This is a genomic window from Pseudomonas sp. S2_H10, from assembly GCF_054668285.1.
On record NZ_CP162754.1, the window covers coordinates 6547648 to 6662990 of the forward strand.

A 115343-nucleotide genomic window follows, 5' to 3' on the forward strand; every position below is an offset into this window, starting at 1 on the left:
GGCTGACCCCTTCGCGAGCAAGCCCGCTCCGACAGGAAACTGCATTCCAAATGTGGGAGCGGGCTTGCTCGCGAAGAGGCCAGTACAGGCACCGCAGAAGTTCCCGGAGAACAAAATGACTGACACCCCCATGTCCCCCACAGAATTCGAAGCCGCCCTGCGCGCCAAGGGCGCCTACTACCACATCCACCACCCCTTCCACCAAGCCATGTACGCCGGCCGCGCCAGCCGCGAGCAGATCCAGGGCTGGGTCGCCAATCGCTTCTACTATCAGGTCAACATCCCCCTGAAAGACGCCGCGATTCTCGCCAACTGTCCGGACCGCGACGTGCGCCGCGAATGGCTGCAACGGATTCTCGACCACGACGGCATCCCCGGCAGCGAGGGCGGCATCGAGGCCTGGCTGCGCCTGGGCGAAGCGGTGGGGCTGGATCGCGAGCAGATTCTGTCCCAGGAACTGGTGCTGCCCGGCGTGCGATTTGCCGTGGACGCCTACGTCAATTTCGCTCGTCGCGCCTGCTGGCAAGAAGCGGCCAGCAGTTCGCTGACCGAGCTCTTTGCGCCACAGATCCATCAGTCGCGACTCGACGCCTGGCCGACCCATTACCCGTGGATCGACGTCGCCGGCTACGACTATTTCCGCACGCGCCTGAGCCAGGCGCGGCGCGATGTCGAGCACGGCTTGCGCATAACCCTGGCGCACTACGTGACGGCCGAGGGGCAACAACGCATGCTGGAGATTCTGCAATTCAAGCTCGACGTGCTGTGGAGCATGCTCGATGCCATGAGCATGGCCTATGAGCTCGAACGCCCGCCGTATCACACGGTCACCGGCGACAACGTCTGGCACCGGGGGATCGCCCTGTGAGCCTGATCGATCGCCAGCAGTCACCGGCCTTGCGCCGCGGTTTTCGTCTGCAATGGGAGCCGCGCCAGGACTGCCACGTGCTGCTGTACCCCGAAGGCATGATCAAGCTCAACGCCAGTGCCGGACAGATTCTCGGCCTGGTGGATGGCCAGCGCAGCGTGGCGGCGATCATTGATCGATTGAGCGCCAGTTTCCCCGGGGTACCCGGGATCGACGAAGACGTGCTGGCGTTTCTGGAGGTGGCCCATGCGCAATTCTGGATCGAGTGAGACGTTGCCCGGACCGCCGTTGTGGCTGCTCGCCGAGCTGACCTACCGCTGTCCGCTGCAGTGCCCGTATTGCTCCAATCCACTGGATTTTGCCCGGCAGGGCGAGGAACTGGGCACGCAAGAATGGATTCGCGTATTCCGCGAAGCGCGGGACATGGGGGCCGCGCAACTGGGGTTTTCCGGTGGCGAGCCATTGGTGCGCCAGGACCTCGCCGAACTGATCAAGGCCGCCCGGGACATGGGCTACTACACCAACCTGATCACCTCCGGCATCGGCCTGACCGAGCAGAAGGTGCGCGACTTCAAGGTGGCCGGGCTGGACCATATCCAGATCAGCTTCCAGGCCGCCGACGAAGCGGTGAACAACATGCTCGCCGGTTCGCGCAAGGCCTTTGCCCAGAAACTCGCCATGGCCCGGGCGGTGAAAGCCCAGGGCTATCCGATGGTGCTGAACTTCGTCACCCATCGGCACAACATCGACCGGATCGCGCAGATCATCGAGCTGTGCCTGGAATTGGAGGCGGACTTTGTCGAGCTGGCCACCTGCCAATTCTATGGCTGGGCCGAACTCAACCGCGTCGGCCTGTTGCCCACTCGTGAGCAATTGCAGCGTGCCGAGCGCATCACCAATGAATACCGCGAGCGCCTTGAAGCCCAGGGCCACCCGTGCAAACTGATCTTCGTCACCCCGGACTACTACGAAGAGCGTCCCAAGACCTGCATGAACGGCTGGGCCAACCTGTTTCTCGACATCACCCCCGACGGCACGGCCTTGCCTTGCCACAGCGCCCGGCAGTTGCCGGTGCAATTTCCCAACGTGCGCGAGCACAGCCTCTCGCACATCTGGAACGACTCGTTCGGCTTCAATCGCTTTCGCGGCGATGACTGGATGAAGGAGCCGTGCCGCTCCTGCGATGAAAAGCACAAGGACCTGGGGGGATGTCGCTGCCAGGCTTTCATGCTGACCGGCGATGCCAGCAATGCCGACCCGGTGTGCAGCAAGTCGCCCCACCATGGGGTGATCCTCAAGGCCCGTGAAGAAGCTGAGGCTCCGGGGTTGGGGATGGAGCATCTGACGTTGCGTAACGCGAAGGCTTCGCAGCTGATCTATCGCGGATAAGCCTGGCGGCACAGATCTCCTGTGGGAGCGGGCTTGCTCGCGAAGGCGGAGTGTCAGTCACCATCAATATTGACTGACAGGGCCTCTTCGCGAGCAAGCCCGCTCCCACAGGGTTCTGTTACAGCCCGGGCAGCGCTGTTCTTTGGTCTGATTGCATTCACAGCTGGATGGTTTAGTGTGGTTTCTACCTTCCAAAACAATAAAAACAGGCTTTCCAATGAGCCAGAGTCTCAACCAGCTGCGCAAGTTCGTTTCCCCTGAAATCATCTTCGGTGCCGGTAGCCGGCACAGTGTCGGCAATTACGCCAAGACCTTTGGCGCACGCAAGGTCCTGGTGGTCAGTGACCCCGGTGTGATTGCTGCCGGTTGGGTCGCCGATGTCGAGGCCAGCCTGCAAGCGCTGGGCATCCAGTATTGCCTGTACTCCGATGTCTCGCCGAACCCACGGGTCGAAGAGGTGATGCTCGGCGCCGAGATGTACCGGGAAAACCACTGCGACGTGATCGTCGCCGTCGGTGGCGGCAGTCCGATGGACTGCGGCAAAGGCATCGGCATTGTCGTCGCCCATGGCCGCAGCATTCTCGATTTCGAGGGTGTGGACACCATCCGCGTGCCCAGCCCGCCGCTGATCCTGATTCCGACCACCGCCGGCACCTCGGCCGATGTCTCGCAATTCGTGATCATTTCCAATCAGCAGGAGCGCATGAAGTTCTCCATCGTCAGCAAGGCCGTGGTGCCGGACGTTTCGCTGATCGACCCGGAAACCACCCTGAGCATGGACCCGTTCCTGTCGGCCTGTACCGGCATCGATGCCTTGGTGCATGCCATCGAAGCCTTCGTATCCACCGGCCACGGGCCGCTGACCGATCCCCATGCACTGGAGGCGATGCGCCTGATCAATGGCAACCTGGTGCAAATGATCGCCAACCCGACGGACATCGCGTTGCGCGAAAAAATCATGCTCGGCAGCATGCAGGCCGGGCTGGCGTTTTCCAATGCGATCCTGGGTGCTGTGCATGCCATGTCCCACAGCCTCGGCGGCTTTCTCGATCTGCCCCATGGGCTGTGCAACGCGGTGCTGGTCGAGCACGTGGTGGCTTTCAATTACAACTCGGCGCCTGATCGCTTCAAGGTGATCGCCGAGACGTTGGGCATCGACTGTCGAGGCCTGAATCACCGGCAGATCTGCGGGCGCCTGGTCGAACACCTGATCGCCCTCAAGCACGCCATCGGCTTTCATGAAACCCTCGGTTTGCATGGCGTCAGGACCTCGGACATTCCGTTCCTGTCGCAGCATGCGATGCACGATCCGTGCATCCTGACCAACCCGCGCGAATCCAGCCAGCGTGATGTCGAGGTCGTCTATGGCGAAGCCCTCTGACGAGCAGCAACGGGCCCTGGCCGGGTTGTTGGGGCTGGGCAGCCATTCGGCGCGCAAGAGTCACTATCCGGAGCTGGCCGCGCGCCTGGATGATCTGGAAGCCGAGCGTAACCGCTACAAGTGGCTGTTCGAAAACGCGGTGCACGGGATCTTCCAGGCCAGCCTGCACGATGGCATGCGCGCCGCCAACCCGGCGCTGGCACGCATGCTTGGCTACCAGGACCCGCAGGAGGTGCTGTTCTCCCTGACCGACCTGGGCAGCACCCTGTTCGTCGACGGCGCGCAGGAGCTGGAAACCATCGGCGAAATCCTCCGGCACCAGAGCAGCCTGCACGGCTATGAAACCCGCTTGCGGCGCAAGGACGGCAGTCACCTGGATGTGTTGATGAACCTGCTGCTCAAGCCCGGCCAGGAAGGCTTGGTGGAAGGCTTCGTCTCCGATATCACCGAGCGCAAGCTGGCCCAGCGACGCCTGCAGCAACTCAATGACGAACTGGAGCAGCGCGTCGTCGCGCGCACCGATGAGTTGCTCGAGGCTAACCGTAACCTCCAGCAGCAGATCACCCAGCGTAAACAGATCGCCAAGGCCTTGCGCGACGCCCGCGATGCCGCCGAGGCCGCCAATCACAGCAAGGACAAATACCTCGCCGCCGCCAGCCATGACCTGCTGCAACCGCTGAACGCCGCGCGGTTGCTGATTTCGACCTTGCGCGAACGCAAATTGCCGGAAGCCGAACAGGTGCTGGTGGAGCGCACTCACCAGGCCCTGGAAGGGGCCGAGGATTTGCTGACGGATCTGCTCGACATTTCCCGGCTCGACCAGGCCGCGGTCAAGCCGGACGTTGCCACGTACCGCCTCGACGAACTGCTCGGGCCGCTGGTGTCGGAGTTCCAGTCCGTCACCCAGGCGGCCGGCTTGAACCTGCGGGTGCGCATGGCCGATTACGCCATCAACACCGACTTGCGCCTGATGACGCGGATCCTGCGCAACTTCCTCAGCAATGCTTGCCGCTACACCGATGAAGGCAGCATCCTGCTGGCGGCAAGGCGTCGGGGCGAGATGTTGCGCCTGGAGGTCTGGGACACCGGGCGTGGCATCGCCGCCGACCGGCTCGATTCGATCTTCCTCGAGTTCAACCAGTTGGACGTCGGCCGCGCCGCCGACCGCAAGGGCGTGGGCCTGGGGCTGGCGATTGTCGAGCGCATCGCCAAGATCCTTGGCTACAGGATCGGTGTGTACTCGATGCCGGGGCGGGGTTCGATGTTCAGCATCGAGGTGCCGATATCCGACGAAGTTCCGCTGCCCGTGAGCCAGGCGGTGTCACAACCGGGCACCGGCAACCCGCTACCGGGACGTCGTTTACTGGTGATCGACAACGAAGTGAGCATTCTCGATAGCATGAGCGCGTTGCTCGGGCAGTGGGGCTGCGACGTTCTGGTCGCCACCGATGAAGAGGCTGCTCTGGCGGCGCTACGCGGGCAGGCACCGGAACTGATTCTTGCCGACTATCACCTCGATCACGGGGTGGTCGGCTGTGATGTGGTGCGACATCTGCGCGAGCATTTCCACCAGGACATTCCAGCGGTGATCATTACCGCCGACCGCACCGACCATTGTCGGCGTGCGTTGCAGCGACTCAACGCACCCTTGCTGAACAAACCGGTGAAGCCCGGCAAGTTGCGAGCGGTGTTGAGTCAATTGTTGGGGGCACCAGCCTGAAACGGCCGATACTGCAGGGTGAAGCCCAGTTCGGTGGATTGACCCTGTTCCAGCAAACGCAGGCCCGGTCGACCGGGCAAGTGGTGCGCGTTGACCGGGTGGCTCACCGGTTCGATACAGAAAAACCCCAGGCCCACGGGGCAGTAGAGAAGGTAGTAATCGCTGCCAGTGGCCTGGCAGTCCAACTCGTATCCGAGGTCGGGCTGTTGGATCAGGCAATGGCCGTCCCATTCGCAGAAGCCGTTGTCGACCAGCGTTTCGGGTAATGGCTTGAGTTGCTGAAAATCCCACTCGACCGGCAACGCGCCAAGTGCTGTCGGCAGTTTCGCCCCGTCGCACAACCACACCTGCCGTGCCGGTGCCTGCAGTCGGGTGTTTGGTGTCCGTGGCAGGTACGGATGCAATCCCAGACCATGCCATGCAGCGTGCTCAGCCAGGTGCGTGACATGCATTTCGATGCTCAGCTTGCCTGCGCTCAAATGGAAGCGTTGCCGGGCGCGATAGGCGAAGGGCGTTGTGCTATCGAGTTGCAGGACCACTTCATCTTCAGTTCGGGAAATCACCTGCCATGCCTGCTGCCAGGCGCTGCCGTGGATCGGCAGGGGATCGGTGAGGCTGTTGGGTGTCAGTGCCAGCCAGCCATCGGGACAATCGAAACCGCCATCGGCGATGCGGTTGGACCAGGGGATCAAGGGAAAGCAGCCGAGCTTGCCGGGCAGACCGGTGTTCAGGGCATGCTCATCGGCGTGTCGCAGCAAGGGTTGCCCGGTGCTGCGCACGGTCCAGTTGACGATGCTGGCGCCCAGCTCCGGGGCGAGGGTGAGGTGGGTGAGTTCGTCTTCGAGTTCGAGCAGTGTGAGTGACATGTAGACCTGCTATGTGATTTTTATGTAGCTGCACTGTTCCCTGTGGCGAGGGGGCTTGCCCCCGTTGGGCTGCGAAGCGGCCCCCTGCAATTTTTGAGGAGCACCGAGTCGCTTGTATTTGCGACTGCTGCGCAGCCGAACGGGGGCAAGCCCCCTCGCCACAAAAGCCCCCTGACCAGCAAGCTCCCTGGTTACAGGGAGCTTTCTGACAAGGTGTTTTACAACACCAGATGCGGCAACCACAGCGAAATGGCAGGAATGTAGGTCACGGCCATCAACACCAGGAACAGCACCGCGTAGAACGGCAGCAGCGCCTTGACGGTTGATTCGATACTGACTTTACCCACGGCCGACCCCACGAACAGCACCGCGCCCACCGGCGGCGTAATCAAACCGATGCCCAGGTTGACCAGCATGATCATGCCGAACTGTACCGGGTCCACGCCAATGCCGAGGATCACCGGCATCAGGATCGGCGTGAGGATCAGGATCAGCGGCGCCATGTCCATGACCGTACCGAGCAACAGCAGCATGACGTTGATGCACATCAGGATCACGTAGCGGTTGTCCGACAGGGTCAGGAACAGCGTGGTGATCTTCGCCGGGATCTGCATCAGGGTCATGATGTAGCCGAAGCTGGCGGCGAAACCGATCAGGATCATCACGATCGAAATCGTGCGCACGGTGCGGTGCATCAGTTTGGGCAGTTCGCTCCATTTGTAGTCGCGGTAGATGAACATGGTCACGAAGAACGACCACAGCACGGCAATCGCCGCCGACTCGGTGGCAGTGAAAATACCGGACAGGATGCCGCCGAGGATGATCACCATCGCCATCAGGCCCCACAGCGCTTCGCCGCAGATCTTCAGCGCTTCGCGCATCGGAATGACTTCGCCCTTGGGGTAGTCGCGCTTCTTGGCGAAGATCAGGCACAGCACCATCAGGCACGCGCTCATCAACAGGCCCGGCACCACGCCGGCCATGAACAGCGAGGCAATCGACACCAGTGCCGCCGGCGGCCAGCGAGTAGAGCACCGAGTTGTGGCTGGGCGGTGTCAGCAAGGCTTGCACCGAACCGCTGACGGTCACCGCCGTGGCGAATTCCCGGGGATAGCCGCGACGTTCCATTTCTGGAATCAGCACCGAACCGACCGAGGCGGTGTCCGCCACCGAGGAGCCGGAGATCGCGCCGAAAAAGGTCGAGGCCATGATGTTGACCAGCGACAAGCCGCCACGCACGAAACCGACCAGCACTCCGGCGAACGCCACCAGGCGTCGGGACATGCCGCCCTCGGCCATGATCGCGCCGGCCAGCACGAAGAACGGGATGGCCAGCAGGGAGAATTTGTTCACGCCCCCGGCGACCTGAATCATCAGGGCCTGGAACGGGATGTCGATCCACCACGCGCCGATCAGTGCGGCAAAGCCCAGGGCGTAGGCGACCGGCATGCCGATCAGGATCAATGCGATAAAACTGCCGAGCAGTATCAGAGCGTCCATTAAGCGGCACCTTCGTTTTCTTCAACGAGGTCGAAACGCACGACCCGGCGGTTGCTCTGGTCGCCGAGCAAGAGTTTTTCCAGGACAAAGATCAGCGTCAGCACGCCGCCCACCGGAATCGGCATGTAGGTGATGCCCACACGCAGGGTCGGCAGGGCGCTCATGTACTGGTTCCAGGTCGACAGGCACAGCTTGCTGCCCCAGATGGCCATGAACAGGCAGATCGTAGCCATCAGCAGTTGCGCGAACACGGCCATGGCCTTGCGCAGGTGCGGCGGCATGCGGTCGGTGAGCATGGCCACTGCCATGTGCGAGCCGGACCGGTAGCTGGCGGCGGCGCCGATGAAGGTGAACACCATCATCAGCAGAATCGCCGTGGGCTCCGGCCAACTGGAGCCGGTGCCGAGGACGTAGCGGGCGAACACGCCCCAGGGAATGATTAACGCAATGGCCAGAACGGAGAGCCCGGCGACCCAGATACAGGTCATGTAGAGCTTGTCATTGATGCCTAGCAGCAGATTCTTCATCGGGTTCCACCGTAACCGGGCGCGCACTGACGTTCACCAACGTCAGCGGCGCCGGGCCTTTCTTGAATGCAGGGAGGGTTACTGAACGGCTTCGATGCGCTTGATCAGGTCGGCGTAGGGCGCGCCGTATTTCTCGCGGATCGAGGCGGTTGCCTCATAGAAAGGTTTCTTGTCGACGGTGATGAACTCGACGCCGGCGGCCTTGAGTTTCTCTTCACTGCTGGCCGATTTCGCATCCCACAGGGTGCGTTCCTGGGCCTGGGCCGCCTTGGCGGTTTTCTTCACCAGGGCTTGTTGCTCGGGCGTGAGTTTTTCCCAGGTGATTTTCGACATCACGATCGGCTCGGGCAGGATCAGGTGGCCGGTCAGGCTGTAGAACTTGGCGTTCTGGTAGTGGTTGTGTTCGAGCAGGGTCGGCGGATTGTTTTCCGCGCCGTCGATCACGCCGGTCTGCAGGGCACTGAAGATTTCCCCGGTGTCCATCGCGATGCCGTTGCCGCCCATGGCGTTGATGGTTTCGATGAACATCGGGTTGCCTTGCACGCGGATCTTCATGCCCTTGAGGTCTTCAAGGCTGCGTACCGGTTTTTTGGTGTAGATGTTGCGCGTGCCACCGTCCATCCAGGCCAGGGCGACCAGGTTGAATTCGGAGTTGGTGATCTTGTCGAGGATCTCGTCGCCGACTGCACCGTCGATGACCTTGCGCATGTGCGCCTGGTCGCGGAACACAAACGGCATGTTGAACACGTTCACGTCCGGCACCACCGGGCCGACGATGCCAAGGCTGACCCGGGCCATCTGGATGGCGCCGACCTGAGCCTGTTCGACCACTTCTTTTTCCGAGCCGAGTACGCCACCGGCGAACATCTTGAAGGTCAGCGCGCCGTTGCTGTCGGCCACCAGGGTTTTACCCAGTTGCTCTTCAGCCACCACGGTCGGGTAACCGGCGGGGTGGATGTCGGCGAATTTGATTTCCAGCGCCTGGGCGGCGCTGCTGAGGGAGAAGGCGAACGGGAGTGCAGCGGCGAGCAAGGTGCGTTTGAAGTCCATGGGGGTGTCTCCAGTTTTATTGTTTTTTTATTCAAGGCACAGCGATGCAGCGGGAGCGCTTTTGTGTCGAGGTTGCTCAATCGTTGAAACGGGGTTCGGGTAAACCTTGGACGCCGGGATCGAGGGCGAACACGCCCCCGGCCAGTGATTGCGGATCATGGTCGTCGCCGGGGCGGATCGAGGTCACGAACAGCGTGTCCAGTCGAGGGCCACCGAAGGCGCACATGGTGGGTTTTTTCACCGGTACGGCGAGGGAACGGTCGAGTCGGCCGTCGGGAGTGAAGCGGTGGATCAGGCCGGCGTCGTTGGCGCAAATCCAGTAGCAGCCATCGGCATCGACCGCAGCGCCATCGGGACGACCGCAGTATTGGTTCATGTCGACGAACACCCGGCGATTGGAGGGGGTGCCGGTGTCGATGTCGTAATCGAAGGCCCAGATCTGCTGGACCTGCGGGTGGGAATCGGACAGGTACATCGTACGCCCGTCCGGGCTGAAGCCCAGGCCGTTGGGCACGATGAAACCGCTCAATTGAGCGTCGAGCGGTCCGTGCTGCCCGGCGCTGTAGCGATACAAGGTGCCGTTGGCGGCGTTGGCGCCCATGTTCAGCACCATGCTGCCGGCCCAGAAGCGGCCCTGGCGGTCACAGCGGCCGTCGTTCAGGCGCATGTCGGTGCGGGCGTGGTCGACGTGGGCCAGCGGTTCACTGTCGAGGCTGCCGTCGTTACGCGTATGCAGGCGGAAGAACCCGCTTTCCATGCCGGCAACCCAGCCACCGTCAGCATGGCGTGCAATGCAAGCCAGCATCTGCGGGGTTTTCCAGGCGTCCACCTGGCCGGAATCGGCACGCCAGCGCTGTAAAGCGCCGGCGGGGATATCCACCCAGTACAGCGCGTTTTCCTCAGGCACCCAGACCGGGCTTTCACCGACCGCGTTGCGGACGTCGACAATCAATTCGGCTTGCATGGCAACTCATTCCCTTGGTTTTTGTTGTGGGGATCAAGTGAGCGGTAAGTGTTCAGTCGCCGAACGGGCCGGCAGCGCAGAAGGCGCCGCCCTGATACAGCCGTGCCGGATCATCGGCGGCGGGCATCGGTTGGGCTTCGACTTTTGCGCGGAACTGTTCGGAGCTGTCCTGCGGGACAAAACCCAGGGCCGATGCGTAGCGGTTGTCCCACCAGATGTCCTTGTTGTCGGACATGCCGTAGACCACGGTGTGGCCGACGTTCGGGGTGTACAGGGCGCGTTCGAGCAGTTGGGTCAGGTCGCCGAAGCTCAGCCAGGTGCTCATCATCCGGCGGTTGTGCGGCTCCGGGAACGAGGAGCCGATGCGCACGCTGACGGTCTCGATGCCATAGCGGTCGAAGTAGAACGTGGCCATGTCTTCGCCGTAGGACTTGGACAGGCCGTAGTAGCTGTCCGGGCGGCGAGGGGAGTGGGCGTCGATGACTTCGTCTTGCCCGTAGAAGCCGATCACGTGGTTGGAACTGGCAAAGATCACCCGCTTCACACCGTGGCGACGCGCGGCTTCGTAGATGTGGAATACGCCGCAGATGTTGGCGCCGAGGATTTCTTCGAACGAACGCTCGGTCGACACACCGCCGAAATGCAGGATCGCGTCCACGCCTTCGACCAGTTGATGCACCGCCTGCTTGTCGGCCAGATCGCAGGGCACGACTTCTTCGCGGTCATCGATGGCCGGCGCGATGTCGGCGATGTCCGACAGGCGAATGACATTGGCGTAGGGGCGCAGGCTTTCGCGCAGGACTTTACCGAGGCCACCGGCGGCGCCGGTCAGCAGCAGGCGATTGAAAGGGGGGCGGGCGGTTGCAGTGGTCGTCATGGGAATCCTGGGCGCGCGGTTATTGTTATTGATTCGTTGTAGGTTGTCGTACGACTTATGCGAAGTATCGTTAGGGTTTCCGGGTCTTGTCAACGCGACATTGGTGGTAATTGACGGAGGGTCGCCTTGTAGGAGCGAGCTTGCTCGCGATGGTCGTCAACGATAACGCTGGAAACCTGATACCCCGTGGCGTTCTCGGGATCATCGCGAGCAAGCTCGCTCCTACAGGGGGCTGGTTGATCTCGGGACTTACAACAACGAAATCGGATAGCTGATGAAAATCCGGTTCTCATCGAACTCGTTGGTGCTGAAGTCCTTGCGAATGCTCGCGTTGCGCCATTTCACGTTGAGGTTCTTCAGCGCACCGCTCTGCACGGTGTAGGCCAGTTCGGATTCGCGGCCCCATTCCTTGCCGTCGGTGATGGCGCCGGTGTGCACGTTGTCGCCGCTGATGTAGCGGTTCATCAGGGTCAGGCCGGGGATGCCGAGGGCAGCGAAGTTGTAGTCGTGGCGCACCTGCCAGGATTTCTCCCGGGCGTTGTCATAGCTGGAGTTGTAACTGTCGTTGGCCAGGGTGCCGCCGCTGGTGCCGTTGACCCGCATCCACACGTCGTCGCCGGTGAGTTTTTGCAGGCCGACGTAGAAGGTGTTGCCGCCGTATTTGGCCGAGAGCAGGGCGAACGCCGTCTTGTTGTCGAGGTCGCCGGCCTTGGCGCTGCCGTCTTCCTTGCCGATGAAGTAGCCCAGGTTGGCGCCCAGGGTCCAGTCGCCGACGGGCTGGCTGTGGGTCAGGTTGAAGTATTGCTGCTGGTAGATGTCACTGAGTTCGGAGTACCAGACGCCGACCTGCGTGCGCTTGTCATTGAACGCGTATTCACCGCCGCCGAAGTTGAACCGGTCCGAGGTGAACGCCGTTTTGCCGTTCATGAACATGTCTTCCATGCTCGCGTCGTTGCGTGGGCTGTTTTTCTGGAATTGACCGCCGTACAGCGTCAGGCCGCTGATTTCGCTGGAGGTCACCTGGGCGCCCTGGAAGGTCTGCGGCAGCGAGCGGCCATCGTCGGAGCGCAGGATCGGCAGCACCGGCATCCATTCGCCGACCTTCAGTTCGGTTTTCGAGACCTTGCCTTTGAGCGCCACGCCCAGCCGGCCGAAATTGTCGGCGGGGCGGCCGTCGTCGTGGATCGGCAACAGCTGCGTGCCACCGGTGCCTTTGCCGCCATCGAGCTTCTGCGAGTACAGGCCCAGTACATCCACACCGAAACCCACCGGGCCCTGGGTGAAACCGGACCGGGCATCGAGAATGAAGTTTTGCGTCCACTCTTCAGCCTTGCCCTGGGGGTAGGCCGGGTTGGTGTAGTTGCGATTGATGTAGGCGTTACGCAAATTCAGCGTGGCCTTGGCGTCGTCGCTGAAACCTTCGGCCTGGCTGATCATGGGCAGGGCGAGGGCCAGGCCGCTGCAGCCGATCAGGCTGAGGGTATGGCGACGGGAAAAGTTTGCGCGCGAAGAACGGGCGGAGGAATTGCGGACGAGCTTGCTCACTGTGACGCTCCCTTGTTTCTTGTTTTTATTGTTGTCATACGTCGTCGTACAACATTGGTGGCGATATTTGCGGGATTTTCGAGGGTTGTCAATGGGAAGTTATGCGATGACTTGTGGTGTTGTGAGTTGAAATGGATAACCGTGTGGGATTATTAGCTGGAAATCATGGGGGGCAGGGTGCCGAGCAATGAAACTGCTGCTACCGCGCCGATCCCGAGCAACCATTCGAGCATCACGCTGGCGCGCAATGTCTGCAGACGCTGCTCGCAGTCATCGATGCGCAACCGATTGAACAACGCCAGACCCAGCATCGCCGCCACGAGCGCGGCCTTGATCAACAGGATCAAGGCAAACCCGGTGAACAGCGGTGTCGGCCAGAAAGCGCCGGTGAGTACCCGCACATTGATCAGCCCGGTGATCAGCAACCCGCCGACCAGGCCGTAGCCGACGCCGCTGAAGCGCTGCAACATCAAGCGGATCGAATGCCCCGCAGGCTGGCGCAGAATCATCACCAGCAACATCAGGCCGCCGAGCCAGGCACCGACGCACATCAAGTGAATGAGTTGATTGAGGATCAGCAAATGCCCGGCGGTGCCATCGAGCATGGCGCCGTGGCCGACCGGGGCCAGGGTGGCCAGCAGCAAGCCGCTGAGGATCAGGCGCAGCGCAAGGTTGGCGCGCAGTGGGCTCAGCAGTAACGCCACCAATGCGACGTTGATCAGCAAATGCCAGCGCCAGACCTGGCCGAAAAAGGTATTGCCCAGTACCAGGCCCAGGGTCGGCGGATCGAAGGCCGCCTCCCAGGCCCCGGCCATGCTTGCGGTAATCAGCAACAACCAGCAGACCCCGCTGGCCAGCGCCACCACCGCCAGCCAACGGCAAGTGCGTGCCAGGCGCTGATCCAGTGCGCTTTCGCCACTTGAAAGCAAAGGCCTGAACAGCCAGGCCCCGAACAGCATCAACACCACGACAAAATGCAGGAAGCGGCACAGCACCAGCGCGCTCGCCATGAATTACTGGCCAACCTTGAAGGCGTAGGCACCTTCGCTTTTGTGGGTGTCGACGGACACGGCGTGCCATTCGACTTTGTAGGCGCCGGCAGTCAACGGCGCGGCCGGGGTGACGATCAGGGTCTTTTTATCGCTGCCATCGGTGGTCAGCGCTTTGACCGCTACCGGCGCGCCATCGCGGGTCAGGGTGACTTTGGTGAAACTGGCCTCGACTCCCTCGGAGAACTCCAGGCGCAATTGTGTTGGCGCGGTCACGGTGCTGTCGGCGGCCGGTGTCTGGCTTTTCAGGTGGGCGTGGGCAAACACTGAAGAAGCGGCGAGCAGCGAGCCGAGCAGGGCCGTGATGGTCAGGGTTTTCTTGAGCAGCATCGTGAGTACCTTTGGCAGTTTCCAAGTGCGCTGAGTTTAGCGTTACGACAGCGGCTGTACGAAGTTTCGTTTTACCCTGTCGCCGCAGTCCAGAGCGGATGCTAGTCTTGTCCAACGTTGTTGTCGGGGATCCGCATGGGCAATCACAAGATCGAGATTCGTCGCAGTAACGTCGAAAAAATTCTTCTGGGGGCGGAAAAAGTCTTCGCTGAAAAGGGCTTCGGCAGCACCGCCATGGCCGACATCGCCGCCGAAGTGCAACTGCCGCGTTCCAACCTGCACTACTACTTCAGCACCAAGACCGAACTGTACAGCGCGGTGCTGTTCGATTTGCTGGAAGTCTGGAAGCAGGACGCGCTGTGTTTCGAGATGTTCGACGACCCGCGTGTGGTGCTCAGCAGCTACATCCGCGCCAAGATGAACCACTCCCGCAGCCGGCCTTACGGTTCGAAAGTCTGGGCCAACGAAATCATCCACGGCGCGCCGACCCTCGGCACAGCGCTGGATGTAAGCCTGTACGACTGGGCCAAGATGAAGGAAGCGAAAATCCGCCAGTGGGTGGACGACAAACGCATCCTGCCGGTCGAGCCGTCGAGCCTGCTGTACATGATCTGGGCCTCGACCCAGCACTACGCCGACTTCGATCACCAGGTGAATATTCTCAACGACCACCAGCCGCTGTCGGACATGCAGTTTGAAAGGGCGGTGCAGACGGTGACCAGCGTGATTTTGCGGGGGATTGGGTTGGAGCCTTGAGGTTGGGTGGTGTTGCTGCTGGCCTCTTCGCGGGCAAGCCCGCTTGTATGGTAGGACTTGAAGGGAGGAGGAGGGACAAAGCCCGATTCTGACTGTTGACGCAGTACAGATCCGTGGGAGATTTCGCCCCTCCTCCTTTCACCCAAGCGCCGATAAAGAATGCATCTGGCTAGACCGACGATAGGAACAAGCCTGCGCCTCTGGGTGAGCCCTTCAAGTGCTCAAAACCATATCCCGGAGGAAATCCAATGGCAATGCCGGTTTCTGTCAAAAAGCCGATCGTAGGCGTGGATGTCGCCAAGAACGAACTGGTGATCTATCACGCCGAACTTGACCTGCTCGAAGAGATCCCCAACAACAAAACAGCCATCAAGCATTGGTTGAAGGTCCTGTCGGGGACTGTTGCTGTAGCCATTGAGTCGACCAATATCTATCACCTGGAGTTTGCCGATCTGGCCTATGAGGCCGGCTGCGTGATTTATATGGTGGGTGGCTATGAACTCAGCCATTACCGCAAAGGGGTGAATATCCGCGCCAAAACCGATGCGCTGGATGCCAGACTGCTCGCTCGCTATCTGAAGAACGAAGGTGATGATCTTCACCCTTGGACCCCGCCATCACCGCTGTACCGCCAGCTCTTGAGCCTTTTTCGTCGTCGCGCAGCCTTGGTTCAGGCGCGGGTCGGGCTGGTGCAAAGCTGGGCGAATGAGCCGCTGCTGAAATCTGCTTTCGCCGAGCAAGTGAAGTCCATGCAAAAGCTTGAAACGCTGGTCGAAAAGACGATTAACGATCGTCTCAAAGAAGCTGGTTTGCTCGGTCAGTTGAAGCGTTGCCTGAAAGTTGAAGGCATTGGATTTCTGACCGGAGCCCGTTTGCTCACGACGTTTCAGCGGGGCGAGTTCAGAAGCGCGGATGCGTTTATCGCCTTTCTGGGGATGGATTTACGAGTGTCGAAGTCAGGACAAAAAGACGGTCGCCGGAGTTTGACTAAGCGAGGTGACCCGGAAGCCCGCCGGCTTTTGCACAACGCGGCGATGTCGGCCAGCCGAACGTCAGCCTGGAAAGGCTTTTACGAAGAGCAAAGAGCTCGAGGCTTCAGCACCACTCAGGCACTGGTGATACTGGCTCGCAAGCTTGCTCGGATCGTATTCGCCCTACTGAAGGGGCAGAGCGAATACCAACCAAAAGCCAGTTGAGGGCTTCCCCTCAACCATAGAATCTCCCACAGTGTTTTATGTCGTACACAAATACTGTGTACACAGAGAAACCTGTGGGAGCGGGCTTGCCCGCGATGAGGCCCGATCAGACACCCCACAACTCAGACGGCAACGTGATACGGATTCCTCGGATCATGATTCCAGTCCAGGAACGGCTTGCCGGTCTCCACCGGCACCATCTCGATACAGTCCTGCACCGGGCAGGTGATCTGGCACAGGTTGCAGCCCACGCACTCCTCATCGATCACCTGGTACTTGTGCGTGCCGTCCGCCTGCTTGAGGCTGGCCACGGCCTGGTGCGAGGTGTCCTCACACGCGATATGGCAACGACCACAACCTATGCACGCCTCCTGGTCGATTTTGGCGATCACCTGGTAGTTGATGTCCAGGTACTTCCAGTCCGTGGTGTTGCCCACCGCGCGACCGGAAAATTCCGACACGCTGGCGTAGCCCTGACTGTCCATCCAGCGTGACAAACCGTCCTTCATGTCTTCGACAATCCGGAAGCCGTGCAGCATCGCCGCCGTGCACACCTGCACCGAACCGCAGCCCAGGGCAATGAATTCCGCGGCGTCGCGCCAGTTGCCGATGCCACCGATGCCGCTGATGGGCAGGCCCCGGGTCTGTGGATCACGGGCGATTTCGGCGACCATGTTCAAGGCAATCGGCTTGACCGCCGAGCCGCAATAACCGCCATGGGTGCTTTGGCTGCCGACCATGGGGTTGGCGACCATGCGTTCGAGGTTGACGCTGGTGATCGAGTTGATGGTGTTGATCAACGACACCGCATCGGCGCCGCCACGGTGGGCCGCACGGGCGGCGACGCGGATGTCGGTGATGTTCGGCGTGAGCTTGACGATCACCGGCAGCGAGCAATAGGTCTTGCACCATCGCGTGACCTGTTCCACGTATTCCGGCACCTGGCCGACCGCCGCGCCCATACCGCGTTCGGGCATGCCGTGGGGGCAACCGAAATTCAACTCGATGCCGTCGGCTCCGGTGGCTTCCACCAGTGGCAGGATGTGTTTCCAGGACTCTTCGACGCAGGGCACCATCAACGACACGATCAGCGCCCGGTCCGGCCAATCCTTTTTGACCTGGGTGATTTCCCGCAGGTTGATCTCCAGCGAGCGGTCGGTGATCAGCTCGATGTTGTTAAAACCGAGTACCTCCCTGTTAGCCCCGAAGTGCGCCGAATAGCGTGACGACACGTTCACCGCCGCCGGGTCTTCACCCAGGGTTTTCCAGACCACGCCGCCCCAACCGGCCTCGAAGGCGCGCACTACGTTGTAGGCCTTGTCGGTGGGCGGCGCAGAGGCCAGCCAGAACGGGTTGGGGGATTTGATGCCAGCGAAGACAATCGACAGATCGGCCATTTACGCAGCCTCCACGTTGAGCATCAGTTGAGCGTTGATCGCTTCGGCGGCGCGCTTGCCATGCTGCACGGCTTGCACGGTGAGGTCCTGATCGAGGCTGGTGCAGTCGCCGCCGGCATACACGCCGGGGATGCTGGTGCGCAGGTTTTCATCGACGTCAATCCGTTCACCCTGGCGCTTGAGCTCACGGGCCAGCGGATCGGCGAGGGCGCTGCCGTCGAAGGCCTGGCCGATGGCCTTGAAGATCGCGTCGGCGGCCAGTTCGAAGGTTTCGCCGGTGCTTTGCAGGCGACCTTCGACCAGATGGGTGCGGGCGAAACGCATGCCGCGCACGCGGCCTTGGTCATCGAGCAAAACTTCCTCGGGTTGCGCCCAGGTCATCAGCCGCACCTGATTGGCCTTGGCAATCTCCTGTTCGTGATGGGTGGCACCCATGTCTTCGGTCCCGCGCCGATACACCAGATTCACGTCACGGGCACCGAGGCGGGCCATTTGCACGGCCATGTCGATGGCGGTATTGCCTGCGCCGAGGACGATGCAGCGATCGGCCAGGGGCAGTTGGCTCAGGTCATCGGCCTGGCGCAGTTCGCGGATGTAGTCGGTGGCGGCGAGCAGGCCGGGCGCGTCTTCGTGGGCCAGGCCCAGCTGTTTGCTGGCGTTGAGCCCGAGGCCGAGGAACACCGCGTCGAACTGTTGATGCAGTTCGCTGAGGGTCAGGTTGTCCCCGAGTTTCTGCCCGTGGCGGATTTCGATGCCGCCGATTTCCAAAAGGAAGTCGAGTTCCTTTTGTGCGTAGTCATCCACCAGTTTGTATTTGGCGATCCCGTACTCGTTGAGGCCGCCAGCCTTTTCCCGCGCCTCGAAGATCACCACGTCATGCCCGTGCATGGCACTGCGGTGGGCGCAGGACAAACCGGCCGGACCGGCACCGACCACGGCGATGCGTTTGCCGGTGGTGGCGGCACGCTGGAACGGGTGCGTGCTGAAATGCGCATTGTCCACGGCGTAGCGTTGCAACAGGCCGATCAGGACCGGCGCGCATTCGTGGGCGTTGTTGCGCACGCAGGCTTGCTGGCAAAGGATTTCCGTCGGACACACCCGGGCGCAACTGCCACCGAGGATGTTGGCCGAGAGGATTTTCTGCGCGGCGCCTTGCACGTTGTCCTGCGCAATGTTGCGGATGAACGAGGGAATGTCGATCTCGCTCGGGCAGGCATTGACGCAGGGCGCGTCGTAGCAATACAGGCAGCGCGAGGCTTCCAGGTGCGCCTGGCGCTCGTTGAGCGGTGGCGCCAGGTCGGTGAAGTGGCCGGCGAGGGCGGCCGCATTCTCAACGGGATGGGGGAGGTGGTCCAGGGTCTTGATCACGGTTTTGGCCTCACGGTTATTTGAGGTGCTGCCTCTGAATGGGCATTGTTTTTTGTGTTGTCTGGGCGGGCCTCATCGCTGGCAAGCCAGCTCCCACAGGATCTCGGGCGTTCACAAAACCTGTGGGAGCTGGCTTGCCAGCGATGAGGCCGAAGGCCGCTCTCAGCGCTTGACGGCAACCGGCTGATTCAACTCAGCCCGCTTGCTCAGCAAATCAAACACCGCCGGATACGCCGGCCTTTCGATATAGCGCCCGGCGCCACGCTCGGCCCGCAGGTCGCCGTCGGCCCAGACCACGCGGCCCTGGCTGATGGTGTGGCTGGGCACGCCGCGCACGGTCTTGCCTTCGAAGATGTTGAAATCCACCTGCTGATGGTGGGTCTTGGCGGAAATGGTCCGTGTGCCTTGCGGATCCCACAGCACCAGGTCGGCATCGGCACCGACGCGGATCGCGCCTTTGCGCGGGTAGAGGTTGAAGATCTTCGCCGTGTTGGTGGACGTCAGCGCGACGAATTGCTGCATCGAAAAGCGTCCGCTGTTGACGCCTTCATCCCACAGCACCGCCATACGGTCTTCGATGCCGGCAGTGCCATTGGGGATCTTGCTGAAGTCATCGCGGCCAGCGGCTTTTTGCTCGGCGCAGAAGCAGCAGTGGTCGGTGGCGGTGGTGTGCAGGTTGCCCGATTGCAGGCCATGCCAGAGCGCTTCCTGATGGCCGCGAGGACGGAACGGCGGGCTCATCACATAACCGGCGGCGGTCTGCCAGTCGGGGTGACGATAGACGCTGTCGTCCAGCAGCAGATGGCCGGCCAGCACTTCGCCGTACACCGGCTGGCCCTTGGCCCGGGCGTAGGTGATTTCGTCCAGCGCTTCCTTGGTCGAGACGTGCACCAGATACAACGGCGTACCCAGGGTCTCGGCGATGCGGATCGCCCGGCTCGCGGCCTCGCCTTCAACCTGTGACGGCCGCGACAGCGGATGCGCCTCCGGACCGGTCATGCCCTGGGCCATCAGCTTGCGTTGCAGGTGATACACCAGCTCACCGTTTTCCGCGTGCACGGTCGGCACCGCGCCCAGTTCCAGGCAGCGTTCGAAACTCGCCACCAGGGTGTCATCGGCGGCCATGATCGCGTTCTTGTAGGCCATGAAATGCTTGAAGCTGTTGACGCCGTGCTGGCTGACGAGTTCGGCCATTTCCTCGCGAACCTGCTCGCTCCACCAGGTGATGGCGACATGAAAACCGTAGTCCGATGCCGACTTCTCGGCCCAGCCGCGCCACTGATGGAAGGCTTCCATCAAGGATTGCTGCGGATTGGGGATCACGAAGTCGATGATCGAGGTGGTGCCGCCGGCCAGTCCCGCCGCCGTGCCGCTGTAGAAGTCTTCGCTGGCCACGGTGCCCATGAATGGCAGTTGCATGTGGGTGTGCGGGTCGATGCCGCCGGGCATCAGGTATTGGCCGCTGCCGTCGAGCACTTCGGCCTCTGCGGGAACATCGAGGTTTTCGCCGATGGCCTTGATCACGCCGTCTGCGCAATACACATCGGCGCGATAACTTTCATCATGGGTAACAACGGTGGCGCCACGGATCAACAGAGACATTCCGAGTTCCTCGCAGGCAATGACCGGCTTGTGCCGGTTCTAGATGTTTTATTCAAGACAACCGGCGCAGAACTAATCCTGTCAACGCTGTCAGGATTAAACGCTAGCTGCACTTATCCGAATCGGCAAGAATATTTTTTATAAGCTTATGCGGTATTTAAGTAATTGATATTCAAGTAATAAAATCTTAAATCACCAAAATGGTGAGGCCGTTCACCATTTTGACGCACTTGACAGGTTCTCAAAATGGTCAAGATTTCTTATGTGAAATCAGCTGTTTGAGTATGGTCTATGGTTGATGCGCAGCCATCGGAAAAAAGATCGACGCACCAGTTTGAGTCCTGACTGTTTCGACAACTTGCCTGGCATTCGGCCTGAGTGGCCTGACAAATAGTCGAGTCAGCGATTAAACCTGATGAACATCAGTTGGTTGCAATGTGTTTATGGAACTGCCCGATGCGTAGTCGGGGTACTCGGCACGTTTATTGAAGTCGCCGATCCCTGATGAGCAACAATAATCAAAAGAACAGTGGAGCGGCCATGCAACAGATCAGATCGCAAGTGACCGAGCGCGACGGCTTGTTCGAGCTCGAAGCCGGCAGCGATGTCCTCGACAGTCCCCGTTACAACCACGACATTGCACCGACCAAGGTGCACGAACGCACCTGGAACAAGTGGCACATCACCGCGCTGTGGGTGGGCATGGCGATCTGCGTGCCGACCTACACCCTCGGCGGGGTGCTGACCGCCTACTTCGGCCTGAGCGTCGGTGAAGCGCTGCTGGCGATTCTGTTCGCCAACATCATCGTGCTGATTCCACTGACGCTTAATGCCTTTCCCGGCACCAAGTACGGCATTCCCTTTCCGGTGCTGCTGCGCTCGTCCTTTGGCGTGCTCGGTTCCAACATTCCGTGCCTGATCCGCGCCCTGGTGGCGTGCGGCTGGTTCGGCATCCAGACCATGTTCGGCGGGCTGGCGATTCACCTGTTCCTCGGTTCTGTGTTCGAGGGCTGGAAATCCCTGGGAGGCACCGGCGAGGTCATCGGCTTCATGGTGTTCTGGGCGCTGAACCTGTGGGTGGTGATTCGCGGCGCCGAGTCGATCAAATGGCTGGAAACCCTGTCGGCGCCGCTGTTGGTGCTGGTGGGCGCAGGCCTGCTGGTCTGGGCCATGCCCAACGTGTCGATGACCGAACTGCTGGCGATTCCGGCCAAGCGTCCCGAAGGCGCCGGCGTGGCCAGCTACTTCGCGGCCGGGCTGACGGCGATGGTCGGCTTCTGGGCCACGCTGTCGCTGAACATTCCGGACTTCAGCCGCTACGCAAAAAGCCAGAAGGACCAGATCGTCGGGCAGATCATCGGCCTGCCGCTGACCATGTTCCTGTTCGCCTCCCTTGGCGTGGTGATGACGGCCGCGTCGGTGAAACTGGTGGGGGTGACGGTGTCCGATCCGGTGACCCTTATCGGCCATATCCAGAGCCCGGTCTGGGTCGCACTGGCGATGGCGCTGATCATCATCGCCACGCTGTCGACCAACACGGCGGCCAACATCGTGTCGCCGACCAATGACTTCCAGAACATCGCGCCCAAGGCGATCAACCGGACCAAGGCGGTGTTGCTCACCGGCTTGGTCGGCCTGGCATTGATGGCCCATGAGCTGCTGAAAAAACTCGGCCTGATTGTCTCGGACGTCAGTCTGGAAACCGTTTATTCCAACTGGCTGCTCGGCTATTCCAGCCTGCTGGGGCCGATCGCCGGGATCATGGTGGTGGACTATTTCCTGATCAAGAAACAGCAACTGGACCTTGCCGGCCTGTACCGCGATGACGTGTACCCGGCGTGGAACTGGAGCGGATTCATCGCGTTTGGCGTGCCGGTGGTGCTGACGCTGCTGTCCCTGGGCAGCGATGCGTTCAGTTGGTTCTACAGCTATGGCTGGTTCACCGGCTCGGTGCTGGGTGGGGTTATTTATTACGGGTTGAGTGTGATGCGGCCGAGTCCGTCTATTGCTAAATCTGCGGTGTGAGGGAGGGCCTCATCGCTGGCAAGCCAGCTCCCACAGGGTTCTCGGGTGTTCACAAAACCTGTGGGAGCGGGCTTGCCCGCGATGGCGGCCTCAAGCTCACCAACCAATTGCCTGAACAAATCCATAAGAACAGCCTGAGGAGATCATCATGAACGCGGCCGTCGACGTTCTGCAGTCCAGCCATCAGCACATCAACCGCGACCGCCTATGGCAATCGCTCATGGAGCTGGCCAGGCTCGGCGCCACGGTCAAGGGCGGCGTGTGTCGCCTGGCCCTGACCGATCTCGACCGCCAGGCCCGGGACATCTTCGTCAAGTGGTGCACGGATGCCGGCTGCACCGTCAGCATCGACGCCGTCGGCAACATCTTCGCCCGCCGCCCCGGGCGCAACCCCGACCTGCCACCGGTGATGACCGGCAGCCATATCGACACCCAGCCCACCGGCGGCAAGTTCGACGGCTGCTTCGGCGTGTTGGCCGGCGTCGAAGTGCTGCGCACCCTCAATGACCTGAATATCGAAACCGAAGCGCCGCTGGAAGTGGTGGTCTGGACCAACGAAGAAGGCTCGCGTTTCGCCCCGTGCATGATGGGCTCCGGCGTGTTCGCGGAAAAATTCACCCTCGAGGAAACCCTGGCCAAGGTCGATGCCGATGGCGTGACGGTCGGTGAAGCGCTGAATGCCATAGGCTACGCCGGCCCGCGAAAAGTCAGCGGCCACAAAGTCGGCGCCTATTTCGAAGCGCACATCGAGCAAGGCCCGATCCTGGAAGACGAACGCAAGACCATCGGCGTGGTGATGGGGGCTCTCGGGCAGAAATGGTTCGACCTGAAACTGCGCGGCGTCGAAGCCCACGCCGGCCCGACGCCGATGCACCTGCGCAAGGACGCCCTGGTCGGCGCCGCGGTGATCGTCGGTGCGCTCAACCGCGCCGCCCTCGGTCATCAACCCCATGCCTGCGGCACCGTCGGATGCCTGCAAGCCTATCCGGGCTCGCGCAACGTCATCCCCGGCGAGGTGCGCATGACCCTGGACTTCCGCCATCTGGAACCGGCACGCCTGGACTCGATGATCGCCGAAGTGCGCGAAGTCATCGAAACCACCTGCGACGAACACGGCCTGACCTTCGAGCTCACTCCAACCGCCGACTTCCCGCCGCTGTACTTCGACAAGGGCTGCGTCGAAGCCGTGCGCGCCGCCGCCCAGGGCCTGGGCTTGTCGCACATGGACATCGTCAGTGGCGCCGGGCATGACGCGATCTTCCTCGCCGAACTCGGCCCGGCCGGGATGATTTTCGTGCCGTGCGAAGGCGGCATCAGCCACAACGAAATCGAAAACGCCGCGCCCGATGACCTCGCCGCCGGGTGTGCGGTGCTGCTGCGCGCGATGCTGGCGGCTTCGGCGGCGATTGCAGAGGGGCCGTTGGCGTAGACGTTAGTGTTTTCAGTTGCGCGCAACTCCTGCAGGAGCCGGGCTTACTCGCGAAGACGTCGGATCAGGCGGCGAAGATGTTGCATTTGATCGACTCTTCGCTAAAGCTTCTCTATTACATAGGTTTGTGAATATTAAAATAGTTTTTATCTGCGTTTGGTTCTAAGTGACTGTCATATTTGACAGTTGTGCTGTGGTGCGTTTTCTCCAATAGTAGAAACTCATGTGTTCGCGAGTTATTAAGTAGAGGGGATTGTGTCATGGCAAGTGGTGCAGATAGCAAGCCTGGAAGTGATCCGTTTAAAAATGTTCTCATGTTCGTTGATACGTATAGGTATACCCGGGGCGCGCCAATGCTGTTACAGGGTTCTATTGCAAGTGAGTTAAGTTTTAGTTCGGTCGACTGGGCGGGTAAATCTCTTGAGTTTCGTCTTGGGATAGTCTCTGATACACCGTCCAACTATGATTTAACTCCGGATGCTGAGACATGGGTAAAGGCAGATGCTGGCAAGGTAAAGTGGTCGATAACACCTAAAAGTACAGATGGCAATCTCACGTTGGTACTGTACTCTCGGAGTTTTACTGAAACCATGGAATTTCGCTGCGAGTTCTTTACGGCGGATCACCCTTGGTATCCAAATTCAAAATTTTATATTTTTACCCCAACCGATAATGGTTTTTTTGCTCACAAGGGGAATATGTTCATTTCTCAATCTGACTACCAGTATAATATCCAGTTGTATCCCGAGGGGCGCGAGTTGATTGGTAAAGAAATCAAGTTGACCTTGGAGGGGGGTGATGGGGTGCCCGAAGTTACGCCTTCCGGGTCTCGGCCTATGGGTGCAGGAGGATTGAAATGGTATTTTAGCTTCGATCAATTCGCTAAAATAGTGCCAATAACTGCGCGGGTTGAAGGTGACGGTGTTCCGTCAACGACCACGTTCAACTTTTTTCCCTCTGAAGGCGCTACGGCTAAAATCGTATAGCAAGTTGGAGCATTCAGGGCCAATTGGTAGTTTGAGAGATTCAGCCGAAGAGCAGAAGCAATGCACGATCACACACCCTTGCGGTCGTAATCTTCACAGAGCGCCCTACATTGGCGCTCCCGTCACTGTGGAGATCCAATGAGCCAGGGCGTTCTGACCACCGACACCAATCGCCGCCAGTTGCAGCAGATCATCGCCGGCCTGTCCGACGGGGTGATCCTGCTCGACCCCGACCAGAGCATTCTGTGGGCCAACGAAGCCGCGCTGGCGATGCACGGCGTCGAGCAGGTCAGCGACCTCGGTGCCAACGCCAAGGCCTATACCAAACGCTTCGCCCTGCGCTACCGCAACAACCATGGGGTGCCGGCCGAAGGCTACCCGATCAACCGGGTCGCGCGCGGCGAGACGTTCAGTGATGTGCTGGTGGAGTTGACCGCGGCGGCGGACCCTGAGCGTAGCTGGGTCCATCGCGTGCGCAGCCTGGTATTGGCCGATAGCCGTGGCGAGCCGGAATCACTGGTGTTGATCATGGACGATGTCACCGAGTGGGCCAGCGCCGAGCAGCGTTTCGAAAAAACCTTCGCCGCCAACCCGGCACCGGCGGTGATTTGTCGACTCAGTGATCTGCGCTACATCAAGGTCAATCCTGGCTTCCTCGAAATGACCGGTTACGCCCGTGACCAGGTGATCGGCACGTCGACCTATGAGCTGGACGTTCTGGACCGGGCCGAAAACCGCGAACTGGCCAAGCAGCGCCTGCGCGAAGGGGCGACCATTCCACAGATGCAGGCCGAGTTGCGTTTGCCCGATGGCGGCAGCAAACAGGTCATCGTCGCCGGCCAGCCGCTGGAGCTCAACGACGAACCCTGCATGCTGTTTTCCTTTGTCGACATGGAGCCCCGGCACAAGGCCGAAATCGCCCTGCGCCAGAGTGAAGAGCGCTTCGCCAAGGCCTTCCGGCTGTCTCCGGTGCCGATACTGGTGTGCGCTGCGGCGGATCAGCTGGTGCTGGATGTCAACGAAGCGTTCCTCGACACCCTGGGTTATCCCAGTGAAGAGGTGCTCGGGATCAGCATTGCGCAGATCGATTTCATCGATGACAAAAGCGCGCGCATCCGCCTCTTCGCCGCGCTGGAGAAAACCGGCAGCCTGGACCGCGTCGATGTGCGTATGCGCAGAAAAAACGCCGGGTTGATCGATTGCGCGGTGTCGGCGGACACCGTGAACATTCAGGACACGGCCTGTTATCTGCTGGTGTTGATGGACATCACCGAGCGCAAGCGCACAGAACTGGAACTGGTGTCGGCCATCGAGGAAGTGATGAAGGACGCCTCATGGTTCAGCCGCACGCTGATCGAAAAACTGGCCAACGTGAAGAGCATCAACTCACAGAAGTTGCCCGGCGTATCCTTCACCGACCTGACCGCCCGTGAGCGCGATGTGCTGAGCCTGATATGCGAAGGCCTGGCCGACAAGGAAATCGCCGCGCGCCTGAAGCTGGCGCCGAACACGGTGCGCAACCATGTGGCGGCGGTGTATTTGAAACTCGATGTGCATAGCCGCAGCGAGGCGATTGTCTGGGCACGGGAGCGCGGACTGTTCTCGAACGAGTGGCGGCCGAAGGCACAGCGATAAGGTGCAAATGCACCAGCTCGCAGGGTGCAAATTGATGTGTCGACTCCGGGTGGTGACTCTTAGGCTGAGGACGTGCTGCAGCTGACTACAAGTCAGCTGCGCACCCCCTTCGTAAACCGCCAAAAGGACTCGCCCCATGAGCCGGCTACACGATGCATCAAACCGTCAGGGCCCGTTGCAATGACTACCCTGGCACAGTTGCGGATGCTGATTGAACGCAATTTTTCACCCCTGGCCTGCGAATGCAGTGTCACCGGCGACCATTCGCTGACTGTGAAGCTCTATCATCCGGTGTCGGGGCAGGTGGACCTGGTGGTCAGCGGTCTGACCCTGCACACGCTGCAAACCGCAGAATCGGTCGCGGCATTGATCGAAGAACTGCGGTACGAACTCGACAGCAATTCCCTGCAAAGACCTGATCCGGTGATGTAAGAACTGCCAGCTTTTACTGGCATTGGCCACCGGCTGGGCTATAAATGATTCGCAGATATTTATTTTTGTGACAGGTGTGAGGATTTTGCGCACCAATTCTGTTGTCACAAAAATGTGTCGATCACTTATCGCGGGTCAACCTATGAAAACTCTTGGGAAACGCGTTATCTCACCCTTGTCGCTGGCATTGTACGTGGCGATTCTCGGCGGCTGCTCCAGCCCGCCACCCCCTCCAGTTGTCACTCCACCCCCTCCTGAACGCACTTGCCAGGCCATGGATAAAACCGATGTGCTGGGTGATGTTCGGGCCGAAGACGGGCAGGTGACGCGGGTCACCACCACGACGCGCTGCGTCACGCAGTAAATCCGGGGGTGGTCTACGTTGAAACCCCGGGTCGAGAGCATCGTACTGATCGCAGGGCGGTAGCCTCATTGAAGGCGCGATCAGCGCGATGCGTAGCAAGTTCGATCTGCTTGGGGTGATGGTGATTTCTTTCTTTCTTTCTTTCTCGACGTTTGTGGTAATTCTGATGGGTACCATCTGCGTTGTTGGCGCGGGCGGTCTATTTATTGTTTCTGCTGTTGTCAGTTCATTTTGGCTGGCAGTTGCGAGATTTATGTGTTTGAAGTTCTTTTTTATCGCCATTTGTTCTAATTGAACTGTCAATTCTGCCAGTTACTCTGGCTGCGTTTTTACCCGATAGTTGAGCGACCAGCCTGTTACTCCCAGTCGACTATCGAGACAGCATCATGAGTATTGAATTGAAAGCCGGAGAAACTGAAATCGGTCCCGTATATATCTGTCACGGTGCAGAGCATGATTTCAAAATTGCGGCTGCGGAAGACAGTCCATGGGCCAATCAAGGGATCAGTCTCAACCCGACACTCGGCGAATCGTCTTCGATTGTCGCGGCCCCGGCCTTTGGCGAGTACCAGAAGTTGTCACCCGAGGGTGGCAAGTGGAAATTGATATGTCCCGCTGAGGGAACAGATGTCGACTTCAATCTTCAATTACAGAGCGAGTTCACTGCCCAGCCATACAAAGTCCTATTTCGGTTGGGGGACTTCAGGCGTGAATTTCTTCATGTACGCCCGCCCATCGGCGCTCCAGTGGTAGGGGATAAAGTGGTTGCTGAAGTACAGATTGGTTCGTTTTACACCAAAAAAGAACTGGAGAATGTTGAAGTTGAGTGGATGTACGATTGGAAGCCCGTGGATCGTGTTCCAACCTCCGATTCAGGTTGGAGCAGGTTTGAGTACGACGTCCTCTCGGCGGGTGAGCACCAGATCATGGCCAGTGTCCACAGCCCGTATGACGACCGTCCTAGCAGATTCATTTTTCCGATCAATGTGTATCTGGAGAGTCCCTGGGAGCAGGCTTCGCTGTTTATCAACGGAGAGCGAGTGGCGTGGAACTCCCCGAGTGTGGTTTTGTTTCGCGGTCAGCCCAACGAGGTGAGGATAGAAGCGCCCTTCCTGCAGGAAAAAGAAATCAGTCTTGGATTGATGAATCCGGACGGTCTGAGCATTGAAGCCGCTCCAGCGTTTGAAGGGTGGGTACCCGTACCTGACGGCACGACCACTTGGGTCGTCACCCCGGCTGGCAACAAAAGTGGTCGTATCACGTTGAAGTTGTCGAGTAAAGAAACAGTTCAGGCCTGGGAAGTTCCCTGCGCCGTACTGTCGTTAAACCTCGCTGATGAGGCTGATGTCCATATTGATGGGGCTGCAGTTCCACCCGGGGGCAATTGGTTTATCCGGAATAAACCCCAAACCGTCACGTTGACCGCCAAATCAGGCAGTCCACTGGCCGGACTTCCGGTTTCATTGAGCTGTGCAGTAAAAACTGGCCTGGATGTCGGCAATGTGGTGAGTGCCCCAGTCTTTGGCAGTTTGCAAACCACGTATAGCTGGGCGGTGACGGGGACAACTAAAAGCGGAACGTTTCAACTGGCGCTGACGGGCAGGGGTATGACTGCGCCCATTTCGGTGGCGATTAGTAAGTTGATGTCGAATAATCTAGCTCACGAGGCTGACGTTAAGGTTGATGGTAAGGATATTTCCAATATCGAAATTCCATATGTAAGAAATTCAAAGCGCACAATTACGGTAGTTCCGAAGTTGGATAGCCCTTTGGCGGGCTATCCGCTGAGTCTGAAGTGGATTCGAGGGGCTAATATCATGCCGGGCGATTTGACGTTTGAACCACCGTTAAACATGGAGTCTACTTTTTTCAGTTGGCAAGTTTCTGGCTCCGCCACGAAGGCAGGAACGTTCGAACTCGGATTTTTTGGAGTAGGTTTCAATGCGATGTTGGTTTTGCCTATCAGTAGGCAAATTATCGCGAAGTATTTTTGGACGGTAGGGAGATTTCAGGGGTGCAATCTGTTGTTGCAGGTAGGAATTATTCTTTGCGCGCTGAAATTTCAGATGGGGTTTCCAGCATATATGTAGAGAATAGCCCAGGTGAATTCAATTTTAATCCACCTTTAAAAAGGCAGTTTTCTGTGTCTGGTGGAAAAGTAGAGTGGAGCTTCGCCTCTCTTGCATCCCGTGACGTTACAGAGACGGTCTTTTTTAGGTTTTCAACGGTATACGCGGCGCAGGATAAAATTGAGATTGTTAGTCGGCCAACGTAATTTTTCTAATCGACAAATGGAGTTCTGAAAACAAGAAAGGCAGCCATTTGGGCTGCCCTTCTTGTTCAACCAAGTGGTGCGATTCAGGACAAAAAACCACCATCCACATTCAACGAAACCCAGTCGTATAGCTGGCCAGGTACAGCACCGCGCCAGCTATCTCACTCGGATCCGCCACACGCTTGAGCGGAATCTGCTGCAACGCAGTATTCAGAATGGCTTCATTCTTCACCAGCGCCGAAGCAAACTTGGTGTCGGTCAGGCCCGGCAGCAAGGCATTGCATCGAATCCCGAACTGCGCACATTCCTTGGCGAACACTTTGGTCAGGTTGATCACCGCCGCCTTGGTCACCGAGTAGATGCCCTGGAAGATCCCCGGCGAAACGCCATTGATTGATGCAACGTTGATGATGCTGCCGCCGCCGTTTTCGCGCATCAGCTTGCCGGCTTCGACTGACATGAAGAAGTAGCCGCAGATATTGACGTCGACGGTGTTCTGCAAGGTGCTGGCTTCACCGATGTATGGCAAGCACCGGATACGAAAGTGACCCCGTTACCGAGCCAAGCACTGATTTCAATCTGTGCATGTCTTTGATAGGGAAATTGGGTTTTTATCGCAACTTGTTCTAGTTGATCTGTCATTTATGACAGTTTCACCCTTGTCGGCTTTCCCTAATAGTTAACGGACTGTTTTTTATGTCTATTGCGCAAAAGGAATCGTCGTCATGACCACCAAGTCAAACGCTGTAGCCACTGTATCAAACCCTTGGGAACGAGCCACCTTGTGGATCAACGATAAGCAGGTGGAATGGGGGGCGGAACTTGTTTTGCTCCGTGGGGAGGAGAACGATGTGACCGTAGAGGCCCCACTTGAAATCGCCAGGACGCTCAAAATGGGGCTGGTTAACAGTGGCGGTTTGAACATCACGGCATCGCCGGTTTTTGACGAATCGGTGATTCCCGCCAATGGCAAGTTCAATTGGAAGATTACGCCGGGCGCTGGCAAGAGCGGTCGTATCACCCTGAGTTTTTACAACACGGACGTGTTAGTGCCGTGGGAGCACCGAAGCCTGGTGATTTCGAGCAATCTGGCGGATGAGGCCGACGTGAAAATTGACAATAGAACCGTACCTCTCGAAGGGAACTGGTTTTTCTGGAATGTACCGAAAACTATCACGTTGGTAGCAAAACCTGGCAGCCCACTGGCGGGTCTACCCGTCCAGTTGAATTACAAGATAAAAAGTGGTCTTAATCCACTTAACCTGGAAAGTGCTCCGGCATTTGAGAGTGAGCAAACAACTCATAGTTGGAAGGTTTTCGGAAAGTCCAGGAAGGGCACTTTTCAACTATCTTTGTCGGCAAAAGGCGTGCCCACTCCAATCACGGTTACGACCAGTAAATTGCTATCAGACAATCTTGCCGACGAAGCCGATGTGAGGATAGACAACATGCCTATTACTGATGAAAGTAATTTATTTATCCGGGACAAACCAAAAATCGTGGAATTAATACCGAAATTAGACAGTCCCATGAGAGGGCTAGAGTTCAAGATTGGAGCTGTAGTTGTTAGTGGTCTCGATAATGGAGATTTAGTAAGCGTGCCAGGCTTTAGTGTCGAGGGTAAAACTTTTAGATGGGGGTTACCGGGAGGAACAATGCTGGTGCTTTTCAGTTGACAATATCATGCAGAGGTATGACTACACCTATTACTCTACCGATTAGCACTTTGCAGTAGTAGAACCGAGATGACTTGAGTTGGATCAAGTCCTGTGCTGCCTGATCCTGATTGGCAGTAGTCGGCAATGTGACGCGCAATCGCCCTCAAAGCGATCTTGAAAGAAAGGCGGCTAAACAGCTGCCTTTCTTTCACTCGGAAATGCGAATCAGGACAAGAACCCACCATCCACATTCAACGAAACCCCAGTCGTATAACTCGAAAAGCATCACTCGCCCAATAAAGCACCGCTCCCGCCATTTCACTCGGATCCGCCACTCGCTTGAGCGGACCGACATGAAGAAGTAGCCGCGGATGTTGACGTCAAGGTTTTCTGAAAGGCGCTGAGGTCGGTATCCAGCACGTTGCAGAACGGCGGGTTAGTCGCGGCGTTGTTGACCTGGATGTCGAGGCGGCCGAACTGTTCCTTGATGCCGGCGAAGACCTGGCTGATCTGTTCCATTTCACCGATGTGGCAGGCACTGAATACGAGAGTGAGCACGCTGTTGAGTGGAGCACTGATTGCATTCTCTATATGACTTTTGATACGAGAGTCCGGTTTTTCTATCGCAACGTGTTCTAGCTAACCTGTCAATTATGACAGTTTCTAGAGTGCCAGTTTTCCCTGATAGTTAACGGACTGTTTTTGTCCATAGCTGAAAAGGAATTGTCGTCATGACCGCCGAACTAAACGCTGCAAACGTTGCAGCAAGCCCTTGGGAACGAGCCATATTGTTGATCAACGGCAAGAAAGTGGAGTGGGGGGAGGAGCTCGTTTTGCTCCGTGGGCAGGAGAACGATGTGACAGTGGAGGTCTCACCGGAAATTGCCAAGGAGATCAAACTGGGGCTGGTTGAGGGTGGCGAATTGAACATCGGTGCATCGCCGAATTTTGACGTTTGGGTGGCTCCCGTCAATGGCCAGTTCGATTGGAAGATTACGCCGGACGCTGGCAAGAGCGGTCGTATCACCCTGGTGTTTTTAAGCCGGGAAGTGGACCTGCCGTGGGAACATCCTAGCCTGGTGATTTCGAGCAATCTGGCGGATGAGGCTGATGTCAAGATTGATGATAAAGATCCTTCCGATGCTGGTATCGCTTTCCTTAGAAAGAATCGTCGCAACATAAAGTTGGTGCCAAAGCCAAATAGTCCGTTAGCTGGGCTTACCTTCATTATGCGGCATGAAGTTATAAGTAAACTATTGCCTGGCGCGGTCGAAAGTATTCCTGCTATTGGTGCCGAAACATCAAGCCTCGAGTGGGATGTTGGTTGTATTGCTGCAGGAGATGGTGCTTTTCGGTTGGAGTTATACTGTCCGAGGCTTGAAAGTTCAGTTTATATTGAGTGCAAACAAATTGATGTCAGCTATAACGTAGCCGGCAAAAATGTAGAAATGATTGATGGTGTTGGTGAGGCCACTATTGGGGATTGGGGCAAGCATATTTTTTTAGTTAACGCATCGCCAGAAATGGTAGGCGATACTGTGGAGATTGAAGGGGGTGGGTTTCTATCAGTTCAGCCGAGGCTGCCTGCCAGTTATATCGTCGGACCCGGTTCAATGGTGTGGCGAATGGATGTGGCAAAAAATATCTATTCCTGGTCGAGTGAGTTTTTGTTTAGATTTTCAGGTGTTGGCGATCATGTTGATGTCGTTAATGTCCATATCAATGAGAGTGCCAATCAGGTGTAAATTGGCGTTGAATAAAAAAGGCAGCTAGCGCTGCCTTTTTAAGCTACTGATTCAGGACAAAAAACCACCATCCACATTCAACGAAACACCCGTGGTGTAGCTGGAAGCATCGCTGGCCAGGTACAGCACCGCCCCCGCCATCTCACTCGGATCCGCCACGCGCTTGAGCGGAATCTGCTGCAAAGCGGTGTTCAGAATCGCTTCATTCTTCACCAGCGCCGAAGCAAACTTGGTATCGGTCAGGCCCGGCAGCAAGGCATTGCAGCGAATCCCGAACTGCGCACATTCCTTGGCGAACACCTTGGTCATGTTGATCACCGCAGCCTTGGTCACCGAGTAGATGCCCTGGAAGATGCCCGGCGAGACGCCGTTGATCGAGGCGACGTTGATGATGCTGCCGCCGCCGTTTTCGCGCATCAGCTTGCCGGCTTCGACTGACATGAAGAAGTAGCCGCGGATGTTGACGTCGACGGTTTTCTGGAAGGCGCTGAGGTCGGTGTCCAGCACGTTGCAGAACTGCGGGTTGGTCGCGGCGTTGTTGACCAGGATGTCGAGGCGGCCGAACTGTTCCTTGATGCCGGCGAAGACCTGGCTGATCTGTTCCATTTCACCGATGTGGCAGGCGATGGCGGTGGCCTTGCCGCCGGCGGCAATGATCGCGTCGGCGACGTGTTGGCAGCCTTCGAGCTTGCGGCTCGAGACGATCACGTGGGCACCTTGCTGGGCCAGCAGTTTGGCGATGGCTTCACCGATGCCACGGCTGGCGCCGGAGACGAAAGCGATCTTGCCGTCGAGGTCGAACAACTGAGTCTTGGACATGGGGTTCCCTTATGAAAAGTCTTGTTGTTGAGTCAAGTGCCGGGTGTCGCTGATGCTGTCTGGTAGGGCGGGTTGCTGCGTTTGGTCAGTGAGCGAGCGTTATCGTTCACGACCTTCGCGAGCAGGCTCGCTCCTACAGGGGGTTGTGTGTAATCGAGCAGCATCGGGGCGCGTCGAGGTCAGAGGGTGGATTTCTGGATGACTTGCAGGCTCATCTGCTCCAGCAGTTTGTTCATGTGAATGAACTGCGCGAAGCGTTTGTCCTGGGTCTGGCCGTGGTAGAAGCGGTAGTAGATCTGCTGCACGATGCCGGCCAGGCGGAACAGGCCGTAGGTGTAGTAGAAGTCGAAATTGTCGATGCGGATGCCCGAGCGTTCGGCGTAGTAATCGACGAATTCGCGGCGGGTCAGCATGCCCGGTGCGTGGCTCGGCTGGCGGCGCATCATCTGCACGGGCGCCGGGTCGTCGGCTTCGATCCAGTAGGCGAGGGTGTTGCCCAGGTCCATCAACGGGTCGCCCAGGGTGGTCAGTTCCCAGTCGAGCACGCCGATGATCTGCATCGGGTTGTTCGGGTCGAGGATGACGTTGTCGAAGCGGTAGTCGTTGTGCACGATGCTGGAGGTCGGGTGATCGGCCGGCATCTTGTCGTTGAGCCAGGCTTTGACCGTTTCCCATAGCGGCGCATCCGGGGTCAGGGCTTTTTCGTAGCGATCGCTCCAGCCCTTGATTTGCCGCGCCACGTAACCTTCGGGCTTGCCGAGGTCGCCCAGGCCGTAGGCGTTGTAGTCGACGCGATGCAGTTCGACGAGCTTGTCGATGAAGCTCTTGCACAGGGCTTCGGTTTTCGCCGAGTCCAGCCCGAGTTCCGGCGGCAGGTCCGAGCGCAGGATGATGCCGTTGACCCGTTCCATCACGTAGAACTCGGCACCGATCACCGACTCGTCGGTGCAGTGCACGTAGGCTTTCGGGCAGTACGGAAAACCGTCGCGCAGTTGATTGAGGATGCGGAACTCACGGCCCATGTCATGGGCGGATTTGGCCTTGTGGCCGAACGGCGGGCGACGCAGGACGAATTCCTGTTCGGGGTATTCCAGCAAATAGGTGAGGTTTGAAGCGCCGCCCGGAAACTGGCTGATCTTCGGCAAACCGCTGAGCCCCGGAATATGGGCCTTGAGGTAGGGATCGATCAGGCTGGCATCGAGCTCTTCGCCGGTGCGGATACGGGTGGATTGGTCATTAAGCGCCATGCTTATCCCTTCTGCTTATTCTGGAGGCCTGAAACTATTGGCTAATCTAATGCGCACACTCCAGACCCACAACCGCGAGCGGCTCTTATAGGTGAGCGTGTTGCCGGCCAATCATTGTTTTTGATACAGCTGTTTGAATTGCCGTCAATGAGCGACCCGGCTCTTGGCGGGCGGTAAGTCGATCGGCGTCAGCACCGGTTGGCTGGAGAAAAACGCCACGAGGTTCTTGCCCACCAGCTCGACGGTGCCTTGGGTGGCTTCCGGGGACAGCCCGGCGACATGGGGCGTGAGGATCACATTGCTCAGGTGCTTGAGTGCATCAGGTACTTGCGGTTCGTGATCGAACACATCCAGCGCGGCACCGGCGATCCGGCGTTGCTCCAGGGCCGTGATCAGGTCCGCGGTGGCAATTACGCTGGCCCGGGCGATGTTGACGATAAACCCCTGGGGACCCAATGCGTCGAGGACCTGGCGATTGATCAAGTGCTTGGTGCCCAGGCCGCCGGGCGTGGCGACGATCAGGAAGTCCGAGGCGCGCGCCAGTTCGGTCGGGGTCGAGCAGAACGTGTAGGGCACATCGCTGCGATGCTGGCGGTTGTGGTAGCTGATGCTCATGTCGAACCCGGCGCCGGCGCGTTTGGCGATGGCCATGCCGACCGCGCCGAGGCCGAGGACGCCCAGGCGTTTGCCGGCGAGGGAAGGGCGCATGATCTTCGGCCACTCGCCGCGCCGTACGGCGGCATCACAGCGGGGTACGTCGCGCACCAGCGACAGCAGCAGCGCCATGGCATGGTCGGCGACGGACGAGGCGTTGACCCCGGCGCCGTTGGTGACGGTGATACCCCGGTTGGCGGCGGCCTGCAGGTCGACGTGTTCATAGCCGGCGCCGATCACGCAGATGATCTTGAGGTTGGGCAACGCGGCGATTTCATCGGCATACAGCCCCAATGGGCCGCGGGTGAGGACGGCGTCGATCTGGCCGGCGTGGCGGGCGATGGCTTCGGCGCGCTCGGCGGGTGTCGGGGCCAGAATCAGGTGGAAGCCCTGATGTTCGAGGATAGGCAGGTAATCATTGATGGTTTCAACCAGTACCAGAACGGTTACAGGCATGCTTGGCTCCCTGTGGGCATCGGAAAATCGGCAAAACGTCGCTTGAGATTGCAGATTCAAGGATAGCTTGGCAACCGCCAGCGATGGTCGTTAACGATGACGCGTTTGAATGGGATAAACGCGGCGCATTGGCGTCCATCGCCGGCAAGCCGGCTCCTACGGTTTTCCGGGCATGAGAGTGGCGCGGGCGGCCTCGAGAATTTCGTCCGACAGTGGATCGCCGCGGGTCGCCCGGGACAGCATCAGCGCGCCGAACATCATTGAGTACTGCGCCAGCGCCTGCTGCCGTCTGCAGGCTTCGTCCTCGGTGTCCAGCAGCGAACCGAGGGAATCGAGCAGGTCGTTCAGGCCCTGCACGTACGTTTGCCGCAAGCCACTCTGGGCGGCCTCATGGCACATGTCTCCGGCAAAGGCCACCACCGGGCAGCTTTCGCCCGGGTTGTCCCGGCTTTCATTGGACAGGTACGGTTCGACCACGGCGCGGCGGGCAGCGTCCTTGCTGTCCTGGTCGGCCACCCGCGCTTGCCAGTTTTGCGCGGCTTGCTTGAAAGCCCTTGCGCTGGCTTCTTGCGCCAGCGCTTCCCTGGATTCGAAGTGGCCGTAGAAACCGCCGTGGGTCAGGCCCGCCGCCGCCATCACTTCGACCACACTGATTCCGTGCAGGCCGCGTTCGCGAAACAGCCGTGTGGCGGCGTCGACTATGGTCTCGCGGTTGAGGTCGGCTTGTTTGCGGGAAACTCGGGGCATGGGTCACTCTCGGGGCTGCAGGTTGACTATCAGAGGGCGTATTGGGCAATTCCGTTGCCGAACGACCAATTCTCTTTTTTCACTTCCACCAGATTGATGAAAACGTCCTCCAGGCGTAACGCCAGCTCTGCGTGAAGGCTCTCGGCGATGGTCTTGTAGAGGCGTTTTTTCTGCTCGATGGTCCGGCCTTCGCTCATGGTGATCTGGATCACCACCAGTTGGTCGGTGCGGTCGATGCCCAGGTAACCGGGATCAAAGATGAAATGCTGCTCATCGTGTTCGTTGAGGATCTGGAAATTATCGTTTTCCGGCACGCCGATGGTGCTGTGCATGGCGGCGTAGATCAGTTGGCCGATGCGCTTGGCGTGGGTGGGGTCCTGATGTTTTTTGATGTCGACGCGAACCAGTGGCATGGGAAGACTCCAGGAGGAATGCAGGTGGGTTAAAAATACATGATGGTAGACCTTTATCAAGTGGTAAACGCCATCTTGCGATGAAGCGCAGGATCTGAAAGCCGCACAAATTCCTGTGGGAGCGGGCTTGCCCGCGAAAGCGGTGTGTCAGTCAACTCAACGCTGAATGTGCCGCCGCCTTCGCGGGCAAGCCCGCTCCCACAGGTTATGTGTCGTTCATTATCGTCAACCTGGTACCACCGTTCCTCACCTAAGTCTTTGCTTCTGTTCACTAATCCTCCAGAATCGCGCCCCTGTTTCGGCCAAGGCGCTGCCTGTCGGGTATTCCGACGCGTCCTGGCCGGGTGGCAAGTGACCGGAATGTGGAGATCCCACCGGATGAATGATCAGGCCAATAGCGTCAACAAACGCTATGTAGCAGCAACACCCGCGACGCTTTCGAACTGGAATCGCCAGGACACCACCTGGATGCTGGGCCTGTTTGGCACGGCGATTGGTGCGGGAACCCTGTTTTTGCCGATCAACGCAGGCCTGGGCGGCTTCTGGCCGCTGCTGATCCTGGCGTTGCTGGCGTTCCCGATGACGTTCTATGCACACCGTGGGCTGACCCGGTTCGTGCTGTCCGGTCGCGAAGGCGCCGACATCACTGAAGTGGTGGAAGAGCATTTCGGCATCAAGGCCGGTGCGCTGATCACCTTGCTGTACTTCTTCGCCATTTTCCCGATCCTGCTGATCTACAGCGTGGCGCTGACCAACACCGTGGGCAGCTTCCTCGAGCATCAACTGCACATCACGCCGCCACCGCGCGCCGTGCTGTCGCTGGTGCTGATCCTCGGCCTGCTGGCGGTGGTGCGTTGCGGCGAGCAACTGATCGTCAAGGCCATGAGCCTGATGGTCTACCCGTTCATCGTTGCGCTGCTGTTCCTGGCGGTGTACCTGGTTCCGCACTGGAACGGCGGCATCCTCGCCACCGCCAGCAGCGTGCCGGCGCCCTCGGCGTTGCTGCACACCTTGTGGCTGGCGATTCCGGTGATGGTGTTCTCGTTCAACCACTCACCGATCATTTCGGCGTTCGCGGTGGACCAGAAGCGTCGCTACGGTGAGCACGCCGAAGAGCGCAGCTCGCAGATCCTGTCCCGCGCCCACCTGCTGATGGTGGCGATGGTGCTGTTCTTCGTTTTCAGTTGCGTGCTGACCCTGTCGCCAGCGCAACTGGCGGAAGCCAAGGCGCAGAACCTGTCGATCCTGTCGTACCTGGCCAACCACTTCAGCAATCCGACCATCGCCTTCGCGGCGCCGTTGATTGCGTTCGTGGCCATTTCCAAGTCGTTCCTGGGCCACTACATCGGTGCCAGCGAAGGACTCAAGGGGCTGATCGTCAAGAGCGGCAAGCGTCCGTCGGCCAAGGCCCTGGACCGCATGACCGCCGCGTTCATGCTGGTGGTGTGCTGGATCGTCGCCACGCTGAACCCGAGCATCCTCGGCATGATCGAAACCCTCGGCGGCCCGGTGATCGCGGCGATCCTGTTCCTGATGCCGATGTACGCCATCCGCAAGGTGCCGGCGATGGCGCGCTATCGCGGTCAGGCGTCCAACGTCTTCGTGACGGCGGTGGGCCTGGTGGCGATTTCGGCGTTGATCTATTCGTTGAGTGCTTGAGTAGAGAGCCAAGAGGCGCTGAATACTTTGTCGGTGTCAGTTAAACCAGGCATAAAAAAACGCCGCTCATCTCACGATGGGCGGCGTTTTTCATTGCGTTGCTACGTTAGGCTTGAACGACCGGGATGTTGGCGTTCGCAGCAGCTTCACGGAACTCGGCGATCTGGTCGAAGGACAGGTAGCGGTAGACATCGGCCGCCATGCTGTCGATCTTGCCAGCGTATTCCATGTACTCCTCGACGGTCGGCAGGCGACCCAGGATGGAAGCCACGGACGCCAGCTCGGCCGAAGCCAGGTAGACGTTCGCGCCGTCACCCAGACGGTTCGGGAAGTTACGGGTCGAAGTCGACACGACAGTCGAGTTCGGCTCTACACGTGCCTGGTTACCCATGCACAGCGAGCAGCCCGGCATTTCCATGCGCGCGCCGGCCTTGCCGTAGATGCCGTAGTAGCCTTCTTCGGTCAGCTGGTGAGCGTCCATCTTGGTCGGCGGCGACAGCCACAGACGGGTTGGCAGCTGACCCTTGACCTGTTCCAGCAGTTTACCGGCAGCGCGGAAGTGACCGATGTTGGTCATGCACGAACCGATGAACACTTCGTCGATCTTCTCGCCAGCAACGCTGGAGAGCAGGCGAGCGTCGTCCGGGTCGTTCGGCGCGCAGAGCACAGGCTCCTTGATGTCGGCCAGGTCGATCTCGATGATTTCAGCGTATTCGGCGTCTTTGTCCGCTTGCAGCAGCTCAGGGTTGGCCAGCCAGGCTTCCATTGCTTGGGCGCGACGTTCCAGAGTACGTGCATCGCCGTAGCCTTCGCCGATCATCCAGCGCAGCAGGGTGATGTTGGACTGCAGGTATTCGGCAATCGACTCTTTGGACAGCTGGATGGTGCAACCGGCAGCCGAACGTTCAGCCGAGGCGTCAGACAGTTCGAACGCTTGCTCGACGGTCAGTTTAGGCAGGCCTTCGATCTCCAGGATGCGACCGGAGAAGGCGTTCTTCTTGCCTTTCTTCTCTACGGTCAGCAGGCCAGCCTGGATCGCGTAGTAAGGAATGGCGTGAACCAGGTCACGCAGGGTGACGCCTGGCTGCAGTTCGCCCTTGAAGCGAACCAGGATCGACTCAGGCATGTCCAGCGGCATGACGCCAGTGGCTGCGGCGAACGCAACCAGGCCGGAACCGGCCGGGAACGAGATGCCGATCGGGAAACGGGTGTGCGAGTCACCACCGGTACCGACGGTGTCCGGCAGCAGCATGCGGTTCAGCCACGAGTGGATGATGCCGTCGCCCGGACGCAGGGAAACGCCGCCGCGGGTCATGATGAAGTCAGGCAGGGTGTGGTGGGTGGTCACGTCGATCGGCTTTGGATAAGCCGCGGTGTGGCAGAAGGATTGCATCACCAGGTCGGTCGAGAAGCCCAGGCACGCCAGGTCTTTCAGTTCGTCACGGGTCATTGGACCGGTGGTGTCCTGGGAACCCACGGTGGTCATCTTCGGTTCGCAGTAGGTGCCCGGACGTACGCCGGTCACGCCGCAAGCCTTGCCGACCATTTTCTGCGCCAGGGTGAAACCCTTGGTGCTTTCAGCCGGTGCTTCAGGCTTCTTGAACAGAGTCGAAGGTGGCAGACCCAGCTCGGTACGGGCCTTCTCGGTCAGGCCACGGCCGATGATCAGCGGGATACGGCCGCCGGCACGTACTTCGTCCAACAGCACCGGGGTCTTCATTTCGAAGGTGGTCAGGACTTCGTCGGTGCCGTGCTTGCAGACTTTGCCAGCATGGGGGTACAGGTCGATCACGTCGCCCATGTGCATGTTGGAAACGTCGAATTCGATTGGCAGTGCGCCAGCATCTTCCATGGTGTTGTAGAAGATCGGAGCGATCTTGCTGCCGAAGCAGAAACCGCCGGCACGCTTGTTCGGCACGTAAGGAACGTCGTCGCCGAAGAACCACAGCACCGAGTTGGTCGCCGATTTACGCGAAGAACCGGTACCGACCACGTCACCGACGTAGGCGATAGGGAAGCCGGCGTTGCGCATTTCTTCGATCTGCTTCATCGGACCGGTGACGCCTTGTGCGTCAGGCACGATGCCGTCGCGAGCCATTTTCAGCATGGCCAGGGCGTGCAGCGGGATGTCCGGGCGGGACCAGGCATCAGGAGCAGGGGACAGGTCGTCGGTGTTGGTTTCGCCGGTGACCTTGAACACGCGCAGGCTGATCTTGTCGGCCAGGGTCGGGCGCTTCACGAACCACTCGCCGTCAGCCCAGGATTGCAGGACGCCTTGGGCGTGAACGTTGCCGTTCTTGGCTTTTTCAGCCACGTCGTGGAAGGCATCGAACATCAGCAGGGTGTGCTTGAGTTCTGCGGCAGCTACTGGCGCCAGTTCGGCGTCGTCCAGCAGGTTGACCAGCGTCACGATGTTGTAGCCGCCCTGCATGGTGCCGAGCAGTTCAACAGCGCGTTTCTTGTCGATCAGGGGGGAGTTGGCTTCGCCTTTGGCGATGGCGGACAGGAAACCGGCCTTTACATAGGCTGCTTCGTCCACGCCTGGCGGAACGCGATTGGTGATCAGGTCAACGAGGAATGCTTCTTCGCCAGCCGGGGGATTTTTCAGCAGCTCGACCAGGCCTGCAGTTTGTTCGGCGTTTAGCGGCTGGGGAACGATACCCAGTGCTGCGCGCTCTTCGATATGTTTGCGGTAGGCTTCAAGCACAGTTATTACCCTCATCAGTGGTCCCAAATGGGTGTCCGGGACGCTCATCCCGAAATTGCCGTACTCATGCGCTGCATGGCGTTGTGAGCCACTTAGCCAGAATTACCGACAATTCCTTACAGAAGCTGCTTTCAAAGTTTTACGCCTGCAGAACGGGAGCTGATGAGGGTTGGCGTTGGGCTTTTCCCCGCTGGAAAAACCCATCGCCAACACCGCTCTGAAGGAACGACTGTGCTCGTGACGCTTTGAAAACAGCTTCTAACGGACATTGGCGCCTAAAAAGGCAGGCTGATTCTACGGCAAAAAAAAATTTAAGGTAAGTCAGTGTTTATTGGACTTTGGTGGAGGCGGCCAGCAAGGTGCCATTGACCTTAACCCTTTGACTTTGAGGGGTGATGAATATCGGACAAAGGGCTAACATGCCGGCCTGTTCTGCTTTTCGCGTTTTTGCCTACCTATGCCCAATCAGACCATCAAGACGCCGTGCGTCGGCCTTTGCTCCACTGTCTACGGTGACCTGGTGTGCCGTGGCTGCAAGCGTTTCCACCATGAAGTGATTCACTGGAACGGTTACAACGAGGAAGAAAAGCGCGCGGTATGGCTGCGTCTTGAGCAGTTGCTGTCGCAAGTGATGGCCGCGAAGGTGGAAATTTTCGATCCGGCACTGCTGCGCATGCAGCTGGAGCAACGCAAGATCCGCTTCGTGCCCCATCAGTCGGAATATTGCTGGGCCTACCAGCTGATTGCCCGTGGCGCGCGGGTGATCAACAACCTCGAAGCCTACGGGATGGTGTTGCTGCCGGAATTTCGCGAGTGGAACCTGCCGGAATTGCGCGATGCCATTGATCGGGAGTTTTTCCTGCTTTCCGAGGCGCATTACCAGCGCTACATTGCGCCGGGGTTTCTGAAAGACGTCTTTGGCGGGTGAGCCGCTGATATGTGGCGAGGGGGCTCGTCGGATCGCCGCACCGTCCCGTTCGGCGGCGCAGCCGTCGCAAATTGAGCTGGCACAGTACATCTGCCGGAATGCAGGGGGCCGCTTCGCGACCCAACGGGGCGGTGCGGCGGTCCGACAAGCCCCCTCGCCACAAAAGCATGTTCGGCCTCAACGCTTGACGGCCATTTCCTCCAGATGATCCTCGATCTCCTGCGGCTTGAGCACAAGCACATCGCTCTCCACCGCATCGAGCACCACTTCCGCCGTATTGCCGATCAACGCCCCTGACAACCCGCTGCGGCCCACGGTGCCGATCACCGTCACCGCCGCCTGCAGTTTGTGCACCATGAACGGAATCAGCACGTCCGCCGGGCCTTCCTCGATGTGCAGGTGTTCATCGTCGATGTCGAACTCCGCCTGGAACGACCTGCATTGCTCGCGGTAGCGCGCCTGGATGGTTTCGCTGAGTTGAAAGGTCGGGTCGGCCGACGACAGCATCGGCGACGGGTGGGCGCTGATCACGTGCAAGTGCGCCTTGGCCAGGGTGGCGATGTCATAGCCATGATCAATGATGGTGTCGTGCAGGTGGCGGTGTTCGAGGTCGGTGTTGCCGACATCGATGGCGGCCAGGATCACTTTGTCTTTCCATGAACCGGCGGTTTTCACCAGCAGTACCGGGGAAGGGCATTGGCGCAGCAGTTTCCAGTCCTCGGGTGTCAGCAGGGCCTTTTTCAGTGCGCTGTCGGGAAAGTGCTGCTTTACCACGAGACCGCAGCCTTCGGCTTGCTGCACATCGATGATGGTTTGATGCAGGCTCTGGTTCCAGGCCTGCTCGGTGGTGACGTTGTAACCGTCTTCCAGCAAAGCGGCCTTGAGTACACCCAACATGCCGCTGTGATCATGCTTGGGGTCGCACACCAGCAGATGCAACTGGGCCTGGGTCACACCGGCGATCAGCTTCGCCCGTTTGAGCGCCAGGCTTTCGGAGTGTTCGGGGTCGATGACCACCAGAATGCTGCGTACGGCTTGCATGATCGCTATCTCCTGAAAATGAAAAGGCACGGCGTTGCACAACTATAGTTGCTGCCGACGATTCGGTGACTTGATGCATATCAACGGTTGGCGACTGGTGGTCTGCGGGCAGGCCGGTATAATCGGCGCCCTTCGTTTTGAACCTATTTTTCCGTGAGCCCCATGATCCTTCCCGAAATTCACGAGTTCCTTGGCTGCCGCACCCCCGACGGCTGGGTTCAAGCCGCGCTGGCCGACCAGGAAACCCTGCTGATCGACCACAAGAACTGCGAATTCAAGGCTGCCAGCACCGCATTGAGCCTGATCGCCAAGTATCACTCCCACGTCGACCTGATCAACATGATGTCGCGCCTGGCCCGGGAAGAGCTGGTGCACCACGAGCAGGTCATGCGCCTGATGAAACGCCGCAAGATCGGCCTGCGCCAGCTGTCCGCCGGGCGCTATGCGTCGGGGCTGCGCAAGGTGGTGCGCAGTCACGAGCCGGTGAAACTGGTGGATACCCTGGTGGTGGGCGCTTTCATCGAGGCGCGCAGTTGCGAGCGTTTCGAAGCGCTGGTGCCGCACCTGGACGAGGAACTGGGCAAGTTCTATTTCGGTCTGCTCAAGAGCGAGGCGCGGCATTTCCAGGGTTATCTGAAACTGGCCTACCAGTATGGTGACGCCAAGGACATCGCCCAGGTGATCGACAAGGTCCGCGCCGCCGAGCAGGAACTGATCGAGTCGCCGGACGTCGAATTCCGCTTTCATAGCGGTGTACCGGCTGCGGCGTAACCTGCAAAGTGCCACCACCGGACAGTCATCAGTGAATTTTGGTGGCCCTGAACTACAGTCAACGGGTCACCGGTCATGCTGTAGACGATATTTTCAGGGATCATTCCAATGCAAGCGTTCACGATTAAACAGATCGATCACATTGTCCTGCGCGTCGAGGATCTCGAACGAAGCATCAATTTTTACGGCGATGTATTCGGCGCCGAACTGGTCAAGCGCCGCGACGATCTGGGCATGGTGCACTTGCGGGCGGGTGCCTCGATGATCGACCTCGTCGACATCCGGGGCGAACTCGGCCGCAAGGGCGGTGCTGCCGCTGCCCGCGAACGGCGCAATGTCGATCATTTCTGCCTGCGCATCGAGCCGTTCGACGAGGAAGCGCTGATCAGTCACTTGCAGTCCTTCGGCCTGGCACCCGAGAAAGCCGCCGTGCGCTTCGGTGCCGAAGGCAGTGGGCTGTCTATCTATTGCTTCGATCCGGACGGCAACCAGGTCGAACTGAAAGGGCCGTCCCAAGCGTAAGGATCATGCCCGTTTGGTTTTCAGCCCAGATCGCTCAATGACAAAAACACGTGTTTTGGCATTGGCGTAAACCGGTCACCGCGCAGTTGGCTGATGGCATACGCCGCGCTGGCGGTGCGGCCATTACCGTCGCCGAACCCCTGAAAGCCTGCAATGGCCGCCAGCAAGTGTTTGTCAAAGTGCTCATGGGCGGCATCCAGGGTTTTCAGGTGTTGGTCCATCAGCGCAAAACCGCTGATGCTGCCGCCATATTTCGATGGCGCACCTGCGTTGCGCACCGAGCCAGCGAGTTGGGGGACGAGCCGGCTGTGGATCTCCTTGATGACGGCAGAATCGGTGAGCGATTTATTGTTGCCCGCGTACTCACGCAGTAACGCAACGATGTTTTCGAAGTCGTTGCCGTCGGACGTCGATCCCTTCAGCATCCAGGCGCCGGCTCTCTGCGCATTGTCGGTATAGCCCTGGGGATTGAAGGCGGATTCGGGCATGACATCGGCATAGGGCGCTTTGCCCAGATCCTGCTTCAACACACTCTGCTGGTGATTCTTGAGGTAGCTGACTTTCTTTGTTTCAAGTTCGGCGACAAAGCCCAGCGTTTCCGAATAGTCACGGGCGCCTATGGTGAACCGGGTTCCATCGAAGCGGCTGGGCTTGCCTTCAATGAACGCGATCAGTAGGTCGTTGGTGGCCTGATGGCCGATCAACGACTCCAGCTCCTGGAGTGGTCGCGCCGGGAGTGCGGCTTCTCTGATGGCATTGTTAAACAGATGCTCCAGCTCCGCGGATGATGCGCCCTTGGGCAGGAGAACGTTTTTCTCACTGAGCCGCACAACGATCTGTTCGACGGTTTCCAGCGTGTCATCCTTGAACAGCGCACGGGCATGGGCCACTGTCGGCAGGCTCATGCGCAGCTCGGCAGCGGCGCCGGATTTGCTGAGCGCCTTGATCAGGTCGTAGGAGCCGCTGGAACTACTCGTCAACCGACGCAGCTGTCCGGCACCCAACCGTGTGATCGAAAGGCCGTGGGCACCCAGTTTAAGGGCGCCCTTGCCGATCAGTCTGGCACCGCCCTGAATCAGTTGCGGAACGCCGTCCAGCGGGTTGAACAGCGACAGCACGAAACGTGAGCCGACCTTGCCCAGGCTGAGCAGTCTTGAACTGCTGGCGAATGCTTTGGTAAAGGCGCCGGCGCCACCCACGAAGGTGAACAGCAGCAGGGTCGCGTCCATCACACAGCTGAACAACGCGTCGCTGCGCTGTTTTTTGTTGCCCGACGCCAGTCCTTCAATGCATTCCTTGAACGGGATAAGGATGTTCAGAACTGTCTGGAGGAGTCGCTGCCATTGTTCGTAGCTTTCTTCCAGTTCGGTTTTGTCGTAACCCATGGCATAGAAAGCATCGTAGGGCAGGGGCGGCTGGTGTTCTGCCAAATGTTGCGCGAGTTCACGGAATCGTCTGGAGTGATAGCTCTGCATCGGGCTACGTTGATAGGAGATCGAGCTATTTCTATCGATACTGGCAAACTGTTCCAGCAGAACGTTGCGTGTACCGGGTTGCGAGCCGTTATCGAGCGCCTTGCCTTTGAAGTAGACCTCGCTGTCAATGGATGCCTCGAACAGGAAAATTTCTGTCTTTAACGCTCCCTCGCCCTTATCCCTTCTGTTATTGCTGTCGGGGCCGGGGATCTGACGGGTCAGCTCTTGATTTATCCGGCACGCCCCCAGCAGTGCGAACAGGTCGTAGGCAGTCACCTCCTCGTTGACTTTACTCAGCATGACGATCCCATAAGGTGCGACTTTTTCGCCTGATCGGTGTATCTGGCCATCAATCCCGATCGGGGGAACGGTGAGCACCCGGTATAGCGCCAGATAGCCCTGTTCGATGGCTACCCGGTCTTCAAGAGGGATTTGCGACAGTGCGAGACGAATGAAAGTCGTCAGGCCTTTTTTATGCAGTGCGTATTGGCTGTCGACTTCCCTGGCATACAGCGTGTTAACGGGTTCGAGGCTATGGAGTCGTTCCCGTTCAAAGGTGTAAGCCGTCAATCGGCGCGCCAGATACAGGTCAAGTAGAGACTCCGGCGCGCTGGCGTAATCGCTTATCTTGAGTTCCGGGTCCAGTCCTGTTGCCTGGATCACAGACCGGGCGATCGCCCTGCGACTCGGCGGAGCAGTGGAAATGTTCTTGAAGGCTTCGCGTGTTTCCTCAAGGAAGGCGTTGTATTGCGTTGTGGCATGCTCGACGAGTGTTTGCGTCGGCAAATTTTCGGCATTCTCCAGGTCAAGACCATTGATCGTGTTCCAGTCCAGAACACAACGGGTCAGGATCAAGTCATGCAGTGCCTGTTGGGCGGGACTGGCAGGCGCGATGGCGCCCAGTTCGTTCAGGCTTGCATAGGACATGCGGCGCGACAACCCGGGCGCAGTGGCTTCGGCGAGCATCACTGACTTGCGTAGCATGACCCAGCCCGAGGAACCCAATTGCAGTGCCGCTGGCACATACACCAGGAATTCAGGTGCAAGGCCGGCGAATATCAATTGCAACGCCAGAGGTGCAGCCGTTGCCTGAACAAAGAACGAATTGACGACGATGTCGGTAAACTTTTTCCTGATGTCGTAAGGATTCGCCTGAACATAGCGTGGTTCGTATAGGTGAAACGAGCGGTAGAACTGCTGCTCACTCTCTTCGGCCAGACCAAAATCCAGCATGACCGCGGCAACCAGCAACCTGCTGCACTGATGAGGCGACAGAGGTTTTTCGGCAGAAACCGCGTTGAGATTCATGGCTTCGAAACAGGCTTGGGCGAAATCCCTGGCCCTGGGAGCTTCGACAATCAGCTCCCAGCTTTTTTCGGGTTCTTCCTGCAGGAATGCGGCGGATCGATTGCCGTCAAACAAGGTGTCGGTTAAATAATTGAGCAGGGGTTCCGGTCGGACGCTGTCCTTGTTCACCACCCGCGCAATTTGTTGTTTTATCAGTAAATGCTGATCTGGCGTAATGGCGAGCAACGTTTCCTCAGTGTCACCCGACAGGCCCCAATAGTTTCCATAGGTGGGCGGCGCTGGAAGTTCAAGTTGTAGCAGGCTGATGAGATTGGAAATGTCGGGAATGTTTTTTGGTGTGTTCAGTTGATGGAACTTCAACCAGTTCTTCAGTGGAATATAGTCACTTGAGGAAACAATGCTCCCGGTCAATGCTGCGGTTTTTGCCAGAAGTTCTATATCAGCTTTTGATGTGGGAATGGCGCGGGTCACTGCATCGGTGACTTCTTCGAATTCAAAGTGTGTGGCCGGTGATTGAGTGGTTTCAGCCTGTAGAAGAGTGCCGTCTTCGGTAATCAGGATGAATTCGTCCGAAGTCGGGCCGTAGGGGCCGGAAAGTCTTGCGAATTCTGGCTGTCGAACCAATTGGCGAAGCACGGTTTTACTGGAACAGATGGCTCTGTTCGAAATCACTGCCCTCAATGATTTTAACGATGATGTCATTGATTTCGACCGTTTCGTTCGCCCGGGCACTGGCTGGCAAATTGTCCTTGTCTGATAAGTCGAAAATTAACGTCAAAGTGCTGGCAATGGCTTGGCGCTCTTCCATGTCCGCAGTCGCGGGTAATGGATTGAACAGGTTCAATGGTTTACTCATGAGAATGGCCACCTTCCTTGGTAGGTAAGTTTTTGAGTGAGTCGTAAAGGTGGGCGACTATATCGGAAGGAGGAAGATTGATGTCTCGTAGTTGATTGCAAGTTATTTAATGGTTGCTGAAAGTGTTGGAGGCCATTTGTTTTCGGCGGCGGTGTAAGTGTGTGTTTAACTCAAAAAGGTTTTTCACGTAATTCCGGAAAACACCGGTACCTGTAGGAGCCGGCTTGCCGGCGATGGTCGTCAACGATAACGCGTGCGTCCTGACTAAGCGCGGCGCACTTGAGTCCATCGCCGGCAAGCCGGCTCCCACAGGTATTACGGTGTTTCCTGTCAGTCGTTCAGCTTCAGAAATCCCACGTTGTGGTCAGCATCACGTTGCGTGGTTCGCCGTAGTAGGTGGTGTCGAAGTTGCCCAGGCCCGTCAAATAGCGTTTGTCGAAGACGTTGTTGGCATTGACGGTGAAGCTCAGGTTCTCGTTGAACTGGTAGCGGCTCATCAGGTCGACGAGGGTGTAGCCGCCTTGCTTGATGCGGGTGTAGTCGCCCACGGTCGGGCTGTAGATCTTGCCGTAGAACGCGCTCTGCCAGCTGATGCCGCCGCCGATGGTCACCTGGTCCAGTGCGCCGGGCAGGCGGTAGGTGGTGAACGTGCGCACGACGTGTTCCGGTTTGCTGGTCGACAGCGGGAAGCCATAGATGCGCTGCTCATCGGCGTCACGGGTGCGGGCGTAGGTGTAGCCGGCCGACACGTTCCAGCCATCGGTTACTTCACCGGCCAGTTCCAGTTCCACGCCTTTGGTGGTCGCGCCGTCGATGGCTTTGTAGATGCCTTCGTTGGTCACCGGGTTGGTGCCGATCGATTCGGCGACACCGTCTTGTTCGATGCGGAAGAAGGCCAGGCTGGCGTTCAGTCGGCCGTCGAAGTAAGCGGCTTTCAGGCCGGCTTCGTAGCTGTCGCCTTCGACCGGGGCCAGGGTCGAGCCGTTGATGTCCTTGTAGGTTTGCGGCTGGTAGATGCTGGTGTAGCTGGCGTAGGCCGAGTAGGTGTCGTCCAGGTCATAAACCACGCCGGCGTAGGGCGTGACCACCCCATGTTCCTTGTAGCTGGCATGGGTGTCATCGAGGCCGGCATCCGGATAGTACGAATAGTCTTCGTTGTACTTGTAGGTGCTCAAGCGGCTGCCGAGGATGATCGACAGGTCGTCGGTCGCGTGCAGGCGCGTGGCCAGGTACAGGCCGTTCTGGCTCTGGGTGCGTTCGTACTTGCCGTTTTTCGGGAAGTTCTGTTCCGGCAGATCGCCGTTCCAGTCATAGATGCTGCCCGGGACCATGGCGAAGGCGCTGGTGTCGAAGGTCGCGCCGGTCTGGCGTGAGTGGGAAGCCATGAAACCCGCCGTCAGCTCATGTTCGCGGCCACCGAGGGTAAAGGGGCCGGAGACGTTGACGTCAGCGGTGTTTTGCACGCGATGACCTTCCCAGCGCCCCCAGTACAGGAACATGCCTTCACCAGTGGCGCGGTCCGGGTTGCCGCCGCTGGCCGAGGCCAGGCGAGTGTCGTGATCGGTGGTTTTCTGGTCGAAGGTGGCCTTGAACTTCCAGTCGTTGGCCAGGGCCTGTTCCAGGGAGGCGAAGTAGGTGATGTCGTCGAAGTCGCGACGACTCCAGTCGGCGCCCGGGTTGAAGTGACGCGGGAAGTCGGTACGCCCGCCATCGGAGAAGTACACCGGGTTGCCGGTCCAGGACGAACCGCGCGGGGTGGCGCTCGATTTGTCGACACCGAAGGTCAGCAGGGTGTCGGGTGTCAGGTCGGCTTCGAGGATGCCGTAGAACAGGTCTTTCTTCTGGCTGTAATGGTCCTGGTAGGAGTTCTTGTCGGAATAAGCGCCGACAAAGCGGCCACGCACGCTGCCGGAATCGTTCAGCGAACCGGAAATGTCACCGACGCTGCGATAGGCGTCCCACGAACCGACGGTCCCGCTGATCGACGCCTTGAACTCCTTGGTCGGCTTCTTGCGGATCAGGTTGACGGTGGCGGACGGGTCGCCCGCACCGGTCATCAGGCCGGTCGCGCCCTTGACGATCTCGATGCGGTCCAGGCTGGAGGCGTCGTCGCCGTTGGCAGGGTTTTCACCGTAGACACCGTCATACGGAATGTTGATGCCGTCGTACTGGAAGTTGGTGATGGCAAAACCACGGGCGGAAAATTCGGTACGGTCACTGTCGTACTTCTGCGTCGAAATGCCGGGGGTGTTGCGCAGAGCATCGCCGACGCTCTGCACGCCGCGGTCGTCCATCTGCTGGCGGGTGATGACCGTCACCGATTGCGGCGTCTCGCGGATCGACAGGGGCAGGCCGGTGGCCGAAGACGTGGAACCGGTGGTGTAGGAGCGGGTGCCTTCGGTGGTGGCGCCGAGCGCCTGGCCGGAAATGGTCGTTGCCCCCAGTTGCAGTACGCCGTCGTCCCTGGCCGGCTTCTTCTCGGCATCGGTTTCAGCGGCGTGGGCAGCGAGGCTCAGCAGGGCGGCGGGCAGGGCCAGCGCCAGAGGGCACAAGGCAAAACGGAAACGGGCGACAAGCTGGTGCGACATGGGGATCCCTTTGCATCGAATCGATCGGTAGTTGAAGTGCTTCTGAGGGGTTAACCGAACGAAAAACGCAAAGGGGAACTGCCGTGTGAAAAAAATTGATAATTATTCTCAGCGAGCCAGCCCCAGCCGCTGATGCCACTGGGTGATGGATTCTTCGGGGTACAGATCGAACTGCTGATCCCCGGGCTGCACCTGGATCGTCGCGGCTATTGGACAGGCACCAGAATCGCGTCGCCGGTCGCCACCAGTTTCAGTTGATCGCCGGTTTGCGCGAACAGCTCGGCGCGGGCGAACACCTGCTTCTTGCCGGCCTTAACCACGCGGCCCCGGGCGATGAACACTTCACCCACCGCAGGCGCGAGGCAATTGACCGAGAAATGCGAGGCCAGCACGTTGCCGGCGACCGTCCCGGCGGCAAAGCCGCAGGCGGTATCGAGCATCGCGCCAATCAGGCCGGCATGCAGGAAGCCGGCGTATTGCGCCATGTCGGCTGCGCGAAAAGCCAGGGTGAGTTCGGCTTCGCCGCTTTCGGCGCGGGTCACTTCGAAACCGGCCCAGCGGTTGAAGGCCGAGGTCGAGTTGATCTGTTTGAGTGTGTCGAGCATGGCGAATCCCTCCGGTTGAGGCATCAACATGCGCCGGGTTTCGGGGCGTGTCATCGTTGATCAGTCAGCGTGATAGGGCGTTGGATTTGTGGTGAATGGGCTGGCCTCATCGCGGGCAAGCCCGCTCCCACAGGATTTGTGGTTGAACATAAGACTGTGTTCACCACAATCCCCTGTGGGAGCTGGCTTGCCGGCGATGAACGATTACACGGTCCCACTGGACGCCCACCAACGGCCAAGTCAGCATGGCCCTCTAAAAAACCGGGATCAAAACCCAATGCGACGATTACCTTCCCTGGCAGCCCTGCGCACCTTCGAATGCGCCGCCCGCCATGCCCATTTCGGCCGTGCGGCGGCCGAGCTGTGTGTCACCGACAGCGCGGTCAGCCATCAGATTCGCCAGCTCGAAGAGCAGCTCGGTGTATCGCTGTTCGTGCGCGAGGGCCGGCAGATTCGCCCGACCCTGGCCGCCGGGCGCCTGATGCAGAGCTTGCAACAAGCCTTCGAGCTGATTGGCGAGGCCTGCGATGAACTGCGCGACCCTTCATCCCTGGCGGTATTGCGCCTGGCGGTCACCGCCGAGCTGGCGCAGAAGTGGCTGATGAGCCGGCTCACGGATTTCTACGCGCGTTACCCGCACATCACCTTGCACCTGTACGAGCAACCGATCGACGCCACGGCGCCCGGGGAGGACATCGACCTGGCGATCACCTACGGCACCGGTCCCGTGGACAGCTCCGCGTATTTCGTCCGGCCGCTGCCGGCGCTACAGTTCTTCCCGGTGTGCAGCCCCGGGCTGTTCAACCAGGGCTCGCTGAAAACCCCGAAAGACCTGGTTCGCCATTGCCTGCTGCACGACGATCAGGACGGCAAGACCTGGACCGCGTGGCTCACCAGCCATGCCGGCGACCAGCGCCCCGACCGGCAGCTGTATTTCGCCCACGCCGGGCTCGCGCTGGAAGCCGCCGCGCAAGGGCAGGGCGTGGCCATGGGCGACAACCTGACGGCCCAGGAAGATTTGCTCAGCGGTCGCCTGGTCCGGCCATTCACGTCCAGCATGACCGCCCTGGGCCAATACGCGCTGGTGTGCGAACGGGTGCGGCTGGAACGTCCGGCGGTGGCGCAGATGCTGGAATGGTTCAACGATCAGTTGCTCGATTGATGAGTTGAATTCAAGTATTCCGTAATATTCATCGTTGGCGAGCCAGGCGCCAACGCCCTTAGCCTGTGGTCATTCCAATCCCTGCTGAAGAGGTTTGACCATGGCCCGTTTGCTCGACACCACCCCCAAACAGGACGGTTTCCGTCTGCCCGGCGAATTCGAAGCCAAGTCCGGCTGCTGGCTCGGCTGGCCGGAGCGCACTGACGTGTGGCGCAACGGTGCCAAGCCTGCGCAGAAAGTCTGGGTGCAGATCGTCACCGCCATCTCCATGAGCGAACCGGTGACCGTGTGCGCCTCGGCGGCCCAGTTCGCCACCGCGCGCCGGCAGTTGCCGCCGCAAGTGCGCGTGGTGGAAATGACCTGCAACGACACCTGGTTCCGCGACAGCGGCCCGTGCTTTGTGGTCAATGACCAGAGCGGCGAAGTGCGCGGCGTCGACTTCGAATTCAACGCCTACGGCGGCCTCGACGGTGGCTTGTACTACCCGTGGGACAAGGATGACCAGATCGCGAGCAAGATCCTCGAAATCGAACGCTTCGACCGTTATCGCGCGCCGCTGATCGCCGAACTGGGCGGCATCCAGAGCGACGGCCAGGGCAGCATCCTCACCACCGAACAATGCCTGCTCAACCGCAACCGCAACCAGCATCTGGGCAAGGACGAAGTCACCCGTCGCCTGACCGATTACCTTGGCGCCGAGCAGGTGATCTGGCTGCCACGGGGCTGCAAATTCGACGAAACCGATGGCCATGTCGACGACCTTGCGTGCTTCGTGCGTCCCGGCGAAGTGGTGTTGCAATGGACCGACAACCGCGACGACCCGCAGTGGGAAATCTATCAGGAGGCCTACGACATCCTGCGCAGCACCCGCGACAGTCGTGGCCGCGAGTTGATCGTGCACAAGCTGCCGCAGCCGGATGTGCTGGAGTGGACCGCCGAAGAAGCCGAAGGCCTGGACCAACAGGACAGCACCCATACCCGCCAGGCCGGGACGAAAATCTGCGCGTCGTACATCAACTACTACGCCGGCAACAGCTCCATCGTGGTGCCGCTGTTTGGTGATCGCAACGACAAGGTGGCGATGGCGACCCTGGCCGAGCTGTTCCCGCAGCACAGCATCGTCGGTATCGAAAACTCCCGGGAAATCCTCCTCGGCGGCGGCAACGTCGCGTGCATCACCATGCCGCAGTACGCTGGCAAAGGAGTGTAACCATGGGCCTGCACAAACTGACTCAAGCAATACTGCTGGTGCTTGCACCCCTGTGTGTGCAGGCCGCCGATACCGCCAAGCCGGTGGTCAACCTGTACATCTGGGGCGAGTACCTGGCCCCCGACACCTTGAAGAACTTTGAAGCGAAAACCGGCATCCATGTGGTGGCCGATCATTTTGACTCCCTGGAAACCGTCGAGACCAAGTTGCTCACCGGCCGCAGTGGCTACGACCTGGTGCTGACGGCGGGGCAGCACCTGTCCCGGGCTATCGAGAGTGGCGCGGTGCAGACGGTCGACAAGCAGCAGCTGCCGCACTTTGCCGGCGTCGGCGAGGAGTTCCGCCAGCACATGGCGGTGTTCGATCCGGGCAACCGTTATGCCGGGATCTACGCCTGGGGCACCACGGGCGTGGGCTATCAGGAGGAGGCGGTCAAGCAGCGCCTGCCCGACGCGCCGACCGACAGTTGGGCCATGCTGTTCGACCCGGCCGTGGTTTCTAAATTCGCCGATTGCGGCGTCAGCCTGCTCAACGATCCCAACGAAGTGTTTGCGGCGGTCATGAAATACATGGGGCTGGACATCAACCGCCAGAACCTCGACGACCTGAAACTGGCCGAACAGCAACTGGCGAAGATTCGGCCGTACATTCGCTACTTCGACAACGACCTGAACATCAGCGACCTGGCCAACGGCAACACCTGCGTGGCGATGTCGTGGAACGGCAACGTGGGCATCGCGGCAGGCCAGGCCGAGGCCGCGGGCAAGCCGTATTCGCTCAAGTACCGGATTCCGAAGGAGGGCACGCTGATCTGGTTCGACGCCATGGTCATTCCCGGGGACGCACCGCATCCAAAGGCTGGTCTTGCCTTGATGGACTACCTGATGACCCCGGAGGTGATCGCGCCGATCACCGACACCATCCATTACGCCAATGCGATCACGGCGGCGGATGCCTTGGTCGACCCGGCGATCCGCAACGATCCGGGGACGTACCCGCCGGCGGCGGTCAAGGCTTCGCTGTACAGCAAGAATGACAATGGCAAGGCGTTCAACCGGGCGTTGATCCGGGCGTTCAGTCGGTTGAAGTCGGGGTTGTAGTGTTATCTGGTCTGACGCCATCGCTGGCAAGCCAGCTCCCACAGGTTTTGTGTTCGACATAAGACCTGTGGGAGCGGGCTTGTCGGGTCGCCGCATCGCAGCGATGAACGATAACGCGGTCTATTTGTTAGGCAACCGCCACAAATACCAGGCCGCCACCGTCCGATACGGGCTCCACCCCAACCCGATCTCGATCATCTGCTTGCGCGTCGGCTGCACGTCCAGCCCCTTGAGCCGTCGATAACCCTCACGCACGCCAAAATCATCGGCCGGCAGGATATCCGGCCGCTCCAGGCTGTAGATCAGCAGCATTTCCACAGTCCAGCGACCGACGCCGCGCAACGTGATCAACCGTTCGATCAGCGCTTCATCGTCCATGGCCAGCGCCGTGGCGTAATCCGGCACCAAGCCGTCCAGCGACGCCTGGGCGATGCCCTGGATGGTCGCGATCTTGCTCGCGGAAAACCCGCAACTGCGCATCCGGTCGAAATCGGTCGCGACGATCTGCTCGGGCCGGGGAAACGCACCCGAACCAAACAGCGCCAGCAGGCGGCCGACAATCGCATCGCCGGCCCTGGCGTGCAGTTGCTGATAGGCAATCGCCCGCACCAGCGATTCATAGGGATCACGCGCCGGATGTGGTTGGTGCAGGCACGGGCCGATGGTGTCGATGTGGCGGCGCCAGTCTTCATCGATGGCGGCCAGGAACCGACTGGCGGCCAGATAGCCGTCGGACATGGGCTCAGGCTTTCCCGGACGGTTTCAACAGGGCGTTCACTTCGCCGTAGGTCAACGCCTTCAGGTCATGGCTGTCGAACTTGCCGGTTTGCAGAAAGCTTTTGGCGATGCCGGCCATGGCGCCGTAGAGGAATTCGGCGATGCCCGACCCGGCGCTCAGGCGGCGAACGCCGAGTGCCTCGAGCGCTTCGGGTGACGGCAGGCCCGGGAACCCGAGCACATTCAGTGGCAGCGAGGTGCCGTGGCACAGCGCCTTGATCTCGTACTCGCCGGTAACGCCGGCCGCGAACAGGCCGTTGGCCCCGGCCGCCTGATACAGCGCGGCGCGCCTGAGGGTTTCGGCGACGCGATCTTCGGCAGGCACCAGGCCGCGCAGGTAGACATCGGTGCGTGCATTGATGAACAGGTTGACGTTGCGCCGTTCGGCCACCTGGCGGGCGGTTTCAATCTTGCGTACCAGCAACTCCGGCGGCGAGGAACCGTCCTCGATGTTGATCCCGACGGCGCCGGCGGCGATCACCGCGTCAACCACCTGTGCCACGCGTTCCAGGTCATCGGAATAACCGGCTTCGATGTCCACGGTCAGCGGCACACAAATGACCCGGGCAATTGACTCGACGGTCGAGACCAGGCGCTCGAGGGGCAGGGTATTGCCGTCCGGATAACCATGCACCCAGGCCACCGCCGCGCTGCTGGTGGCCACGGCCTTGTTGCCCAGTTGCTCCACCAGTCGCGCCCCGGCGGCATCGGCGACGTTGGTGAGGATCAGCAAACCCTGCTGATGCAATTGGTGCAGTTGATTGTCGAGCCTGTCCATCGAGCTTCCTTCCTTTTGAAAAAGACGTGGGGGTTCAGAGCGCCAGCTGCTCCGTGAGCTGCACCGGCGCGTTCTCCAGCCTGAGCAGAAACGCCTTGCGTGGCTGGCCTCCAGCGTAGCCGGTCAGCGAGCCGTCGGCGCCGATCACCCGGTGGCAGGGCACCACAATCGATAAGCGGTTATGCCCGTTGGCCAGGCCCACCGCCCGGCTGGCACCGGGCTTGCCGAGGATCGCCGCGATGGCGCCGTAGGTGGTGGTCCGGCCGTAGGGGATCTTCGCCAGTTCCGCCCAGACCCGGCGCGAGAACTCGCTGCCGGGCATGTGCAAGGCCACGCTGAACTCGGTGAGCGTGCCGGCGAAATACTCGGACAATTGCGCCTCGATCTGCTGCAAATGCACGTTGTGCCCCGGTGCCACGGCATAACCGAAACGGTTTTGCAGCGCTTCAACCTCCGGGGGCAGCGATGCCTGGTCGAGAAACTCGAGCAGCACCAGCCCACGCCGTTCGGCCATGGCGATCATCGGCCCCAGCGGCGTGGTCAGGCGCGTGAACAGCAGCGGCTCGCTGTTGGCCGCGCGGCCCGGGGTGATGTGGAACGACTTCTGGAAGGCATCGCGGAAACCACTCAGGGACTCGTAGCCGGAATCGAAGGCGACGGCGTCGATGGAGTCGCCCTGTTTGATCCCGCCCAATGCCATGCCCAGGCGCCGGGCGCGCAGCCAGGCGTGGAAGGTCATGCCGAAATGCTGCTTGAACCAGCGCCGCAGTTTTAGCGGCTCGATGCCTGCGGCCAGTAGCTGGGCGTCGGTCCAGCGCTGTTCCGGGTCGGCGTCTACCGACTTGAACAACGTCTGCACCCAGTCCGGCGCGCTGGCGGCGGTGTCCATTGGTTTGCAGCGCAGGCAGGCGCGGTAGCCCGCCGCCAGGCACTGTTGGGCGTTGGCAAAGAACTCGACGTTCTCGGGCTTCGGACTGCGGGCGGTGCAGCCGGGGCGGCAGAAGATGCCTGTGGTCTTGACCGCCGTAAAGAACACGCCCTCGTAGGAGGTGTCTCGTTCGAGCATGGCGCGAACCATCTCGGTGCGGGGCGGGAGCAGCGTTTTTTGTAGGTTCATGGGCGCAGCATAGATCGCGTCAGGGGTGGTCTCCACCGGAAAATCGACAGCGAATTTCGTTCATTGCAGGCAGTACCCTGTGGGAGCGAGCCTGCTCGCGAAGGCGGCGTGCCAGTCACCTCGATACTGGATGACACTACGCTTTCGCGAGCAGGCTCGCTCCCACACTGATTACCAACATTTCAGGCGCGTCTGGCCATCAGCAGGACCGAAGCCGCTGCCGACAACAACCCGGCGCAGCAGCGGTTGAACATCCGCTTGCCCGACGGCCTGGCGAACCAGCGACGCATGTGCAGGCCCATGTAGGCATAGGCGCCGATGGCGATCCACTCCAGCACCAGGAACAGCGTGCCCAACACCACGAACTGCGGCGCAATGGCCTGGGTCGAGTCGACGAATTGCGGCAGGAACGCGGTGAAGATCAGGATGGCCTTGGGGTTGCCGGCCGCCACCAGGAACTCCTGCCGGGCCAGCGCCAGGGTGCCCACTGGTGCAGTGGTGACCAGGTTTTCGACACCGGGGTCGGCGCGCCACAATTGCCAGGCGAGGTAGAACAGATACGCCGCGCCGAGGATCTTGATCGCGTAGAACAACAGCTCGGAGGTCTGCAGCACCACCGCCAGCCCCGCCGAGGCCAGGGCAATCATCCCAGCGAACGCCAGCAACCGGCCGATGCCGGCCACGCACGCGGTGCGGTAGCCATAGCGGGTCGAATTGCTGACCGACAACAGGTTGTTGGGGCCGGGTGCCATGTTGAGGGCGAAGCAGGCCGGCAGAAACAGCGTGAGGGTGGCGAGGTCCATGATCGGCTCCTGTAGCAAGAGCGCTATTTTTATCACAGCCAGGCTGAGAGCAGACCCATACAGTCATGGGCCTGAACCACCGTATCAGGTGTTATCTGGCGAATTTTTTCGCCCCGGCGACGCAGAGGATCACGGCAACGGTGACACCCAGCATGCCGACGCTGACATGCTCATGCAGCAGGGTGGCGGCCAGGGTCAGCCCGAAAAACGGCTGCAGCAGCTGCAATTGTCCAACGGCGGCGATCCCTCCTTGGGCCAGCCCGCGATACCAGAACACGAAGCCGATCAGCATGCTGAACAGTGAGACGTAAGCCAGGCTGAACCAGGCCGGCAGGCTGATGCCGCTGAACGAAGCCGGCATGCGCATCCAGCTGAGCAGCGCCACGACCGGCAGCGATAGCACCAGCGCCCAGCTAATCACCTGCCAGCCACCGAGGGTGCGCGACAGCTTCGCGCCTTCGGCATACCCCAGGCCGCAGGCGAGGATCGCCAGCAGCATCAGGATGTCGCCTTGCGGGGATGCGGTCAGCCCTTGGGACAGGGCAAACCCGACCACCAGCAGGCTGCCCAGCACCGAGAAAATCCAGAACGCCGCCCGTGGCCGCTCGCCGCCGCGCAGTACGCCGAACACCGCCGTCGCCAGGGGCAGCAGGCCAACGAAGACGATGGAGTGCGCGGACGTCACATATTGCAGCGCCAGCGCGGTCAGCAGGGGAAAGCCGATGACCACGCCCAGGGCAACGATGATCAGCGGTATCAGTTGCTGGCGCGCCGGGCGTTTTTCCTTGAACAGCCACAGCAGGCCTAGCGCGAGTATTGCCGCGATGGTTGCGCGCGCGACCGTCAGGAACACCGGGTCGAACTCCATCACCGCCACCCGTGTCGCCGGCAGCGAGCCGCTGAAAATCACCACGCCGATCAGGCCGTTGATCCAGCCGCTGGTGCTGTTCTCCAGCGTCCGCTGTTGCAGGTTCGAGGTCCGTTCCATTTGGCTCACGCTCATTGTCTGATTGCACGAAGCCCATCGTATGAGCGACTATCGATACAATCAAAAAATTGTCATGGATACATCTCGACATGCCACGATCACGCTATAAAACGCTGGTGGATGCCTTTGCCGCCGACATCCGTTCCGGGTGTCTGCCGCCCGGCACGCGCCTGCCGACTCACCGGCAACTGGCAACCGAGCACGGTCTGGCGCTGGTCACCGCCAGCCGGGTGTATGCAGAGCTCGAGGGCATGGGCCTGGTCAGCGGCGAAACCGGACGCGGGACCTTTGTCAGGGAAACTTCGCTGCCGCCGGGGCAGGGCATCTCCCAGCATGTGGTGGCGGCGGGGATGCTTGACCTGAATTTCAACTACCCGTCATTGCCCGGCCAGGCCGACCTGTTGCGCAATGCCTTGCGGCAGCTGGCGTTGTCCGGTGACCTCGAGGCGCTCCTGCGTTATCAGCCCCACGCGGGACGCCTGCATGAGCGGGCCTCGGTCGCGCGCCATCTGGTCCAGCGCGGGCTCAACGTGCCGGCCGAACAGGTGTTGATCGTCAGCGGTGCCCAGCATGGCCTGGCGGTGACGCTGATGACGCTGCTCAAGCCCGGTGATGTGATCGCCGCCGATGCGCTGACCTATCCCGGTTTCAAGACCCTGGCCGAGAGCCTGCATCTGGAAGTCTTGCCGATTCCGGTCACGGACACCGGACCTGATCTGGTCGCGCTGGAAAAACTCTGCCGCAGCCGATCGGTGCGGGCCGTTTACTCGATGCCGACCTTGCACAACCCCTTGGGCTGGGTGATGGATGCCGCTCAGCGCGAGCAACTGGTGGCGATAGCGCGCCAGCATGACCTGACGATCATCGAGGACGCCGCCTACGCGTTCCTTGCCGAAAACGTACCGCCGCCATTGGCCGAGCTGGCGCCGGAGAGAACGGTGTACGTCTCGGGCCTGTCGAAGAATGTCGCCACCGGACTGCGCGTCGGCTTCATTGCCGCGCCGGCGCAATGGGTCGCCGCCTTCGAGCGCACCATCATGGCGACCACCTGGAACACCCCCGGCGTGATGACCGCCATCGCCACGGCCTGGCTCGACGATGGCACCGTCGGCCAGCTGGAGGCGCAAAAGCGTGCGGACGCCCAGGCCAGGCAGGCCCTGGCCCGCGAGGTGCTTGCGGGGCTCAAGACCATCAGTCACCCCAATTCCTACTTCATCTGGTTGCCGTTGGCCGAAGACGCCCGGGCCGACCAGATCGCCATGGCGCTCATGCGCGAGCAGGTCTCGGTGTCGCCGGCCGAGCCCTTTGCGATTTCGGCTCACGTGCCCCACGCGATACGCCTGGCGCTGGGTTCGGTGGACATGGATTCGCTGCGCCTGGCCTTGGCCAAAGTGAAAAGTGTCGTGGATTACTACTCATAGCGAGACAGGGGAGTTTTGTTCAATACGCGAGCCGGCTGGCTCATTACCTTTAGGGCCTTGTTCAACTCGATGGAAGAAGGTGTGCAATGAGTCTGATGATATCCATGGCGGCGTTTGCGCTGGTCGCGTCCATCACGCCGGGGCCGGTGAATATCGTGGCGTTGAGTTCCGGCGCGCGCTTTGGCTTCAGGGCCAGCCAGCGTCATGTGGCCGGGGCCACGCTGGGGTTTGTCCTGCTGCTGGTGCTGATGGGATTGGGCCTGCATGAGCTGTTGCAACAGTGGCCGGCCCTGACACAGGTGGTGCAATGGGCGGGTGTCGCTTTCCTGTTGTACATGGCGTTCAAGCTGGCGGCTGACAATGGGCAGGTGCAAGCCAGTGATTCGGCGCAAGCCCCGTCGATGCTGTATGGCGCGATCATGCAGTGGCTCAACCCGAAGGCCTGGCTGGCCTGCGTGGCGGGCATGGGTGCGTTCGTCGCCGATGGCGAGGCACGCCTGGTCTGGCAGTTCGCGGCGATCTATCTGGTGATCTGTTATGTGTCGGTGGGGTGCTGGGCGTATGCCGGGACGTTTTTGCGTGGGTTTTTGAACAACCCGGCGGGGATGCGATTGTTCAATCGCGCCATGGCGTTGTTGCTGGTGGTGAGTGCGGTGTATCTGCTGTTGCCGTAACGGCAGTCACCACAGACTCAACCAAACCACAGATTCAGCCTATGCCTCAGCCGCGATACTGCCCCGGCGTAGCCGCCAAATGCTGTTTGAACGCCCGTTGAAAATGCGCCTGATCGGCGAACCCCGCTTCCAGCGCCACGTCGGCAATCAGCTTGCCGCTGCGCAATTGATCCCGGGCGAACTGGATGCGCCGGTTCACCAGGAACGCGTGGGGCGTCATGCCGTAATGCTGTTTGAAAGCGCGGATCAGGTAGGACGGTGACAGTTGCGCCGCCTCGCAGATGTCTTCGAGCCTGAGGGTTTGCGTGCAGTGTTCGCGGATGTAATCGGCTGCACGCTCAAGCTTGAAATTGGGTTCGCGCAGCGGCTGATCGACCGGGTTGAGTCGCAACTGGACTTCAGTGAAAAACTCCACGGCCACGCTGTGTTTGCGCAGCACATCCTGCCGCGGATCGACCAACACCTCATACAAGCCCGCCACGCCGGCAAACAGGCTGGCGTCCTGGGTATGGGTCAGCGAAAAACGGCGAAACGCCGAGTCATCGCTGAACCCGAGCTGGTGCTGCAAGTCGGTTAGCCACGGCGTATCGACGTACAACATCAGGTACGACCAGGGCTGGTCTTCGATCGGGTTGCAGGCGTGGACGTCGCCGGGGTTCATCAGCACCACCGTGCCGACGCCGACCTCGAAGGCCGACTGCTCATGCAGATAGGTGCTGCGCCCGGCGGTGATCGCCCCGATGGAAAAGTGCTCGTGGGCGTGTCGGGTGTAGCAGACTTCGCGCCCGTCGGCGATGGAACGGGCCTCGATGAAGGGCAGGGCGTCATCGCGCCAGAAGCGCGGGGCCTGGTCGGCGTTCTTGGCTACGGCGTGCTTCATGCTCGGTCCTCGGCAGGTCAGTGCCCGAGTGTATTAGCTCTCGCCGTCAAAGGCTCGTTGCAGTGCGGCGATGTCGAGTTTTTTCATCTGCATCATCGCCTGCATGGCCCGTTGCGATTTTTTCGTATCGGGGTCCTTGATCATGTCCATCATGGCGACGGGGACGATCTGCCACGACAGCCCGAACTTGTCCCTGAGCCAACCGCATTGCTGGGCCTCGGGTGCGCCACCGGCCGAAAGGTTGCCCCAGTAATGGTCGACTTCTTCCTGGCTCAGGCAATTGACCTGAAACGACACCGCCTCGCTGAACTTGAACAACGGCCCGCCGTTGAGGCCGGTGAAACTCTGCCCGTCGAGCTCGAAGCTGACTGTCATCACCGAGCCTTCGGGCCGACCGTGGAACTCGAAGCCGGCGTGGCCGTAATGGGTGATGGCGGTGATTTTCGAATGGTCGAAGATCGAGCAATAGAACTTCGCCGCCTCTTCGGCCTGATCGTCGAACCACAGGCAGGGCGTGAGTTTTTGTACACGTTGCATGGCGGGCACTCCTCGGCAGGTTATGCATGCTGGATTACAGCGTAGCCAGCCTGAATGGGTTCGGCAGTACCGTAGATCGCCAAACGGGGTGTTTCAGGGGGCGCTCAGAACGCCCAGCGGGTGGTCAGTTGCAGGGTGCGCGGTTCGCCGTAAAACCCGGTGCCGAAGTTGCCCAGCCCGGTGTAGTAGGTTTTATCGAACAGGTTCTTCACGTTCAGTGTGGTGCTCAGGTGCTCGTTGAAGCGATAGCGCGCCATCGCGTCTACCAGGGCGTAGCCCGGCTGGGTGATCGTGGTGTCCTGACCGACGTTCACGCTGTCGACGGGGTCGGGGCGGAACACGTTGCCGAAGAATTCGCTTTGCCAACTCACGCCTGCACCGACGGTGAGCCCGTCCCACGCCCCTGGCAGGCGGTAGGTGCTGAAGACTCGCACCACCTGTTGCGGTGCAGTGGTTTGCAGCACCGAGCCGTAGACGTAGTCACCCTTGGCATCGCGGGTGTGGTTGTAGGTGTAGCCGGCCGACAGGTTCCAGCCATCGCGCAATTCGCCGGCCAGTTCGAACTCGAAACCTTTGGTGGTGGCGCCCTGGACGGCGCGGTACACCGACTCGGTATCCACGCCGCTGACATACTCGGCGATGTTGTCCTGCTCGATGCGGTACAGGGCGAAACTGGCGTTCAGGCGTCCGTCGAAGTATTCGGCCTTGATGCCCGCCTCAAGGCTTTTGCCTTGCACCGGATCGAGCAGTTGCCGGTTGACGTCCTTGCTCATTTGCGGCTGATAGATGCTGGTGTAGCTGGTGTACACCGACCAGGTGTCATCGAGGTCGTAGACCAGCCCGGCGTAAGGCGTGACGACACCGCTCTGGTGATAGCTGTCGCGCAGGTCGGCGGTCTGCGGGTCGCTGTAGTCCAGGTCGTCGTGTCCGCTGAAGTTGCTGACACGGGTGCCGAGGATCAACGCCAGGTCATCGGCGGGTTTGAGCCGGGTGGCCAGGTAGGCACCGGTCTGGCGCTGGACGATGTCGTCGCTGCCCACCCGCGGGATCTCGGGTTTGGCAAACTCGCCGCGCCAGTCGAAGATGCTGCCGTCCACCGGCGGGTATACCGAGCCGTACACCGGGATGTCCTGGCGCGTATTCATCGACATGAAGCCCATGATCAGTTGGTGTTCGCGGCCTGCCAGCGTGAACGGACCGCTCAGGTTGACGTCGATGTTGTCCTGCACCTGGTCGCCCTTGAACCTGCCCATGTACATGAACATGCCTTCACCGCTGACCGGGTCCGGGTTGCCGCCGCTGGCAGAGGCGAGGAAGGTATCGTGCTGGCGGTGCTTGCGGTCGTAACTGACCTTCAGCGCCCAGTCGTTGGCCAGTTGCTGCTGCACCTTGGCGAACAGCGTCTGGTTGGTGAAATCGCGACGGCTCCAGTCGGTGGCCGGGTTGAAGGAACGGGAGAAGTCGGTGCGCGAGCCGTCGCTGTAGTACATCGGGAAACCGGTCCAGCTGGCGCCCCGGGAGCGGGTGTCTTGCTGGTCGATGCCGACGGTGACGAGGGTGTCCGGGGTCAGGTCGGCCTCGACTATGCCGTAGGCGATGTCCCGGGTGTTGCGGTAGTGATCGACGTAGGCGCTGCGGTCCTGATAGACGCCCACCAGACGCCCGCGGACATTGGCGCTGGCGCTCAGCGGGCCGGAAATGTCGCCTTCGCTGCGGTAGTTGTCCCAGGAGCCGACGGTGCCGCTGACCGAGGCCTTGAAGGTCGAGGTCGGGCGCTTGCGAATAAGGTTGACCGTCGCCGAGGGATCACCCGCCCCAGTCATCAGGCCGGTCGCGCCCTTGATGATCTCGATGCGGTCATAGGGGGCCATGTCGGTGCTGGTGGTGCCGTAGTCATAGACGCCGTCGTAGTCGGTATTGACGCCGTCGTACTGGAAGTTGGTGATCGGCAGGCCCCGGCTGGAAAACTCCCAGCGCTCGCTGTCGTAGTTCTGCACGCTGATGCCGGGAGCGCGGCGCAGGGCGTCGACGATACTGGTGGCGCCCTGGTCGTCCATCATTTGGCGAGTGATGACCGTGACCGATTGCGGCGTTTCGCGCAGGGACAGCGGCAGGCCGATGGCTGAAGACGTCGAGCCGATGGTGTAGGCGTGGGAGTCCTCGCTGATGGACCCGGGTGCCTGCCCGGAAATATTCGTCGCCCCCAGTTCCAGTGCGCCCTGTTCGACAGCAGCGGCGTGCAACACGTAGCCGCCGTCCCCCTGGCGTTGCGCTTGCAGGCCGCTGCCTTGCAGCAGGCGTTGCAAGGCTTGCTGCCGGCTGTAGACACCGTTGAGGCCAGGGCTGCGTTTGCCGGCAGCGAGGTCATTGTGCCCGGCGAGAAAAATCCCGGCCTGTTCGGCAAAGCTGTTGAGGACGCTGACCAGCGATCCGGCCGCAATGGCGTAATGGCGTGCCTGGCTGTCGGGTTGTTCGCGGTTGACGAGGGGGCCGGCATGAGCCGGCGCCACTTGCATACCCGGTACGCCAATCGCCAGCGCCAGCACCAGCGGATGCACGGCGAAGCGGTTGCGGGTCACGGTGGCGCGCGGCATGGAGTTCCCGGGAGTCGGATCATTCGGCATTCGAAGTGCTTGAAGAATTAACCGAACGAGAAAGGCAAAAGGGAACCGCTGCGCCAGAAAAAACCTTCATCAGGCTTTCGGGCCGACGCTGACCCACCATTCCAGCGTCTTGTGCACCCGCACCGGCAATGCCGCTTCGAGCAGGCGCAAGGCCTGGTCGGTGTCCTTGAGCGGGAACGAACCCATGACCGGCAGCCCGGCCACTGCCGGGTCACATCCCAGGTGCCCGGGACGGTAACGGCTCAGCTCTTCGAGCAACTGCCCCAATGGCAGGTTGTCCGCCAGCAACAGGCCTCGGTGCCAGGCTTCGCGGCCGGCCGAGGCAGCGGTCGCTGCAGGCAGGTGGTTTTGCGTAAAGCACAGCTGTTGTCCGGCCTTGATCACCTGCACCTGACCCTGGGGAGTGCGGACTTCGACTGCGCCTTCGTAGACGTTCAGCAACGTTTGCCGGTCATCCTGGCGCACGCTGAAACGCGTGCCCAGCGCACGCATCCGGCCCTCGGCGGTTTGCACCAGCAGCGGACGACTGGTGTCCTTGGCGGTGTCGATCAACACTTCTCCGGCCTGCAGCAGCAGTAACCGTTGGACGCTGTCGAAACGCACATTCAGCGCACTCAGGGCGTTGAGCCAGACCCGGCTGCCATCGCTGAGCCGTGCTTCGCGGGTTTCGCCGGTGCCGGTGGCGAGGTCGGCGGTCCAGCGGGCCAGGGTCAGCGGCAGGGCGCTTTGCCGCCATGCGCTCCAGCCGAGCCCGCCGCCCGCCGCCAGAATCAGCAGGCTCTTGACCGACTGGCGGCGGCTGATGGAAGAGCGGCCGCTATTGCGCAACACGTGGCCGGCCGCTTGTTGATGATTGTCCTGTAGCGCGGCAAAGCGCTGGCTCACGCGCTCGACGTAGTGCCATGCCGCCTGATGCTCGCCGCTTTGCGCCAGCCAGGCTTGCCAATGCTCGCGCTCCTGCTCGCCGACCTGTTGATCGTTGAGCTGCACGTACCAACTGGCCGCCTGTTCGAGGCTGGCATGGCTGATGGCGTTTGTGGCGGCGCGGGTCATTGAATCAGCAGGCCGTCGAGTTCGGCTTCGAGCATTGCGCAATGCATCAGGGCCTGGGCCAGGTACTTTTTCACCATGCGCTCGCTCACGCCGATTTCCTCGGCAATGTTGCGGTAGGGCAGCCCATGCACCTGCGCCAGGATGAACGCCTCACGCACCCGCTGGGGCAGGCGCTGCAGCATGGCATCCACTTCGTACAGGGTTTCGACGATGATCGCCCGCTGCTCCGGCGAGGGCTGGACGGCCTGGGGCTGTGCGGCCAGGGTCTCGAGCCACGCCTGTTCCAGCTGTCGACGACGCCAGTGGTCAATGCACAGGCCACGGGCGATGGTCGCCAGATAAGAGCGTTCGTGGGTTTCCCCGTCAAACACCTGAGGCCGCTTGAGCACCCGGATGAAGGTGTCATGGGCCAGGTCGGCGGCATCGAACGCATTGTTCAAGCGTCGGCGCAGCAACTCGTGCAGCCAGTGGTGGTGGCTGGCATAGAGGTTCTGGACGCTGGAGGAGTCGGCAGCCGTCATCGTGAGTACATGTCCATGGGTGATCCGTTCACCCGCGTAAATAAGAATTGATCGCGATTAAAACAAAAGGCCTATGACTGTGCAAATGATATTGGTTTGCTTTTATCAGGCCCGAGCGGGCTTTGAGTGGGTGTGTAGTCTTAATGACTCAATATTGAGTCATTAAGACTATTTTGTGCTCGAGTCAAATAGACTCTGCTTCCTTGAGGTCATTGATTTACAAGGGAGTATTTTCTGGCACGAAACATGAAACAGGCAACGTACAACTGAACGCCATCAGGAGTACGCCACCATGTTCAACTTCTTCAGCAACCCCCGCAACGTCCTTCAACTGTCCAGCCGCGTGCTCGGCGCGGGTCTGGCGATGCTGCTGGCCGGCATCTACGGGGCCTATCTCTACGACGGTCATCTGTCGATCATCGTGCTGGTGAGCCTGCACGCCATGACGATTATCGGCCCGACCCTGTTGAAAATCGGCTATGTCATGCGCCTGTTTTCCCAGTACCGCCTGAGCCGAGGCCCGGTCCGGGTGGTGGCTTGATGCGCCGGCTTGCCGTTGCGCCGCTCTTCAGCCTGGGCTTTCGCCCGTTCTTTCTCGCCGGGGCCGGGTTCGCCAGCCTCGCCGTGGCGTTCTGGGCCGTGTGGCTGTATGGCGGTTTACCTGGTGCGCAACCGCTGGGCGGCATGCTGGCCTGGCATCGACATGAGATGCCCTTCGGCTTTGCCTCGGCCATCATCGCCGGGTTCCTGCTGACGGCGGTGCCCAACTGGACCGGCCGGCCGGCGCTCAAGGGCTGGCCGCTGATCGGCCTGGTGCTGGTGTGGCTGCTGGCGCGGCTGGCCTGGTGCCTGCCGCTGCCCGCGCTCTTGCTACTGGCCTTGCAGGCTCCGTTTCTGCCGCTGCTGGCGTGGGTGCTGGGGCGCGATCTGCTGGCTGCGGGCAAGCGCGAGAATTATCCGATTCTGTTGATGGTGGCGCTGTTGGCCGGGTGTCAGGCGTTGACGTTGCTGGGGTTGGCCGTTGATGACGGCAATCTGCAGCGGCAGGGCGTGCTGGGCTCCTTGTGGCTGGTGGGCGCGCTGATGAGCGTGATCGGCGGGCGGGTGATCCCGTTCTTTATCCAGCGCGGCTTGAACCGTCCGCCAACGCCTGCGGCGCACCCGTTGCCGGGCAAGGTGCTGCTGGTCAGCGCCATGCTCGCGGCGGTGTCCTTTGCCGCCGGCTTGAACGACGTTCCGCGCATATCGCTGGCGCTATTGTTTGCGTTGATCAGCGGTTTGCATCTGCTGCGCCTGTGGCGTTGGCATGACCCTGGCCTGTGGCGCGTGCCGCTGCTGTGGTCGCTGTACCTGGCCTACGCCTGGCTCGCGGTGGCGGCGCTGGCCATGGCGCTCTGGCACCTGGGTTGGTTGCCGCAACAAAGCCTGGCCACCCATGCGCTGGCCGTCGGCGGTATCGGCGGGTTGATTCTGGCGATGATCGCGCGGGTCGGCCTGGGGCATACCGGGCGCCTGTTGCAGCCGTCGAAGGCGATCGTTGCGGGTTTTGCCCTGGTGATGCTGGCGGGGGCGTGTCGCGTGTGGCTGGTGCCGTTCTTCGGCTATGGCCTGGCGCTGTCGGCGCTGTTGTGGTGTGGCGCGTTTGCGCTGTTTGTCGGGCGCTACACCGGCATTTTGTTGGGGCCGAGGCTCTAGCGAGCGCTTCCATGGCCGCCCATCGAGGCGGCCTTTGCATGACCGGTGGTCGATGCACCACGGCCTGGCGGTAAATCTGCGCTTAGCTGAAGGGATAACCCGAGGCGCGCGCAGGTTGGACAAGGCCGCAGCGACGCCCCTTCAGATCACCGTGAGTCTGAGGAATTGCGCCATGCTGACCCTGAACATCAATGGCCAGGATCAGGAGCTGGATGTCCCCGCCGACATGCCGCTGCTCTGGGTCTTGCGCGACGTCGCCCACCTTACCGGCACCAAGTTCGGCTGTGGCATGGCCCAATGCGGGGCCTGCACCGTCCACGTCGACGGCGCGCCGCTGCGTTCCTGCATCACACCGGCGACCGCCGTCGCCCATGGACAGAAGATTCTCACCATCGAAGGCCTGTCGACGGACGGCTCGCACCCGGTGCAACAGGCCTGGGCGGAGCTCGACGTGGTCCAGTGCGGTTACTGCCAGTCCGGGCAGATCATGTCGGCCGCGGCGTTGCTGGCGAAAATTCCGCAGCCGACTGACAGCGACATCGATCAGGCGCTGTCCGGCAACATCTGCCGCTGCGGCACTTACCCGCGGATCCGCGCGGCGGTCAAGCGCGCCGCCGAGCTGGGTTGAGGCGGCCATGAACAGGATCAATGCATTATCGCGTCGTGGTTTCCTCAAGGGCAGTGCGTTGCTGGGCGGCGGTCTGGTGGTGGCGTTTGCCATGCCCGGCGCTCACCGGTTCGCCATGGGTGCGGAGAACCAGGGCAACGTGTTTGCGCCAAACGCCTTCCTGCGCATCGGCAATGACAACAGCGTCACCGTGTTGCTGGGGCACTCGGAGATGGGCCAGGGCATCTGGACCGGCCTGACCATGCTGATTGCCGAAGAGCTCGATGCCGACTGGTCGAAAATCCGCGTCGAGCATTCCCCGGCATCCGCCGCCGATTATGGCCTGCCTGGCTTTGGCGGGATGCAGATCACCGGCGGCTCGACCTCGACCTGGATGGAATTCGACCGCTATCGCCAGGCCGGCGCCGCCGCGCGCTTGATGCTGATCGACGCGGCCGCCAAGCGCTTCAATGTCGCGCCGTCCGAGATCCGCACCGAGTCGGGCGTGGTGATCGCCGGTGAGCATCGCGCCACCTATGGCGAATTGGCCGACGCCGCCGGGCAGTTGCCACGGCCGGACCCTGCCTCGATCAAACTCAAGGAGGCGAAGGACTGGCGGCTGATCGGCAAACCCACCCAGCGTCTGGACACTCCGGAGAAAATCACCGGCCGGGCGAAGTTCGGCATGGACGTGCAGTTCGACGGGCTGATGACGGCGATGGTTGCCCGTTCGCCAACGTTCGGTGGCAGCGTCAAATCCTTCGAAGGCGCCGAGGCGCTGGCAATTCCGGGCGTGCACAAAGTGGTGCAGGTGCCGACGGGCATCGCGGTGATTGCCGATCATTACTGGGCGGCGAAGCTGGGGCGCGATGCGCTGAAAATCGACTGGGATCCGGGACCGAACGCCGGGCTCAACAGCCGGGCACTGCTGGAAAACTTCCGCAAACTGGCCACCACGCCCGGCCTGAATGTCGCCAAGGCGGGCGATACCCAGGCTGCGCTGGCGAAAGCGGCCAAGACCATCGACGTTGAATACAGCGTGCCTTACCTGGCCCACGCGCCGATGGAACCGCTGAACTGCACCGTGAGCATCACCCAGGACAAATGCGAAATCTGGACCGGCACCCAGTTCCAGACCCTGGACCAGATGATCGCCGGGAAAATCACCGGGCTCAAACCCGAACAGGTGCAGATCCATACCGAGTTTCTCGGCGGCGGTTTCGGGCGCCGGGCCAACCCGACCTCGGACTTCGTCAGCGAAGCGGTGTACGTCGCCAAGGCCGCCGGTGCACCGGTGAAAACCGTGTGGGCGCGGGAGGATGACATTCGTGGCGGCTATTACCGCTCGGCGTTCCTGCACCATGCGCGCATCGGGCTGGGCGCTGACGGCCTGCCACTGGCCTGGAAGCATGTGCTGGTCGGGCAGTCGATCATGGCCGGGACCTCGCTTGAAGCGAGCATGGTCAAGGACGGGATCGACAAGACTTCCGTCGAAGGCGTGGCCGACAGCCCCTACATCGGCGCCCTGGCCGATCACCAGATTGAACTGCACTCCCCGAAAACCGGGATCAGCGTGCTGTGGTTGCGTTCGGTAGGGCACACCCACACCGCGTTTGTCATGGAGTCGCTGATCGATGAACTGGCCACGGCGGCGGGCAAGGATCCGGTGGAATACCGGCGCGCCTTGCTCAAGGAGCATCCGCGTCACCTCGGCGTGCTCAACCTTGCGGTAGAGAAGGCCGACTGGAAGGCACCGCTGCCCGATGGCCATGCGCTGGGGGTAGCGGTGCATGAATCGTTCGGCAGTTACGTGGCCCAGGTGGCCGAGGTGTCCCAGGAAAACCTCGCGATCCGCGTGCATCGGGTGGTGTGTGCGGTGGACTGCGGCATCGCGGTCAACCCGAAGAGCATCGCCGCGCAGATGGAGTCGTGCATCACCTTCGGCCTGGGCTTTGCCTTGCACAGCAAGTTGACGATCAAGGACGGGCAAGTGGTGCAGTCCAACTACCACGACTATCAGGTGCTGCGGCTCAACGAAATGCCGGTGGTCGAAGTGCATATCGTGCCCAGCAGCGACAAGCCCGGCGGCATCGGCGAAACCGGCGTGCCACCGACGGCGCCGGCGGTGGCCAACGCAGTGTTCGCCCTGACCGGACAGCGTCTGCGCGAGCTGCCGTTGCAGCTGTCGGGGGTGTGAGATGAAACGCCATCATTGGTTGCTCGGGACGGTGGTCCTGGTCTGTCTCTTCGCCTATGCATCGCACGTGTTCGCCGATGACCGCGAGGCCTTGCAGGCGTTCGACACCGTGCAGAAAGTCTTCCAGAGCCCGCGTTGCCAGAACTGCCACATCCCCGGGGATGCGCCGCTGCAATTCGATGCCGGCGTGCCCCACGCGATGAATGTCGTGCGCGGCATGGACGGCAAGGGCTCGGCCGGCTTGCCCTGTGCGACGTGCCATGCGCAAGGCAACCCGCCCACCAGCTACGGTCCCCACGCGCCGCCCGGAGCGCCACACTGGAGCCTGCCGCCGGCAGCCCAGCGGATGGCCTGGATCGGCCTGCCGGCCGACCGGTTGTGCGCGATGATCAAGGATCGCGCGAGCAACGGCGATCGGGATTTCGCCGAGCTGATCAAACACGTCAGCGAGGACAAGTTGGTGCTGTGGGGCTGGAATCCTGGGGGTAATCGCGCACCGGTACCGGTGCCGCACGATGTCTTCGTCACCCAGTTCAAACGCTGGGCCGATGCAGGAGGGCCGTGCCCGGTGACGGGTAGCTGACCAACGGCACGCTTGCGGGGAGTCAATGCGGGTATGGGCGACTCTAAAGTGCATACCCGTCAAAAGGAGTCAACAATGTTGATCTCAGGCAAAACGGGCAAATCGGGCCGCTCCACAAGCCCCTTGCTCACGCCACAGCAAGAACGGGAGCGGCTGCGTGAAATGGCGCGCCTGGCCGAGCGAGAGCTGGCCGGCGTGCAAATGGCAAGCATGGATGAGCTGACGCTGCTGTCCAATCGCCATGGCTTCACCGCGCTGGCCCGCCTCGGACTGGACGCTTGCCAGGAGCTGCAGACGCCGGCGACGCTGCTGTACTTCACCCTCGACGAGTTCAAACGCATCAGCTATCTGTACGGCCGGGCCAAGGCTGACGATGCACTCAAGACCTTCGCCGACGTGCTGCGTATCGCTTTTCGTGAAAACGATGTGGTCGGCCGGCTCGAAGGCGACCGCTTCGTGGCGCTGCTGACCGGATCCAGCAGCGTGGAGATTGCGGCGATCAAGGCTCGGCTCAATGAGATACTCGATGAGCGCAACGCTATGGCGCAGCGCAGTTATGACATTAGCTTCAGTGTCACCCAGGTCGAATATGATCCCGTCATTCACGGCTCGATCGAGGAGCTGCTGGAGGAGGCCGAGCAGGGGATGAGCCGTTAGGGCGGTGTTGTGTTGGCGGGCCTCTTCGCGAGCAGGCTCGCTCCCACAGTGGATTTGTGGCGTTCACAGAACCTGTGGGAGCGAGCTTGCTCGCGATGGCGTCCTAACAGGCAGCACCTATTTGGCAAACAACTGCCCGATATCCTTGAACGCCTTGAACTCCAGCGCATTGCCGCAAGGATCAAACAGGAACATCGTCGCCTGTTCACCCACCAGCCCCTGAAAACGAATCCCCGGCTCGATCACGAAGCGAGTTCCCAGCGATTTCAGCCGCTCGGCCAGCGCCTCCCACTCGGCCATCCCGAGCACCACGCCAAAATGCGGCACCGGCACATCGTGGCCATCCACGGCATTGGTGTGCGCGGCTTCCTGCGCCAGGTTTTTCGGTGCGAGGTGGATCACCAGTTGATGACCGAAAAAATTGAAGTCCACCCAGTGATCGCTTGAGCGACCTTCTTCCAGGCCAAACACCGCGCCGTAAAAGTGCCGGGCGGCAGGCAAGTCGTAGACCGGTATGGCCAGGTGAAAAGGGGACAGTTGCATCGGGCGAACCTCGCTGGTGGGTGTGGGTTGAGTTTAGCCCTGTGCTTTTTGATTGAAAGACGATAATTTTTGCAGCGAGCTCAAATTATTTCGATCAATCGAGGCCGCCATGTTGCGAGAACTGAAAACCTTTATCGCGGTGGCACGCCATGGCACCTTCGCCGCCGCGGGCATGCACATCGGCCTGACGCAATCGGCGGTCAGCGCGCAGATTCGCAACCTGGAACAGGCCCTGGGCATCCGTCTGTTCGATCGCACCGGACGCCAGGCGCTGCTCAATGCGGCGGGGCAGCGTGCGTTGCCGATGGCCAGGGAAATGCTCGAAATCTTCAGCCGCATGGCGGTCAGTGACGATGTCAGCGAGTACCGCGGCGAACTGAAAATCGGTGCGGTGGCGACGGCGCAGACCGGGCTGCTGCCGCAGGCGCTGCTGCGCTTGCGGCAACAGGCACCTTTGCTTGAGCCCAAGCTGGTGCCCGGTGTGTCGCTGAACCTGCTGAGCCAGGTGGACACGGGCGAAGTGGACCTGGCGATCCTGATCAAGCCGCCGTTCGAGTTGCCCAAGGAGTTGTTCGCGCAAGTGATTCGCCGGGAACCCTTTGTGCTGATCGTGCCGGCGGACCTCGAAGGCGATGATCCATTGCAACTGCTCGCCGAGCATCCTCATGTGCGCTACGACCGCAATTCGTTTGGCGGGCGGCTGGTGACGCGGTTTCTGCGTGAACAGAAGATCGAGGTGCAGGTGGCGCTGGAGCTGGATGAGCTGGAGGCGATTGTGAAAATGGTCGAGTGTGGGTTGGGGGTGTCATTGCTGCCCGAAGCCGGGTTATGGCTTGAACACGGGGCCAAGGTACGAATCATCTCCTTGGGCGAGTTGACGTTCTATCGGGAGATTGTCTTGCTGCAGCGCTATAGCCAGCGAAATCAGCCAATTCAGCAGTTGTTTGCGCAATGCCTGGCACAACCCTGACCCTGTAGGAGCGAGCTTGCTCGCGAAGGTCGTCAACGATAACGCGGGCAGTCTGGATGAACGCGGCGTGCCCCAGTTTTTCGCGAGCAGGCTCGCTCCTACAGGGGATTGCAACAAGCCTGAAATTACGGGCATAAAAAAACCCGCCGGAACAGGCGGGTTTTTTTTGGCAAACCGAAGATTACTCTTCGATGCTGCCCATGGCCGTGGTGTTGAAGCCACCGTCCACGTACATGATTTCACCGCTGATGCCGGACGCCAGGTCCGAGCACAGGAAGGCGCCGGCGTTGCCGACTTCGTCGATGGTGACGTTGCGGCGCAGCGGGGTTTGCGCTTCGTTGGCGGCCAGCATCTTGCGGAAGTTCTTGATGCCGGAAGCGGCGAGGGTGCGGATCGGGCCAGCCGATACGCAGTTCACGCGGGTGCCGTCCGGGCCCAGGGAACCGGCCAGGTAACGCACGCCAGCTTCCAGGGAAGCCTTGGCCATGCCCATCACGTTGTAGTTCGGCATGGTGCGCTCGGCGCCCAGGTACGACAGGGTCAGCAGGCTGCCGTTGCGGCCTTTCATCATTTCGCGGCCGGCCTTGGCCAGGGCCACGAAGCTGTAGGCGCTGATGTCGTGGGCGATGCGGAAGCCTTCACGGGTGGTGGCTTCGGTGAAGTCGCCGTCCAGTTGGTCGCCCGGGGCGAAGCCGACGGAGTGCACGATGCAGTCCAGGCCGTCCCACTTCTTGCTCAGTGCTTCGAAGACCTTGGCGATTTCTTCATCGCTGGCCACGTCGCACGGGAAGCACAGCTCAGGGTTCGAACCCCAGCCTTGGGCGAATTCTTCGACACGACCTTTCAGTTTGTCGTTCTGATAAGTGAAGGCAAGCTCAGCGCCCTCGCGATGCATGGCGGCAGCGATGCCGGATGCGATGGACAGCTTGCTGGCGACACCGACGATCAGTACGCGCTTACCGGCGAGAAAACCCATGTGTTGCTCCTCTTTCAGGTTATTGCGCAGTGGCCGGAGCCAGAAAAGCGGCTTCCAGCAACTGCTGTGTATACGGATGTTGGGGGGCGGCAAAAATGCTTTGCGCGTCTCCCTGTTCGACCACTTGGCCATGCTTGACCACCATCAACTGGTGGCTCAGCGCTTTCACCACAGCCAGGTCATGGCTGATAAACAGATACGTCAGGTTGTACTTGCTTTGCAGTGAACGCAAAAGCTCCACTACCTGGCGTTGTACCGTGCGGTCGAGGGCCGAAGTCGGCTCGTCCAGCAAAATCAACGCCGGTTTTAACACCAATGCCCGGGCAATGGCGATTCTCTGCCGTTGCCCTCCGGAAAATTCGTGGGGGTAGCGGTGCCGGGTTTCCGGATCCAGGCCTACCTCCTTCAGTGCTGCAATGATCGCTTGTTCCTGTTCCGCCTCGGTGCCCATCTTGTGGATCCGCAGGCCTTCGCCAACGATCTGGCTCACGCACATCCGCGGGCTCAGGCTGCCAAACGGGTCCTGAAACACCACTTGCATCTCCCGCCGCAGCGGGCGTACCTCGTTCTGCGTCAGGCAGTCCAGCTGCTTGCCTTCGAAGCGGATCGCGCCTTTGCTGCCGATCAGCCGCAAAATGGCCAGCCCCAGCGTGGATTTGCCGGAACCGCTTTCACCCACGATCCCCAGGGTCTGGCCCTGGGGCAGGCTGAAGTTGATGCCGTCCACCGCCTTGACGTAATCCACCGTGCGCTTGAGCAGGCCTTTCTTGATCGGAAACCAGACTTTCAGGTCCTCGACCGCCAGCAATGGCGGGCCGATCACGTTGCTTGCAGGCTTGCCGCCGGGCTCCGCTGCCAGCAGTTCCCGAGTGTACGGATGCTGCGGCGCGCGGAACAGTTCTTCGCACGATGCCTGTTCGACGATGCAACCTCGCTGCATGACACATACGCGATGCGCAATTCTTCGCACAAGGTTCAAATCGTGGCTGATCAACAGCAACGCCATGCCCAGGCGAGCCTGCAGTTCCTTGAGCAATTCGAGGATTTTCAGCTGAACGGTCACGTCCAGCGCGGTGGTCGGCTCGTCGGCGATCAGCAGTTCCGGCTCGTTGGCCAGGGCCATGGCGATCATCACCCGCTGCCGTTGGCCACCGGACAATTCGTGGGGCAGGGCCTTGAGGCGCTTGTGCGGCTCGGGGATGCCGACCATCTCCAGCAGCTCCAGGGTGCGTTTGGTCGCCACCTTGCCGGTCAGGCCCTTGTGAATGCCCAGCACTTCGTTGATCTGTTTTTCGATCGAGTGCAGGGGGTTGAGCGAGGTCATCGGCTCCTGGAAGATCATCGCGATGCGGTTGCCGCGAATATGGCGGATGGTTTTTTCTTTCAGGTCCAGCAGGTTCTGCCCGGAATACAAAATGGTCCCGGAAGGATGCCGGGCGAGCGGGTAGGGCAGCAGGCGCAGGATCGAATGCGCGGTCACCGATTTGCCAGAGCCACTTTCACCGACCAGCGCCAGGGTTTCGCCGCGCTTGATGTCGAAGCTGACGCCTTCGACCGCCCGCTGGCAGCGATTGCCGACGACAAACTCGACGGACAGGTCGCGCACTTCGATCAGATTGTCATGATTCATTTCACTTCCTCGGGTCGAAGGCATCGCGAGCGGACTCACCGATGAACACCAGCAGACTCAACATCAAGGCCAGCACGGCAAAGGCGCTGATGCCCAGCCATGGCGCCTGCAGGTTGGATTTGCCCTGGGCCACCAGTTCACCCAGCGAAGGGCTGCCCGCCGGCAGGCCGAAGCCGAGGAAGTCCAGGGCGGTCAGGGTGCCGATGGCGCCCGTGAGGATGAACGGCATGAAGGTCATGGTCGAGACCATCGCGTTGGGCAGGATGTGGCGAAACATGATCGCACCGTTCTGCATGCCCAGGGCGCGGGCGGCGCGTACGTATTCCAGGTTGCGCCCGCGCAGGAACTCGGCGCGCACCACGTCCACCAGGCTCATCCACGAGAACAGCAGCATGATCCCCAGCAGCCACCAGAAGTTGGGCTGCACGAAGCTGGCGAGGATGATCAGCAGGTACAGCACCGGCAGCCCGGACCAGATCTCCAGGAAGCGCTGCCCGGCCAGGTCCACCCAGCCCCCGTAGAAACCCTGCAAGGCCCCGGCGATCACGCCGATGATCGAGCTGAGCACGGTCAGGGTCAGGGCGAACAGCACCGAAATGCGGAAGCCGTAGATCACCCGGGCCAGCACGTCGCGGCCCTGATCGTCGGTGCCCAGCAGGTTGTCCGCCGAGGGCGGGGCCGGGGCCGGGACTTTCAGGTCGTAGTTGATGCTCTGGTAGCTGTAGGGAATCGGCGCCCACAGCACCCAGGCGTCCTTGGCCTTGAGCAGTTCGCGGATGTACGGACTCTTGTAGTTGGCTTCCAGCGGAAATTCACCGCCGAAGGTGGTTTCCGGGTAGCGCTTGAGCGCCGGGAAGTACCAGTTGTTGTCGTACTGCACCGCCAGCGGCTTGTCGTTGGCGATCAGCTCGGCGCCCAGGCTGGCGCCGAACAGGATCAGGAACAGCCACAGCGACCACCAGCCACGCTTGTTGGCCTTGAACAGTTCGAAGCGTCGGCGATTGAGTGGGGACAGGTTCATCTCAATGCTCCCGGCTTTCGAAGTCGATGCGCGGATCGACAAAGGTGTAGGTGAGGTCGCCGATCAGTTTCACCACCAGCCCGAGCAGGGTGAAGATGAACAGGGTGCCGAACACCACCGGGTAATCACGGTTGATCGCCGCCTCGAAGCTCATCAGGCCGAGACCGTCGAGGGAGAAAATCACCTCCACCAGCAACGAGCCGGTGAAGAAGATGCCGATGAAGGCCGAGGGGAAGCCGGCGATCACCAACAGCATGGCGTTGCGGAACACGTGACCGTACAGCACGCGGTGGTTGGTCAGGCCCTTGGCCCCGGCGGTGATCACGTACTGTTTGTTGATTTCGTCGAGGAAGCTGTTCTTGGTCAGCAGGGTCATGGTCGCGAAGTTGCCGATCACCAGCGCGGTCACCGGCAGCGCCAGGTGCCAGAAGTAGTCGAGGATCTTGCCGCCCATGCTCAGTTCATCGAAGTTGTTCGAGGTCAGCCCGCGCAACGGGAACCAGTCCAGGTAACTGCCGCCGGCGAACACCACGATCAGCAGGATGGCGAACAGGAACGCCGGGATCGCATAGCCGACGATGATCGCCGAACTGGTCCAGACGTCGAAGTGGCTGCCGTGCCGCGTGGCCTTGGCGATCCCCAGCGGGATCGACACCAGGTACATGATCAGCGTGCTCCACAGCCCGAGGGAGATCGACACCGGCATTTTTTCCTTGATCAGGTCGATGACCTTGGCGTCGCGGAAGAAGCTGTCGCCGAAATCCAGCGACGCATAGTTCTTGACCATGATCCACAAGCGTTCCGGCGCCGATTTATCGAAGCCGTACATGTGCTCGATTTCCTTGATCAGCGCCGGGTCCAGGCCTTGGGCGCCGCGATAGGCCGAGCCTGCCACCGAGACTTCGGCACCGCCGCCGGCGATGCGGCTGGTGGCGCCTTCGAAGCCTTCGAGCTTGGCGATCATCTGCTCCACCGGCCCACCCGGAGCCGCCTGGATGATCACGAAGTTGATCAGCAAGATGCCGAACAGGGTCGGAATGATCAGCAGCAGTCGCCGAAAAATGTACGCCAGCATCTGATTACTCCGTGCCCGCAGGATCGGCCTGCAGTGTGGTTTCGACTTCTATTGCCGGCTTGATATCGGGCTTGACCCACCAGGTGGCCGTGCCGATGTCGTATTTGGGCGAGACCTTTGGATGGCCGATGTGGTTCCAGTAGGCCACGCGCCAGGTCTTGATGTGCCAGTTGGGTATTACGTAATAGCCCCATTGCAGAACGCGGTCCAGCGCACGGGCATGGGCCACCAGGCTCTTGCGCGAATCGGCGTTGATCAGTTGCTCGACCAGTTGATCGACCACCGGATCTTTCAGGCCCATGGAGTTGCGGCTGCCGGGTTTGTCGGCGGCCGCCGACATCCAGAACTCGCGCTGTTCGTTGCCCGGCGAGTTGGATTGCGGAAAGCTGCCGACGATCATGTCGAAGTCCCGGGAGCGCACGCGGTTGATGTATTGCGAGACATCGACCCGGCGAATCACCAGGTCGATGCCCAGGTCGCTAAGGTTGCGCTTGAACGGCAGCAGCACCCGTTCGAATTCGGTCTGCGCCAACAGGAACTCGATGACCACCGGTTTGCCGGTGGCATCGACCATCTTGTCATCGACGATGCGCCAGCCGGCCTCCTGCAGCAGTTGATAGGCTTCACGCTGTTGGGCGCGGATCATGCCGCTGCCGTCGGTGCTCGGGTTCTGGAACGCTTCGCTGAACACCTGCGGCGGCAGCTTGCCGCGAAACGGCTCGAGGATCGCCACCTGATCGGCATCGGGCAGGCCGGTAGCGGCCATTTCCGAGTTCTCGAAGTAACTGCGGGTGCGCGCGTAGGCGCCGTTGAACAGTTGCTTGTTGGTCCATTCGAAGTCCAGCAACAGCGACAGGGCCTCGCGCACGCGCACATCCTGGAACACCGGGCGGCGCATGTTGAACACGAACCCTTGCATGCCGGTCGGATTACCGTTGGCAATCTGTTCCTTGACCAGCCGGCCTTCGGTGACCGCCGGAATGTTGTAGGCGTTGGCCCAGTTTTTCGCGGTCATTTCCAGCCAGTAGTCGAACTGCCCGGCCTTGAGCGCTTCCAGGGCCACGGTGTTGTCGCGGTAGTAATCAGTGGTCATCACGTCGAAGTTGTAGAAACCCCGATTGACCGGCAGGTCCTTGCCCCAGTAATCCTTTACCCGCTCATAGCGCACCGAGCGCCCGGCCTTCACTTCGCCGACCTTGTAGGGGCCGCTGCCCAGCGGGATCTCCAGGTTGCCCTTGTTGAAGTCGCGGTCGGCCCACCAGTGCTTTGGCAGCACCGGCAACTGGCCGAGGATCAGCGGCAGTTCGCGGTTATTGGTGTGCTTGAACTTGAACAGTACGGTGAGCGGGTCTTCGGCGACCACTTCCGCGACGTCGTTGTAGTAGCCGCGGTACATCGGCGCGCCATCCTTGGTCAGCATCTGGAAGCTGAATACCACGTCTTCGGCACGGACCGGGTGACCGTCGTGGAAACGCGCTTCGGGGCGCAGGTAGAAACGCACCCAGGCGTTGTCCGGGGCTTTTTCGATCAGGCGGGCGATCAGGCCGTACTCGGTGAAGGGTTCGTCCAGGCCTTGCTTGGCCAGCGTGTCGTAGATCATGCCGATATCGTCCGCCGGCACGCCCTTGCTGATGAAGGGGTTGAGGCTGTCGAAGCCGCCGAAACCGGCCTGGCGGAAAATCCCGCCCTTGGGCGCGTCCGGATTGACGTAGTCGAAGTGTTTGAAGTCGGCCGGGTATTTCGGCGGCTCGTTGTACAGGGTCACGGCGTGCTGCGGGGCGGCGCAGGCCAGCCCGGCGAACAGCAGGCCGCCGGCCTGCAGGAGCAGGGTGCGGATGGGGGTCATTGATCTTTCTCCGAAGATTTCAGCCACCACGCGTTCAGGCCCAGGGTGTAGGGCGGCGTGGTGACGAAGGCGAGCCGGTTGCGGTACGCCAGGCGGTGATAATTGAGGTACCAGTTGGGCACGATGTAGTGCTGCCACAGCAGCACCCGGTCGAGGGCCTTGCCGGCGGCGACCTGTTCATCGCGGTTTTGTGCGGCCAGCAACTGTTCGAGCAAGTGATCGACCACCGGGTTGGTGATGCCGGCGTAGTTCTTGCTGCCCTTGACCCCGGCCTGGCTGGAATGAAAGTACTGCCACTGTTCCAGGCCCGGGCTGAGGGTCTGGTTGAGGGTCATCAGAATCATGTCGAAATCGAACTGGTCGAGGCGCTGCTTGTATTGCGCGCGATCGACGGTGCGCAGCCGCGCATCGATGCCGATGCTGGCGAGGTTCTCGACATAAGGCTGGAGGATGCGTTCAAGGTTCGGGTTGACCAGCAGCAGTTCCAGGCGCAGGGGTTGCCCGGCGGCGTTTTGCAGGCGCTGGCCATTGAGCTTCCAGCCGGCTTCGGCGAGCAGGCCGAGGGCTTTGCGCAAGGTCTCCCGGGGGATGCCGCGGCCATCGGTCTGCGGCAGGCTGAACGGTTCGGTAAAGAGCCTGGCCGGCAGCTGTTCACGATAGGGCTTGAGCAACAGCCATTCGTGCCCGACCGGTAATCCGCCCGCCGAGAACTCGCTGTTGGGGTAGTAGCTCATGGCTCGCTGGTAGGCGCCACTGAACAGTGTGCGGTTGGTCCATTCGAAGTTGAACATCAGCCCCAGCGCTTCACGGACTTTGGCATCCGTGAACGTCGGCCGGCGGCTGTTCATGAACAGGCCCTGGGTCTGGGTCGGGATCTGGTGGGGGATCTGCGCCTTGATCACGTCACCGCGGCGTATCGCGGGGAAGTTGTAGCCGCTGGCCCAGTTCTTCGCCTGATGCTCGATGTAGATGTCGAATTCATCGGCCTTGAACGCCTCGAACGCCACGTCGGCGTCACGGTAGAACTCGACTTCCATGCGGTCGAAGTTGTACTTGCCGCGATTGACCGGCAGGTCCTTGCCCCAGTAGTCCTTGACCCGTTCGAAGACGATCTGCCGCCCCGGCGTGACCGATGTGATGCGATACGGCCCGCTGCCCAGCGGCGGTTCGAAAGTGGTGGCCTTGAAGTCGCGACCTTTCCAGTAGTGTTGTGGCAGCACCGGCATTTCGCCCAGGCGCAGGATCAGCAGCGGATTGCCGGCGCGCTTGAACACGAAACGGATGCGCTGCGGGTTGAGGATGTCGACCCGCAGCACCTCCTGAAGGCTGGTGCGGTACAGCGGATGGCCTTCCTTGAGCAGCGTGCGGTAGGAGAACGCGACGTCGTAGGCGGTGATTGGCGTGCCGTCATGGAAGCGCGCTTCGGGACGCAGGTTGAACACCACCCAGCTGCGGTTCTCGTTGTACTCCACCGACTGGGCAATCAGGCCATAGCTGGACGCGGGCTCGTCACCCGAAGGCGCGTACTGCCCGGTGCCGACCATCAGCGGTTCGTTGAGTTCGTTGATGCCGTATTGCAGGAAGTTCGGTGTGGTGACCGGGCTGGTGCCCTTGAAGGTGTACGGGTTGAGCGTATCGAAAGTGCCAAACGCCATGACCCGCAACGTACCGCCCTTCGGCGCTTGCGGGTTGACCCAGTCGAAGTGGGTAAATCGGGCCGGGTACTTGAGCGTGCCGAACTGCGCATAACCATGGCTTTCGCTGATCGTCGCGCTTGCGGTGGAGCTCAAGGCCAGGCTGATCAGGAGCAGGGGCAGGGGACGCTTCAAATAGAGGATCCGATCCAGGCGGCTTGGGCTTTGTGGACCGTACAGTAACAGCTTGTATGGACAGGAAAAAGACGGGGCCGGGAAGGGGCTGATTTTTTGTAGGAGCTGGCTTGCCGGCGATCAAAACGATGCGATCCATCAGTTTGATCGCATCGCCGGCAAGCCGGCTCCTGCAGGTTAGTGCGGATTGGCCACGGTGAGCATCTGGCCAGGCTTGAGCGCCTGACCGACGCGCGGGTTCCAGCGCTTGAGGTGCTGCATCTCGACATTGAAGCGCTTGGCCACGATGTACAGCGAGTCGCCTTGCTGGACCTTGTACTTGGTCTGCTGCTGCTTTTTGCTGTTCGCTGCGATCACGGTGTTGACGCGCCCGGAGCTGCGTTTGCTGTTGTCCTGCATGACCAGGGTCTGGCCGGGCTTGAGGTTCTTGCCGGAGAGCTTGTTCCAGCGTTGCAGGTCCTTCACGTCAACGTTGTTGGCCTTGGCGATGGAGCCCAGGTTGTCACCGCGCTTGACCCGGTAGGAACGCTTGGCGCTGGCGACCTGGGTGTCGCTTGCGCCTTCGAAGACCGGCTTGAGCGACTTCTTGCTGATCAACTCTTCAGGGCGCATGGTCTGCAGGCTGCTGGTCAGCAGCTGCGCCTTGGAAGTCGGCACCAGCAGGTGTTGCGGGCCGTCGATGGTGGTGCGCTGCTTGAAGGCCGGGTTGAGCTGGAACAGTTCGTCTTCGTCGATGTTGGCCACTTCAGCGACCTTGGACAGGTCCATGCGCTGGTTGATTTCGACGACCTTGAAGTAAGGCTCGTTGGCGATCGGGTTGAGGTTCACGCCGTAGGCTTCCGGCGCCATCACCACTTGCGACAGCGCGAGCAACTTCGGCACGTAGGCCTGGGTTTCGGAGGGCAGCGGCAGGTTCCAGTAGTCGGTCGGCAGGCCAAGGCGTTCGTTGCGCTCGATGGCCCGGCTGACGGTGCCTTCGCCGGCGTTGTAGGCCGCCAGGGCCAGCATCCAGTCGCCGTTGAACATGTCGTGCAGTCGCGTCAGGTAGTCCAGCGCGGCGGTGGTCGACGCGGTGATATCGCGACGGCCATCATAGAAACGGGTTTGACGCAGGTTGAAGTAGCGCCCGGTGGACGGGATGAATTGCCAAAGACCCACCGCGTCGGCCCGGGAATAGGCCATCGGGTTGTAGGCACTTTCAATCACTGGCAGCAAGGCCAGTTCCAGCGGCATGTTGCGCTCTTCGAGGCGTTCGACGATGTAGTGAATGTAGAGGCTGCCACGCTCGCCGGCGTTTTCGAGGAAAGATGGATTGCTGGCGAACCACAGGCGTTGCTGTTCGATGCGCGGGTTGACACCCAGTCCATCCTGCAACTGGAAGCCCTGGCGCATACGCTCCCAGACGTCCTGAGGAATCTGCGGGCTGGGTTTTTCGCTGAGCCAGATCGGCTTCTGCTTGGCGCGCGCGGCGATGTTCGGCGTGTGCGCCGCATCGGTCTGCGGCGCATGGCTGGAACAGCCCGCCAGGGTGGCGGACACAGCCACCGCGATGGCTTGAGCCAAGCGGGTCAATGCGTCTGAACTGATGGCTTTACGAATAGGTGACGACATTGGCTGGAAGTTAGTTCCGGGCAAAAATGTCGGGCGATTCTAGAAAGCGCACCCTGCGCGGTCAACCTTTCAGAATTGTTGCAACCTTTTGAAAGCCCTTTAGAACGTATCTTTCCAAGCCCGAAGCGCAGCAAAAACCATATCGGGCGCCGAGTTATCGGTGCCGGTCCGTTCGTCCGCTTTTTCTTTAACGGATGTTTCGCCGGCGCGCAAAAACGGGTTTGTCAGCTTTTCCAGCGCCAGTGTCGACGGCAGCGTCATGATCCCGGACTCCCGTTGGCGGCTGACTTTTGCCAGGCGTTCGGCGGTGTGCGGATTGTTCGGTTCGACGGCTGCCGCGAACTTCAGATTGCTCAGGGTGTATTCGTGGGTGCAGTAGACCAGCGTGTCTTCGGGCAACGCCGCAAGGCGGGTCAGCGAGCGATGCATTTGTTGTGGCGTGCCTTCGAACAAGCGCCCGCAGCCAGCGGCAAACAGGGTGTCGCCGCAGAACAGCAGCCCGTGATGGTAATAGGCTATATGCCCCAGGGTGTGGCCCGGGACCGCAAAGACGTCGAAGTCCCAGCCGAGCACGCTGACCTTGTCGTTGTCCTTGAGCGCGACGTCGCGCGCCGGGATCTTTTCGCTGGCCGGACCATAGACTTTCGCGTTGGTCGCTTTCTTCAGCAGTTCGACGCCGCCGACGTGGTCATGATGGTGGTGAGTGATCAGAATATCACTCAGTACCCAACCCGGATTGGCGTCGAGCCAGGCTTGTACCGGGGCGGCATCGCCCGGGTCGACCACCGCGCAGCGTTTGCTGCCGTGGTCTTGTAACAACCAGATGTAGTTGTCGGTGAAGGCGGGCAGGGCTGTGATCTGTATCATCGTCGGATTCGCCAAGCGGAAAACATTGGCGCATCTTAGAACTTCCTGGCGCGTTGGAGAATGCAATGACTGATAAAGCGTTCGCACAGGCCGATCCTGACTGGCTGGCGTTGATCAGCGCGGCCCGCGAGTGGCTGGAAGGCCCGATCGGGCAATTCCTGCTGGACGAAGAACGGCGCATGCTCGAAGACGAACTCGGGCGGTTCTTTGGTGGCTATCTGGTGCATTACGGCCCTTCGGCCCAGACGCCGCCGTCAGCGCCGCAGGTACAGCGCAATGTGCGCCTTGGCGCGCCGTTGCCGGGGGTCGAGATTGTCTGCGAGGAACAGGCCTGGCCGCTGAGCGAGCATGCCGCCGATGTGGTGGTGCTGCAGCATGGCCTGGATTTCTGCCTGTCGCCCCACGGCCTGCTTCGCGAGGCGGCGAGCAGCGTACGCCCCGGTGGGCATCTGCTGATCATCGGCATCAACCCCTGGAGCAGTTGGGGCCTGCGGCATGTGTTTGCCCAGGATGCGCTGCGCAAGGCGCGCTGCATTTCACCGTCACGAGTCGCGGACTGGCTGAACCTGCTGGGCTTCGCGCTGGAGAAACGCCGCTTCGGGTGCTATCGTCCGCCCCTCGCGTCACCGGCGTGGCAGATCCGCCTGGCCGGGTGGGAGCGCAAGGCCGGTGACTGGCAACTGTCGGGCGGCGGCTTCTATTTATTGGTGGCGCGCAAGATCGTGGTGGGCCTGCGACCGGTCCGTCAGGAACGGCGCGAGCCGATGGGCAAGTTGATTCCCTTGCCGATGGCCAAGGTCAACCGTCGCAACATCGAACCGTAATACCCATTTTTTATTTGCAGCCGGGCCTGTCCCGGCTTCGGGCGTCGTCGATCAGCGATCGGCGGGCCGGCGCATTTTCTGGATAGATTGGCATGAGCGATAGCGTAGAACTGTTCACCGACGGCGCCTGCAAAGGCAACCCCGGCCCTGGCGGCTGGGGCGCACTGCTGGTGTGCAAGGGCGTCGAAAAGGAACTCTGGGGCGGCGAAGCCAATACCACCAACAACCGCATGGAGCTGATGGGCGCGATCCGTGGCCTGGAAGAGCTCAAGCGGCCCTGTGAGGTGCTGCTGGTGACCGACTCCCAGTACGTGATGAAAGGCATCAACGAGTGGATGGACAACTGGAAGAAGCGCGGCTGGAAAACCGCGGCGAAGGAGCCGGTGAAAAACGCTGACCTGTGGAAGCTGCTCGACGAGCAGGTCAACCGCCACAAAGTCACCTGGAAATGGGTGCGCGGACACATTGGCCATCACGGTAACGAACGGGCCGACCAGTTGGCCAACCGTGGCGTCGATGAAGTGCGCGGGTACAAGCAGACGTGAGTTCACATCGGACCCTGCAGGAGCCGGTTTGCCGGCGATGCTCGTCTGGTTTTAGTCGATCTCATGACCGCCATCGCTGGCAAGCCAGCTCCTACAGATGGCTCGGTGTATCTGAAAGACCCCGGCGAGCGTGTTAACATCGCCGCTTTTGCACGATTGACCGATTGAGAGCTGAGCACTGATGGCCACCAGATCCGTTGTACTCGACACCGAAACCACCGGCATGCCGGTGACCGACGGCCACCGGATTATCGAAATCGGTTGTGTCGAGTTGATCGGCCGACGCCTGACGGGCCGGCACTTTCATGTGTACCTGCAACCCGATCGCGAAAGTGACGAGGGCGCCATCGGCGTCCACGGCATCACCAACGAATTCCTCGTGGGCAAGCCGCGTTTTGCCGAGGTGGCCGACGAGTTCTTCGAGTTCATCAAGGGCGCGCAGCTGATCATCCACAACGCGGCGTTCGACGTTGGCTTCATCAACAACGAATTCGCCCTGATGGGGCAGCAGGACCGCGCGGACATCACGCAGCACTGCTCGATCCTCGACACCCTGATGATGGCCCGGGAACGTCACCCGGGGCAGCGCAACAGCCTCGATGCCCTGTGCAAGCGCTATGGCGTCGACAACTCCGGCCGTGAACTGCACGGCGCCTTGCTCGACTCCGAGATTCTCGCCGACGTCTACCTGACCATGACCGGCGGGCAGACCAGTTTGTCCCTGGCCGGTAACGCCTCCGATGGCAATGGCTCCGGTGAAGGCGCGGATAATTCGGCCACCGAGATCCGTCGTTTGCCGGCGGACCGCCAGCCGACGCGGATCATCCGCGCGAGTGAAGACGACCTGGCCCGCCATGCGGCGCGGCTGGAAATCATCGGCAAATCCGCGGGTGCTCCGGCGTTGTGGGTGCAGTTGGTTGAGGCTGAAGCGCAGGCTTGACCGAGCATTCGCCACACAAGCCCCCTCGCCACAGGGGAACTCCGCGTCGCCACAAGTTGGTGCGTCCCGCTCGCTACATCCGCTGCAACACTCTACCCTGAGGTGATTGGCGGGCTCTGGTCTGCCGCCTCAGGACACTGAGCCTCATGTATAAAGATTTGAAATTCCCGGTCCTGATTGTCCATCGCGACATCAAGGCCGACAGCGTCGCCGGCGACCGCGTGCGGGGCATCGCCCGGGAGCTGGAGCAGGAAGGGTTCAGCGTCGTTTCGGCGGTGGACTACACCGAAGGGCGATTGGTGGCGTCGACTTACCATGGCCTGTCCTGCATGTTGATAGCGTCCGAGGACGCCAGCAGCCATTCGCATTTGTTGCAGAACATGGCCGAACTGATCGGCCTGGCGCGAGTGCGCGCACCGGATCTGCCGATCTTCGCCCTGGGCGAAAAAGTGACCCTGGAAAACGCACCCGCCGACGCCATGGCCGAACTCAATCAGTTGCGCGGCATTCTTTACCTGTTTGAAGACACCGTGCCTTTTCTTGCCCGGCAGGTGGCCCGCGCCGCGCGCAAGTACCTCGATGGCCTGTTGCCGCCGTTTTTCAAGGCGCTGGTGCAACACACCGCGGATTCCAATTATTCGTGGCACACCCCCGGTCACGGCGGTGGCGTGGCGTATCACAAAAGCCCGGTAGGGCAGGCGTTCCACCAGTTTTTCGGGGAAAACACCCTGCGCTCGGATCTTTCGGTGTCTGTGCCCGAGCTCGGCTCCTTGCTCGATCACACCGGCCCCCTGGCTGAAGCCGAGGCCCGTGCTGCACGTAATTTCGGCGCCGATCACACCTTTTTCGTGATCAATGGCACGTCCACGGCCAACAAGATCGTCTGGCATTCGGTGGTCGCTCGCGATGACCTGGTGCTGGTGGATCGCAATTGCCACAAGTCGGTGCTGCACTCGATCATCATGACCGGCGCGATCCCGCTGTACCTGTGTCCGGAGCGCAATGAGCTGGGGATCATCGGCCCGATTCCCCTGAGCGAGTTCAGCCGCGAATCGATACAGGCCAAGATCGACGCCAGCCCGCTGACCAAGGGGCGTTCGCCGAAGGTCAAGCTCGCCGTGGTGACCAATTCCACCTATGACGGCCTCTGCTACAACGCCGAGCTGATCAGGCAGCAACTGGGCAATAGCGTCGAGGTGCTGCACTTCGACGAGGCTTGGTACGCCTATGCGGCCTTTCATGAGTTTTTCGCCGGGCGCTACGGCATGGGCACATCCCGTGATGAAGGCAGCCCGTTGGTGTTTACCACCCATTCCACCCACAAATTGCTGGCGGCATTCAGTCAGGCTTCGATGATCCATGTGCGCGATGGCGGTGCGCGGCAACTGGACCGGGATCGCTTCAACGAAGCCTTCATGATGCACATCTCGACCTCGCCGCAGTACGGCATCATCGCTTCGCTGGATGTGGCGTCGGCGATGATGGAGGGTCCGGCCGGGCGTTCGCTGTTGCAGGAAATGTTCGATGAGGCCCTGAGTTTTCGCCGGGCGCTGGCCAACTTGCGCCAGCACATTGCCGCGGATGACTGGTGGTTTTCGATCTGGCAACCGCCGTCGGCACAGGGCATCGACCGGGTCGTCACCGAGGACTGGTTGCTGCAGCCCGATGCCGACTGGCATGGCTTTGGTGGCGTGACCGACGATTATGTGTTGCTCGACCCGATCAAGGTCACGCTGGTGATGCCGGGGCTGACGGCCGGTGGCGCGCTGAGCGAGCGCGGGATTCCGGCGGCGGTGGTCAGCAAATTCCTTTGGGAGCGTGGCCTGGTGGTCGAGAAGACCGGACTGTATTCGTTCCTGGTGTTGTTCTCCATGGGCATCACCAAGGGCAAGTGGAGCACCTTGCTCACCGAATTGCTGGAGTTCAAGCGCAGTTATGACGCCAACGTCAGTCTGGCCAGTTGCCTGCCTTGCGTGGCGCAGGAGAATGTCGCGCGGTATCAGGGCATGGGCCTGCGCGATCTGTGCGATCAGTTGCATGCCTGTTATCGCAGCAACGCCACCGCCAAACACCTCAAGCGCATGTACACCGTGCTGCCGGAAGTCGCGATGAAACCGGCGGACGCCTATGATCAATTGGTGCGCGGTGAAGTCGAAGCCGTGTCGATCGATGCGCTGGCCGGGCGGATCGCCGCGGTGATGCTGGTGCCGTATCCTCCTGGCATTCCACTGATCATGCCGGGTGAGCGCTTTACCGAGACGACCCGTTCGATCATCGATTACCTGGCGTTTGCCCGTACATTCGATAGCAGTTTCCCGGGGTTCGTTGCTGATGTGCACGGATTGCAACATGAAGATCAGGGCAATGGGCGGTGCTACACCGTCGATTGCATCAAGGAGTGAGGACCTTTCCCAGTATGCAGCCGGTTATAAATCCGATTTACCCAGGGTTGTCGGTACGGGTTGCCGATGACGGTTTTGCCGCCTACATCTGGGGCAGTGATTTCAGTTTTGAAGTCGCGGCCTATGGAGCGGCCGAAATAGGCAAGCCAGTGGCACAGTGGCCGGTCACGCCGATCACGCCTTATCGCAAGTGCTACGGCATCGATCCCGAAGAATTCAGCAGCTTTCGCGATGGCACCGACAGCGCGATTTTCATGGCCTATCTGGATGATCAGCCGGTGGGGCACCTGGTGGTCAGTACCAACTGGAACGGTTTTGCCCATATCGACGAGCTGGCGGTGCATGCACCTGCCCGGCGGCACGGCGTGGCCAAGGCCCTGTTGGATGTGGCGCAATTCTGGAGCCGCAAGAAAAAACTTCCGGGCATCATGCTCGAAACCCAGAACAACAACCTCGGGGCCTGCAGGCTCTATGAGCGTTGCGGTTATGTGATCGGCGGGATCGACCACCTGCGCTATCGCGGCATCGATCCGAACACCGCCGAAGTGGCGCTGTTCTGGTACCGCCTGTTTGAAAACCCGCTGGAGAACCCGCTCAGTTCGTCAGCATCGCCGCGGCTTGTTCCGTGACGATGGCCAGCAGGGCCTGGACCGCCGGAGACGCTTCAGCGTTTTTCAGGGACAGGGCGTAGAGGCTGATCGGGACGGCGGGTGCCAGCGGGCAGGTGTCCAGCCCCGAGGCTTTGGCGCCAAGGGCGGTGAACGGGTCGACGATGGCCAGGCCTTCGCCGGCCTCGACCATGCTACGCATCATCTGATGAGTCTGGACCCGGGTCTGAATCACCGGGGCAGGGCGCAAGCCGTGCAGTTTGTTTTCCAGCGCCGGGCTCAGCGGGTCGTGCCCCTCCAGACCGATCATCGATTGGCCGGCAAGATCCTGTAGGGAAATGTATTTCTGTTTTGGTTGCAGCCAGCCATGGGGGGCGAGCAACTGAAGTTTGCCCTGGGCAATCACCTGGCAATCGAGGTCGGCGTGATCGGGGTCGTGCAGGCTCAGCCCCAGGTCGCTTTCACGCAGCAGCAGGCTTCTGACGATGTCGCGGGTCGGCTGGCTCAGCAGGGTGCAGGGCGCGTCGGGCAGGCGTCGGCGCAGGGCCGCGATGCTGTGTGGCAACAATTGGTTGGCCAACGGCGGGGTGCAGATGATGCGCAGCGGCGGCGCCAGGTATTGCCTGAGGCTGTTGGCCAGGCGCTGTACCGGTTCGAGCGCATCGTAGACCCGGGCAATTTCCACCTGCAGTTCCCGCGCTTCGCGGGTGGCCTGCAATCGTCCGCGAACGCTGGCGAACAGCATGAACCCCAGTTGATCCTCGGCATCACGCAGCAAGCGCTCGACTTCGGTCACCGGCAACTGCAGCCATTCGGCGGCGGTGCCCAGGTGACCGGTCTGCAGGAGCGCCTGGATCACTTCGATATGGCGTAAGCGCATGCGTGAAGTCCATGTTCAGCAGGTGGAGGAGTCAGTGGCTGAATCCTACCCCAAGTCCGCGCATATGACTTCTGCTCATAACGATGGGTTATGAAACGCTGGCGGTTTGCGGTTCACGAGTGATGGTAACGCCGGTTTGCACCAGCATGAACTCATTGTCGTCGACTTTGTTGACACGGTCGCCAATGGCCAGCTTATAGGTGGTGACAGGCCCTGAGCCGTCTACCGCCGGGGTGGATTCCTGGAACTCGTGCACCGAATAAATACGGCCTTCCGCATCTCTTGCATGGAACTGACCGACGAGTACTGCTGCCATCTGCTTAGAACCTCTGGAGATAAATCACTCAATTTGCGGCTCTATAGACCGTGCCTGGGTGAGGTAAGTTTTCCTACGGGAAAAAAATAGTCAGGGACGCTGTTTTCAGTCGCCCGCTGCTTGAATCGTCATCTATAACTACAAGCTCTTCATATCGGACAGTCGAGACATTCCCATGAGCAACGTCTATACGGTCGCCGTCGTGGTCGGCAGCTTGAGAAAGGAATCGATCAACCGCAAGGTCGCACGGGCCCTGGCAGAGCTGGCGCCGGCCAATCTCAAGCTCAGCATCGTCGAGATTGGCGATCTGCCGCTCTACAACGAAGACATCGATGGCGCTTCACCGCCGGCAGCCTACAGCACTTTCCGACAACAAGTGAGCTCATCCGACGCGGTGCTGTTCGTGACCCCGGAATACAACCGCTCGGTGCCGGCGCCGCTGAAAAATGCGATTGACGTGGGTTCGCGTCCGTATGGCAAAAGTGCCTGGAACGGCAAGCCGGGAGCGATTATCAGCGTTTCGCCGGGGGCCGTCGGCGGTTTTGGCGCCAATCACAACGTGCGACAGTCCATGGTGTTCCTCAACGTGCCGCTGATGCAGCAACCGGAGGCCTATCTGGGCAACGCCGGTTCGGCGTTCGACGAGGCGGGCAAGTTGTCCGAGTCGGTCAAGCCGTTCCTGCAAAGCTTCATCAATGCCTTTGGGCAATGGGTCGAGCAGCACAAGAAAGTTTAATGTTCGGCTGCCAGCGCTTCGTCCTGCGAAGCGCTGGATAACCGGCTACAAATCATCGTTTGCATTTCCGACAGCCAGGCGGCCGTTTGCTCCGCCGTCGGTTGTGCCGTGATGCAATAACGGCGGCCGCCCCAGGCCATGATGACCCAGGCTTCGATCGTCGATGCGGATGGCTGCATCGGCAGGTCGCTGCACGCAGCCAAGGCTTCCCGCCATTTTTGCGACAGTTCCTCGTACACCCTGTGATGATGCTTGGGTTCGGCGATCTGATGCTCGATGAGCGACACCGCGTGGTTGAACAGGGGTTGTCGGGCATCGTCGGGGTCGCAGGTCAGGCACACAAGGCGCTTGATGCGGGTTGGCCAGTCCAGGTCGGTTGGCTGGATGACGTCTTGATCCATTTGCGCCAGCAGTACATCCAGGCGATGGCGGATGTAACCCGACAGCAGGGCTTCCTTGCTCGGGAAATAGTCATACAGCGTGCCGATTGCCACACCGGTTTCCAACGCCACTTCGCGGGTGGTCAGCCCTGACCAGCCGTCACGATGCCAAATCCGAACAAAGGCTTCGTAAATCGCCTCGACGGTGAAAATCGCCCGAGCCTGACTCGGCCGTTTCAGCGGCTTGGCGCGGGAATTGACGGTGGGCGAACCGCCCTGGGTGTTTCCGAACCCGCTCTTCATTGGCAGTCATTACTCTTGAGTGACCCGCCACTGTGACGCAGCAGGAGACCGAACATGCAAGATTTCACCACGGTAACACGCCTGATTACCCGCAAAAATGCCCTGGACCAGAGCCGGGTAGAGCAGGCGCAACGCAGCCTGATCCCGGCCGCTGGCGAGGTGATCCTGAAGATTGACCGTTGCGCGTTGACCACCAACAACATTACCTACGCGGCTTTTGGCGATTCAATGAACTACTGGGGGTTTTTTCCTACAGGCCTGGAGGGCTGGGGGCATGTTCCGGCTTGGGGGGTTGCGGACGTCATTGCGTCGACAGTGGCAGGCATCGGGGTGGGCGAGCGGTTCTACGGTTACTTTCCGCTGGCCAGCCACCTATGGATGCGCCCTGAACGCGTCACCGAGCGTGGCTTTTACGATGGCGCCGAGCACCGGGCGGGGTTGACCTCGGCGTACAACCAATACACGCGCTGCAGTTGGGATGCGTACTACAGGCCTGAAACCGAAAACCTGCAGATTTTGCTTAAACCGCTGTTTCTGACTTCGTCGATGCTGGCGGACTTCCTGCAGGACAACCGGTTTTTCGGGGCGACCCGCCTGGTGTTCTCCAGTGCTTCCAGCAAAACCGCCTACGGCACGGCAGTGTGCCTGGAAGATCATCCGCAGCTGCAACGTGTGGCGCTGACGTCCGCCGGCAACAAGGCGTTTGTCGAAAGCCTCGGCTGTTACGAACAGGTGGTGCCTTATGCCGGGTTGGCAAGCGTCGCCGATGACCGTCCTACGCTGTACGTGGATTTTTCCGGCGACCTGGGGCTGCGGGACCGGGTCCACCAGCACTTTGCCGGGCAACTGGTCCATAGCTGCTTCGCCGGCTCTGCGCAAACCACCGATGAGGCGCAGTTGACGGCAATCGAAGGGCCGCAACCGGTGTTCTTTTTTGCGCCGATCCAGATCCGCAAGCGCAATGCGCAATGGGGGCCGGAAGGGGTCAGCCAGCATATAGGCGAAGGGTTGATGCGGTTTTTTCAGCAAGTGACGGAAGGTGAAAAGCCATTGCTGGAGGTCATTGAAAGTCGGGGTTACGAGGCGGCGCAAAGCGTCATTTCCCGCTTGTTCCATGGCCAGGTTCCACCTGTCGAGGGGCATGTGATTCGCTTGTGATGTGATTCGGCGAGGTTTTCCGTTTAGACCAGGCGGGCCTCATCGCGAGCAAGCTCGCTCCCACATTGGATCTCAGTCATACGCAAGTTCTGTGTCCATTGAAGATCCCTGTGGGCGCGAGCTTGCTCGCGATGGGGCCAGCTCATACACAGCAAAGCTCAACCCTGCCCCGGCACATTCGGCCAAAGGTCCGCCACCAGAAACAATCGCTCGGCCTCTTCCCAGTCACCATCGGCATTTTCCATCAGTCGCACCAGTAGTTGTGCCGGCGCCAGCGGGTCCAGGTCATTGAGCCAGGCCTGCATCTGCCCGGGGTTCCAGGTGTGCTCCACCGAATAGTGCGCCGGCGCCAGCCAGGCATGGCGGGGCAGGGGTTGCCAACGCCCCGGCGGGCTTTGGGCCAGCAATGCCGGCCAATCCTTTTGATGCAGCCAGCGCCCGCGCAAATGCTGCGGATGGGCACCCGACGGCGGGGCGGCTTGTCCGGGCCACGGATACAGCAAATACCCTCCCAGCCAGAGATGTGCGCTGAAGGCCTGGATATCCAGCGCCGCCAGCACTTCCCGGCTCTCCGGGCGTGCGGAGATCGGCAATTGATGCTGGCTCAGGTGCGCCAGCTTGCGGTCGAGTCGATCGTGGCAGCCAGGACCCAGCCACTGGGCGGTGTCTTGCCCGTCGCCGGATTGCGGGCCGAGGTAGAGCTTGATCGCCAGTTCCAGGTGATGCACACCGTCGCGGTCGCGCAGCAGCATGTCCAGCTCACCCAGGGTGTGGCCCTCGCGGCGAATCGGCAGGTTCGCGGCAATCAGTTCAATGCCCGGGGCATGCTGCACGGCGAATTGCCACAGGCGTTCGTAGTACAGGCCCAAGCGGCGGGTCCGGGCCTGGGCCAGCCAGTGCAGCAAGCCGTAACTGTCCCGGTCCAGCTGCCGCAGCCAGTGTTCCAGACGCTCCGGTGCCAGCACCCAGTCGCTGCCGGCCAATGGATGGCGCTGCGGCCACGGGGTATCGGCGAGCATGGGCGGCGCGAGGATGACCCACGCCAGGTCACGCACTTCGGGATGGCGTAACTGGTGGGGCAGGTGGAGCAAATCGGGAAATAGCATCATCTTGCGAGCATAGCCTGAAACCCGGGCACACCCTTGAAGCTGAAAGGATTTTGTCTACGGGCGGCTTTCGCCCATAATCGTGGTTTTCGCCGCCACGCAGATCCCCGCAGGAGCCCCATGGAGCAATTTCGCAATATCGGCATCATCGGTCGCCTGGGCAGTTCCCAGGTGCTGGATACCGTCCGCCGACTGAAACGGTTTCTGCTCGATCGTCACCTGCACGTGATCCTCGAAGACACCATCGCCGAAGTGCTGCCAGGGCACGGCCTGCAAACCTCGTCGCGCAAGATGCTCGGCGAAGTCTGCGACATGGTCATCGTGGTCGGTGGTGACGGCAGCCTGCTCGGCGCCGCCCGGGCACTGGCCAAACACAATATTCCGGTGCTCGGCATCAACCGCGGCAGCCTGGGCTTCCTGACCGACATCCGCCCCGACGAGCTGGAAACCAAGGTCGCCGAAGTGCTCGATGGCCACTATCTGGTGGAGAACCGCTTCCTGTTGCAGGCCGAAGTCCGCCGCCACGGCGAGGCCATCGGCCAGGGCGACGCCTTGAACGATGTGGTGCTGCACCCCGGCAAATCCACGCGAATGATCGAGTTCGAGCTGTACATCGACGGCCAGTTCGTCTGCAGCCAGAAGGCCGACGGCCTGATCGTCGCGACGCCGACCGGCTCCACCGCCTATGCGTTGTCTGCCGGCGGGCCGATCATGCATCCCAAGCTCGACGCTATTGTGATTGTGCCGATGTACCCCCATACCTTGTCGGGTAGACCGATTGTGGTCGACGGCAACAGTGAGCTGAAAATCGTCGTGTCCAAGGATATGCAGATTTACCCGCAAGTCTCGTGCGACGGGCAGAACCACTTTACCTGCGCGCCCGGCGACACCATAACCGTGAGCAAAAAAGCCCAGAAGCTGCGGCTGATTCACCCGCTCGACCACAACTACTATGAAGTCTGCCGGACCAAGCTCGGCTGGGGCAGCAAGTTGGGGGGTGGAGGCGACTGATGCTCGATCCCGCGCGTAGCTACGACCTGATCGGTGACGTGCATGGTTGCGCTCTGACCCTGGAGCACTTGCTCGACCGACTCGGTTATCACAAACAGGGTGGCGTCTGGCGCCATGCTTCGCGCATGGCGGTGTTCGTCGGCGACATCATCGATCGCGGTCCGCGGATTCGCGAGGCGCTGCACATCGTCCACGACATGGTCGAGGCCGGTCAGGCGCTGTGCATCATGGGCAACCATGAGTTCAATGCGCTGGGCTGGGCCACGCCGGCGTTGCCCGGCAGCGGCAAGCAGTTCGTGCGCGAGCACACGCCGCGCCATGCCCGCCTGCTGCACGAAACCCTGACCCAGTTCGAACACCATCCGGGCGACTGGCACGACTTCCAGCAATGGTTCTATGAGTTGCCGTTGTTCGTCGATGCCGGGCGTTTTCGCGTGGTCCATGCTTGCTGGGATGCCGGGCTGATCGAGCCGCTGCGCGCGTTGTTCCCCAACGGTTGCATTGACGAGCCTTTTCTCCAGGCGTCGGCAGAGTCGGGTTCATTTGCCTGCACCGTGTTCGACCGGCTGCTGCGCGGCACCGACATGCGCTTGCCCCACGGCCAGACCATGACCAGCGGCGACGGCCTGGTGCGTTCGTTCTTTCGCACCAAGTTCTGGGAAGACGATCCGAAAACCTACGGCGACATCGTGTTCCAGCCCGATGCACTGCCGGAACCGGTGGCCCTGACGCCGCTGACTTCCACGGAAAAAAACAACTTGCTGCGTTATGGCAGCGACGAGCCGCTGTTGTTCGTCGGCCATTACTGGCGCAGCGGCAAACCTGCACCGATCCGGCCGAACCTGGCCTGTCTGGATTACAGCGCGGTGCTGTACGGCAAACTGGTTGCCTATCGACTGGATCAGGAAACTCGCCTCGATCCGCATAAATTCGTCTGGGTCGATGTCGAGCGGCCGGAGGTTTTGCAATGAGTGCTGTAGCGGTATTGCGTCTGCCATTGGCAGTGGACTTGAGCGGGTTCGTCACGCTGCTCAAACGCATGCAAGTGCCCCATCGGGTCAGCGAGGAAGCTGGCGAGCAGGTGCTGTGGGTACCGCAGAACATCAGCGAAGACGTGCGTGCGCTGTACGAACGTTTTCCGGCGGGCGACCCCGATCAGCAACTGGACATTCCGGTGGCGCAAACCATCAAGCGTCCGGGATTCGTCGAGCAGTTGAAATACGCCAGGGCCACTGCGCTGATATTGCTGCTGAGCATCATCGTCGGCGCGGTCACGCTGCTGGGCGACAACCTTGAAACGATGCGCTGGCTGACCTTCCTCGAATTCCGCGTGGTCGGCGACTACATCCATTTCACGCCACTGGCCGACAGCCTGGCGGCGGGGCAGTGGTGGCGCCTGTTCACGCCGATGCTGATCCACTTCGGCATCCTGCACCTGGCGATGAACGGCATGTGGTACTGGGAGCTGGGGCGACGCATCGAGTCGCGCCAGGGCAGCATCAACCTGATCGGCCTGACCTTGCTGTTCAGCCTGGTGTCCAACTACGCCCAGTATTACTTCAGCGGCCCGACCCTGTTCGGTGGTTTGTCCGGGGTGCTGTACGGCCTGCTCGGGCATTGCTGGATCTTCCAGCTGCTGGCGCCGAACCCGGCTTATCGCCTGCCGCGCGGCGTGCTGGTGATGATGCTGGTGTGGTTGCTGCTGTGCCTGTCCGGGCTTGTGTCGATGATCGGCTTCGGCGAGATCGCCAACGCGGCCCACGTCAGCGGGTTACTCATCGGATGCTTCAGCGGTTTGTTGGGCGGTTTGTATAACCGCCGTAAACTGGCCGCCTAAATCAAGAACATGCAATAAAGAGACGGAGACCCAATGTCCTCTTTTAACGAAATGATCAAGAACATCACCCCCGATATCTACGAGAGCCTGAAACTGGCCGTGGAAATCGGCAAATGGTCCGACGGTGGCAAGCTCACCGCCGAACAACGCGAGCTGTCGTTGCAGGCGATGATCGCCTGGGAAATCCAGAACCTGCCCGAAGACCAGCGTACCGGCTACATGGGTCCGCAGGAGTGCGCCTCGAAGTCGATCGAAGTGCCGAATATCCTGTTCAAGTCGGATGCCATCCATTGATCGAGATTGGCCGCGGTGCAATCAGCAAAATGTCGGCGCGCCTTGACGGGCCGAACGTGCAATACGCTTTCCGTCTGGGCGAAACCGAGGTCCCGGTCAATCCGTTGATCGGCACCACGGTGCGCCTGGAATACCTGGGTGCGATCCACTGCATCCATTGCGGACGCAAGACCAAGACCAGTTTCAGCCAGGGTTACTGTTACCCGTGCATGACCAAGCTGGCCCAGTGCGACGTGTGCATCATGAGCCCGGAGCGCTGCCACTTCGACGCCGGCACCTGCCGCGAGCCGGAATGGGGCGAGAAGTTCTGCATGACCGATCACGTGGTGTACCTGGCCAACTCGTCGGGGGTCAAGGTCGGGATCACCCGTGCCACCCAGTTGCCGACCCGCTGGCTCGACCAGGGTGCGAGCCAGGCGTTGCCGATCATGCGCGTGTCGACCCGGCAACAGTCGGGTTTCGTCGAGGATCTGCTGCGCAGCCAGGTGGCCGACAAGACCAATTGGCGTGCTTTACTCAAAGGCGATGCGGCGGCGGTGAACCTGGCCGAGGTCCGCGATCAACTGTTCGACAGCTGCGCTGAAGGGCTGCTGGGGTTGCAGGAACGATTTGGCTTGCAGGCGATCCAGAAGGTTACCGACGTTGAGCCGCTGGAAATCCGCTACCCGGTCGAGCAATACCCGGCGAAGATCGTCAGCTTCAACCTGGACAAGAACCCGATTGCCGAAGGCACGCTGATGGGGGTCAAGGGTCAATACCTGATCTTCGATACCGGCGTGATCAACATTCGTAAATACACGGCTTACCAGCTCGCCGTGCATCAGTAAGGACTCCAGCATGCGCACCGAACAACCGAAGATGATCTACCTCAAGGACTATCAGGCGCCCGAGTACCTGATCGACGAAACACACCTGACCTTCGAGTTGTACGAGGACCACAGCCTGGTCCATGCGCAACTGGTGATGCGCCGCAACCCCGAGCGTGGCCCGGGCCTGCCGCCGCTGGTGCTGGACGGCCAGCAGCTGGAACTGCTGTCGGTGACCCTGGCCGACCAGGAACTTGCCGAGGCGCAGTATCAACTGACCGAGAATCACCTGACCCTGCACCCGACCAGCACCAGCTTCACGGTCGATACCAGCGTCAGGATCCACCCGGAAACCAACACCGCGCTGGAAGGCCTGTACAAGTCCGGCACGATGTTCTGCACCCAGTGCGAGGCCGAAGGCTTCCGCAAGATCACCTATTACCTCGACCGCCCGGACGTGATGAGCACGTTTACGACCACGGTGGTCGCCGAGCAGCACAGCTATCCGGTGCTGCTGTCCAACGGCAACCCGATCGCTTCCGGCCCCGGCGAAGACGGCCGGCACTGGGCGACCTGGGAAGACCCGTTCAAGAAACCGGCGTACCTGTTTGCGCTGGTGGCCGGTGACCTGTGGTGCGTCGAAGACAGCTTCACCACCATGAGCGAGCGCAACGTGGCGCTGCGCATCTACGTCGAGCCGGAAAACATCGACAAGTGCCAGCACGCCATGAACAGCCTGAAGAAATCCATGCGCTGGGACGAAGAGGTCTACGGGCGCGAGTACGACCTGGACATCTTCATGATCGTCGCCGTGAATGACTTCAACATGGGCGCCATGGAGAACAAGGGCCTCAATATCTTCAACTCCAGCGCCGTGCTGGCCAAGGCTGAAACCGCCACCGACGCCGCGCACCAGCGGGTCGAGGCGATCGTCGCCCACGAATACTTCCACAACTGGTCGGGCAACCGCGTGACCTGCCGCGACTGGTTCCAGCTGTCGCTCAAGGAAGGCTTCACCGTGTTCCGCGATGCCGGTTTTTCCTCGGACATGAACTCGGCCACGGTCAAGCGCATCCAGGACGTCGCCTACCTGCGCACCCACCAGTTCGCCGAAGACGCCGGCCCCATGGCCCACGCCGTGCGCCCGGACAGCTTCATCGAGATTTCCAACTTCTACACCCTGACCGTGTACGAAAAGGGCTCGGAAGTGGTCGGCATGATCCACACCCTGCTCGGCGCCGAAGGCTTCCGCAAAGGCAGCGACCTGTATTTCGAACGCCACGACGGCCAGGCCGTGACCTGCGATGACTTCATCAAGGCCATGGAAGACGCCAATGGCGTGGACCTGACCCAGTTCAAACGCTGGTACAGCCAGGCCGGTACCCCGCGCCTGGCGGTGAGCGATTCCTACGACGCCGCGGCGAAAACCTACAGCCTGACTTTCCGCCAGAGCTGCCCGCAAACCCCGGACAAGGTTGAAAAACTGCCGTTCGTGATCCCGGTCGAACTGGGGCTGCTGGACGCCAAAGGCGCGGCGATTGCCCTGCGCCTGTCCGGTGAGGCGGCCGCGCAAGGCACTTCGCGGGTCATCTCGGTGACCGAGGCCGAGCAGACGTTCACCTTTGTCGACATCGCCGAACAGCCGTTGCCGTCGTTGCTGCGTGGCTTCTCGGCACCCGTGAAGCTGAGCTTTGCGTACAACCGCGATCAGTTGATGTTCCTGATGCAGCACGACAGCGACGGCTTTAACCGCTGGGATGCCGGCCAACAATTGTCGGTGCAGGTGTTGCAAGAATTGATTGGCCAGCAGCAGAAGGGCGAAGCGCTGGTACTCGATCAGCGTCTGGTGTCGGCGCTGCGTGCGGTGCTGTCGGACGAGTCGCTGGACCAGGCGATGGTCGCCGAAATGCTCTCGCTGCCGAGCGAAGCGTATTTGGCCGAGATCAGCGAAGTGGCGGATGTCGATGCCATTCACGCTGCTCGCGAGTTTGCCCGCAAGCAACTGGCGGACGCGTTGTTCGAAGGTTTGTGGCTGCGTTACCAGGCCAATCGCGATTTGTCCAAGCAGACGCCGTACGTGGCCGAAGCGGAGCACTTTGCCCGCCGCGCATTGCAGAACATCGCGCTGTCGTACCTGATGCTTAGCGGCAAGCCCGAAGTGTTGGCTGCAACCCTGGAGCAGTTCGATGCTTGCGACAACATGACCGAGCGTCTGACCGCGCTGGCGGTGTTGGTCAATTCGCCGTTCGAGGCCGAGAAAGCCAAGGCACTGGCCAGTTTCGCCGAGCACTTCAAGGACAATCCGCTGGTCATGGATCAGTGGTTCAGCGTTCAGGCCGGCAGCGTGTTGCCCGGTGGTCTGGCGCGGGTCAAGGCGTTGATGGAGCATCCGGCGTTCAACATCAAGAACCCGAACAAGGTGCGGGCGCTGGTCGGTGCGTTTGCCGGGCAGAATCTGATCAACTTTCATGCGGCTGATGGGTCCGGGTATCGGTTCCTGGCCGACCTTGTGATTGAGTTGAATGGCTTTAATCCGCAGATTGCTTCTCGTCAGTTGGCGCCTTTGACTCGCTGGCGCAAGTATGACGGTGCGCGTCAGGCTTTGATGAGGGGGGAGTTGGAGAGGATTCGGGGTTCGGGGCAGTTGTCCAGTGATGTGTTTGAGGTGGTCAGCAAGAGTTTGGCCTGAGTCTGTTGTTGACCTTGGCGGCCTTTGGGCCGACCAGGTTTTTGGTTGATTGAGTACATATCCGTTTTTTTGGTTACGGCTGCTTATGGTTTCGCCCTTACGGCGAGTCACTTTTTTTACAAACGCCTAAAAAAAGTAACCAAAAAAACGCTCGCCCCTGGCGTCCGGCCCCTCGCTTAGGCTCGGGGTTCCTTCGCTCCGGCATTCATCCGGGGGCATCGCCCTCCGGTTGGCTTCGCTGGCACCTACATGCGATGAGTTCGACTGCGTCGAACGGCGCTGCGCGCCAATCCCCGGATGAACACCTCCACTCAGCCTTCCGAGGGGGCGGGTGGATCAAGATCAAGAGCTGCAGGCGAGCTAACGCTCGGCCTGATGAGTGGTGAAGAGCGGAGGTGTACGCGGCTTTTGCTTTTTGCTTTTTGCTTTTTGCTTTTTGCTTTTTGCTTTTTGCTTTTTGCTTTTTGCTTTTTGCTTTTTGCTTTTGCTTTTTGCTTTTTGCTTTTTGCTTTTTGCTTTTGCTTTTGTTTTTGCTCTTCTGTGGGAGCTGGCTTGCCAGCGATGGCGGTGTGTCAGGTGGAGCCGGGTTGGCTGGGGTGGCGCCATCGCCGGCAAGCCAGCTCCTACCCGGAGGTGTGTACATCCTCACGATCAGGCCGGCCGGTAGGCCGCCTCGCTTTGGCTTTTGATGTGGCTTTTGATCTTCTTGCCCCATCGAGAGGCCGAGTGGAGGTTCTGCGCAGTGGGCAACCCGGCATGGATGCCGGGTTAGCCGCCCCCGGCCATGGATGGCCGATGGCGGCGGGCCCACGGAGCAGGACCGGAGCGAGGGCATGCCGAGCCTAGGCGAGGCACCGAACGACAGGGGCAAGAGCCCTTTGGTTACTTTGGGGCTTTTCCAAAGTGACCCGCTGTAAGAGCGGAACCCTAAGTGGCCGTTACCGCAGAAACGGATATGTACACCAAAACCCAAAACCCAAAACCCAAAACCCAAAACCCAAAACCCAAAACCCCAATCACCCCACCTGATACCCAACCATTCAGAACACCCCCATCCCCGCGCGGTTAACAAAACATAACGTGGCGTCGATTGTCAGACATTAAAAAACACCGATAGGATAGGCCAGCTTCCGAAGGGGCTCTGGATTGCGGGTTTCAGGACTATGCTCTGAAACAGCCAGTCCAGACACGCACCCTGGCGGCGCCCAGAAAGGTTGAACGACCTAACAATAATAATGGGGGAAGGTCTATGAGTGAGCCTGTCATGGGTGTGGGTATCTGCCGCCCGCCGGCATTGCGCAAATTCGCGTTGCTGGCCACAGCGCTCTCGCTGTTGGGCTCTGCCATGCTGTCGGCACCTGCGCTGGCCGCTGCGGCGCCAGCATCCGACGTTGTTTATTCCATTGAATCTGCCAAGGCCGTCAAAAGCCTGATGCTCGATGTCGTCCACGCCGGCAAGCGCCTGGTGGCGGTCGGGGATCGTGGGCACATCCTGTATTCCGATGACCAGGGCGCCACCTGGACCCAGGCCAAGGTCCCGACCCGGGCGCTGTTGACGTCGGTGTTTTTCATCGATGACAAACACGGCTGGGCCGTCGGTCATGACGCACAGATCCTCGCCAGCGAGGACGGCGGCACCACCTGGACCAAGCAATTCGAAGATCTGACTCGCGAATCGCCGCTGCTCGATGTCTGGTTCAAGGACGTCAACAGCGGCTTTGCCGTGGGCGCCTACGGTTCGCTGATGGAAACCACCGACGGTGGCAAGCACTGGGAAGACGCCAGCGACCGCCTGGACAACGAAGACCAGTATCACCTGAACTCGATCGCCGCGGTCAAGGACGCCGGGCTGTTCATCGTCGGCGAGCAGGGCAGCATGTTCCGCTCGGCCGACTGGGGCCAGACCTGGGAAAAACTCGAAGGTCCGTACGAAGGCTCGCTGTTTGGCGTGATCGGCACGGCGCAGGCCAATACGCTGTTGGCCTATGGCCTGCGTGGCAACCTCTATCGCTCCACCGACTTCGGCAGCACCTGGGAGCAAGTCGAGCTCAAGGCTGAACGTGGCGACCTGGAGTTCGGGCTGTCCGGCGGCACGCTGCTCGACGACGGTTCCATCGTGATCGTCGGCAACGGCGGCTCGGTGATCCGCAGCAGCGACAATGGCGAAACCTTCAAGGTGGTCAACCGTCCGGACCGTATTTCGGTCTCGGCAGTGACTGCGGCAGGCAATGGCAATCTGGTTCTGGCCGGGCAGGGTGGTGTTCGCGTCACTTCGCCGAACGGCATCGAGTCGGGCAAATGAGCCGGGTTAATAATAAGAAGGCGGAGCTATGACTTCCTTGAGTACTCATCACCAGGACAAGGCGACGTTCCTCGAGCGCCTGATCTTCAACAACCGCCCGGCAGTGATCACGATCTGCCTGCTGGTCAGTATTTTCCTGTTCTGGCAGGCGACGCTGATCCGTCCGTCCACCAGTTTCGAAAAAATGATCCCGCTGGAGCATCCCTTCATCCAGAAGATGATGGAGCACCGCAACGATCTGGCGAACCTGGGCAACACCGTGCGGATCTCGGTGGAAGCCACCGATGGCGACATCTTCTCCAAGGAATACATGGAGACCCTGCGTCAGATCAACGACGAGGTGTTCTACATCTCCGGTGTCGACCGTTCCGGCCTCAAGTCGCTGTGGAGCCCGAGCGTTCGCTGGACCGAAGTGACGGAAGAGGGCTTCGCCGGCGGTGAAGTGATCCCGCAGAGCTACAACGGTTCCCAGGCCAGCCTCGATTTGTTGCGCAACAACGTGCTCAAGTCCGGTCAGGTCGGGCGCCTGGTGTCCAACGATTTCAAATCGAGCATCGTCGACATTCCGCTGCTGGAGTCTTACCCGGACCCGCAAGACCAGGGCAAGCTGCTGGCGCTGGACTATCGCAAGTTCTCCCACGAGCTGGAAGACAAGATCCGCACCAAGTTCGAAGCACAGAACCCGAATGTGAAGATCCACATCGTCGGTTTCGCCAAGAAAGTCGGTGACCTGATCGATGGCCTGGTGATGGTGGTGATGTTCTTCGGCATCGCCTTCGTCATCACCCTGATCCTTCTGCTGTGGTTCACCAACTGCCTGCGCAGTACCGTCGCCGTGTTGAGCACGACGCTGGTGGCGGTGGTCTGGCAACTGGGGTTGATGCACTTCTTCGGTTTCGGGCTCGATCCTTATTCGATGCTGGTACCGTTCCTGATCTTTGCCATCGGTATTTCCCACGGCGTGCAGAAGATCAACGGGATCGCCCTGCAATCGAGCGAGGCGGACAATGCCCTGACGGCGGCGCGTCGCACCTTCCGTCAATTGTTCCTGCCAGGGATGATCGCGATCCTTGCCGATGCCGTGGGTTTCATCACGCTGCTGATCATCGATATCGGCGTGATCCGTGAGCTGGCCATCGGCGCCTCCATCGGCGTGGCGGTGATCGTGTTCACCAACCTGATCCTGCTGCCGGTGGCGATTTCCTATGTCGGCATCAGCAAGCGTGCGGTCGAGCGCAGCAAGAAAGACGCGGTGCGCGAGCATCCGTTCTGGCGTCTGCTGTCGAACTTCGCCAGCGCCAAGGTTGCCCCGGTTTCCATTCTGCTGGCGCTGATCGCCTTTGGCGGCGGCCTCTGGTACAGCCAGAACCTGAAGATCGGCGACCTCGACCAGGGTGCCCCGGAGCTGCGTCCGGACTCGCGCTACAACAAGGACAACAACTTCATCATCAACAACTACTCGACCAGTTCCGATGTGCTGGTGGTGATGGTCAAGACCAAGTCCGAAGGATGCTCGCGCTACGAGGCCATGGCGCCGATCGACGAGCTGATGTGGAAGATGCAGAACACCGAGGGCGTGCAGTCGGCGATTTCCCTGGTGACCGTGTCCAAGCAAATGATCAAGGGCATGAACGAGGGCAACCTGAAATGGGAAACCCTGTCGCGTAACCCGGATGTGCTGAACAACTCCATCGCCCGTGCTGACGGCCTGTACAACAACAGCTGTTCCCTGGCGCCGGTACTGGTGTTCCTCAACGATCACAAGGCCGAGACCCTGGATCGTGCGGTGCATGCGGTGCAGGAGTTCGCCAAGGAAAACAACAAGGAAGGCCTGGAGTTCATCCTCGCTGCGGGTAACGCCGGGATCGAGGCGGCCACCAACGAAGTGATCAAGAAGTCCGAGCTGACCATCCTGATCCTGGTGTACATCTGCGTCGCGGTGATGTGCATGATCACCTTCCGTTCGTGGGCGGCGACCTTGTGCATCGTGCTGCCGCTGGTGCTGACCTCGGTACTCGGCAACGCCCTGATGGCCTTCATGGGCATCGGCGTGAAAGTGGCGACCCTGCCGGTCGTGGCACTTGGCGTGGGGATTGGCGTGGACTACGGCATCTACATCTACAGCCGTCTGGAAAGCTTCCTGCGTGCCGGTCTGCCGCTGCAAGAGGCGTACTACCAGACGCTGAAGTCCACCGGTAAAGCGGTATTGTTCACCGGCCTGTGCCTGGCCATCGGCGTGTGCACCTGGATCTTCTCGGCCATCAAGTTCCAGGCCGACATGGGGCTGATGCTGACCTTCATGCTGTTGTGGAACATGTTCGGTGCGCTGTGGCTGTTGCCGGCACTGGCACGGTTCCTGATCAAGCCTGAAAAACTGGCGGGGCAGAAGGGCAATTCGCTGTTCGCCCACTGATCCAGGGCTGAAATGAAAAAGCCGCAACCCGAGGGTTGCGGCTTTTTTACATCTGCAGAAAAACACCCCTTTGTAGGAGCCGGCTTGCTGGCGATGGTGTGCCAGTCAACATCAATGTGGCTGACACACCATCGCCAGCAAGCCGGCTCCTACAGGGGGCGTTTAGGCGGGATCGCTGCCCAGCACCACATTCAGCGCACTGCGTGCATCATCGAGCTGCACCAGCGTCGCATGCCGCGCGCCGAGGGCGTCGCGGTTTTCGATGGCGGTCAGGATCGCCTTGTGCCGGGGCAGCGCCAGTTCATGCAGGTTCGGTCGCTGGTTCGAATGCTTCAAGGCTTCGGCGATGGCCACCGAGAGCATGTTGCACAGGTTCGCCAGCAGGTCGTTGTGCGTGGCGTCGGCAATGCGACTGTGGAAGTCCAGGTCCGGCTGCAACAGGGCCTCCGGCGTCGGCGCGGCTTCCATGCGCTGGTAGGCCTCACCGATGGAGGCAATGTCCGCCTCGGTGGCGAATTGCGCGGCGAGGGCGGCGGCGGCCGGTTCGATGATGCTGCGTACGCTGGTCAGCAGGTCGAAAAACTGGTTCTGCGGACTGCTCTGCATCAACCAGTGCAGCACGTCCGGATCGAGCATGTGCCAGTCCTTGCGCGGCTTGACCACGGTGCCGACCCGCGGGCGCGAATACACCAGGCCCTTGGCGACCAGTACCCGGGTGGCTTCACGCAGCACCGGCCGGCTGACCGCATACTCTTCGCACAACAGCGCTTCGGCGGGCAGTTTGTCGTCAGGCAGGAAGCGTCCCGAGACGATCTGCATGCCCAGTTCCTGGACGATGCGCGAGTGCATGCTTTTGCGGTCGGAGGGTTTGCGGTAATCCATGGGAAACGACGCGATCCTGTGCGAATAGGTGTCGCGCATGATAGCAGGCGCGGGCACGCAAAACCCCTGTAGGAGCGAGCCTGCTCGCGATGGACTTCAAGACGACGCTTGCTTCCAGACAGCGCGCGTTATCGTTCACGTCCATCGCGAGCAGGCTCGCTCCTACAGGGGAGGCTGGTCTCAGTGCGAGTGGCGCGGCACTTCGGCGCCGCGGCAACCGACCAGGAAGTCGAAGTCGCAACCCTGGTCCGCCTGCAGCACATGGTCGATGTAGAGCTGGCGATAGCCACCGACGATCAGGTTCTGCGGCGGTTGCAGGTCAGCCATGCGCGCCGCCAGTTCGGCGTCCGGAATATCCAGGTGCAAACGGCCGCTGGCGCAATCGAGTTCGATCCAGTCACCTTCCTTCACCGCGGCCAACGGTCCGCCGGCAGCGGCTTCGGGGGCGACGTGCAGGACCACGGTGCCGTACGCCGTGCCGCTCATGCGTGCATCGGAAATGCGCACCATGTCGGTCACGCCCTGGGCCAGCAGTTTGGCCGGCAGGCCCATGTTGCCGACTTCTGCCATGCCCGGATAACCCTTCGGCCCGCAGTTTTTCATCACCAGGATCGAGTTGGCGTCCACGTCCAGTTCCGGGTCGTTGATCCGTGCCTTGTACATGTCGAAGTTCTCGAACACCACCGCACGGCCGCGATGCTGCATCAGTTCAGGCGTGGCGGCAGACGGCTTGAGCACGGCGCCCAGCGGGGCCAGGTTGCCACGCAGTACACAGATGCCGCCATCGGCGCGGATCGGATTGTCGAGGGTGCGGATCACTTCGTCTTCGCCATAGATCGGCGCGTCCTTGGTGTTCTCGCCGATGGACTTGCCGTTGACGGTCAAGGCATTCGGGTTGGGGATCAGGTTGGCTTCACCGAGGCGACGCAGCACCGCCGGCAAGCCACCGGCGTAATAGAACTCTTCCATCAGGAAACGACCTGACGGTTGCAGATCGACGATGGTCGGCATGCCGCGACCGATGCGGGTCCAGTCATCCAGGTCCAGTTCGACGCCAATGCGCCCGGCGATGGCTTTCAGGTGGATCACGGCGTTGGTCGAACCGCCGATGGCGGCGTTGACGCGGATGGCGTTCTCGAAGGCTTCCCCGGTGAGGATCTTCGACAGCTTCAGGTCTTCGCGCACCATTTCCACGGCACGCATGCCGGACATGTGCGCCAGTACATAACGGCGGGCATCCACGGCCGGAATCGCCGCGTTGTGGGGCAGGGAAGTACCCAGTGCTTCGGCCATGCAGGCCATGGTCGAGGCGGTGCCCATGGTGTTGCAGGTACCGGCCGAGCGGGACATGCCGCCCTCGGCTGCGAGGAAATCGTCGATGCTGATGGTGCCGGCCTTGACTTGTTCGCTGAGCTGCCAGACCACGGTGCCGGAGCCAATGTCCTTGCCCTTGTGCTTGCCGTTGAGCATCGGCCCGCCGGTGACGACGATGGCGGGCACGTCGCAACTGGCGGCGCCCATCAACAAGGCCGGGGTGGTTTTGTCGCAACCGGTCAGCAGCACCACGCCATCGATCGGGTTGCCGCGAATGGCTTCCTCCACGTCCATGCTCGCCAGGTTGCGGGTGAGCATGGCGGTGGGGCGCAGGTTGGATTCGCCGTTGGAGAACACCGGGAACTCCACCGGGAAGCCCCCGGCCTCGATCACCCCGCGTTTGACGTGCTCGGCAATCTGGCGGAAATGCGCGTTGCACGGGGTCAGTTCCGACCAGGTGTTGCAAATGCCGATGATCGGCTTGCCATGGAACTGGTGGTCGGCGATGCCCTGATTCTTCATCCAGCTGCGGTACATGAAGCCGTTCTTGTCGGCCGTGCCAAACCATTGGGCGGAGCGCAGGGTGGGTTTCTTATCAGACATGATCGATTCTCTTATTGTATGACTATATTGTTCGAGCTGAGGCGTAACATAAGCGCAAATTGTGCGCTTTGGAAGTGTTGTTGAGTAAATAGTATTACTATATAGTCCGCTCAAACGGAGGGATGGCCCTGGCGAGTTTTCGCGAGAGGCGTCCCCCGAGGTTCCATAACAACAACAATCGGAGACCGATCTCATGAGCCAGGAACTGCGGCTTATCCGCCGCATCACGCTGAAACTGATTCCCTTCCTGATCCTGCTGTACCTGATCGCCTATGTGGACCGCTCCGCGGTGGGCTTCGCCAAATTGCACATGGGCGCCGACATCGGCCTGGGCGATGCCGCCTACGGTCTGGGCGCCGGGCTGTTCTTCATCGGCTACTTCCTGCTGGAAATCCCCAGCAACCTGATGCTCGACCGCTTTGGCGCACGCCGCTGGTTCGCGCGGATCATGGTCACCTGGGGCGCCATCACCATCGGCATGGCTTTCGTCCAGGGACCGAACAGCTTCTATGTCATGCGCTTTCTGCTCGGCGCCGCCGAGGCCGGGTTCTTTCCGGGCGTTCTGTACTACATCACCCAATGGTTCCCGGTGCGCCATCGCGGCAAGATCCTCGGGTTGTTCATCCTTTCCCAACCCATCGCGATGGTGATCACCGGCCCGCTGTCCGGTGGCCTGCTGGGCATGGATGGCGTATTGGGGCTGCATGGCTGGCAGTGGCTGTTCATCGTCATCGGCACCCCGGCGATCCTGCTGACCTGGCCGGTGCTGCGCTGGTTGCCGGATGGCCCGCAGCAAGTGCAGTGGATGGATCAGGCGGAAAAGGACTGGCTCAGTGGCGAGCTGAAAAAGGATCTGGACGCGTACGGCCAGACCTGTCACGGCAATCCGCTGCATGCCCTCAAGGACAAGCGCGTCCTGCTGCTGGCGCTGTTCTACCTGCCGGTGACCCTGAGCATCTATGGCCTGGGCTTGTGGCTGCCGACCCTGATCAAGCAGTTCGGCGGCAGCGACCTGGTGACCGGTTTCGTGTCTGCGGTGCCCTACATCTTCGGGATCGTCGGCCTGCTGATCATCCCGCGCAGTTCCGACCGCCTGAATGACCGCTACGGCCACCTCGCCGTGCTTTACGTGTTGGGTGCGATCGGCCTGTTCCTCAGCGCCTGGCTGTCGGTGCCGGTGCTGCAACTGGCGGCGTTGTGCCTGGTGGCATTCGCCCTGTTTTCCTGCACGGCGGTGTTCTGGACCCTGCCGGGCCGCTTCTTTGCCGGTGCCAGTGCGGCGGCGGGGATCGCCTTGATCAACTCGGTGGGCAACCTCGGTGGTTACCTCGGTCCGTTCGTGATCGGGGCGTTGAAGGAGTACACCGGCAATCTTGCGTCCGGCTTGTATTTCCTCTCTGGCGTGATGGTGTTCGGGCTGATTCTGACTGGCGTGGTCTATCGCCTGCTGGAACGCAAACATGTGTTGCCGGCCGATCAATTTGCGGCGAGTGCACGTGGGGCTTCCCGTACCTGACACGAAACAGGAAATCACCACTAACCCTGTGGGAGCGGGCTTGCCCGCGATAGCAATCTGTCTGGCACACCAATGTTGAATGTGCCGCCGTCATCGCGGGCAAGCCCGCTCCCACAGGGAGTCGTGTTTGCCCGGGTTCTGCGTTAACAGGAGAAAATTCATGCGTTTGGTTCAGTTCGAATTGAGTAACGGCGAACGCCGTGTCGGCGTTGTCGAGGCCGGCCTGGTCCGTGAAGTGGAGGCTGCGCGCACCGTGCGCGATCTGGCATTGGCAGCGATCGAGGCGGGCGCGAGCCTTGAGCAACAGGTGCAAAGTCTTGGCCTGGGTATCAGCCACGACTACGCCGAACTGCTGACGCAACGGCGCATCCTGCCGCCCCTGGATCATCAGGATCCGGCGCACATGCTGGTCAGCGGCACGGGCCTGACCCATCTGGGCAGTGCGTCGGCACGCGACAAAATGCACCAGCAGGCCGGTGACGAATCCGCGATGACCGACACCATGCGCATCTTCAAATGGGGCGTGGAGGGCGGCAAACCGGCGGCGGATGCAGCCGGTGTGCAACCGGAATGGTTCTACAAGGGCGATGGCAGCATTGTCGTCAGGCCGGGTCAGCCGTTTCCCCTGCCGCCGTTTTCCGAAGACGCCGGTGAGGAGCCGGAGATTGCCGGCCTGTACGTCATCGGTCACGACGCCAGGCCGTATCGCCTTGGGTTTGCCGTGGGCAACGAGTTCTCCGATCACGTCATGGAGCGCAAGAACTACCTGTATCTGGCCCACTCGAAACTGCGCAGTTGCAGCTACGGCCCGGAACTGCGGGTCGGCGAGCTGCCGCAGCATCTGGCGGGCACCAGCCGCATCCTGCGCGACGGCGAAGTGCTGTGGCAGAACGAGTTCCTCAGTGGTGAGGCGAACATGTGCCACAGCCTCGCCAACCTCGAATTCCATCATTTCAAGTACAGCCAGTTCCTGCGCCCGGGGGATGTGCATATCCACTTTTTCGGCACCGCGACCCTGTCCTTCGCCGACGGCATTCGCACGCAACCGGGTGATGTGTTCGAGATCACCCAGGCCGAATTCGGCGCGCCATTGATCAACGGCATCGCACCGGTTGCAGCGGCGTTCGAACCCGGCAGCGTCGGCACACTTTGAGGAATTACCCATGACCCCGATTCTTGGCCACAACTACATAGGCGGACAGCGCAGCGCCGCCGGCAGCGTCAAGTTGCAGAGTGTCGATGCGACGACGGGCGAGGCCTTGCCCCACGATTTCTACCAGGCGACAGCACAGGAAGTCGATGCGGCGGCCAGCGCGGCAGCGGCCGCGTACCCGGCCTATCGCAGCCTGAGCGCGGAGCGGCGAGCGCAGTTTCTCGATGCGATTGCCGATGAACTGGACGCCCTCGGCGATGATTTTGTCGCACTGGTCTGCCGCGAAACCGCGTTGCCCGCAGGCCGCATTCAAGGCGAGCGTGGACGTACCAGCGGGCAGATGCGCCTGTTTGCCAAAGTGCTGCGTCGCGGTGATTTCTACGGCGCACGGATCGACCGGGCATTGCCTGAGCGTCAGCCGTTGCCGCGTCCGGACCTGCGTCAGTACCGCATCGGCCTGGGACCTGTGGCGGTGTTTGGTGCCAGCAATTTTCCGTTGGCATTTTCCACCGCCGGCGGCGATACCGCCTCAGCATTGGCGGCTGGCTGCCCGGTGGTGTTCAAGGCCCACAGCGGGCACATGGCCACGGCCGAGCAGGTGGCCGATGCGATCATTCGCGCCGCCGAGAAAACCGCGATGCCGGCCGGCGTGTTCAACATGATCTACGGCGGTGGCGTCGGCGCGGCACTGGTCAAGCATGCGGCGATTCAGGCGGTGGGTTTCACCGGTTCACTCAAGGGCGGTCGCGCCTTGTGCGACATGGCCGCGGCCCGTGCGCAGCCGATTCCGGTATTCGCCGAGATGTCGAGCATCAACCCGGTGATTGTGTTGCCACAGGCATTGCAGGCGCGGGCCGACACGGTTGCCCGTGACCTTGTGGCGTCGGTGGTGCAGGGCTGCGGGCAGTTCTGCACCAATCCGGGCTTGGTCATCGGTATTCGCTCTGCGTCGTTCAGCGCCTTTGTGCAGCAAGTGGCGGGGTTGATGGGGGATCAACCGGCGCAAACCATGCTCAACGCCGGCACCCTGGGCAGCTACGGTCAAGGCTTGGAAAAACTCCTCGCGCATCCGCGCGTCAAGCACCTGGCAGGGCATCCGCAGCAGGGCAATCAGGCACAGCCGCAGTTGTTCAAGGCCGATGCCAGCCTGCTGATCGACGGCGATGAAGTGCTGCAGGAAGAGGTGTTCGGCCCGACTACAGTAGTGGTCGAAGTGGCTGATCAGGCACAACTGATGGCCGCCTTGAGCGGCCTGCACGGGCAGTTGACCGCCACCGTCATCGGCGAACCGGACGACTTCGAACAGTTCGCCTGGCTGACGGCGTTGCTGGAACAGAAGGTCGGGCGCATCCTGCTCAATGGCTATCCGACCGGTGTGGAAGTCTGCGATTCGATGGTCCACGGCGGGCCTTACCCGGCAACGTCCGATGCGCGCGGTACGTCGGTTGGCACACTGGCCATCGATCGCTTCCTGCGCCCGGTGTGCTTCCAGAACTATCCGGACAGCTTGCTGCCGGATGCGCTGAAGAACGGCAACCCGCTGCGCATCCAGCGCCTGGTGGATGGCCAGCCATCGCGCGACGGGTTGTAACAGACAGACCCAATCCCTGTGGGAGCTGGCTTGCCAGCGCTGGCGGCCTGACAGTCGGCAAAGAGGTTGGATGTGCCGGCCTAATCGCTGGCAAGCCAGCTCCTACAGGTTTGGGTGCATGAGCTATCATTGCGTTTTTCCCATCCAAAGACTGATTGCCATGACTGCCCCAACCGACACCTTGCTCAATGCCCTCGAACACTGCGGAATGGTGGAAATCGACGGGCTGCATGCCTTCGAATTCTCCCTCGACGAGTTCGATAATCTACACATTGAATGCATGGATGGCCGTGCGGCCAAACACTGGGAGTTCACTCCGGCGCAGATCCAGGCCGCGACCTTCGATGCCACGCTGCAAAGCTGGGTGATCACGGGCGGCTCGGGCGAACACCGTCTGGTGTGCCTGGGCGATGTCGTCAGCGGTGACAACGAAGATGACGACCAGGACGATGCGTAACCTCTGGCCACTGTTGATGGCCGGCAGCATCGGCGCCATGGGCGTCCAGGCCGCATCCGCCGACGTCTATCAACTGCTCGTCGGCTCCTACACCGCCGGTCAAAGCCAGGGCATCTACCGCCTGGCGTTCGACAGCGGCACCGGGCAGATCGATGCCAGCCCCCTGCAAGTGATCAAGAGCGAAAACCCGTCGTGGCTGACCCTGTCGAAGGACCAGCGCCATCTGTTCGTGGTCAACGAAAACGGCCCGGGCCAGGCTGATCCGGTCGGGCGCGTCAGCAGTTTCTCGATCGATCCCAAGACCCATGCGCTGAGCCTGATCAGTCAGGTGCAAAGCCTTGGCAACGAGCCGACCCACTCCAGCCTCAGCGCTGATGGCAGCCATTTGTTTGTCAGCAACTATTCGGTGGCCGAAGACCCGGGCGGTACCCTTGCAGTCTTGCCGGTGGCGGCCGATGGCAGGCTCAAGCCCGTGGTGCAGATGAGCAGCCACCCGGCGAGCCGGGTCAATCCCGAGCGCCAGGCCTCGGCCCACGTGCATTCGACCATCCCGTCGCCGGACGGCAGGTACGTGTTCTCCAACGACCTGGGCGCCGACAAGGTGTTTGCCTACCGTTTCGACCCCAAGGCAAATCCACAGCTGCCGTTGACCCCGGCCACCCCGGCATTCGTACAGCTGCCGCCCGGCAGTGGGCCGCGTCACCTGTTGTTCAGCGCCGATGGCAAACACGCCTGGCTGACCATGGAAATGAGCGCGCAAGTAGCGGTGTTCGATTACCACGACGGCAAGCTCGA

At 60.8% G+C, this 115343-nt stretch carries 101 protein-coding genes and 3 pseudogenes (1 of these 104 running past the window's edge); 52 read left to right on the top strand and 52 right to left on the bottom strand.

Going from position 1 to position 115343, the window contains the following annotated elements; translation table 11 throughout:
• Positions 1 to 115 precede the first annotated feature (115 nt).
• From pqqC to AB4O16_RS29740, 5 genes are all read left to right on the top strand, one after another.
• The gene (pqqC, locus tag AB4O16_RS29720; RefSeq protein WP_110660743.1) at positions 116 to 868 is read left to right on the top strand and encodes a pyrroloquinoline-quinone synthase PqqC; all 753 of its coding nucleotides are present in this window, start codon (positions 116 to 118) and stop codon (positions 866 to 868) included.
• Entirely contained in the window at positions 865 to 1137 is a 273-nt protein-coding gene (pqqD, locus tag AB4O16_RS29725; RefSeq protein WP_110660742.1) for a pyrroloquinoline quinone biosynthesis peptide chaperone PqqD, read from the top strand. Before pqqC ends, pqqD begins: the two co-directional genes overlap by 4 nt.
• Positions 1115 to 2257, top strand: coding sequence for a pyrroloquinoline quinone biosynthesis protein PqqE (gene pqqE / locus AB4O16_RS29730; protein ID WP_110660741.1), 1143 nt, complete (start codon positions 1115 to 1117; stop codon positions 2255 to 2257). Before pqqD ends, pqqE begins: the two co-directional genes overlap by 23 nt.
• A 217-nt stretch (positions 2258 to 2474) precedes the next feature.
• A complete protein-coding gene (ercA, locus tag AB4O16_RS29735; RefSeq protein WP_046037285.1) occupies positions 2475 to 3638 on the top strand; it encodes an alcohol dehydrogenase-like regulatory protein ErcA in 1164 nt (387 codons plus the stop codon).
• Positions 3622 to 5358 carry a PAS domain-containing hybrid sensor histidine kinase/response regulator gene (locus AB4O16_RS29740; protein WP_110660740.1) on the top strand — a complete coding sequence of 579 codons (1737 nt, stop codon included), beginning with the start codon at positions 3622 to 3624 and terminating at the stop codon, positions 5356 to 5358. Before ercA ends, AB4O16_RS29740 begins: the two co-directional genes overlap by 17 nt.
• On the opposite strand, the gene AB4O16_RS29745 is transcribed toward AB4O16_RS29740, so the two are convergent.
• The 9 genes and pseudogenes from AB4O16_RS29745 to copC all read right to left on the bottom strand — a co-directional run bounded on the left by AB4O16_RS29745 (position 5334) and on the right by copC (position 14066).
• Positions 5334 to 6224, bottom strand: coding sequence for an aldose 1-epimerase (locus AB4O16_RS29745; protein WP_160387790.1), 891 nt, complete (start codon positions 6222 to 6224; stop codon positions 5334 to 5336). The two genes, AB4O16_RS29740 and AB4O16_RS29745, sit on opposite strands and share 25 nt — an antisense overlap.
• Positions 6225 to 6442: 218 nt before the next feature.
• A pseudogene (locus AB4O16_RS29750) lies at positions 6443 to 7724 on the bottom strand (TRAP transporter large permease).
• Positions 7724 to 8251, bottom strand: coding sequence for a TRAP transporter small permease (locus tag AB4O16_RS29755; protein ID WP_110662845.1), 528 nt, complete (start codon positions 8249 to 8251; stop codon positions 7724 to 7726). The pseudogene AB4O16_RS29750 and the gene AB4O16_RS29755 overlap by 1 nt, the downstream one beginning before the upstream one ends.
• 78 nt (positions 8252 to 8329) lie before the next feature.
• Positions 8330 to 9301, bottom strand: a complete 972-nt coding sequence (locus AB4O16_RS29760; RefSeq protein WP_460156554.1) for a TRAP transporter substrate-binding protein — start codon at positions 9299 to 9301, stop codon at positions 8330 to 8332.
• Positions 9302 to 9377: 76 nt separating this feature from the next.
• Positions 9378 to 10265 (bottom strand): SMP-30/gluconolactonase/LRE family protein, encoded by an 888-nt coding sequence (locus tag AB4O16_RS29765; protein WP_460156555.1) that lies wholly within the window; start codon positions 10263 to 10265, stop codon positions 9378 to 9380.
• Positions 10266 to 10317: 52 nt separating this feature from the next.
• A complete protein-coding gene (locus AB4O16_RS29770) occupies positions 10318 to 11142 on the bottom strand; it encodes an NAD-dependent epimerase/dehydratase family protein (RefSeq protein WP_460156556.1) in 825 nt (274 codons plus the stop codon).
• A 249-nt stretch (positions 11143 to 11391) separates the two neighbouring features.
• Positions 11392 to 12687 (bottom strand): OprD family porin, encoded by a 1296-nt coding sequence (locus AB4O16_RS29775; RefSeq protein WP_460156557.1) that lies wholly within the window; start codon positions 12685 to 12687, stop codon positions 11392 to 11394.
• A gap of 152 nt (positions 12688 to 12839) precedes the next feature.
• The gene (gene copD, locus AB4O16_RS29780; RefSeq protein ID WP_460156558.1) at positions 12840 to 13697 is read right to left on the bottom strand and encodes a copper homeostasis membrane protein CopD; all 858 of its coding nucleotides are present in this window, start codon (positions 13695 to 13697) and stop codon (positions 12840 to 12842) included.
• A gap of 3 nt (positions 13698 to 13700) precedes the next feature.
• A complete protein-coding gene (copC, locus tag AB4O16_RS29785) occupies positions 13701 to 14066 on the bottom strand; it encodes a copper homeostasis periplasmic binding protein CopC (protein ID WP_460156559.1) in 366 nt (121 codons plus the stop codon).
• Positions 14067 to 14201: 135 nt separating this feature from the next.
• Here copC and AB4O16_RS29790 point away from each other — a divergent pair, with 135 nt between their 5' ends.
• Positions 14202 to 14822: a TetR/AcrR family transcriptional regulator gene (locus AB4O16_RS29790; protein WP_110662020.1), complete on the top strand. Its 621-nt coding sequence runs from the start codon at positions 14202 to 14204 to the stop codon at positions 14820 to 14822.
• A gap of 248 nt (positions 14823 to 15070) precedes the next feature.
• Positions 15071 to 16018: an IS110 family RNA-guided transposase gene (locus tag AB4O16_RS29795; protein ID WP_460155370.1), complete on the top strand. Its 948-nt coding sequence runs from the start codon at positions 15071 to 15073 to the stop codon at positions 16016 to 16018.
• Positions 16019 to 16140: 122 nt separating this feature from the next.
• Here AB4O16_RS29795 and preA read toward each other — a convergent pair whose 3' ends face one another.
• The 3 genes from preA to hydA all read right to left on the bottom strand — a co-directional run bounded on the left by preA (position 16141) and on the right by hydA (position 20385).
• Positions 16141 to 17415 carry an NAD-dependent dihydropyrimidine dehydrogenase subunit PreA gene (preA, locus tag AB4O16_RS29800; RefSeq protein ID WP_160387774.1) on the bottom strand — a complete coding sequence of 425 codons (1275 nt, stop codon included), beginning with the start codon at positions 17413 to 17415 and terminating at the stop codon, positions 16141 to 16143.
• Positions 17416 to 18783 carry an NAD(P)-dependent oxidoreductase gene (locus tag AB4O16_RS29805; protein WP_460156560.1) on the bottom strand — a complete coding sequence of 456 codons (1368 nt, stop codon included), beginning with the start codon at positions 18781 to 18783 and terminating at the stop codon, positions 17416 to 17418.
• A 162-nt stretch (positions 18784 to 18945) separates the two neighbouring features.
• The gene (gene hydA / locus AB4O16_RS29810; RefSeq protein ID WP_460156561.1) at positions 18946 to 20385 is read right to left on the bottom strand and encodes a dihydropyrimidinase; all 1440 of its coding nucleotides are present in this window, start codon (positions 20383 to 20385) and stop codon (positions 18946 to 18948) included.
• Positions 20386 to 20925: 540 nt separating this feature from the next.
• Here hydA and AB4O16_RS29815 point away from each other — a divergent pair.
• The 7 genes from AB4O16_RS29815 to AB4O16_RS29845 all read left to right on the top strand — a co-directional run bounded on the left by AB4O16_RS29815 (position 20926) and on the right by AB4O16_RS29845 (position 29346).
• Positions 20926 to 22410 (top strand): NCS1 family nucleobase:cation symporter-1, encoded by a 1485-nt coding sequence (locus tag AB4O16_RS29815; protein ID WP_160387768.1) that lies wholly within the window; start codon positions 20926 to 20928, stop codon positions 22408 to 22410.
• A 148-nt stretch (positions 22411 to 22558) separates the two neighbouring features.
• A complete protein-coding gene (locus AB4O16_RS29820; protein WP_460156562.1) occupies positions 22559 to 23839 on the top strand; it encodes a Zn-dependent hydrolase in 1281 nt (426 codons plus the stop codon).
• A 260-nt stretch (positions 23840 to 24099) separates the two neighbouring features.
• On the top strand, positions 24100 to 24825 hold the full coding sequence (locus AB4O16_RS29825; protein WP_460156563.1) for a hypothetical protein: 726 nt from the start codon (positions 24100 to 24102) through the stop codon (positions 24823 to 24825).
• A gap of 138 nt (positions 24826 to 24963) precedes the next feature.
• Entirely contained in the window at positions 24964 to 26460 is a 1497-nt protein-coding gene (locus AB4O16_RS29830; RefSeq protein WP_460156564.1) for a helix-turn-helix transcriptional regulator, read from the top strand.
• A 180-nt stretch (positions 26461 to 26640) separates the two neighbouring features.
• Positions 26641 to 26892 (top strand): DUF1652 domain-containing protein, encoded by a 252-nt coding sequence (locus tag AB4O16_RS29835; protein ID WP_160387759.1) that lies wholly within the window; start codon positions 26641 to 26643, stop codon positions 26890 to 26892.
• Between the two features lie 452 nt (positions 26893 to 27344).
• Positions 27345 to 27551 (top strand): hypothetical protein, encoded by a 207-nt coding sequence (locus tag AB4O16_RS29840; protein WP_460156565.1) that lies wholly within the window; start codon positions 27345 to 27347, stop codon positions 27549 to 27551.
• Between the two features lie 91 nt (positions 27552 to 27642).
• Positions 27643 to 29346: a hypothetical protein gene (locus AB4O16_RS29845; protein ID WP_460156566.1), complete on the top strand. Its 1704-nt coding sequence runs from the start codon at positions 27643 to 27645 to the stop codon at positions 29344 to 29346.
• Positions 29347 to 29614: 268 nt separating this feature from the next.
• Here the strand turns inward: AB4O16_RS29845 and AB4O16_RS29850 are convergent.
• Positions 29615 to 30030, bottom strand: a pseudogene (locus AB4O16_RS29850) (SDR family oxidoreductase); the annotation flags it as partial.
• 226 nt (positions 30031 to 30256) lie between these two features.
• Here AB4O16_RS29850 and AB4O16_RS29855 point away from each other — a divergent pair.
• The gene (locus AB4O16_RS29855) at positions 30257 to 31207 is read left to right on the top strand and encodes a hypothetical protein (protein WP_460156567.1); all 951 of its coding nucleotides are present in this window, start codon (positions 30257 to 30259) and stop codon (positions 31205 to 31207) included.
• Between the two features lie 300 nt (positions 31208 to 31507).
• Here AB4O16_RS29855 and AB4O16_RS29860 read toward each other — a convergent pair whose 3' ends face one another.
• Positions 31508 to 31747: an SDR family oxidoreductase gene (locus AB4O16_RS29860; RefSeq protein ID WP_460156568.1), complete on the bottom strand. Its 240-nt coding sequence runs from the start codon at positions 31745 to 31747 to the stop codon at positions 31508 to 31510.
• 173 nt (positions 31748 to 31920) lie between these two features.
• Between AB4O16_RS29860 and AB4O16_RS29865 the strand changes: the two genes are divergently transcribed.
• Positions 31921 to 32934, top strand: coding sequence for a hypothetical protein (locus AB4O16_RS29865; protein ID WP_460156569.1), 1014 nt, complete (start codon positions 31921 to 31923; stop codon positions 32932 to 32934).
• Between the two features lie 51 nt (positions 32935 to 32985).
• Here AB4O16_RS29865 and AB4O16_RS29870 read toward each other — a convergent pair whose 3' ends face one another.
• From AB4O16_RS29870 to AB4O16_RS29890, 5 genes are all read right to left on the bottom strand, one after another.
• On the bottom strand, positions 32986 to 33753 hold the full coding sequence (locus AB4O16_RS29870; RefSeq protein ID WP_007976320.1) for an SDR family oxidoreductase: 768 nt from the start codon (positions 33751 to 33753) through the stop codon (positions 32986 to 32988).
• A gap of 179 nt (positions 33754 to 33932) precedes the next feature.
• Entirely contained in the window at positions 33933 to 35000 is a 1068-nt protein-coding gene (locus AB4O16_RS29875) for a phosphotransferase family protein (protein WP_460156570.1), read from the bottom strand.
• A gap of 144 nt (positions 35001 to 35144) precedes the next feature.
• Positions 35145 to 36110, bottom strand: coding sequence for a 2-hydroxyacid dehydrogenase (locus tag AB4O16_RS29880; protein WP_460156571.1), 966 nt, complete (start codon positions 36108 to 36110; stop codon positions 35145 to 35147).
• A gap of 156 nt (positions 36111 to 36266) precedes the next feature.
• Positions 36267 to 36857 carry a TetR/AcrR family transcriptional regulator gene (locus AB4O16_RS29885; protein ID WP_460156572.1) on the bottom strand — a complete coding sequence of 197 codons (591 nt, stop codon included), beginning with the start codon at positions 36855 to 36857 and terminating at the stop codon, positions 36267 to 36269.
• Positions 36858 to 36886: 29 nt separating this feature from the next.
• Positions 36887 to 37270, bottom strand: a complete 384-nt coding sequence (locus AB4O16_RS29890) for a tautomerase family protein (protein WP_160389782.1) — start codon at positions 37268 to 37270, stop codon at positions 36887 to 36889.
• A gap of 378 nt (positions 37271 to 37648) precedes the next feature.
• On the opposite strand from AB4O16_RS29890, the gene AB4O16_RS29895 reads away from it, so the two are divergent.
• Positions 37649 to 38929: a serine/threonine transporter gene (locus AB4O16_RS29895; RefSeq protein WP_150718372.1), complete on the top strand. Its 1281-nt coding sequence runs from the start codon at positions 37649 to 37651 to the stop codon at positions 38927 to 38929.
• 106 nt (positions 38930 to 39035) lie between these two features.
• Here the strand turns inward: AB4O16_RS29895 and acnB are convergent, their stop codons facing one another.
• A complete protein-coding gene (gene acnB / locus AB4O16_RS29900; RefSeq protein ID WP_460158100.1) occupies positions 39036 to 41636 on the bottom strand; it encodes a bifunctional aconitate hydratase 2/2-methylisocitrate dehydratase in 2601 nt (866 codons plus the stop codon).
• A 457-nt stretch (positions 41637 to 42093) separates the two neighbouring features.
• On the opposite strand from acnB, the gene AB4O16_RS29905 reads away from it, so the two are divergent.
• Positions 42094 to 42564 (top strand): DUF1289 domain-containing protein, encoded by a 471-nt coding sequence (locus AB4O16_RS29905; protein WP_160389784.1) that lies wholly within the window; start codon positions 42094 to 42096, stop codon positions 42562 to 42564.
• Positions 42565 to 42741: 177 nt separating this feature from the next.
• Here the strand turns inward: AB4O16_RS29905 and AB4O16_RS29910 are convergent, their stop codons facing one another.
• Positions 42742 to 43605 carry a universal stress protein gene (locus tag AB4O16_RS29910; RefSeq protein WP_160389785.1) on the bottom strand — a complete coding sequence of 288 codons (864 nt, stop codon included), beginning with the start codon at positions 43603 to 43605 and terminating at the stop codon, positions 42742 to 42744.
• A 162-nt stretch (positions 43606 to 43767) separates the two neighbouring features.
• Here AB4O16_RS29910 and AB4O16_RS29915 point away from each other — a divergent pair, with 162 nt between their 5' ends.
• Complete coding sequence (locus AB4O16_RS29915; RefSeq protein ID WP_150718370.1) at positions 43768 to 44376, top strand: MiaE family protein; 609 nt, start codon at positions 43768 to 43770, stop codon at positions 44374 to 44376.
• Between the two features lie 108 nt (positions 44377 to 44484).
• Entirely contained in the window at positions 44485 to 44898 is a 414-nt protein-coding gene (locus AB4O16_RS29920; RefSeq protein WP_460156573.1) for a VOC family protein, read from the top strand.
• 20 nt (positions 44899 to 44918) lie between these two features.
• On the opposite strand, the gene AB4O16_RS29925 is transcribed toward AB4O16_RS29920, so the two are convergent.
• From AB4O16_RS29925 to AB4O16_RS29945, 5 genes and pseudogenes are all read right to left on the bottom strand, one after another.
• Positions 44919 to 48317 carry a hypothetical protein gene (locus AB4O16_RS29925; RefSeq protein WP_460156574.1) on the bottom strand — a complete coding sequence of 1133 codons (3399 nt, stop codon included), beginning with the start codon at positions 48315 to 48317 and terminating at the stop codon, positions 44919 to 44921.
• A 4-nt stretch (positions 48318 to 48321) separates the two neighbouring features.
• On the bottom strand, positions 48322 to 48537 hold the full coding sequence (locus tag AB4O16_RS29930; RefSeq protein WP_460156575.1) for a hypothetical protein: 216 nt from the start codon (positions 48535 to 48537) through the stop codon (positions 48322 to 48324).
• 344 nt (positions 48538 to 48881) lie between these two features.
• Positions 48882 to 51125, bottom strand: coding sequence for a TonB-dependent siderophore receptor (locus AB4O16_RS29935; protein WP_460156576.1), 2244 nt, complete (start codon positions 51123 to 51125; stop codon positions 48882 to 48884).
• Positions 51126 to 51233: 108 nt separating this feature from the next.
• Positions 51234 to 51323: pseudogene (locus AB4O16_RS29940) on the bottom strand (GFA family protein); the annotation flags it as partial.
• A gap of 8 nt (positions 51324 to 51331) precedes the next feature.
• Complete coding sequence (locus AB4O16_RS29945; protein WP_460156577.1) at positions 51332 to 51730, bottom strand: PaaI family thioesterase; 399 nt, start codon at positions 51728 to 51730, stop codon at positions 51332 to 51334.
• A 277-nt stretch (positions 51731 to 52007) separates the two neighbouring features.
• Here AB4O16_RS29945 and AB4O16_RS29950 point away from each other — a divergent pair, with 277 nt between their 5' ends.
• From AB4O16_RS29950 to AB4O16_RS29960, 3 genes are all read left to right on the top strand, one after another.
• Positions 52008 to 52892 (top strand): LysR substrate-binding domain-containing protein, encoded by an 885-nt coding sequence (locus AB4O16_RS29950; protein WP_160389790.1) that lies wholly within the window; start codon positions 52008 to 52010, stop codon positions 52890 to 52892.
• Between the two features lie 100 nt (positions 52893 to 52992).
• Positions 52993 to 54102 carry an agmatine deiminase gene (gene aguA, locus AB4O16_RS29955; RefSeq protein ID WP_160389791.1) on the top strand — a complete coding sequence of 370 codons (1110 nt, stop codon included), beginning with the start codon at positions 52993 to 52995 and terminating at the stop codon, positions 54100 to 54102.
• Between the two features lie 2 nt (positions 54103 to 54104).
• Positions 54105 to 55202, top strand: coding sequence for an extracellular solute-binding protein (locus AB4O16_RS29960; protein WP_460156578.1), 1098 nt, complete (start codon positions 54105 to 54107; stop codon positions 55200 to 55202).
• 120 nt (positions 55203 to 55322) lie between these two features.
• On the opposite strand, the gene AB4O16_RS29965 is transcribed toward AB4O16_RS29960, so the two are convergent.
• The 5 genes from AB4O16_RS29965 to AB4O16_RS29985 form a co-directional block, all read right to left on the bottom strand.
• Entirely contained in the window at positions 55323 to 55940 is a 618-nt protein-coding gene (locus tag AB4O16_RS29965; RefSeq protein ID WP_460156579.1) for a DNA-3-methyladenine glycosylase family protein, read from the bottom strand.
• Between the two features lie 4 nt (positions 55941 to 55944).
• Complete coding sequence (locus AB4O16_RS29970; protein WP_460156580.1) at positions 55945 to 56757, bottom strand: isocitrate lyase/PEP mutase family protein; 813 nt, start codon at positions 56755 to 56757, stop codon at positions 55945 to 55947.
• A 34-nt stretch (positions 56758 to 56791) separates the two neighbouring features.
• Complete coding sequence (locus AB4O16_RS29975) at positions 56792 to 57874, bottom strand: bifunctional transcriptional activator/DNA repair enzyme AdaA (RefSeq protein WP_460156581.1); 1083 nt, start codon at positions 57872 to 57874, stop codon at positions 56792 to 56794.
• Between the two features lie 182 nt (positions 57875 to 58056).
• Positions 58057 to 58677 (bottom strand): LysE family translocator, encoded by a 621-nt coding sequence (locus AB4O16_RS29980; protein ID WP_460156582.1) that lies wholly within the window; start codon positions 58675 to 58677, stop codon positions 58057 to 58059.
• Positions 58678 to 58768: 91 nt separating this feature from the next.
• Positions 58769 to 59665, bottom strand: a complete 897-nt coding sequence (locus tag AB4O16_RS29985) for a DMT family transporter (protein ID WP_460156583.1) — start codon at positions 59663 to 59665, stop codon at positions 58769 to 58771.
• A gap of 89 nt (positions 59666 to 59754) precedes the next feature.
• Between AB4O16_RS29985 and AB4O16_RS29990 the strand changes: the two genes are divergently transcribed.
• Together AB4O16_RS29990 and AB4O16_RS29995 are read left to right on the top strand one after the other, a co-directional pair.
• A complete protein-coding gene (locus AB4O16_RS29990) occupies positions 59755 to 61086 on the top strand; it encodes an aminotransferase-like domain-containing protein (protein ID WP_460156584.1) in 1332 nt (443 codons plus the stop codon).
• Positions 61087 to 61172: 86 nt separating this feature from the next.
• Entirely contained in the window at positions 61173 to 61760 is a 588-nt protein-coding gene (locus tag AB4O16_RS29995; RefSeq protein WP_150718355.1) for a LysE family translocator, read from the top strand.
• 46 nt (positions 61761 to 61806) lie between these two features.
• Here the strand turns inward: AB4O16_RS29995 and AB4O16_RS30000 are convergent, their stop codons facing one another.
• The 5 genes from AB4O16_RS30000 to AB4O16_RS30020 all read right to left on the bottom strand — a co-directional run bounded on the left by AB4O16_RS30000 (position 61807) and on the right by AB4O16_RS30020 (position 67375).
• Complete coding sequence (locus AB4O16_RS30000) at positions 61807 to 62640, bottom strand: AraC family transcriptional regulator (RefSeq protein WP_160389799.1); 834 nt, start codon at positions 62638 to 62640, stop codon at positions 61807 to 61809.
• Positions 62641 to 62673: 33 nt separating this feature from the next.
• A complete protein-coding gene (locus AB4O16_RS30005) occupies positions 62674 to 63177 on the bottom strand; it encodes a VOC family protein (protein ID WP_460156585.1) in 504 nt (167 codons plus the stop codon).
• Between the two features lie 104 nt (positions 63178 to 63281).
• Positions 63282 to 65693 (bottom strand): TonB-dependent siderophore receptor, encoded by a 2412-nt coding sequence (locus AB4O16_RS30010; RefSeq protein WP_460158101.1) that lies wholly within the window; start codon positions 65691 to 65693, stop codon positions 63282 to 63284.
• Between the two features lie 177 nt (positions 65694 to 65870).
• Positions 65871 to 66854, bottom strand: a complete 984-nt coding sequence (locus tag AB4O16_RS30015) for a FecR domain-containing protein (protein WP_460156586.1) — start codon at positions 66852 to 66854, stop codon at positions 65871 to 65873.
• Positions 66851 to 67375 (bottom strand): sigma-70 family RNA polymerase sigma factor, encoded by a 525-nt coding sequence (locus tag AB4O16_RS30020; RefSeq protein ID WP_150718350.1) that lies wholly within the window; start codon positions 67373 to 67375, stop codon positions 66851 to 66853. Before AB4O16_RS30020 ends, AB4O16_RS30015 begins: the two co-directional genes overlap by 4 nt.
• 292 nt (positions 67376 to 67667) lie before the next feature.
• On the opposite strand from AB4O16_RS30020, the gene AB4O16_RS30025 reads away from it, so the two are divergent.
• The 6 genes from AB4O16_RS30025 (at position 67668) to AB4O16_RS30050 (ending at position 73114) form a co-directional block, all read left to right on the top strand.
• Complete coding sequence (locus AB4O16_RS30025; protein WP_460156587.1) at positions 67668 to 67916, top strand: transmembrane sensor/regulator PpyR; 249 nt, start codon at positions 67668 to 67670, stop codon at positions 67914 to 67916.
• Positions 67916 to 69070 (top strand): NnrS family protein, encoded by a 1155-nt coding sequence (locus tag AB4O16_RS30030; RefSeq protein ID WP_460156588.1) that lies wholly within the window; start codon positions 67916 to 67918, stop codon positions 69068 to 69070. Before AB4O16_RS30025 ends, AB4O16_RS30030 begins: the two co-directional genes overlap by 1 nt.
• Before the next feature lie 172 nt (positions 69071 to 69242).
• The gene (locus tag AB4O16_RS30035; RefSeq protein ID WP_160389805.1) at positions 69243 to 69698 is read left to right on the top strand and encodes a (2Fe-2S)-binding protein; all 456 of its coding nucleotides are present in this window, start codon (positions 69243 to 69245) and stop codon (positions 69696 to 69698) included.
• Positions 69699 to 69705: 7 nt separating this feature from the next.
• Entirely contained in the window at positions 69706 to 71874 is a 2169-nt protein-coding gene (locus AB4O16_RS30040) for a xanthine dehydrogenase family protein molybdopterin-binding subunit (protein ID WP_160389806.1), read from the top strand.
• Position 71875: 1 nt separating this feature from the next.
• Positions 71876 to 72457, top strand: coding sequence for a hypothetical protein (locus AB4O16_RS30045; protein ID WP_460156589.1), 582 nt, complete (start codon positions 71876 to 71878; stop codon positions 72455 to 72457).
• A gap of 75 nt (positions 72458 to 72532) precedes the next feature.
• Positions 72533 to 73114 carry a GGDEF domain-containing protein gene (locus AB4O16_RS30050; protein WP_460156590.1) on the top strand — a complete coding sequence of 194 codons (582 nt, stop codon included), beginning with the start codon at positions 72533 to 72535 and terminating at the stop codon, positions 73112 to 73114.
• A gap of 117 nt (positions 73115 to 73231) precedes the next feature.
• Here AB4O16_RS30050 and AB4O16_RS30055 read toward each other — a convergent pair whose 3' ends face one another.
• Positions 73232 to 73657, bottom strand: a complete 426-nt coding sequence (locus tag AB4O16_RS30055) for a VOC family protein (RefSeq protein ID WP_460156591.1) — start codon at positions 73655 to 73657, stop codon at positions 73232 to 73234.
• Positions 73658 to 73766: 109 nt separating this feature from the next.
• On the opposite strand from AB4O16_RS30055, the gene AB4O16_RS30060 reads away from it, so the two are divergent.
• A complete protein-coding gene (locus AB4O16_RS30060; RefSeq protein WP_460156592.1) occupies positions 73767 to 74627 on the top strand; it encodes a LysR family transcriptional regulator in 861 nt (286 codons plus the stop codon).
• A 181-nt stretch (positions 74628 to 74808) separates the two neighbouring features.
• On the opposite strand, the gene fabI is transcribed toward AB4O16_RS30060, so the two are convergent.
• From fabI to gloB, 8 genes are all read right to left on the bottom strand, one after another.
• Positions 74809 to 75603, bottom strand: coding sequence for an enoyl-ACP reductase FabI (gene fabI, locus AB4O16_RS30065; RefSeq protein ID WP_150718343.1), 795 nt, complete (start codon positions 75601 to 75603; stop codon positions 74809 to 74811).
• A 19-nt stretch (positions 75604 to 75622) separates the two neighbouring features.
• The gene (locus AB4O16_RS30070; RefSeq protein ID WP_460156593.1) at positions 75623 to 77233 is read right to left on the bottom strand and encodes an ABC transporter ATP-binding protein; all 1611 of its coding nucleotides are present in this window, start codon (positions 77231 to 77233) and stop codon (positions 75623 to 75625) included.
• Position 77234: 1 nt separating this feature from the next.
• On the bottom strand, positions 77235 to 78254 hold the full coding sequence (locus tag AB4O16_RS30075; protein ID WP_160389812.1) for an ABC transporter permease: 1020 nt from the start codon (positions 78252 to 78254) through the stop codon (positions 77235 to 77237).
• Between the two features lies 1 nt (position 78255).
• Positions 78256 to 79329 carry a microcin C ABC transporter permease YejB gene (locus AB4O16_RS30080; protein WP_460156594.1) on the bottom strand — a complete coding sequence of 358 codons (1074 nt, stop codon included), beginning with the start codon at positions 79327 to 79329 and terminating at the stop codon, positions 78256 to 78258.
• Between the two features lie 4 nt (positions 79330 to 79333).
• On the bottom strand, positions 79334 to 81175 hold the full coding sequence (locus tag AB4O16_RS30085; RefSeq protein WP_460156595.1) for an extracellular solute-binding protein: 1842 nt from the start codon (positions 81173 to 81175) through the stop codon (positions 79334 to 79336).
• Positions 81172 to 82992, bottom strand: a complete 1821-nt coding sequence (locus AB4O16_RS30090; protein ID WP_460158102.1) for an extracellular solute-binding protein — start codon at positions 82990 to 82992, stop codon at positions 81172 to 81174. The genes AB4O16_RS30085 and AB4O16_RS30090 overlap by 4 nt, the downstream gene beginning before the upstream one ends.
• A 189-nt stretch (positions 82993 to 83181) precedes the next feature.
• Entirely contained in the window at positions 83182 to 84615 is a 1434-nt protein-coding gene (locus tag AB4O16_RS30095) for a LysM peptidoglycan-binding domain-containing protein (RefSeq protein WP_460156596.1), read from the bottom strand.
• A 99-nt stretch (positions 84616 to 84714) separates the two neighbouring features.
• Positions 84715 to 85482 (bottom strand): hydroxyacylglutathione hydrolase, encoded by a 768-nt coding sequence (gene gloB, locus AB4O16_RS30100; protein WP_160389830.1) that lies wholly within the window; start codon positions 85480 to 85482, stop codon positions 84715 to 84717.
• Between the two features lie 65 nt (positions 85483 to 85547).
• On the opposite strand from gloB, the gene AB4O16_RS30105 reads away from it, so the two are divergent.
• From AB4O16_RS30105 to AB4O16_RS30125, 5 genes are all read left to right on the top strand, one after another.
• Complete coding sequence (locus AB4O16_RS30105) at positions 85548 to 86306, top strand: class I SAM-dependent methyltransferase (RefSeq protein ID WP_460156597.1); 759 nt, start codon at positions 85548 to 85550, stop codon at positions 86304 to 86306.
• A 92-nt stretch (positions 86307 to 86398) separates the two neighbouring features.
• The gene (gene rnhA, locus AB4O16_RS30110) at positions 86399 to 86851 is read left to right on the top strand and encodes a ribonuclease HI (protein WP_095059896.1); all 453 of its coding nucleotides are present in this window, start codon (positions 86399 to 86401) and stop codon (positions 86849 to 86851) included.
• A gap of 181 nt (positions 86852 to 87032) precedes the next feature.
• Positions 87033 to 87791 carry a DNA polymerase III subunit epsilon gene (gene dnaQ, locus AB4O16_RS30115; RefSeq protein ID WP_160389816.1) on the top strand — a complete coding sequence of 253 codons (759 nt, stop codon included), beginning with the start codon at positions 87033 to 87035 and terminating at the stop codon, positions 87789 to 87791.
• A gap of 146 nt (positions 87792 to 87937) precedes the next feature.
• Complete coding sequence (locus tag AB4O16_RS30120) at positions 87938 to 90193, top strand: Orn/Lys/Arg family decarboxylase (RefSeq protein WP_160389817.1); 2256 nt, start codon at positions 87938 to 87940, stop codon at positions 90191 to 90193.
• A gap of 14 nt (positions 90194 to 90207) precedes the next feature.
• Positions 90208 to 90822, top strand: a complete 615-nt coding sequence (locus AB4O16_RS30125; protein ID WP_160389818.1) for a GNAT family N-acetyltransferase — start codon at positions 90208 to 90210, stop codon at positions 90820 to 90822.
• Here AB4O16_RS30125 and AB4O16_RS30130 read toward each other — a convergent pair.
• Both AB4O16_RS30130 and AB4O16_RS30135 read right to left on the bottom strand, forming a co-directional pair.
• Positions 90788 to 91681, bottom strand: coding sequence for a LysR substrate-binding domain-containing protein (locus AB4O16_RS30130; protein WP_160389819.1), 894 nt, complete (start codon positions 91679 to 91681; stop codon positions 90788 to 90790). The genes AB4O16_RS30125 and AB4O16_RS30130 overlap by 35 nt on opposite strands.
• A gap of 88 nt (positions 91682 to 91769) precedes the next feature.
• Positions 91770 to 91997 (bottom strand): hypothetical protein, encoded by a 228-nt coding sequence (locus tag AB4O16_RS30135; protein ID WP_150719307.1) that lies wholly within the window; start codon positions 91995 to 91997, stop codon positions 91770 to 91772.
• 175 nt (positions 91998 to 92172) lie between these two features.
• On the opposite strand from AB4O16_RS30135, the gene AB4O16_RS30140 reads away from it, so the two are divergent.
• Positions 92173 to 92733 (top strand): NADPH-dependent FMN reductase, encoded by a 561-nt coding sequence (locus AB4O16_RS30140; protein WP_160389821.1) that lies wholly within the window; start codon positions 92173 to 92175, stop codon positions 92731 to 92733.
• On the opposite strand, the gene AB4O16_RS30145 is transcribed toward AB4O16_RS30140, so the two are convergent.
• Positions 92730 to 93416, bottom strand: coding sequence for a TetR/AcrR family transcriptional regulator (locus tag AB4O16_RS30145; protein ID WP_160389822.1), 687 nt, complete (start codon positions 93414 to 93416; stop codon positions 92730 to 92732). The two genes, AB4O16_RS30140 and AB4O16_RS30145, sit on opposite strands and share 4 nt — an antisense overlap.
• A 54-nt stretch (positions 93417 to 93470) precedes the next feature.
• Between AB4O16_RS30145 and AB4O16_RS30150 the strand changes: the two genes are divergently transcribed.
• Positions 93471 to 94574 (top strand): DUF2855 family protein, encoded by a 1104-nt coding sequence (locus AB4O16_RS30150; RefSeq protein ID WP_460156598.1) that lies wholly within the window; start codon positions 93471 to 93473, stop codon positions 94572 to 94574.
• 158 nt (positions 94575 to 94732) lie between these two features.
• Here AB4O16_RS30150 and AB4O16_RS30155 read toward each other — a convergent pair whose 3' ends face one another.
• Positions 94733 to 95683, bottom strand: a complete 951-nt coding sequence (locus AB4O16_RS30155; RefSeq protein ID WP_460156599.1) for a DUF1853 family protein — start codon at positions 95681 to 95683, stop codon at positions 94733 to 94735.
• A gap of 117 nt (positions 95684 to 95800) precedes the next feature.
• Between AB4O16_RS30155 and AB4O16_RS30160 the strand changes: the two genes are divergently transcribed.
• Genes AB4O16_RS30160 through pepN form a run of 6 tightly spaced genes read left to right on the top strand, consistent with a single transcriptional unit; the run spans position 95801 to position 102317 of the window.
• Positions 95801 to 96691, top strand: coding sequence for an NAD(+) kinase (locus AB4O16_RS30160; RefSeq protein WP_008016128.1), 891 nt, complete (start codon positions 95801 to 95803; stop codon positions 96689 to 96691).
• Positions 96691 to 97662: a metallophosphoesterase gene (locus tag AB4O16_RS30165; protein WP_160389825.1), complete on the top strand. Its 972-nt coding sequence runs from the start codon at positions 96691 to 96693 to the stop codon at positions 97660 to 97662. Before AB4O16_RS30160 ends, AB4O16_RS30165 begins: the two co-directional genes overlap by 1 nt.
• On the top strand, positions 97659 to 98528 hold the full coding sequence (locus AB4O16_RS30170; RefSeq protein ID WP_460156600.1) for a rhomboid family intramembrane serine protease: 870 nt from the start codon (positions 97659 to 97661) through the stop codon (positions 98526 to 98528). The genes AB4O16_RS30165 and AB4O16_RS30170 overlap by 4 nt, the downstream gene beginning before the upstream one ends.
• 33 nt (positions 98529 to 98561) lie before the next feature.
• A complete protein-coding gene (locus tag AB4O16_RS30175) occupies positions 98562 to 98822 on the top strand; it encodes a YeaC family protein (RefSeq protein ID WP_060540507.1) in 261 nt (86 codons plus the stop codon).
• Positions 98819 to 99649, top strand: a complete 831-nt coding sequence (locus AB4O16_RS30180) for a DUF2797 domain-containing protein (protein ID WP_160389827.1) — start codon at positions 98819 to 98821, stop codon at positions 99647 to 99649. The genes AB4O16_RS30175 and AB4O16_RS30180 overlap by 4 nt, the downstream gene beginning before the upstream one ends.
• 10 nt (positions 99650 to 99659) lie before the next feature.
• Positions 99660 to 102317: an aminopeptidase N gene (gene pepN / locus AB4O16_RS30185; RefSeq protein WP_460156601.1), complete on the top strand. Its 2658-nt coding sequence runs from the start codon at positions 99660 to 99662 to the stop codon at positions 102315 to 102317.
• Positions 102318 to 102677: 360 nt separating this feature from the next.
• On the opposite strand, the gene AB4O16_RS30190 is transcribed toward pepN, so the two are convergent.
• Positions 102678 to 102932 carry a hypothetical protein gene (locus tag AB4O16_RS30190; RefSeq protein WP_460156602.1) on the bottom strand — a complete coding sequence of 85 codons (255 nt, stop codon included), beginning with the start codon at positions 102930 to 102932 and terminating at the stop codon, positions 102678 to 102680.
• A 634-nt stretch (positions 102933 to 103566) separates the two neighbouring features.
• On the opposite strand from AB4O16_RS30190, the gene AB4O16_RS30195 reads away from it, so the two are divergent.
• The gene (locus AB4O16_RS30195; RefSeq protein WP_460156603.1) at positions 103567 to 104619 is read left to right on the top strand and encodes a WD40/YVTN/BNR-like repeat-containing protein; all 1053 of its coding nucleotides are present in this window, start codon (positions 103567 to 103569) and stop codon (positions 104617 to 104619) included.
• Positions 104620 to 104647: 28 nt separating this feature from the next.
• On the top strand, positions 104648 to 107032 hold the full coding sequence (locus AB4O16_RS30200; RefSeq protein ID WP_160386608.1) for an efflux RND transporter permease subunit: 2385 nt from the start codon (positions 104648 to 104650) through the stop codon (positions 107030 to 107032).
• Between the two features lie 162 nt (positions 107033 to 107194).
• Here AB4O16_RS30200 and AB4O16_RS30205 read toward each other — a convergent pair whose 3' ends face one another.
• Together AB4O16_RS30205 and AB4O16_RS30210 are read right to left on the bottom strand one after the other, a co-directional pair.
• Entirely contained in the window at positions 107195 to 107914 is a 720-nt protein-coding gene (locus AB4O16_RS30205; RefSeq protein WP_032829613.1) for a FadR/GntR family transcriptional regulator, read from the bottom strand.
• Between the two features lie 180 nt (positions 107915 to 108094).
• Complete coding sequence (locus tag AB4O16_RS30210) at positions 108095 to 109831, bottom strand: IlvD/Edd family dehydratase (RefSeq protein WP_460156604.1); 1737 nt, start codon at positions 109829 to 109831, stop codon at positions 108095 to 108097.
• Between the two features lie 193 nt (positions 109832 to 110024).
• Between AB4O16_RS30210 and AB4O16_RS30215 the strand changes: the two genes are divergently transcribed.
• The 5 genes from AB4O16_RS30215 to AB4O16_RS30235 form a co-directional block, all read left to right on the top strand.
• Positions 110025 to 111347: an MFS transporter gene (locus AB4O16_RS30215; RefSeq protein ID WP_460156605.1), complete on the top strand. Its 1323-nt coding sequence runs from the start codon at positions 110025 to 110027 to the stop codon at positions 111345 to 111347.
• 160 nt (positions 111348 to 111507) lie between these two features.
• Positions 111508 to 112500, top strand: coding sequence for an AraD1 family protein (gene araD1 / locus AB4O16_RS30220; RefSeq protein WP_460156606.1), 993 nt, complete (start codon positions 111508 to 111510; stop codon positions 112498 to 112500).
• A gap of 10 nt (positions 112501 to 112510) precedes the next feature.
• Entirely contained in the window at positions 112511 to 114091 is a 1581-nt protein-coding gene (locus tag AB4O16_RS30225; protein WP_460156607.1) for an aldehyde dehydrogenase (NADP(+)), read from the top strand.
• 118 nt (positions 114092 to 114209) lie between these two features.
• Complete coding sequence (locus AB4O16_RS30230) at positions 114210 to 114548, top strand: DUF5629 family protein (RefSeq protein WP_160386599.1); 339 nt, start codon at positions 114210 to 114212, stop codon at positions 114546 to 114548.
• Positions 114541 to 115343 carry the 5' portion of a lactonase family protein gene (locus tag AB4O16_RS30235; RefSeq protein WP_460156608.1) on the top strand. 367 nt of this gene lie beyond the right edge of the window, so only the first 803 of its 1170 coding nucleotides appear in the window; its start codon is at positions 114541 to 114543; its stop codon lies beyond the right edge, outside the window. The genes AB4O16_RS30230 and AB4O16_RS30235 overlap by 8 nt, the downstream gene beginning before the upstream one ends.

Coding starts and splice junctions, on each gene's coding strand:
- ercA (WP_046037285.1), top strand. CDS start 2,475: ATGAGCCAGAGTCTCAACCAGCTGCGCAAGTTCGTTTCCCCTGAAATC.
- AB4O16_RS30120 (WP_160389817.1), top strand. CDS start 87,938: ATGTATAAAGATTTGAAATTCCCGGTCCTGATTGTCCATCGCGACATC.
- AB4O16_RS30205 (WP_032829613.1), bottom strand. CDS start 107,914: ATGGATTACCGCAAACCCTCCGACCGCAAAAGCATGCACTCGCGCATC.
- AB4O16_RS30035 (WP_160389805.1), top strand. CDS start 69,243: ATGCTGACCCTGAACATCAATGGCCAGGATCAGGAGCTGGATGTCCCC.
- AB4O16_RS29975 (WP_460156581.1), bottom strand. CDS start 57,874: ATGAACCTACAAAAAACGCTGCTCCCGCCCCGCACCGAGATGGTTCGC.
- AB4O16_RS30050 (WP_460156590.1), top strand. CDS start 72,533: ATGTTGATCTCAGGCAAAACGGGCAAATCGGGCCGCTCCACAAGCCCC.
- AB4O16_RS30225 (WP_460156607.1), top strand. CDS start 112,511: ATGACCCCGATTCTTGGCCACAACTACATAGGCGGACAGCGCAGCGCC.
- AB4O16_RS29965 (WP_460156579.1), bottom strand. CDS start 55,940: ATGTCCGACGGCTATCTGGCCGCCAGTCGGTTCCTGGCCGCCATCGAT.
- AB4O16_RS29845 (WP_460156566.1), top strand. CDS start 27,643: ATGAGTATTGAATTGAAAGCCGGAGAAACTGAAATCGGTCCCGTATAT.
- aguA (WP_160389791.1), top strand. CDS start 52,993: ATGGCCCGTTTGCTCGACACCACCCCCAAACAGGACGGTTTCCGTCTG.
- AB4O16_RS30215 (WP_460156605.1), top strand. CDS start 110,025: ATGAGCCAGGAACTGCGGCTTATCCGCCGCATCACGCTGAAACTGATT.
- AB4O16_RS30140 (WP_160389821.1), top strand. CDS start 92,173: ATGAGCAACGTCTATACGGTCGCCGTCGTGGTCGGCAGCTTGAGAAAG.
- AB4O16_RS29935 (WP_460156576.1), bottom strand. CDS start 51,125: ATGTCGCACCAGCTTGTCGCCCGTTTCCGTTTTGCCTTGTGCCCTCTG.
- AB4O16_RS29835 (WP_160387759.1), top strand. CDS start 26,641: ATGACTACCCTGGCACAGTTGCGGATGCTGATTGAACGCAATTTTTCA.
- AB4O16_RS29815 (WP_160387768.1), top strand. CDS start 20,926: ATGCAACAGATCAGATCGCAAGTGACCGAGCGCGACGGCTTGTTCGAG.
- AB4O16_RS29740 (WP_110660740.1), top strand. CDS start 3,622: ATGGCGAAGCCCTCTGACGAGCAGCAACGGGCCCTGGCCGGGTTGTTG.
- AB4O16_RS30020 (WP_150718350.1), bottom strand. CDS start 67,375: ATGACGGCTGCCGACTCCTCCAGCGTCCAGAACCTCTATGCCAGCCAC.
- gloB (WP_160389830.1), bottom strand. CDS start 85,482: ATGATACAGATCACAGCCCTGCCCGCCTTCACCGACAACTACATCTGG.
- AB4O16_RS30195 (WP_460156603.1), top strand. CDS start 103,567: ATGAGTGAGCCTGTCATGGGTGTGGGTATCTGCCGCCCGCCGGCATTG.
- AB4O16_RS30055 (WP_460156591.1), bottom strand. CDS start 73,657: ATGCAACTGTCCCCTTTTCACCTGGCCATACCGGTCTACGACTTGCCT.
- AB4O16_RS29765 (WP_460156555.1), bottom strand. CDS start 10,265: ATGCAAGCCGAATTGATTGTCGACGTCCGCAACGCGGTCGGTGAAAGC.
- AB4O16_RS29915 (WP_150718370.1), top strand. CDS start 43,768: ATGATCCTTCCCGAAATTCACGAGTTCCTTGGCTGCCGCACCCCCGAC.
- AB4O16_RS29825 (WP_460156563.1), top strand. CDS start 24,100: ATGGCAAGTGGTGCAGATAGCAAGCCTGGAAGTGATCCGTTTAAAAAT.
- AB4O16_RS30160 (WP_008016128.1), top strand. CDS start 95,801: ATGGAGCAATTTCGCAATATCGGCATCATCGGTCGCCTGGGCAGTTCC.
- AB4O16_RS30085 (WP_460156595.1), bottom strand. CDS start 81,175: ATGACCCCCATCCGCACCCTGCTCCTGCAGGCCGGCGGCCTGCTGTTC.
- AB4O16_RS29890 (WP_160389782.1), bottom strand. CDS start 37,270: ATGCCACTGGTTCGCGTCGACATCAAAAAACATCAGGACCCCACCCAC.
- AB4O16_RS30000 (WP_160389799.1), bottom strand. CDS start 62,640: ATGAAGCACGCCGTAGCCAAGAACGCCGACCAGGCCCCGCGCTTCTGG.
- AB4O16_RS30130 (WP_160389819.1), bottom strand. CDS start 91,681: ATGCGCTTACGCCATATCGAAGTGATCCAGGCGCTCCTGCAGACCGGT.
- AB4O16_RS29970 (WP_460156580.1), bottom strand. CDS start 56,757: ATGGACAGGCTCGACAATCAACTGCACCAATTGCATCAGCAGGGTTTG.
- AB4O16_RS30040 (WP_160389806.1), top strand. CDS start 69,706: ATGAACAGGATCAATGCATTATCGCGTCGTGGTTTCCTCAAGGGCAGT.
- AB4O16_RS30135 (WP_150719307.1), bottom strand. CDS start 91,997: ATGGCAGCAGTACTCGTCGGTCAGTTCCATGCAAGAGATGCGGAAGGC.
- AB4O16_RS30080 (WP_460156594.1), bottom strand. CDS start 79,329: ATGCTGGCGTACATTTTTCGGCGACTGCTGCTGATCATTCCGACCCTG.
- AB4O16_RS30010 (WP_460158101.1), bottom strand. CDS start 65,693: ATGCAAGTGGCGCCGGCTCATGCCGGCCCCCTCGTCAACCGCGAACAA.
- AB4O16_RS30025 (WP_460156587.1), top strand. CDS start 67,668: ATGTTCAACTTCTTCAGCAACCCCCGCAACGTCCTTCAACTGTCCAGC.
- AB4O16_RS29960 (WP_460156578.1), top strand. CDS start 54,105: ATGGGCCTGCACAAACTGACTCAAGCAATACTGCTGGTGCTTGCACCC.
- AB4O16_RS30045 (WP_460156589.1), top strand. CDS start 71,876: ATGAAACGCCATCATTGGTTGCTCGGGACGGTGGTCCTGGTCTGTCTC.
- AB4O16_RS29985 (WP_460156583.1), bottom strand. CDS start 59,665: ATGGAACGGACCTCGAACCTGCAACAGCGGACGCTGGAGAACAGCACC.
- AB4O16_RS30005 (WP_460156585.1), bottom strand. CDS start 63,177: ATGCAACGTGTACAAAAACTCACGCCCTGCCTGTGGTTCGACGATCAG.
- pqqC (WP_110660743.1), top strand. CDS start 116: ATGACTGACACCCCCATGTCCCCCACAGAATTCGAAGCCGCCCTGCGC.
- AB4O16_RS30075 (WP_160389812.1), bottom strand. CDS start 78,254: ATGAACCTGTCCCCACTCAATCGCCGACGCTTCGAACTGTTCAAGGCC.
- AB4O16_RS29995 (WP_150718355.1), top strand. CDS start 61,173: ATGAGTCTGATGATATCCATGGCGGCGTTTGCGCTGGTCGCGTCCATC.
- AB4O16_RS30060 (WP_460156592.1), top strand. CDS start 73,767: ATGTTGCGAGAACTGAAAACCTTTATCGCGGTGGCACGCCATGGCACC.
- AB4O16_RS30170 (WP_460156600.1), top strand. CDS start 97,659: ATGAGTGCTGTAGCGGTATTGCGTCTGCCATTGGCAGTGGACTTGAGC.
- AB4O16_RS30015 (WP_460156586.1), bottom strand. CDS start 66,854: ATGACCCGCGCCGCCACAAACGCCATCAGCCATGCCAGCCTCGAACAG.
- AB4O16_RS30070 (WP_460156593.1), bottom strand. CDS start 77,233: ATGAATCATGACAATCTGATCGAAGTGCGCGACCTGTCCGTCGAGTTT.
- AB4O16_RS30125 (WP_160389818.1), top strand. CDS start 90,208: ATGCAGCCGGTTATAAATCCGATTTACCCAGGGTTGTCGGTACGGGTT.
- preA (WP_160387774.1), bottom strand. CDS start 17,415: ATGGCCGATCTGTCGATTGTCTTCGCTGGCATCAAATCCCCCAACCCG.
- AB4O16_RS29790 (WP_110662020.1), top strand. CDS start 14,202: ATGGGCAATCACAAGATCGAGATTCGTCGCAGTAACGTCGAAAAAATT.
- AB4O16_RS29770 (WP_460156556.1), bottom strand. CDS start 11,142: ATGACGACCACTGCAACCGCCCGCCCCCCTTTCAATCGCCTGCTGCTG.
- AB4O16_RS29855 (WP_460156567.1), top strand. CDS start 30,257: ATGACCACCAAGTCAAACGCTGTAGCCACTGTATCAAACCCTTGGGAA.
- AB4O16_RS30105 (WP_460156597.1), top strand. CDS start 85,548: ATGACTGATAAAGCGTTCGCACAGGCCGATCCTGACTGGCTGGCGTTG.
- AB4O16_RS30150 (WP_460156598.1), top strand. CDS start 93,471: ATGCAAGATTTCACCACGGTAACACGCCTGATTACCCGCAAAAATGCC.
- AB4O16_RS29895 (WP_150718372.1), top strand. CDS start 37,649: ATGAATGATCAGGCCAATAGCGTCAACAAACGCTATGTAGCAGCAACA.
- pqqE (WP_110660741.1), top strand. CDS start 1,115: ATGCGCAATTCTGGATCGAGTGAGACGTTGCCCGGACCGCCGTTGTGG.
- copC (WP_460156559.1), bottom strand. CDS start 14,066: ATGCTGCTCAAGAAAACCCTGACCATCACGGCCCTGCTCGGCTCGCTG.
- rnhA (WP_095059896.1), top strand. CDS start 86,399: ATGAGCGATAGCGTAGAACTGTTCACCGACGGCGCCTGCAAAGGCAAC.
- AB4O16_RS30095 (WP_460156596.1), bottom strand. CDS start 84,615: ATGTCGTCACCTATTCGTAAAGCCATCAGTTCAGACGCATTGACCCGC.
- fabI (WP_150718343.1), bottom strand. CDS start 75,603: ATGGGTTTTCTCGCCGGTAAGCGCGTACTGATCGTCGGTGTCGCCAGC.
- AB4O16_RS29885 (WP_460156572.1), bottom strand. CDS start 36,857: ATGCCCCGAGTTTCCCGCAAACAAGCCGACCTCAACCGCGAGACCATA.
- pepN (WP_460156601.1), top strand. CDS start 99,660: ATGCGCACCGAACAACCGAAGATGATCTACCTCAAGGACTATCAGGCG.
- AB4O16_RS29930 (WP_460156575.1), bottom strand. CDS start 48,537: ATGAGTAAACCATTGAACCTGTTCAATCCATTACCCGCGACTGCGGAC.
- AB4O16_RS29870 (WP_007976320.1), bottom strand. CDS start 33,753: ATGTCCAAGACTCAGTTGTTCGACCTCGACGGCAAGATCGCTTTCGTC.
- AB4O16_RS29905 (WP_160389784.1), top strand. CDS start 42,094: ATGCCCAATCAGACCATCAAGACGCCGTGCGTCGGCCTTTGCTCCACT.
- AB4O16_RS30200 (WP_160386608.1), top strand. CDS start 104,648: ATGACTTCCTTGAGTACTCATCACCAGGACAAGGCGACGTTCCTCGAG.
- AB4O16_RS29945 (WP_460156577.1), bottom strand. CDS start 51,730: ATGCTCGACACACTCAAACAGATCAACTCGACCTCGGCCTTCAACCGC.
- hydA (WP_460156561.1), bottom strand. CDS start 20,385: ATGTCTCTGTTGATCCGTGGCGCCACCGTTGTTACCCATGATGAAAGT.
- AB4O16_RS30155 (WP_460156599.1), bottom strand. CDS start 95,683: ATGATGCTATTTCCCGATTTGCTCCACCTGCCCCACCAGTTACGCCAT.
- AB4O16_RS29920 (WP_460156573.1), top strand. CDS start 44,485: ATGCAAGCGTTCACGATTAAACAGATCGATCACATTGTCCTGCGCGTC.
- AB4O16_RS30030 (WP_460156588.1), top strand. CDS start 67,916: ATGCGCCGGCTTGCCGTTGCGCCGCTCTTCAGCCTGGGCTTTCGCCCG.
- AB4O16_RS29760 (WP_460156554.1), bottom strand. CDS start 9,301: ATGGACTTCAAACGCACCTTGCTCGCCGCTGCACTCCCGTTCGCCTTC.
- AB4O16_RS30210 (WP_460156604.1), bottom strand. CDS start 109,831: ATGTCTGATAAGAAACCCACCCTGCGCTCCGCCCAATGGTTTGGCACG.
- AB4O16_RS30165 (WP_160389825.1), top strand. CDS start 96,691: ATGCTCGATCCCGCGCGTAGCTACGACCTGATCGGTGACGTGCATGGT.
- AB4O16_RS29840 (WP_460156565.1), top strand. CDS start 27,345: ATGCGTAGCAAGTTCGATCTGCTTGGGGTGATGGTGATTTCTTTCTTT.
- AB4O16_RS29865 (WP_460156569.1), top strand. CDS start 31,921: ATGACCGCCGAACTAAACGCTGCAAACGTTGCAGCAAGCCCTTGGGAA.
- AB4O16_RS29875 (WP_460156570.1), bottom strand. CDS start 35,000: ATGGCGCTTAATGACCAATCCACCCGTATCCGCACCGGCGAAGAGCTC.
- dnaQ (WP_160389816.1), top strand. CDS start 87,033: ATGGCCACCAGATCCGTTGTACTCGACACCGAAACCACCGGCATGCCG.
- araD1 (WP_460156606.1), top strand. CDS start 111,508: ATGCGTTTGGTTCAGTTCGAATTGAGTAACGGCGAACGCCGTGTCGGC.
- AB4O16_RS29795 (WP_460155370.1), top strand. CDS start 15,071: ATGGCAATGCCGGTTTCTGTCAAAAAGCCGATCGTAGGCGTGGATGTC.
- AB4O16_RS29910 (WP_160389785.1), bottom strand. CDS start 43,605: ATGCAAGCCGTACGCAGCATTCTGGTGGTCATCGACCCCGAACACTCC.
- AB4O16_RS29820 (WP_460156562.1), top strand. CDS start 22,559: ATGAACGCGGCCGTCGACGTTCTGCAGTCCAGCCATCAGCACATCAAC.
- AB4O16_RS29990 (WP_460156584.1), top strand. CDS start 59,755: ATGCCACGATCACGCTATAAAACGCTGGTGGATGCCTTTGCCGCCGAC.
- AB4O16_RS30175 (WP_060540507.1), top strand. CDS start 98,562: ATGTCCTCTTTTAACGAAATGATCAAGAACATCACCCCCGATATCTAC.
- AB4O16_RS29830 (WP_460156564.1), top strand. CDS start 24,964: ATGAGCCAGGGCGTTCTGACCACCGACACCAATCGCCGCCAGTTGCAG.
- AB4O16_RS29950 (WP_160389790.1), top strand. CDS start 52,008: ATGCGACGATTACCTTCCCTGGCAGCCCTGCGCACCTTCGAATGCGCC.
- AB4O16_RS29880 (WP_460156571.1), bottom strand. CDS start 36,110: ATGCCTGTAACCGTTCTGGTACTGGTTGAAACCATCAATGATTACCTG.
- AB4O16_RS30230 (WP_160386599.1), top strand. CDS start 114,210: ATGAGCTATCATTGCGTTTTTCCCATCCAAAGACTGATTGCCATGACT.
- AB4O16_RS30145 (WP_160389822.1), bottom strand. CDS start 93,416: ATGAAGAGCGGGTTCGGAAACACCCAGGGCGGTTCGCCCACCGTCAAT.
- AB4O16_RS29980 (WP_460156582.1), bottom strand. CDS start 58,677: ATGGACCTCGCCACCCTCACGCTGTTTCTGCCGGCCTGCTTCGCCCTC.
- AB4O16_RS29755 (WP_110662845.1), bottom strand. CDS start 8,251: ATGAAGAATCTGCTGCTAGGCATCAATGACAAGCTCTACATGACCTGT.
- copD (WP_460156558.1), bottom strand. CDS start 13,697: ATGGCGAGCGCGCTGGTGCTGTGCCGCTTCCTGCATTTTGTCGTGGTG.
- AB4O16_RS29745 (WP_160387790.1), bottom strand. CDS start 6,224: ATGTCACTCACACTGCTCGAACTCGAAGACGAACTCACCCACCTCACC.